At 45.1% G+C, this 105,201-nt stretch carries 93 protein-coding genes and 1 pseudogene (1 of these 94 cut by a window edge); 25 read left to right on the top strand and 69 right to left on the bottom strand.

The window, feature by feature from the left end:
• Window positions 1-114: 114 nt before the first annotated feature.
• From E5329_RS02615 to E5329_RS32500, 3 genes are all read right to left on the bottom strand, one after another.
• Window positions 115-1,347 carry a sensor histidine kinase gene (locus tag E5329_RS02615; protein ID WP_135988025.1) on the bottom strand — a complete coding sequence of 411 codons (1,233 nt, stop codon included), beginning with the start codon at window positions 1,345-1,347 and terminating at the stop codon, window positions 115-117.
• A complete protein-coding gene (locus E5329_RS02610) occupies window positions 1,322-2,026 on the bottom strand; it encodes a response regulator transcription factor (protein ID WP_135988024.1) in 705 nt (234 codons plus the stop codon). The genes E5329_RS02615 and E5329_RS02610 overlap by 26 nt, the downstream gene beginning before the upstream one ends.
• Window positions 2,027-2,347: 321 nt before the next feature.
• Window positions 2,348-2,509 (bottom strand): carbon starvation CstA family protein, encoded by a 162-nt coding sequence (locus E5329_RS32500; protein WP_408634638.1) that lies wholly within the window; start codon window positions 2,507-2,509, stop codon window positions 2,348-2,350.
• 339 nt (window positions 2,510-2,848) lie between these two features.
• On the opposite strand from E5329_RS32500, the gene tnpA reads away from it, so the two are divergent.
• The gene (gene tnpA / locus E5329_RS02600; RefSeq protein ID WP_135988023.1) at window positions 2,849-3,250 is read left to right on the top strand and encodes an IS200/IS605 family transposase; all 402 of its coding nucleotides are present in this window, start codon (window positions 2,849-2,851) and stop codon (window positions 3,248-3,250) included.
• Between the two features lie 32 nt (window positions 3,251-3,282).
• Here tnpA and E5329_RS02595 read toward each other — a convergent pair whose 3' ends face one another.
• Window positions 3,283-4,392, bottom strand: coding sequence for a nucleoside hydrolase (locus E5329_RS02595; protein WP_135988022.1), 1,110 nt, complete (start codon window positions 4,390-4,392; stop codon window positions 3,283-3,285).
• Between the two features lie 539 nt (window positions 4,393-4,931).
• On the bottom strand, window positions 4,932-5,339 hold the full coding sequence (locus tag E5329_RS02590) for a TIGR04086 family membrane protein (protein WP_135988021.1): 408 nt from the start codon (window positions 5,337-5,339) through the stop codon (window positions 4,932-4,934).
• Window positions 5,340-5,501: 162 nt separating this feature from the next.
• Between E5329_RS02590 and E5329_RS02585 the strand changes: the two genes are divergently transcribed.
• Window positions 5,502-6,776, top strand: a complete 1,275-nt coding sequence (locus E5329_RS02585) for an HlyC/CorC family transporter (protein WP_135988020.1) — start codon at window positions 5,502-5,504, stop codon at window positions 6,774-6,776.
• A gap of 173 nt (window positions 6,777-6,949) precedes the next feature.
• On the opposite strand, the gene sfsA is transcribed toward E5329_RS02585, so the two are convergent.
• From sfsA to E5329_RS02570, 3 genes are all read right to left on the bottom strand, one after another.
• Window positions 6,950-7,684, bottom strand: coding sequence for a DNA/RNA nuclease SfsA (gene sfsA / locus E5329_RS02580; RefSeq protein ID WP_135988019.1), 735 nt, complete (start codon window positions 7,682-7,684; stop codon window positions 6,950-6,952).
• Window position 7,685: 1 nt separating this feature from the next.
• On the bottom strand, window positions 7,686-10,181 hold the full coding sequence (locus E5329_RS02575) for a hybrid sensor histidine kinase/response regulator (RefSeq protein WP_168356491.1): 2,496 nt from the start codon (window positions 10,179-10,181) through the stop codon (window positions 7,686-7,688).
• Window positions 10,182-10,390: 209 nt separating this feature from the next.
• A complete protein-coding gene (locus tag E5329_RS02570; protein ID WP_408634637.1) occupies window positions 10,391-12,646 on the bottom strand; it encodes a glycogen/starch/alpha-glucan phosphorylase in 2,256 nt (751 codons plus the stop codon).
• 207 nt (window positions 12,647-12,853) lie between these two features.
• Between E5329_RS02570 and E5329_RS02565 the strand changes: the two genes are divergently transcribed.
• The gene (locus E5329_RS02565) at window positions 12,854-13,726 is read left to right on the top strand and encodes an AraC family transcriptional regulator (RefSeq protein ID WP_135988016.1); all 873 of its coding nucleotides are present in this window, start codon (window positions 12,854-12,856) and stop codon (window positions 13,724-13,726) included.
• 164 nt (window positions 13,727-13,890) lie between these two features.
• Window positions 13,891-14,685, top strand: a complete 795-nt coding sequence (locus tag E5329_RS02560) for an enoyl-CoA hydratase-related protein (RefSeq protein WP_135988015.1) — start codon at window positions 13,891-13,893, stop codon at window positions 14,683-14,685.
• Window positions 14,686-14,883: 198 nt separating this feature from the next.
• Here E5329_RS02560 and E5329_RS02555 read toward each other — a convergent pair whose 3' ends face one another.
• The 3 genes from E5329_RS02555 to E5329_RS02545 all read right to left on the bottom strand — a co-directional run bounded on the left by E5329_RS02555 (window position 14,884) and on the right by E5329_RS02545 (window position 17,388).
• Entirely contained in the window at window positions 14,884-15,981 is a 1,098-nt protein-coding gene (locus E5329_RS02555) for a HigA family addiction module antitoxin (protein WP_135988014.1), read from the bottom strand.
• Window positions 15,950-16,288 (bottom strand): hypothetical protein, encoded by a 339-nt coding sequence (locus tag E5329_RS02550; RefSeq protein WP_135988013.1) that lies wholly within the window; start codon window positions 16,286-16,288, stop codon window positions 15,950-15,952. Before E5329_RS02550 ends, E5329_RS02555 begins: the two co-directional genes overlap by 32 nt.
• A gap of 74 nt (window positions 16,289-16,362) precedes the next feature.
• On the bottom strand, window positions 16,363-17,388 hold the full coding sequence (locus E5329_RS02545; RefSeq protein WP_135988012.1) for a threonine aldolase family protein: 1,026 nt from the start codon (window positions 17,386-17,388) through the stop codon (window positions 16,363-16,365).
• A 156-nt stretch (window positions 17,389-17,544) separates the two neighbouring features.
• On the opposite strand from E5329_RS02545, the gene proC reads away from it, so the two are divergent.
• Window positions 17,545-18,363, top strand: coding sequence for a pyrroline-5-carboxylate reductase (gene proC, locus E5329_RS02540; RefSeq protein ID WP_135988011.1), 819 nt, complete (start codon window positions 17,545-17,547; stop codon window positions 18,361-18,363).
• A gap of 87 nt (window positions 18,364-18,450) precedes the next feature.
• On the opposite strand, the gene E5329_RS02535 is transcribed toward proC, so the two are convergent.
• Both E5329_RS02535 and E5329_RS02530 read right to left on the bottom strand, forming a co-directional pair.
• Complete coding sequence (locus E5329_RS02535; protein WP_135988010.1) at window positions 18,451-19,485, bottom strand: hypothetical protein; 1,035 nt, start codon at window positions 19,483-19,485, stop codon at window positions 18,451-18,453.
• Window positions 19,482-21,173 carry an AAA family ATPase gene (locus tag E5329_RS02530; RefSeq protein WP_135988009.1) on the bottom strand — a complete coding sequence of 564 codons (1,692 nt, stop codon included), beginning with the start codon at window positions 21,171-21,173 and terminating at the stop codon, window positions 19,482-19,484. The genes E5329_RS02535 and E5329_RS02530 overlap by 4 nt, the downstream gene beginning before the upstream one ends.
• 276 nt (window positions 21,174-21,449) lie before the next feature.
• Here E5329_RS02530 and E5329_RS02525 point away from each other — a divergent pair, with 276 nt between their 5' ends.
• Window positions 21,450-22,760, top strand: a complete 1,311-nt coding sequence (locus tag E5329_RS02525; protein WP_135988008.1) for an alpha-amylase family glycosyl hydrolase — start codon at window positions 21,450-21,452, stop codon at window positions 22,758-22,760.
• Between the two features lie 165 nt (window positions 22,761-22,925).
• On the opposite strand, the gene E5329_RS02520 is transcribed toward E5329_RS02525, so the two are convergent.
• The 8 genes from E5329_RS02520 to E5329_RS29595 form a co-directional block, all read right to left on the bottom strand.
• The gene (locus E5329_RS02520; RefSeq protein ID WP_135988007.1) at window positions 22,926-23,366 is read right to left on the bottom strand and encodes a threonine/serine exporter family protein; all 441 of its coding nucleotides are present in this window, start codon (window positions 23,364-23,366) and stop codon (window positions 22,926-22,928) included.
• Complete coding sequence (locus tag E5329_RS02515) at window positions 23,363-24,142, bottom strand: threonine/serine exporter family protein (RefSeq protein ID WP_135988006.1); 780 nt, start codon at window positions 24,140-24,142, stop codon at window positions 23,363-23,365. Before E5329_RS02515 ends, E5329_RS02520 begins: the two co-directional genes overlap by 4 nt.
• 59 nt (window positions 24,143-24,201) lie before the next feature.
• Window positions 24,202-24,333 (bottom strand): hypothetical protein, encoded by a 132-nt coding sequence (locus tag E5329_RS30365; RefSeq protein WP_275442935.1) that lies wholly within the window; start codon window positions 24,331-24,333, stop codon window positions 24,202-24,204.
• A gap of 161 nt (window positions 24,334-24,494) precedes the next feature.
• Entirely contained in the window at window positions 24,495-24,632 is a 138-nt protein-coding gene (locus tag E5329_RS02510; protein WP_275442933.1) for an AAA family ATPase, read from the bottom strand.
• Between the two features lie 66 nt (window positions 24,633-24,698).
• Entirely contained in the window at window positions 24,699-26,309 is a 1,611-nt protein-coding gene (locus tag E5329_RS02505) for an O-antigen ligase family protein (protein WP_135988005.1), read from the bottom strand.
• 62 nt (window positions 26,310-26,371) lie between these two features.
• Window positions 26,372-28,027: an O-antigen ligase family protein gene (locus tag E5329_RS02500; protein ID WP_135988004.1), complete on the bottom strand. Its 1,656-nt coding sequence runs from the start codon at window positions 28,025-28,027 to the stop codon at window positions 26,372-26,374.
• Window positions 28,028-28,124: 97 nt separating this feature from the next.
• Complete coding sequence (locus E5329_RS02495) at window positions 28,125-29,705, bottom strand: Ig-like domain-containing protein (RefSeq protein ID WP_135988003.1); 1,581 nt, start codon at window positions 29,703-29,705, stop codon at window positions 28,125-28,127.
• 624 nt (window positions 29,706-30,329) lie between these two features.
• On the bottom strand, window positions 30,330-30,467 hold the full coding sequence (locus tag E5329_RS29595; RefSeq protein ID WP_168356490.1) for a hypothetical protein: 138 nt from the start codon (window positions 30,465-30,467) through the stop codon (window positions 30,330-30,332).
• Window positions 30,468-30,479: 12 nt separating this feature from the next.
• Here E5329_RS29595 and E5329_RS02490 point away from each other — a divergent pair, with 12 nt between their 5' ends.
• Window positions 30,480-31,259 carry a hypothetical protein gene (locus E5329_RS02490; protein ID WP_135988002.1) on the top strand — a complete coding sequence of 260 codons (780 nt, stop codon included), beginning with the start codon at window positions 30,480-30,482 and terminating at the stop codon, window positions 31,257-31,259.
• A 161-nt stretch (window positions 31,260-31,420) separates the two neighbouring features.
• Here E5329_RS02490 and E5329_RS02485 read toward each other — a convergent pair whose 3' ends face one another.
• The 11 genes from E5329_RS02485 to E5329_RS02435 form a co-directional block, all read right to left on the bottom strand.
• A complete protein-coding gene (locus tag E5329_RS02485) occupies window positions 31,421-32,413 on the bottom strand; it encodes an MBL fold metallo-hydrolase (RefSeq protein WP_275442931.1) in 993 nt (330 codons plus the stop codon).
• Window positions 32,414-32,477: 64 nt separating this feature from the next.
• A complete protein-coding gene (locus E5329_RS02480) occupies window positions 32,478-33,131 on the bottom strand; it encodes a GTP pyrophosphokinase (protein WP_135988001.1) in 654 nt (217 codons plus the stop codon).
• A gap of 32 nt (window positions 33,132-33,163) precedes the next feature.
• Window positions 33,164-34,459, bottom strand: coding sequence for a PLP-dependent aminotransferase family protein (locus tag E5329_RS02475; RefSeq protein WP_135988000.1), 1,296 nt, complete (start codon window positions 34,457-34,459; stop codon window positions 33,164-33,166).
• A 274-nt stretch (window positions 34,460-34,733) separates the two neighbouring features.
• The gene (locus tag E5329_RS02470) at window positions 34,734-36,062 is read right to left on the bottom strand and encodes a replication-associated recombination protein A (RefSeq protein ID WP_135987999.1); all 1,329 of its coding nucleotides are present in this window, start codon (window positions 36,060-36,062) and stop codon (window positions 34,734-34,736) included.
• A gap of 187 nt (window positions 36,063-36,249) precedes the next feature.
• Window positions 36,250-36,996 carry a polysaccharide deacetylase family protein gene (locus tag E5329_RS02465; protein ID WP_275442930.1) on the bottom strand — a complete coding sequence of 249 codons (747 nt, stop codon included), beginning with the start codon at window positions 36,994-36,996 and terminating at the stop codon, window positions 36,250-36,252.
• A 112-nt stretch (window positions 36,997-37,108) separates the two neighbouring features.
• Window positions 37,109-38,545, bottom strand: a complete 1,437-nt coding sequence (locus tag E5329_RS02460) for a hypothetical protein (protein ID WP_135987998.1) — start codon at window positions 38,543-38,545, stop codon at window positions 37,109-37,111.
• Between the two features lie 116 nt (window positions 38,546-38,661).
• Entirely contained in the window at window positions 38,662-39,027 is a 366-nt protein-coding gene (locus tag E5329_RS02455; protein WP_135987997.1) for a GntR family transcriptional regulator, read from the bottom strand.
• Window positions 39,028-39,244: 217 nt separating this feature from the next.
• Complete coding sequence (gene clpB / locus E5329_RS02450; protein ID WP_135987996.1) at window positions 39,245-41,830, bottom strand: ATP-dependent chaperone ClpB; 2,586 nt, start codon at window positions 41,828-41,830, stop codon at window positions 39,245-39,247.
• Window positions 41,831-42,116: 286 nt separating this feature from the next.
• Window positions 42,117-42,899 carry a mechanosensitive ion channel family protein gene (locus E5329_RS02445; RefSeq protein ID WP_135987995.1) on the bottom strand — a complete coding sequence of 261 codons (783 nt, stop codon included), beginning with the start codon at window positions 42,897-42,899 and terminating at the stop codon, window positions 42,117-42,119.
• 86 nt (window positions 42,900-42,985) lie between these two features.
• Window positions 42,986-45,496 (bottom strand): amidohydrolase family protein, encoded by a 2,511-nt coding sequence (locus E5329_RS02440; RefSeq protein WP_135987994.1) that lies wholly within the window; start codon window positions 45,494-45,496, stop codon window positions 42,986-42,988.
• 13 nt (window positions 45,497-45,509) lie between these two features.
• On the bottom strand, window positions 45,510-48,221 hold the full coding sequence (locus tag E5329_RS02435) for a hypothetical protein (RefSeq protein ID WP_135987993.1): 2,712 nt from the start codon (window positions 48,219-48,221) through the stop codon (window positions 45,510-45,512).
• Between the two features lie 259 nt (window positions 48,222-48,480).
• Between E5329_RS02435 and E5329_RS02430 the strand changes: the two genes are divergently transcribed.
• The 4 genes from E5329_RS02430 (at window position 48,481) to E5329_RS02415 (ending at window position 53,841) form a co-directional block, all read left to right on the top strand.
• Complete coding sequence (locus E5329_RS02430) at window positions 48,481-49,479, top strand: SGNH/GDSL hydrolase family protein (RefSeq protein ID WP_135987992.1); 999 nt, start codon at window positions 48,481-48,483, stop codon at window positions 49,477-49,479.
• A gap of 3 nt (window positions 49,480-49,482) precedes the next feature.
• Window positions 49,483-50,418: a LysR family transcriptional regulator gene (locus E5329_RS02425; protein ID WP_135987991.1), complete on the top strand. Its 936-nt coding sequence runs from the start codon at window positions 49,483-49,485 to the stop codon at window positions 50,416-50,418.
• Window positions 50,419-50,570: 152 nt separating this feature from the next.
• Window positions 50,571-52,517 (top strand): FAD-dependent oxidoreductase, encoded by a 1,947-nt coding sequence (locus tag E5329_RS02420; RefSeq protein ID WP_135987990.1) that lies wholly within the window; start codon window positions 50,571-50,573, stop codon window positions 52,515-52,517.
• A 106-nt stretch (window positions 52,518-52,623) separates the two neighbouring features.
• Window positions 52,624-53,841: an L-lactate MFS transporter gene (locus tag E5329_RS02415; protein ID WP_135987989.1), complete on the top strand. Its 1,218-nt coding sequence runs from the start codon at window positions 52,624-52,626 to the stop codon at window positions 53,839-53,841.
• 354 nt (window positions 53,842-54,195) lie between these two features.
• Here the strand turns inward: E5329_RS02415 and E5329_RS32495 are convergent.
• From E5329_RS32495 to E5329_RS02380, 7 genes and pseudogenes are all read right to left on the bottom strand, one after another.
• Window positions 54,196-54,477: pseudogene (locus tag E5329_RS32495) on the bottom strand (ATP-binding cassette domain-containing protein); the annotation flags it as partial.
• Between the two features lie 31 nt (window positions 54,478-54,508).
• A complete protein-coding gene (locus tag E5329_RS31490; RefSeq protein ID WP_334295735.1) occupies window positions 54,509-54,805 on the bottom strand; it encodes a 2Fe-2S iron-sulfur cluster-binding protein in 297 nt (98 codons plus the stop codon).
• Window positions 54,806-54,912: 107 nt separating this feature from the next.
• A complete protein-coding gene (locus E5329_RS32045; RefSeq protein ID WP_334295734.1) occupies window positions 54,913-55,065 on the bottom strand; it encodes a 2Fe-2S iron-sulfur cluster-binding protein in 153 nt (50 codons plus the stop codon).
• Window positions 55,040-55,825 carry a FlxA-like family protein gene (locus tag E5329_RS02395; protein ID WP_135987986.1) on the bottom strand — a complete coding sequence of 262 codons (786 nt, stop codon included), beginning with the start codon at window positions 55,823-55,825 and terminating at the stop codon, window positions 55,040-55,042. Before E5329_RS02395 ends, E5329_RS32045 begins: the two co-directional genes overlap by 26 nt.
• A gap of 189 nt (window positions 55,826-56,014) precedes the next feature.
• On the bottom strand, window positions 56,015-57,382 hold the full coding sequence (locus tag E5329_RS02390; RefSeq protein ID WP_135987985.1) for a sensor histidine kinase: 1,368 nt from the start codon (window positions 57,380-57,382) through the stop codon (window positions 56,015-56,017).
• Window position 57,383: 1 nt separating this feature from the next.
• Window positions 57,384-58,106 carry a LytR/AlgR family response regulator transcription factor gene (locus tag E5329_RS02385; RefSeq protein ID WP_135987984.1) on the bottom strand — a complete coding sequence of 241 codons (723 nt, stop codon included), beginning with the start codon at window positions 58,104-58,106 and terminating at the stop codon, window positions 57,384-57,386.
• A gap of 316 nt (window positions 58,107-58,422) precedes the next feature.
• On the bottom strand, window positions 58,423-59,247 hold the full coding sequence (locus E5329_RS02380; RefSeq protein ID WP_168356489.1) for an AraC family transcriptional regulator: 825 nt from the start codon (window positions 59,245-59,247) through the stop codon (window positions 58,423-58,425).
• A gap of 167 nt (window positions 59,248-59,414) precedes the next feature.
• Between E5329_RS02380 and E5329_RS02375 the strand changes: the two genes are divergently transcribed.
• The 7 genes from E5329_RS02375 to E5329_RS02345 all read left to right on the top strand — a co-directional run bounded on the left by E5329_RS02375 (window position 59,415) and on the right by E5329_RS02345 (window position 67,655).
• A complete protein-coding gene (locus tag E5329_RS02375; protein ID WP_135987982.1) occupies window positions 59,415-61,331 on the top strand; it encodes an NAD(P)/FAD-dependent oxidoreductase in 1,917 nt (638 codons plus the stop codon).
• Window positions 61,332-61,430: 99 nt separating this feature from the next.
• Window positions 61,431-63,437: a bilirubin reductase, long form gene (bilR, locus tag E5329_RS02370; protein ID WP_135987981.1), complete on the top strand. Its 2,007-nt coding sequence runs from the start codon at window positions 61,431-61,433 to the stop codon at window positions 63,435-63,437.
• 154 nt (window positions 63,438-63,591) lie between these two features.
• Entirely contained in the window at window positions 63,592-64,110 is a 519-nt protein-coding gene (locus E5329_RS02365) for an RNA polymerase sigma factor (protein WP_135987980.1), read from the top strand.
• An 18-nt stretch (window positions 64,111-64,128) separates the two neighbouring features.
• Window positions 64,129-64,875, top strand: coding sequence for a hypothetical protein (locus E5329_RS02360; RefSeq protein ID WP_135987979.1), 747 nt, complete (start codon window positions 64,129-64,131; stop codon window positions 64,873-64,875).
• A 140-nt stretch (window positions 64,876-65,015) separates the two neighbouring features.
• Window positions 65,016-65,909 (top strand): ABC transporter ATP-binding protein, encoded by an 894-nt coding sequence (locus E5329_RS02355; protein ID WP_135987978.1) that lies wholly within the window; start codon window positions 65,016-65,018, stop codon window positions 65,907-65,909.
• Entirely contained in the window at window positions 65,906-67,126 is a 1,221-nt protein-coding gene (locus tag E5329_RS02350; RefSeq protein WP_135987977.1) for an ABC transporter permease, read from the top strand. Before E5329_RS02355 ends, E5329_RS02350 begins: the two co-directional genes overlap by 4 nt.
• Before the next feature lie 127 nt (window positions 67,127-67,253).
• On the top strand, window positions 67,254-67,655 hold the full coding sequence (locus tag E5329_RS02345; protein WP_135987976.1) for a bacteriohemerythrin: 402 nt from the start codon (window positions 67,254-67,256) through the stop codon (window positions 67,653-67,655).
• Between the two features lie 135 nt (window positions 67,656-67,790).
• On the opposite strand, the gene E5329_RS02340 is transcribed toward E5329_RS02345, so the two are convergent.
• The 11 genes from E5329_RS02340 to E5329_RS02290 all read right to left on the bottom strand — a co-directional run bounded on the left by E5329_RS02340 (window position 67,791) and on the right by E5329_RS02290 (window position 77,896).
• Entirely contained in the window at window positions 67,791-67,976 is a 186-nt protein-coding gene (locus E5329_RS02340; protein WP_135987975.1) for a PspC domain-containing protein, read from the bottom strand.
• Window positions 67,977-67,994: 18 nt separating this feature from the next.
• The gene (locus tag E5329_RS02335; RefSeq protein WP_135987974.1) at window positions 67,995-68,948 is read right to left on the bottom strand and encodes a DUF4097 family beta strand repeat-containing protein; all 954 of its coding nucleotides are present in this window, start codon (window positions 68,946-68,948) and stop codon (window positions 67,995-67,997) included.
• Complete coding sequence (locus tag E5329_RS02330; protein ID WP_135987973.1) at window positions 68,945-69,871, bottom strand: DUF1700 domain-containing protein; 927 nt, start codon at window positions 69,869-69,871, stop codon at window positions 68,945-68,947. Before E5329_RS02330 ends, E5329_RS02335 begins: the two co-directional genes overlap by 4 nt.
• On the bottom strand, window positions 69,868-70,191 hold the full coding sequence (locus E5329_RS02325; protein WP_135987972.1) for a PadR family transcriptional regulator: 324 nt from the start codon (window positions 70,189-70,191) through the stop codon (window positions 69,868-69,870). Before E5329_RS02325 ends, E5329_RS02330 begins: the two co-directional genes overlap by 4 nt.
• 263 nt (window positions 70,192-70,454) lie before the next feature.
• Window positions 70,455-71,108 carry a pyridoxal 5'-phosphate synthase glutaminase subunit PdxT gene (gene pdxT, locus E5329_RS02320; protein WP_135987971.1) on the bottom strand — a complete coding sequence of 218 codons (654 nt, stop codon included), beginning with the start codon at window positions 71,106-71,108 and terminating at the stop codon, window positions 70,455-70,457.
• Window positions 71,109-71,180: 72 nt separating this feature from the next.
• Window positions 71,181-72,059 (bottom strand): pyridoxal 5'-phosphate synthase lyase subunit PdxS, encoded by an 879-nt coding sequence (pdxS, locus tag E5329_RS02315; RefSeq protein WP_135987970.1) that lies wholly within the window; start codon window positions 72,057-72,059, stop codon window positions 71,181-71,183.
• A 189-nt stretch (window positions 72,060-72,248) separates the two neighbouring features.
• Complete coding sequence (locus E5329_RS02310) at window positions 72,249-73,559, bottom strand: sensor histidine kinase (RefSeq protein WP_135987969.1); 1,311 nt, start codon at window positions 73,557-73,559, stop codon at window positions 72,249-72,251.
• A gap of 11 nt (window positions 73,560-73,570) precedes the next feature.
• Window positions 73,571-74,233, bottom strand: coding sequence for a response regulator transcription factor (locus E5329_RS02305; protein ID WP_135987968.1), 663 nt, complete (start codon window positions 74,231-74,233; stop codon window positions 73,571-73,573).
• Window positions 74,234-74,254: 21 nt separating this feature from the next.
• Window positions 74,255-75,013, bottom strand: coding sequence for an ABC transporter ATP-binding protein (locus E5329_RS02300; protein WP_135987967.1), 759 nt, complete (start codon window positions 75,011-75,013; stop codon window positions 74,255-74,257).
• Between the two features lie 75 nt (window positions 75,014-75,088).
• The gene (locus E5329_RS02295; RefSeq protein WP_135987966.1) at window positions 75,089-77,482 is read right to left on the bottom strand and encodes an ABC transporter permease; all 2,394 of its coding nucleotides are present in this window, start codon (window positions 77,480-77,482) and stop codon (window positions 75,089-75,091) included.
• 237 nt (window positions 77,483-77,719) lie between these two features.
• Window positions 77,720-77,896, bottom strand: a complete 177-nt coding sequence (locus E5329_RS02290; protein WP_135987965.1) for an Arc family DNA-binding protein — start codon at window positions 77,894-77,896, stop codon at window positions 77,720-77,722.
• Between the two features lie 137 nt (window positions 77,897-78,033).
• Between E5329_RS02290 and E5329_RS02285 the strand changes: the two genes are divergently transcribed.
• Window positions 78,034-78,381: a hypothetical protein gene (locus tag E5329_RS02285; RefSeq protein ID WP_135987964.1), complete on the top strand. Its 348-nt coding sequence runs from the start codon at window positions 78,034-78,036 to the stop codon at window positions 78,379-78,381.
• Between the two features lie 195 nt (window positions 78,382-78,576).
• Here the strand turns inward: E5329_RS02285 and bilS are convergent, their stop codons facing one another.
• The 6 genes from bilS to E5329_RS02255 all read right to left on the bottom strand — a co-directional run bounded on the left by bilS (window position 78,577) and on the right by E5329_RS02255 (window position 84,427).
• Window positions 78,577-79,092 (bottom strand): flavodoxin family protein BilS, encoded by a 516-nt coding sequence (gene bilS / locus E5329_RS02280; RefSeq protein ID WP_135987963.1) that lies wholly within the window; start codon window positions 79,090-79,092, stop codon window positions 78,577-78,579.
• A gap of 12 nt (window positions 79,093-79,104) precedes the next feature.
• On the bottom strand, window positions 79,105-79,827 hold the full coding sequence (locus E5329_RS02275; RefSeq protein WP_135987962.1) for a DnaJ domain-containing protein: 723 nt from the start codon (window positions 79,825-79,827) through the stop codon (window positions 79,105-79,107).
• Window positions 79,820-80,659, bottom strand: coding sequence for a DUF5685 family protein (locus tag E5329_RS02270; protein WP_135987961.1), 840 nt, complete (start codon window positions 80,657-80,659; stop codon window positions 79,820-79,822). The genes E5329_RS02275 and E5329_RS02270 overlap by 8 nt, the downstream gene beginning before the upstream one ends.
• A gap of 140 nt (window positions 80,660-80,799) precedes the next feature.
• The gene (locus E5329_RS02265; RefSeq protein ID WP_135987960.1) at window positions 80,800-82,734 is read right to left on the bottom strand and encodes an NAD(+) synthase; all 1,935 of its coding nucleotides are present in this window, start codon (window positions 82,732-82,734) and stop codon (window positions 80,800-80,802) included.
• A gap of 14 nt (window positions 82,735-82,748) precedes the next feature.
• Entirely contained in the window at window positions 82,749-83,627 is an 879-nt protein-coding gene (gene hslO / locus E5329_RS02260; RefSeq protein WP_135987959.1) for an Hsp33 family molecular chaperone HslO, read from the bottom strand.
• The gene (locus E5329_RS02255) at window positions 83,624-84,427 is read right to left on the bottom strand and encodes a class I SAM-dependent DNA methyltransferase (protein ID WP_135987958.1); all 804 of its coding nucleotides are present in this window, start codon (window positions 84,425-84,427) and stop codon (window positions 83,624-83,626) included. Before E5329_RS02255 ends, hslO begins: the two co-directional genes overlap by 4 nt.
• A gap of 120 nt (window positions 84,428-84,547) precedes the next feature.
• Between E5329_RS02255 and E5329_RS02250 the strand changes: the two genes are divergently transcribed.
• Window positions 84,548-85,633, top strand: a complete 1,086-nt coding sequence (locus E5329_RS02250) for a DUF6709 family protein (protein ID WP_135987957.1) — start codon at window positions 84,548-84,550, stop codon at window positions 85,631-85,633.
• A 61-nt stretch (window positions 85,634-85,694) separates the two neighbouring features.
• On the opposite strand, the gene E5329_RS02245 is transcribed toward E5329_RS02250, so the two are convergent.
• The 4 genes from E5329_RS02245 to recJ form a co-directional block, all read right to left on the bottom strand.
• Complete coding sequence (locus E5329_RS02245) at window positions 85,695-86,717, bottom strand: DUF1002 domain-containing protein (RefSeq protein WP_168356487.1); 1,023 nt, start codon at window positions 86,715-86,717, stop codon at window positions 85,695-85,697.
• 111 nt (window positions 86,718-86,828) lie between these two features.
• Complete coding sequence (locus tag E5329_RS02240) at window positions 86,829-87,758, bottom strand: alpha/beta fold hydrolase (protein ID WP_135987955.1); 930 nt, start codon at window positions 87,756-87,758, stop codon at window positions 86,829-86,831.
• A gap of 22 nt (window positions 87,759-87,780) precedes the next feature.
• On the bottom strand, window positions 87,781-88,764 hold the full coding sequence (locus E5329_RS02235; RefSeq protein WP_135987954.1) for a methyl-accepting chemotaxis protein: 984 nt from the start codon (window positions 88,762-88,764) through the stop codon (window positions 87,781-87,783).
• Between the two features lie 62 nt (window positions 88,765-88,826).
• Window positions 88,827-90,590 carry a single-stranded-DNA-specific exonuclease RecJ gene (gene recJ / locus E5329_RS02230; protein WP_135987953.1) on the bottom strand — a complete coding sequence of 588 codons (1,764 nt, stop codon included), beginning with the start codon at window positions 90,588-90,590 and terminating at the stop codon, window positions 88,827-88,829.
• Between the two features lie 194 nt (window positions 90,591-90,784).
• Here recJ and E5329_RS02225 point away from each other — a divergent pair, with 194 nt between their 5' ends.
• Entirely contained in the window at window positions 90,785-91,783 is a 999-nt protein-coding gene (locus tag E5329_RS02225; RefSeq protein ID WP_135987952.1) for a DHH family phosphoesterase, read from the top strand.
• Between the two features lie 23 nt (window positions 91,784-91,806).
• On the opposite strand, the gene asnS is transcribed toward E5329_RS02225, so the two are convergent.
• Both asnS and tig read right to left on the bottom strand, forming a co-directional pair.
• A complete protein-coding gene (asnS, locus tag E5329_RS02220; protein ID WP_135987951.1) occupies window positions 91,807-93,204 on the bottom strand; it encodes an asparagine--tRNA ligase in 1,398 nt (465 codons plus the stop codon).
• 105 nt (window positions 93,205-93,309) lie between these two features.
• Entirely contained in the window at window positions 93,310-94,563 is a 1,254-nt protein-coding gene (gene tig, locus E5329_RS02215; RefSeq protein ID WP_135987950.1) for a trigger factor, read from the bottom strand.
• A 235-nt stretch (window positions 94,564-94,798) separates the two neighbouring features.
• Here tig and E5329_RS02210 point away from each other — a divergent pair, with 235 nt between their 5' ends.
• Window positions 94,799-96,271: a nicotinate phosphoribosyltransferase gene (locus E5329_RS02210; RefSeq protein WP_135987949.1), complete on the top strand. Its 1,473-nt coding sequence runs from the start codon at window positions 94,799-94,801 to the stop codon at window positions 96,269-96,271.
• On the top strand, window positions 96,268-97,194 hold the full coding sequence (locus E5329_RS02205; RefSeq protein WP_135987948.1) for an Imm51 family immunity protein: 927 nt from the start codon (window positions 96,268-96,270) through the stop codon (window positions 97,192-97,194). Before E5329_RS02210 ends, E5329_RS02205 begins: the two co-directional genes overlap by 4 nt.
• A 117-nt stretch (window positions 97,195-97,311) precedes the next feature.
• Here E5329_RS02205 and E5329_RS02200 read toward each other — a convergent pair whose 3' ends face one another.
• Together E5329_RS02200 and E5329_RS02195 are read right to left on the bottom strand one after the other, a co-directional pair.
• Complete coding sequence (locus tag E5329_RS02200) at window positions 97,312-98,733, bottom strand: DUF4179 domain-containing protein (protein ID WP_168356486.1); 1,422 nt, start codon at window positions 98,731-98,733, stop codon at window positions 97,312-97,314.
• A gap of 11 nt (window positions 98,734-98,744) precedes the next feature.
• Entirely contained in the window at window positions 98,745-99,302 is a 558-nt protein-coding gene (locus E5329_RS02195; protein ID WP_135987946.1) for an RNA polymerase sigma factor, read from the bottom strand.
• Between the two features lie 258 nt (window positions 99,303-99,560).
• Between E5329_RS02195 and E5329_RS02190 the strand changes: the two genes are divergently transcribed.
• Window positions 99,561-100,106 carry a Uma2 family endonuclease gene (locus tag E5329_RS02190; protein ID WP_135988033.1) on the top strand — a complete coding sequence of 182 codons (546 nt, stop codon included), beginning with the start codon at window positions 99,561-99,563 and terminating at the stop codon, window positions 100,104-100,106.
• Window positions 100,107-100,238: 132 nt separating this feature from the next.
• Here E5329_RS02190 and E5329_RS02185 read toward each other — a convergent pair whose 3' ends face one another.
• Genes E5329_RS02185 through E5329_RS02170 form a run of 4 tightly spaced genes read right to left on the bottom strand, consistent with a single transcriptional unit; the run spans window position 100,239 to window position 103,606 of the window.
• Complete coding sequence (locus E5329_RS02185) at window positions 100,239-101,363, bottom strand: ABC transporter permease (protein ID WP_135987945.1); 1,125 nt, start codon at window positions 101,361-101,363, stop codon at window positions 100,239-100,241.
• A gap of 18 nt (window positions 101,364-101,381) precedes the next feature.
• The gene (locus E5329_RS02180) at window positions 101,382-102,269 is read right to left on the bottom strand and encodes an ABC transporter ATP-binding protein (RefSeq protein ID WP_135987944.1); all 888 of its coding nucleotides are present in this window, start codon (window positions 102,267-102,269) and stop codon (window positions 101,382-101,384) included.
• Window positions 102,257-103,003: a hypothetical protein gene (locus tag E5329_RS02175; RefSeq protein ID WP_135987943.1), complete on the bottom strand. Its 747-nt coding sequence runs from the start codon at window positions 103,001-103,003 to the stop codon at window positions 102,257-102,259. Before E5329_RS02175 ends, E5329_RS02180 begins: the two co-directional genes overlap by 13 nt.
• A gap of 60 nt (window positions 103,004-103,063) precedes the next feature.
• Window positions 103,064-103,606 carry an RNA polymerase sigma factor gene (locus E5329_RS02170; RefSeq protein WP_135987942.1) on the bottom strand — a complete coding sequence of 181 codons (543 nt, stop codon included), beginning with the start codon at window positions 103,604-103,606 and terminating at the stop codon, window positions 103,064-103,066.
• Between the two features lie 328 nt (window positions 103,607-103,934).
• On the opposite strand from E5329_RS02170, the gene E5329_RS29590 reads away from it, so the two are divergent.
• Window positions 103,935-104,099, top strand: a complete 165-nt coding sequence (locus E5329_RS29590; protein ID WP_168356485.1) for a hypothetical protein — start codon at window positions 103,935-103,937, stop codon at window positions 104,097-104,099.
• A gap of 188 nt (window positions 104,100-104,287) precedes the next feature.
• Here the strand turns inward: E5329_RS29590 and E5329_RS02165 are convergent, their stop codons facing one another.
• Window positions 104,288-105,201, bottom strand: partial view of a lysylphosphatidylglycerol synthase transmembrane domain-containing protein gene (locus tag E5329_RS02165; protein ID WP_135987941.1) — the 3' portion only. The gene runs 124 nt beyond the window's last position; only the last 914 of its 1,038 coding nucleotides appear in the window; its start codon lies beyond the right edge, outside the window; it ends in the stop codon at window positions 104,288-104,290.

Raw genomic sequence — 105,201 nt, 5'->3', positions numbered from 1 at the left:
ATTTCTAAAGTTCAAATCGCTGTAGCCCGTATAAATACTGGGGTTACAGCGATTTGTTGTCCATATAACTGTTAAAAACAGGAGTATATCACAATTTTGCTTAAAAGAAAAGCATTATTTCAAAAATTCCACAGTTGCCCGGAATTGGTCACAGTCTATGGAGACGTCGAACTGTCCGCCCAATGCGGCCGTATAGGTGCTTACAATGGCGAGCCCCAGTCCGTTGCCTTCGGTGGTTCTGGATTCATCGCCTCTGGCAAACCGCTCCACAATCTGTTCTTTGGTAAATTCCATGGGATATCCTGCCGTGTTGGTAATCTCAAACCGTACTTTTGACCCTTCCTCTGTTACCATGGTTTTCAGGAAAATTCTGGTATGCTCCTGGGAATATTTCAGTGCATTTTCCAGAAGGTTCTGGCAAATCCGGTACGTATAGCTGCTGTCTGCCGTAAAATCTGTCGGTTCTTCCGTAAGGAGCACTACAAATTCCCTGCCGCTTTCTGCAATCCGGTCTTCCATGTCCGCCTTCACCTGTTCAATCAGGCGGTTCAGCTCCAAAGATTCCATGTTCAGCTCCACATTTCCGCTGCTGGTTTTCGCCAAATCGAAAAGACTGTCTATCATCTCTTTTAATTTCTGAGCTTTGCGGGTAAGCACGTCAATATAGTCAGACAATACGTCGCTCAGTTCCTCTTTTTTCATCAGTTCCAGGTAGCCTACCATGGAAGTGAGTGGGGTTTTCAAATCATGGGACACATTAGAAATCAAATCTACTTTCATCTGTTCGCTGCGCAGGGCCGCCTCCAAACTTCTCTGATTAATCTGTTCCAGATTCTCCATATGACGCCTTAACTGGACTTTCATATGAGAATCCAGAGTAAGATTGCAGACAATCCACTGAACCCCCACGGTTCCCAGGGGAATATAGGCTCCGCTTAGATTGCCGTACATCCAGGTATCCTCTAACCTGAAACTGAAATTAATAATAGCCGCTATCAGCGCTGCGCCTGCAATTGCACCTAAAATCAACTGCCACTTCCGCTGTTTCCGTTCCCATTCCTGGAAAAAACTTTTTGACTGGATGTCCCAATTCCGATCTTCATAAATCAGAATAAGTTTCAAAAAGCCTGCAAAGCTTACAGCAAAACAAAGATTCATAAAGAAACCTTCCTGAATATTATATCTGGTGGGCATGTAGCGGTAGGATAGGATATCCGACAACATGACAAACCCTAGAAAACTGCCTGTGATTCCCAGAACCAGCCAGATTTCGTTTCTTCTCAAAATCTTTTTCAGCCATTGCCCTGCTGTTTTGATCCCTTTAATACTTTTCCATTTTATAGCCAATGCCCCACACCACCTTTACATATTTTGGATTCTTCGTATCAATTTCCAGCTTTTCCCGAATATGGCGGATATGCACCATCACCGTATTTTCCACTGTGTAGCTGGCCGCCTCTTTCCAGACTTTTTCGTAAATCTTTTCTGCGGAAAACACCTGACCCGGATGCTCCATTAAAAGCTCCAGAATCTTATATTCTGTAGCCGTCAGCTTTACCTCTGCGCCGTCTACAATGGCTTTCTTACTTTTTTTGTCCAGCACCAGGCTGCCGTTGACAATCAGGTCGTCCTGAACTTTGGGCGCGCTTCCTCCCCAGGTATGGTAGCGCCTGAGCTGGGCCGCCACCCTGGCTGTCAGCTCTGCCGGATTGTAGGGTTTGGCAATGTAATCATCCGCCCCCATCACAAGGCCGGAAACCTTGTCGCTTTCCTCTGTCTTTGCAGACAGGATAATCACCGGAATCTTATTTGTTTCCCGTATCTTCATCAACGCTGACAATCCGTTCAGCCTGGGCATCATCACATCCAGCAGGATTAAATCCACCGGATTCTCCCTCAGTATTTCCAATGCCTCCAGCCCGTCATAAGCTTTCAATATCCGATATCCTTCATATTCTAAGAGTTTTCCCAGAGAAAACACAATTTCTTTGTTGTCGTCCACCACTAATATGGTCTGCTGTTCCATGTCTTTTTCTCCTTGTAATTGTTAAGAACCTGTCATCACTTTCACATACAGACATTATAATAATGATTTCAGAAATAAAACTCAATAAATTTCTTAAAAAAAAAATTAATAACTCAAACTTCCCATAACGATTTATGTGCCAAACTCTTGAAAACAAACGATTTTCCTCAAATTAATTGCATTATTGACAACAAAAGATTTCTGAAAAAGAAAATCTCGAAAGTGAGATTAATTCAAATTTTATTTCTGCCATAAAAGAACTGGGATCAGCAGTCTGCTTGGTCAGTGTGGAATCTGAAAAGACTGCCGCCGGCAAAAAGGTCAAGCGTCTAGTTTTAAAAAAAGACCGCATTTGAAGTCTTTCAATTCTGCAATCGACGCGCCCTCATGGCATAAGCTTATCATACCGCTCATATAGTCATGCACAGTGCCGCATAATATTAAGCCAGACACAATCCACAAGAACAGAACAGATCCGAACATCGCACTCATCAAAGCGCCAAATATCGGCCCTGTTCCAGCAATATTCAAAAGCTGCACCAAAAACGCTTTCCATCATTTCATCGGCACGCAGTCAACGCCGTCGTTAATCACAATCGCGGGCGTCTGTCTGTCGTTATGCGCAAAGATTTTTCCGTTACCTTGCCATAAACAAGATAGCCGACAATCAGCACTGCAAAAGAAATAAATGAAATCGCTAATCCCCCAGCTATGCTGGGGAGAATAGGGTAAGTTGTGACGAAGAGGAGATTATAATAAAGCCTCCTATGTTAAAATGAGAAATGTGTCGCAAGCCAATCTCAAGAATAGGAGTCGGTCCAAGTGGACAGTAAAAGTTTATCACACACGAAATGGACATGCCAGTACCATATCGTATTCATACCAAAATATCGAAATAAGAAATTATTTGGTCAGTTGAAATACGATGTACGGGAGATATTAAGCGCCTTATGCAAATACAAAGGTGTAGAAAATATAGAAGGTGCAGTGTGTGCCGTTCATGTACGTATGTGCGTGAGCATTCCACCCAAGATAAGTATTTCAAGTTTTATGGGATATCTGAAAGGGAAGAGTACGCTCATGATATATGACAGGCATCCAGGGCGACAAAGTAAGTGGAATAAAGCATTTTGGGCAAGAGGGTATTATGTGGCAACAGTAGGAAATGTAACAGAGCCCTTGGGGGCATTTTTCAAACCCCCACTTGAAGTGGGGGTTGATTAGTGAAATCATACTTATCCTCTTTTCATAAACTATCACTCATCTAAAAGAGCAATAAGCTTTTCTTTAAATATCTTACTGTCTGTTTCGGTAGCAACATAGAAGTTGTAATTATCAAAGGTTACCTGAGAATCGTAGCCATAACCTTCCTTGTACAGAATTACCTGCCCGTACGCTTCATTGTCGTCCGTCATAACGCTTGCGTGGCAGGGTTGGGTCTTTTTAAGATAATCGTCCCACAGTACGCAAGCCATAGCGACTCCGTCGGCATCATCGGCAATCGGTAAGCCTCTTGTTTCTGTGTTAAATTCTATCAGTCCGCTGAAGGCTTTGGCGAAGAATTCCGACAGTCCGCCTTTTTTCTCCAGCTCGTCAAGCTCTTCCTTGGAAAAACTAGTTTCTTCAGGAAGCATATCGAAGCCGATTGCCGTAATCGCCACACCCGAATCAACCAGCACCTTGTACGCCTCGGCGTCATGATAAACATTGAACTCCGCAACAGGCGTTGCGTTGCCAGATCCAAAGCCCGCGGTTCCCATCGACCAGTATTTCTTGACGCGCTTCATCGTTTCGGGATCTTTGTCAAAGGCGAGCGCAAGATTGGTGACGGGACCGAGAGCGACAATTTCCACCTCGTCGGGATTCGCCTTTACCGCTTCAACGATAAAATCAACAGCACCCTTATCCTCAGCTTTGCGCGTGGGATGAATCAAGTCTTGATCCCCCATACCATCCTTGCCGTAAACGCTGAAGGTTTCACGTTCCTTGCCGGTATATGTAGTAGAAGCACCTGCATAAACAGGGGCGTCGCTGCCCGCCATTTCCAGCGTCATCAACGCGTTTTTGACTGCCTGATCGAGACTGACGTTTCCTGCGGAAACCGTCACGCCAAGAATATCAATGTTTTTAGCCTTTGCCGCGATAATCAATGCGGAGGCATCGTCACCCGCGGTGTCTGTATCAATAATGATTTTTCGCTTTTGCTGCGGTTCGTCAAGCGCTTGAGTGGTTTCTGCAATTGTTGTAGCCGTTTCCATTGTCTGCGAATTATCCTTGACGCCGCAGCCGTTCAAGGAAAGGGCACTCACAAGCAGCATAACGGCAGAAAGAATCACGCTAACCGAACGATTCAATACCATCTTCATTTTAACTTACATTCCTTTCATTATGATTTGTATATTATAACAGGAATATAAAAAATAATCCACCATAATTTCTATAAACTACAAAATTAGTAATTAACTCAAACTTCCCACTCCAAATCAGGGCATAATGCCTGTATAAATGTGGGTTGAGATACAAACCAGTTGATCAATTGACTTTTTACTTCTTTTGATATAGTGACAGCACGATTTTTAACCCCGTTGACCAGTATTTCCAATAACTGCTTAAGGGCAGTGCCGAGCTCTATATCCTGTACGTGGATAACAGCACAATATACTGGCTGCGTTTGTTACGGTTCCTCACAAACACAAAACCAAAAAAGTTGTTAAAAATCCATGATTTATCGGTAGTTTAAGGCTTATACTCCAGTAGGAAGTTTGAGTTAATAAAATACAGCCCCTCTCTCAGGGCTGCATTCCATCTGCTTTTTTCTATTTCCGTAAGAATTGCTCCGATTCTTTCTCTTTTCCTTCTGTATCCCGCCAATCATTCCGGATGCCGCCATCAGACAGACGATACCTCAGCTTGCCATCCCGCCAATCATTCCGGATGCCGTACACAGAACCAGAGTGGTGACAAATCGGGAGATTTCCATATTAATTCCTTTCTGAAATACCACAGATCCCAACGCAAGAATCAGGAAATAGGATGCTCCCATCACCATTCCCCAGATAAAACGCTTTCGTTTCATCACCTTACCGCATAAAAAACCGCCCAACAGCCCCGATATGACATAAATCAGCACAATTCCTACCGAAACAACGCTTTCACTGAGCTGCATCCTGTACAGCATAGCAGATAAAATCAGCAGCATAATTCCCGTTACCATATACATGGCAAGTAAAATTTTCAATACCGATAACAGCGATACTGCCGGTTTGCTTTCTCCCTGGCCTTTGCCGGGAGCTTTCCGCAATTTCTTTTCCATTCCTTTTCCTCCCTCCTGCGGATGTCCCTTTCACTGTCATTTTATTCTGCTTTTCCCAGAACTATTACAACTGTTTTTTCTAAAATTTCCCTAAACTTATGGGAACTTCTTGCAAATTCTTCCTGTTTCCGTTATATTAATGAATGGAAAGGAGAGATGTACTTGGACTCAGGTGACGTCATACAATTAATTATTATTATTTTTTTACTCATGCTATCTGCATTTTTTTCTTCCGCAGAGACTGCTTTGACAACTTCTAACAAAATCCGCTTAAGAAGCATGGCGGAGGAGGGCAGCAAACGGGCAAAAAAAGCTCTGGAGATTACCGACGACTCCGGCAAAATGCTCAGCGCCATCCTGATTGGAAATAATATCGTGAACTTGTCCTCAGCCTCTCTTGCCACAACCCTGGCAACAAAGATTTTCGGAAATGCAGGAGCTGGAATTGCAACCGGTATTTTAACCTTGCTGGTGCTTATTTTTGGTGAAATCTCACCGAAAACTTTCGCCACCATTCATGCAGACAAGATCTCACTGGCCTATGCAGGAGTGATCGGCTGGCTTATGAAACTGCTTACTCCCGCTATTTATATTATCAATAAACTGGCTCTCGGCTTTCTGATTCTGCTGCGTGTGGACGCTTCCGGCGCTCAGAACGCCATGACAGAAGATGAGCTGCGAACCATTGTGGATGTGAGTCATGAAGAAGGAGTCATTGAAACAGAGGAACGGGAAATGATTAACAATGTATTTGATTTTGGCGACGCACAGGCCAGAGAAATCATGGTTCCCCGCATCGATATGACTTTTGCTGACATCAACAGCACCTATTATGAGCTGCTGGAAATTTTCCGGGAGGATAAGTTCACCCGCCTTCCGGTATATGAAGATTCCACAGACAATGTGATAGGCATTATCAATATGAAGGATTTACTGTTGTATGAAGACAAAGACCAGTTTTCCATCCGCAATATCCTTCGCAAGCCTTACTATACCTATGAACACAAGAATACTGCGGATCTTCTTCTGGAAATGCGGAAATCATCCATCAATATTGCAATTGTGCTGGATGAATACGGCGCAACTGCCGGTTTAATCACATTAGAAGATCTATTAGAAGAAATTGTAGGGGAAATTCGTGACGAATATGACATGGATGAAGAAGATCCGATTCAGGAAATCGGTGAACTGGAATACATGGTACAGGGTTCTACGAATCTCAATGTTCTGCATGACAGGCTGGATCTGGATCTGGTTTCCGAAGACTATGATTCCATTGGCGGCTATCTCATCGGGCTTTTGGATCACCTGCCTGCGGCGGGAGAATCCATTACCACACCGGAAAATATCTATTTCCGTGTGGAAGAGATGGAAAAAAACCGGATTCACAAGATTTTTATACGGCTTCCAGAACCATCTGAAGAAGACGAGAAATAGAATTCTCTGCAAATAAACCGTTTAGGCTCATTCGGCTCATGAAAGAATAAAAGGACTGTTGGAAAATGAAATTCAGGCCTAATATATGGCGCATCTTAAAAGCTGCATACGATATATTGGGCAAATCAGTCATTTTCCCACAGCCCTTTTACGATTCCGGCCTGTACCGCCTGCTATAATTTTATTTCAACTGGCTGATCCAGCCTGATCTCATTCGTTGTCACCAGACAGTCATAAGCCAGAATTCCCACTCCCGCTCTTTTCACCCGGCGCAGTGTTTCCCCAAACTGGGGATGGGTTCGGTCATTGGGTTCCAACCACTGGATTCCCTTCATCTGAATGACAAACAGAATCCATGCTTCATAGCCTTCTTTCACTGACCTCTCCAACTCCAGCATATGTTTGATTCCCCGCTCGGTAGGCGCATCCGGAAATCTGGCAATTCCCTCCTCTTCTAAAGTTACTCCCTTTACCTCTATCAATATCCTGTGCATCCTGTCTCTTCCTGCTTCTGCATAGAAATCTATTCTGGAATCTCCGTACCTGAATTCCGGCTTGACATGGCGGATTTCAGAAAAAGGGCGTCCTGTCCCCGACGGTTCTGGAACGCTGTTTTCTTCGGAAAGCATTCCCTGCTCCAGCCATTCTCTCACCGCCTGGTTGGGCGCCTGGGAATCCATATTAATGATCTGTCCCTGCTTGCTGACAGCCACTAAATCATAAGCGGTTTTCCGATTGGGATTGGCGCTTTTTTCCAGCCATACAGCCGCCCCTGGTATCAGAAGTTCCCGGCATCTTCCGGTATTTTTCACATGACATTTCTCAATCTGCCCATTAATTTCTGCCATTGCAATAAAACGGTTGGGACGCTCCAAAAAACGCCCCTGTACGATTTGTGCGTATTTCATCTCATGCCTCTTCCTGTTTCTCCCTGGAAACCCATTTCCGCAGTATGCCGAACAAATCCTTCAAATCAATAGGCTTTGCAATATGAGCCGTCATGCCGGCCTGCCGTGCTTTTATCACATCACTGGAAAATGCATTTGCCGTCAGAGCCACAATGGGAATTGTCCTGGCGTCCTCTCGGTTCATGGCCCGGATTGCCTTCGTCATCTCATGGCCGTTCATTTCTGGCATCTGCACATCGCTTAAGATGATATCATAATAATCCGCCGGATGCTCTGCGAACTTTTCCAATCCCTCTTTGCCGTCCCAAGCAATTTCAATTTCCGCTCCGGTAATTCCAAGCAGCTCTTTTGCAATTTCCATGTTCAGTTCGTTATCCTCCACCAAAAGAATCCGAACCTGCCCTTCCCGGAAGCAAACCGGCCCCGCTGTTTCGGATACCCCCTCAGCTTCCGGCTCTTCCACTGCCATTTCATTCTGCATAGGAATCCGTAGGATAAACGTGCTGCCTGCGCCGGAACTGCTGATAATATCAATGGTTCCATTCATCATATCCACAATATTTTTCGTAATTGCCATTCCCAGTCCTGTGCCTTCAATTCTGTCTGACTGATTCTCCTCTCCCCGCTCAAAAGGAACAAAAACCTTCTCCTGCGTCTCTTTGGACATGCCAATTCCATTGTCCATACAGTAGAACTCATAGAATCTCACTTCCCCGTTCTGACTTTCCTTCTCTTCCACAGAAAGCTTAATCTGACCGCCCTCCGGCGTGAATTTAACGGCATTGCCCAGCACATTAGTCAAGACCTGCTGAATGCGCAGCTTATCAGAAACTACCATTTCATGTGTAATATCCGAAACATTCACTGCAAAATCCTGCTTTTTAGCAGACGCCTGCACCTGTATCACTGCTTCCACCTCATGCAGCGCAGCAGTCAGATTGAACATTTCCTCATTCAGCATCACCCTGCCGCTCTCAATCTTAGACAAGTCCAATACATCATTGATCAGGCTCTTTAAATGCATGGAAGACAATTCTATCTTATGAATGCAGTCCTGCAGCCGTTTTGGATTATCCAGATTCATCTTGGCAATGGTAGTCATTCCCACAATAGCGTTCATAGGCGTACGGATATCGTGGCTCATATTCGACAAAAACCTGCTCTTAGCCTTACTCGCATTCTTTACCTGAAGCAGTGAAGTCTCCAATGCTTCTTTCTGACGCAGTTCCCGTGTCTTGTCTGTAATTACCACAATCCGAAAATCTCCTGTGTCTCCGTTCCTGGCGTAAATATGTATGTCAAATTCCCGTCTCTCCCCTGTCCTGGGATTCTCGAGCTCCCTCTGAAACTGGTAATCACGGCTATGGAGCAATTCTTCTATATTGATATGATTATCCGACAGCCAGCCGTTGATCTGACCCTGCTGTTTTCTGATTTCCTCCGGGGAATATCCCATAATTCGTTCTGCATTATTGCTGATATATTCCAGTTCTCCGGTAACTGCATTCTGCAGAATAAAAATTTCATCCACTGTATCTGTCATCCAGCTGAAGACAGACTGATGCTTCCTGCTTTCCTGGCTGCCTTTCCACCAGAAGAGAACAACGGCTCCGATATATAACAAAATCTTGCTAAATAATGCCAATACCGGCGCCCGATAACATTTCAGCACGTTCACACGGATAGCCAGGTTCCAGTCTGTATTCTCAACAGGGATAAATTTACAGTATTGAATCCTGCCTTTATATATTTTCCAATAAGCCACCGGCTCCCGCTGCTCTAACGCTGTCCGGATTTGAGCCTGCTCTTTGCTGACCCAGCTGTTTAATACAAAATTCTCTTCAAAACTCCTGCCTCTGGCCTCTGTCTCAGCATGGGCAGAAGCATTCAGTCCGCTGTCATAGATACAGAAATAATATCTTTCTTCTATCGACTCCCCTTCTATGATTTCCTGTATATGATCCGCAACAACTGTAATTTCCACAGCCCCGCTCCATTCCAGGCTCTGGCCTGCAAAAACAGGCCTCCAGACAGTAAACACTTTCGGATTTCCCTGGGCGTCTGCCATATAGACGTCGGTAAGCATATCTTTTTTTGCTGCCTTTGCCTCCTGAAATTGAGGATTTTTGCTGATATTAGTGATTTCCACATGATCCGTAGCAGAAAAATCTCCATCGGCGTCTGCAATTCCAATGGAATATAATTCATACCGCTTAGCAAAGGGAATCAGTTTCTCTACCGCTTGATCCAACGGTATCTGAGGATTCCGTATTTCTTCATTATCTGCAATAGAACCTGCAAGATTCCAGACATTGCTCATATATTCCGCAATCTTGCTTTCTGTCAGTTCAAGCTGATTCCTGGCGCTTTCTTCCATAATGTCATAGGTGGAAAGGCAGGTCACTGTGATATCAAACAGAGCCAGCAGAACGCATATAATCTGTACAAGATGATATGCAGAATATTCTATCCTGCGCCCTTTTATATGAATTCTCATAATTGTCTCCTCTGCTTTCTTTTTACTCAAGAGCATGCTCACTGGCCAAATCATTGGATATTCTTCTTAAAATAACGAGAACCTTCCGGCAAATCATTTGGCTCACAGGTATATCTTCACAAATAATACCATATTCCTGCCATTTTTTCCACCTAAAAATCCCCCGAATCATTCTCAGATTCAGGGGATGTCTTCTAAAATCTGCCTGCTCAGCTTAATTTCCAGATATCCTTATCATATTCCGCAATGGTACGGTCAGAGGAGAAGAATCCTGCTTTTGCGGTATTCACAAGCATCTTCTTTGCCCAAGCCGTTCTGTCTTCGTAATCTTTGTACATTTCTTCCTTCTTTGCCGCGTAATCTTCATAGTCTAACAGCGTCATAAACCAGTCTTTGTTCAGCAGTTCATGATAGAGCCGCTCCAGATGCTCTCTGTGCCCCACCTTCATTAACTCCTCGCTGACAATAAAGTCCACGGCTTCCTTAATATCCTCATTTTCCTCATAATATTTCCGTGAAACATAGTCTGCTTTTTCATAATGCTCAATTACCGTATCAGAGCTTTCGCCGAAAATATAAATATTGTCTTTCCCAACCAGATCTGCAATTTCCACATTTGCTCCGTCCATGGTTCCAAGCGTCACAGCGCCGTTCAGCATAAACTTCATATTTCCGGTTCCGGAAGCTTCCTTGGACGCCAGAGAAATCTGTTCGGAAATATCGCAGGCTGGAATCAGCTTTTCTGCATTGGTGACGTTGTAATTCTCCACCATAACGACCTTCAGGTAAGGACTTACCTCAGGATCATTGTTCACCAGTTCCTGAAGACACAAAATCAAATGAATAATGTCTTTTGCTATCACATAAGCCGGCGCTGCCTTTGCGCCGAAAATAACGGTAATGGGCGTGGCAGGCTTTTTGCCTTTTTTAATTTCCAGATATTTGTGAATCACATACAACGCGTTCATCTGCTGCCGTTTGTACTCATGAAGACGTTTGATCTGAATATCGAAGATGGAATTTTCGTCAATTTCCAGCCCCTGATACTCTTTCAGGTACGCAGCCAGATTCTTTTTATTCTCATGCTTAATCTCTAATAATTTATCCAATACTGCCCTGTCGTCTGCAAACGCCAGAAGCTTCTCCAGCTCATCTGCATTTTTATGCCAACCGGTGCCGATGATTTCATCCAAATAATGGCTCAATCCTTTGTTGCAATGCATCAGCCAGCGGCGGAAGGTAATTCCGTTGGTCTTATTATTGAACTTCTCGGGATAAATCTTATAGAAATTATTCAGCTCGTTTTTCTTTAAGATCTCTGTATGCAGGTATGCCACGCCATTGACGCTGTAACCGTAGTGAATGTCCATATGCGCCATATGTACACGGTTCGCATCGTCAATAATCGCTACGGATTTATCCTCGTATTTCTCCTTCACAATGGTATCCAGTTCACGGATAATGGGCATTAACTGGGGAACCACCTGATTGAGATAATCCATGGGCCATTTTTCCAGCGCTTCTGCCAGAATCGTATGGTTGGTGTATGCGCATGTTTTGGACACTATGTCAATAGCGTCGCTCATGCGGATTCCCCGTTCCATCAGCAGACGGATCAGCTCCGGAATCACCATGCTGGGATGGGTGTCGTTAATCTGAATGGCAGCGTAATCCGGCAGGTCATACAGCTTACAGCCCTTTGCCTCACACTCTGACAGAATCAGCCTTGCCGCATTGCTTACCATGAAATACTGCTGATACACACGCAACAGCCGTCCTGCGTCGTCGGAATCGTCGGGATATAAGAACAAGGTCAGGTTCTTCATAATATCCCCTTTGTTAAAATTAATTCCGTCGCCTACCAGTCCCTCGTCAACAGTTTCAATATCAAATAAGTGCAGCTTGTTGGTTCTGTTCTCAAATCCTGTGACATCCAGGTCATACATTCTGGACCAGACGGTAAATCCGCCGAATTGGATGGGGTACACAACATCCGTTCTGGTTAGCCAGCTCTCTGCCTGCAGCCAGGGATTCTTATTTTCCTTCTGCAGACGGTTTTCAAAGGTCTGCAAAAACAGCCCGAAATGATAATTTAAACCGATGCCGTCTCCGTTCATGCCAAGCGTCGCCATGGAATCCAAAAAACATGCAGCCAGACGTCCCAGACCGCCGTTTCCAAGGGATGGTTCCGGCTCTACCTGCTCAATCAGGTTAATATCCTTGCCGTATTGTTCCAGCATCTTTGCCACTTCATCATAGATTCCCAGATTAATCAGATTGTTGGAAAGCAGTTTTCCAATCAAAAATTCTGCTGAAATATAGTAAATTTTCTTCTTTCCTTCATTACTTTCTTTTTCTTTGGCCAAATCCTTTACTATTCCCAAAAGCCCATAGTAAATCTGTTCATTGGTGCAGGCTGCAATATTGTTACAGCATTTCTGTTCCAGTAATTCTCTCACATTGATACTCATTTCTATTCCTCCTGCTTTCATCCTATTATATTTGGAAGCCGTTTATCCTAATCTTTCCCAATTTCCTGCCTCTTATTCGGAATCTTCCATATGTTTCCTTGTTTTCTATGAGTATAGTATATCCTCTTTGTTTCAGTTTTTCTTGCAGTATGATGGCAAAATATAGTACAATACTATCAAATCAGCGAAAAGGACATGGCTATGAACATTTTAGAATATGAAAACACACAGGAAATCAAATCTCACGGACACGGCAATTTTCCCTTTAACATTTATCTTTGCAGCATTCCTCTGGATTTCTCCATTGTGCCCCTGCACTGGCATAATGACATGGAAATTATCTATATTAAAAAGGGCAGAGGCAAAATTACTGTGGATCTTATGCCCTTATTCGTCAGCGGCGGGGATATTGTCATCGTTCCTCCGGGACAGCTTCATTCCATCGAACAGCTGGAGCATTATTCCATGGAATACGAAAATATTATTTTCCAGCTCTCCATGCTGACCTGCGCCCAAAACGATGACTGCACCGAGAAATTCCTTCTGCCTCTGATCCAGGGACAAGTTCTGTTTCCCAACTATTTTCCCCCGGATTCTCCCCTGTATCCTGCTCTTTCCTCCTGTTTGGGCGCCATGGATGAAATCTGCAAAACTTTTCCCAACGGCTATCAGCTTGCCGTCAAGGGACAATTGTTTTCTTTCTTCTATACGCTGATTTCTCCCGGGAATGTCCCTCCGCCCCGCCATAATCACAAATCCCTGGATCGGCTGAAAGAAATTCTGAAATACGTGGAAATCAATTACAACGAGAAAATTTCCATTTCGGACGCTGCCGGAATCTGCGGATTCAGCAACTCTCATTTTATGAAATTTTTCAAAAACAATATGGGAGTTTCCTTTACGGATTATCTGAACGAATACCGGCTGACCATGGCGGCAAGGCTGCTTTTGTCCTCCTCCGATTCCATTGCGGCAATTGCCGGAGAAACTGGATTTGACAACCTTTCTTACTTCAACCGGAGGTTTAAGAAAAAATACGGCTGCACTCCTTTTACTTTCCGTGCAGGGAATTAATTTTCCAAGGTGCAGCTAAAACCTTAGATGGACGGAGCAAGCAGCAGTTCCTACAATTTTTCCTGCAAGGAATTCGCTTTCCTTATTGACAAGTTTTTGTCAAAGTAATATATTTAAAGTACAAAGAAACCATTATATTACATATTTTCAGGAGGGTTCCACACATGAACAATTTAAAGTTAGACGTAGCAGATCAGATTGCAGTTTTAACCATCAGCAGACCGGGCGCACTGAACGCCTTAAACAGTGAGACATTGGACGAACTTAATACTGCATTAACGGAAATCGAAGCAAGAGATGATGTTAAAGTTGTGATCTTAACCGGCGGTCCGGACAAGAAGGACAACCCATACAAATCTTTCGTTGCCGGCGCTGATATCGCTGAAATGGTGAATTTCTCTGCTGCAGAAGCACGCGCCTTCGGCATGAGAGCTGCTGAGCCGTTCTTCAAGCTGATGAACATGCGTCAGGTTACCATCGCTGCTGTGAACGGATTTGCTCTGGGCGGCGGATGCGAAATCGCTATGGCTTGCGACATTCGTATTGCTGCGGATAACGCTACTTTCGCTCAGCCGGAAACAGGCCTTGGTATCATTCCAGGCTTCGGAGGAACACAGAGACTTGCCCGTCTGGTAGGCATGGGACGCGCCAAAGAACTGATCTTCACCTGCGACAACATCGACGCAGCAGAAGCATACAGAATCGGCCTGGTTAACAAAGTGGTTGCAAAGGAAGAATTGATGGATACCGCTAAGAAAATGGCTTCCAAGATCATTTCTAAAGGAAGCTACGCTGTTTCTATCGCAAAGGCTGCCATCAACAACGGATATGACATGGATATTAAGAATGCTGTTGAAATGGAAGCTAACCTGTTCGGCATTACCTGCTCTACCCATGACAAGACAGAAGGCATGACTGCTTTCCTTGAGAGAAGAGCGGCTGATTTGACAGATTTCTAAATTTTACAATGTATGCTCAAGAGCATACTTATTTGCCAAATCATTTGCGGCTCGTTTTGAAATAGTGATAACTTGTTGACAAATCATTTCGCTCACGGGTATAAAAAGAACTGTCAGAACATGAAATTTATACACAATGATATATTGTATATAAATTTCATGTTCTGACAGTTTCTTTACACATAGGCGCCTATCTGGTTATGCAATTGGTTTTGCCCATTTATACCTTAATTTATAGCTGCTGAAGCTGCGATAATCCAGATATTTTTCTTTTTGAAGCCTGCCAATCACAATATATGGCATTACATTCTGCGAAGATGCATAACGTTCAATCGCTTCAATTGAAAAATCCTCCTTCTCAGTAAAATTCCGGTAACTTTCCGGTTCCAACAGTGCATCTCTTGCAAAACAATCTGCTGCAAGTTCCTTTTCCCCGTCAGTCCCATCATCTACAAATTTTGATATTTTTCCAATATCTCCATTTATGATGTGCCCCAATTCATGAAACAATGAAAACCAAAAGATATCGGCAAAGGCTCCTCTGATCGTCAAAACCATCTGAAATGTCTTATCACTTTTTTGAGAAATATATCCTTGCACAGGCGCACCTCGAAAATTTTTCATAATGATAAAATCTATTCCATAGTTTTTCATTGTTTCCTTCAATTCATTTTGAAAGTCTGCATTATGTCGTAACATGATCTGTTTCATTTCTCCAATTAGTTTTCCCGTCTGACTTATATCAAAACAGGCATTAACCCTGCTGTCTCCCATAATCTGGCATAAACGAATCCAAGCTCCAAGAACATAAGGATTTACTGACTTATCTGACGGCATACGAAAAGCCCCGGCTGGAAGCATATTCTTCAAATTGGCAATATTACTAATCTGCAAAGCTTTCCGCAATGATAAAATTGACTCATCTTTTTTTTCCCGCATTGGGATTCCCCCTTTCTGACGCAAATACTTAACAACCTCCGCCAGATCATCCCTTGCAACCCGTTCTTCCTCTATAATTGTCTGTCCTTCATTCAATTCTAATAATTCTGAATCATAATTCGACTGCAGATTCATCCAAAAAGACTTCGGAACGTTCAAAGCATATTCCAATCCCATGGCAAACTTTGCAGAAATACCCTTTTTTCCTTTTATTATATTATTCACATAAGCTGTAGAAACACCCGTTCTTGCTGCCAGTTCTGCCTGGGTAATTTCCCTGTCTTCCAAAACCTCAGCAAGTGTTTCTCCCGGATGAATCAATAAATTATGGGATATACCAGTTTTCCGAACTGCCATGATAATCACTCACCCCTTCTACTTCTATTTCACTGCAAATCATAATGGTATCCTGTGTTGCGTTTGGTTCAACAATCAATCTTACATGCGGTGCCACATGCAACGAATAACGAATCTGCTTATAACCTTTTAACTGTTCAGGTTTTCCTAAACCCAATTTCAAAAAATCACCAAAACACTCTGCTGCCTCTAACCGCACCATATGCTTCTTAATCGTTCTTACCCATTCAAAAGGTATTTTTCTTTGCATCTTGTTATAATCCTGAAAGTATTTTTTTACTTTCTCATTTGCATACGTTATTTTCACTCAAAGCCCCTCACTAAAATTAACCTTTTAGTTAATTTATTATGTCATATTATATTCATATTGTCAACATCCATTTACAGCAGCTCCCCAAGCCTTTCGATATCCTCCGGCCTGGTCGACCAGCTTGTAACAAGCCTTATTACCGTACGATCCTGATCTAGTTTTTCCCAGACGCTGAAGCTCACATGCTTTTTCAATTCTTCTGCCTGGCTGTTTTTCAAAATCACAAACTGCTGATTGGTGGGAGATTCCTGATAAAAAGAGCAGCCCTTCTCCTTTAAAACCTTCTTCAGCCGCTCTGCCATCTCGATTCCATGACGGCCCAGATCCAGGTATAAATCATCGGTAAACAACGTATCAAACTGTATCCCCAGCAGCCTTCCCTTCGCCAACAGGGCGCCATTCTGCTTTATCATGGTAAGAAAATGCTTTGGCCCACGATTCCCCGGAAATACCACTGCTTCCCCGCACAACGCTCCCACCTTGGTTCCTCCGATGTAAAATACATCACAGATTTCGGCAATATCTTTCAGGCTCATATCACTCTCTTCACTCATCAGTCCATAGCCCAGCCGTGCACCGTCCAAAAACAGCGGCATCTGATATTTCCTGCAGATTTCACCAATAGCTTCCAATTCCTTCTTCCGGTAAAGAGTTCCATACTCCGTTGGATGGGACACATACGCCATTCCCGGAAACGCCATATGTTCATAGGATTCATCCTGATAAAATTTCTGTAAAAATTCTTCCAGCTCCCCCGGATCTATTTTTCCTTCATGTTCCGGCAGCGCAAGAACCTTATGGCCGGTATGCTCAATGGCTCCGGCTTCATGTACATTGATATGTCCTGTTTCGGCAGCAACTACCCCTTCATATCCATTTAGCATGGAAGAAATCACAACTGCATTGGTCTGGGTGCCGCCTGCCAGAAAAAACACTTCCGCCTCAGGGCAGCCGCAGGCTTTGCGAATTTTCTCCCGGGCACTTTCACAATAGGGGTCCATGCCATATCCAGTTACCGGCTCCAAATTCGTCTCCGACAACCGCTGCAGTATTTGGGGATGCGCCCCTGTGGTATAATCATTTTCAAAAGATATCATTGTTTTTCTCCTTTTTGGTAAATATTATTCTGCTGTTTTCAGGAAAACTCCCCGATAAAAGTAGAATCCGCACCCTCTATGCCCTTGCGCAATTCTGTCTCTGCTGTTATCATAGAGGTCAGATTGCAATTATTTTAAATCAGGGAGGTACAGATTATGAATAAAATAATCGGATTCATCGGCGGCGGCAATATGGCCAGCGCCATCATCGGAGGAATCCTCCAGTCCGGCCTTGCCCCAAAGGAAGGGATCATTGCCAGCGACAAACTGGAAGAGGCGCGCCGTTTGCTGCAGGAACGCTTTGGCGTTCGCATCACAGAGGACAACCGGAAAACGGCAGAAACAGCAGATATTTTATTTCTGGCCGTAAAGCCCCATCTTTTCCCGGATGTTATCACAGAAATCAAAGACAGTATCCGCAGCGATACCCTTCTGGTATCCATTGCCGCCGGACAATCCATTGCTGCCATTGAAGGCCGATTCGGCAGGGAAATCCGGCTGGTGCGCGCAATGCCCAACACGCCTGCCCTGGTAGGAGCGGCTATGAGCGCCTTAAGCCCCAATCAAAATGTATGCGAAGAAGAACTGGCGGAGGTTGTTTCCATATTTGAAAGCTTTGGGGCCTGCGAAGTGATCTCCGAAACCATGATGGACGCCGTCGTAGGAGTCTCCGGTTCTTCTCCTGCCTATGTCTACATGTTTATTGAAGCCATGGCAGACGCTGCCGTAGCAGATGGAATGCCCCGCGCCCAGGCTTACAAATTCGCCGCTCAGGCTGTCCTTGGTTCCGCCAAAATGGTTCTGGAAACCAATACCCATCCCGGCGCATTAAAAGACGCTGTCTGCTCTCCCGGCGGCACCACCATTGCCGCTGTTGCTGTGTTAGAGGAGCAGGGAATGCGCAGCGCCGTTATCAAAGCGCAGCGGGCCTGCGTGGAAAAATCCAGAGAGATGGGAAAAGAGAATTCCAAATAAACCCGTAAGCCAAATGATTTGCCGACAGATTCCCACCCTTTCAAGACGAAACGCAAATCATTTGGCAATAAGTATGCGAGTATACATTCACTCCTGCACAAATGCGCTCAGCAGCTCTAACTCAATTTCAGCAATATCTTCTTCCACCGGATGCTGAATGAAACAAACTTTCATTCTTTTTCCATGCATCCCTTCCTTTCTGGTGGATTTGCCTGCCAGAAAGAAAGCGGTCGCCCCTGTTCCCGGATTGATTTTCACTTTTTCCTGCAGCTGTTTTTTCGTGTAAAATTCCAGAGAAGCTTCCTCACATTCATACTCTATCTGCAGATTCCGCATGCCCGGCGGGCAGATTTCCTTAAGATAGTTCATAAGCAGCTCATAATCTCTCTGTGAAAAACCCGGCTCCCCGGAAGGCTGTTCCTCCCTCATTGTATCATATCTTTCCTGCATTTCAGAAAAGGTATCTGCAAGTTCTATATAATTGATGTAATATGGGATTTCTTTCTGCAGCTTTTCACAGTAAAATTTCCTCATTTTTCCACTTTGCGCTCCCACGGACGCTTTTATTTTCTGTTTTACCGGAACATGATAATGCCGCGGCACTGTCATAAATTCCAAAGCTTTCAAATCCTCTTCCTCAAAAGGTATCCTGTCATATTCTCCTTCCAGTTCCATGATCAGATACTGCACCATCGACAAGGGCCGCTCCTCCAGAAAACCAAACGAAACTCCATGATGCACCAGCTGATACACAAGCCCCCGTCCTTCCAGGTTATATTCTTCCATTCTTCCTCCGCTTCCGGAACGGAATTCATATTCCGCTCCATGGACCCGAATTCCCCGAATGATCTGCAGCAGGCTGTCTCCTCCCTCTTTCAACTCCGTCAGTTTTTCCTCCCGCCGGGTAAGGGTTCCCCGGCGGCGTTTCTTTTCCATTTTCACACGTTCCTCCTGCAGCTCGGTCACATCCTCATCCTCTGCAAACAGACAGACCATCAGCCTGTCTTCTTCTCTGAAAATTCCCGCCAGCAGCGTCCTCTCTCCTGCAATTTCCAATTCCGTTCCCAGATACACAGCTTCCTCAAAATTGTGCATGCAGGAACGAATATCCCCTATTGTCATGTCTGTCTTCCTCCTATCAATACTTTTTTACCGCAAAATGCAAAACCGTATTTCCGTATATTTTCTTTGGGAATTCCCCGCGCTGTCAACGATGCTTCATAATTTTGCCGTTCAATCTGCCGCAATGCTTCCTCCACTGCATCGGAAAGGCTTTTTTCTTCGCTATTTTGCACTTTAAATTCCAGTATGATCCCATAATCCCCGCTTTTTTTCGGCTCCAGCATCACATCATATCTGCCAAATCCACTTTCCCGATTCGAGGTAAGCACGTATCTTTCATTCAATTCCACCATCAATCCCAGTACAAATCCATGATAAAAGCGTTCTGGCTCTTCTCCCGAAGGATTCTTTCCTGTATCAAAATAGCTGAAAGTTGCCAGAGCCACCTTATTCATGTAGTAATTCATCGCCTTTAAATCATCTTTCAGCAATGCTTTCACAAAATCATTATATTCTTCTTCATATTCTCCAAACCAATTACGGATCATCTGCTCAAACATAATCTGCACTTCCTTATTCGTCAGCATCAGACTATAATACCAGCGTCCTGCAGACTCATCCAATTCTATCCCTGCTGCCTTTAAATATCCGCTGGCAAGCAAAAGGCTCCATAAAGAATTCTTTTTCACCTTTAGCTGATGATAAACAATCTGTTCGTCCATTTCCACTTTCAGAATATTGCCCTGCATTAACTCCTCAAAATCCTGTTTTACATTCCTGCTTCCTTCCTGAATCAATTTCCCAATCAGGCTGTTGGAACTGGTATTTGCCCAATAAGCGCCTACCTGGCGATTGTCCAGATAATTAATAATAGACCAGGGATTGTAAATATCCGTTTTTTCTCCGAAGGTAAAGCCATCATACCACTTTTTCACCTTCTGTTTCTGCTCAGACAAGCCGAATTCTTCCAGTGCCGCAAACACTTCCTTCTCCGTAAATCCAAAACTGTCTGCATACTCTTTTGATGTAGTTGTCACTACCTTCAGATTATTTAAATCTGAAAAAACAGATTCCTTACTGACTCTGGTAATCCCCGTCATAATCGCCCGTTCCAGATATGGATTTGTTTTAAAAGTAGAATTCAGCAAGCCTCTGATTAATTCCACCATTTCGTCCCAATAACCGCCTACATAGGCTTCTTGCATAGGGGTATCGTATTCATCCAAAAGAATAATCACTTTCTTCCCATAATAGCGGAACAAGTAGTTTGTCAGCGCTTTCAAAGAATAAGAAATTTCATTATTTTCCATATTTACGGATATATTCTGAAAATCCCTTTTCTCATTCTCATTTAATACATGATCTTCCAAAAGGAAATCATACTGATTATAGATCCCCTTTATAATTCTGCACAATTTTTTTTTCATTTGCTCAAAATCAGTTTCTTTTACATCAGCAAAGCTTAAAAAAATAACCGGAAACGTTCCCTGCAATTCACGGAATTTCCTGCTCTCCCATATAGAAAGGCCTTCAAACAAATCTGCTCTGCCTGCATATTCTACAGAAAAAAACTGTTCTGTCATGCTCATATTCAAGGTTTTGCCAAACCTTCTGGGACGCGCAATTAACGTCACTGGATCTTCTGCCTCCCACCATTCCCGTATAAAATCTGTTTTATCAACATAAAAAATATCCCTCATCCTTATTGTCTCAAAATTCTGATGTCCAATGCCTGCTTTTCTTGCCACGGCCGCGCCTCCCTTCCATGATCTTCATGCATATTATACTGTAATATCTTTTGAAATACAATTTTTTCTTCTTAGAAACAGTTCAAAAAGAACTTTTATTGGCTTCCAGTAAAATTTTGTAAGTTTTCCCATTGTCATCCAACGAATTTCTCTTTATAATAAAATTATCTTGTTTCACTTGGAAATTTCTAAATCGTTACGAGATATGTCGCCGGAAACCATGCGGCCCAAAAGGGATTTCGCATGACGGCAGTATGATAGAAAGGAGCTTATATTATGTGGGCTTATGAAAGTGTGTTTTATCAAATTTATCCCCTGGGATTCTGCGGCGCTCCCTTTGAAAATGACGGCGTCAGCGCTAACCGGATTCAAAAGGTGAAGGACTGGATTCCCCATCTGGAAAAATTAGGGGTGAACGCCATCTATTTCTCACCGCTGTTTGAATCAGACACCCATGGCTACAATGCCAGAGATTACCGTAAGATTGACGTGCGTCTGGGTACCAACGAGGATTTTAAGGAAGTGTGCGACGCGCTCCATGAAGCCGGTATTCGGGTGGTGTTAGACGGTGTGTTTAACCATGCCGGCCGGGGATTTTTTGCATTTCAGGATGTGGTGCAAAACCGTGAAAATTCCAAATACCGTGACTGGTTCCACATTGATTTCAACGGCAATTCCAACTACAATGACGGATTGTGGTATGAAGGCTGGGAAGGCAATTATGATCTGGTAAAATTAAACCTCAGAAACGAAGAAGTCATCCAGTATCTTCTGGAAAGCATTGATCTCTGGGTCAAAGAATGGAACATTGACGGGCTTCGTCTGGATGTTGCATATTGCCTGGATCATGACTTTGTTCGGAGACTGCGCAGCCACTGCGACAGCCTGAAGGAAGATTTCTTCCTGGTGGGAGAAATGCTTCACGGAGATTATAACCAGCTTGTCAACGACGCTATGCTGCATTCCTCCACCAATTACGAATGCTACAAAGGACTTCACTCCAGCTTTAATTCCATGAATATGTTTGAGATCAACCATTCCCTGCTGCGTCAGTTCGGACCGGAAAACTGGACATTATACAAAGGAAAGCATCTCTTAAGCTTTGTGGACAACCATGATGTTTCCAGAATTGCCACTATTTTAGGCAACTCTTCCCATCTTCCGCTGATTTATGCGCTGGCTTTCGGTATGCCAGGCATTCCCTGTGTATACTATGGAAGTGAATGGGGAGAAAAAGGAGATAAGAAAAACGGCGATCCCAGTCTCCGCCCCAGCTTTGATGCACCAAAATGGAATGAGCTGACCGATTGGATTGCAAGCCTGACTGCTGCGAAAAAGAATTCTAATGCCTTGAATTACGGCGATTTCCGTTCTGTGGTTCTGACCAATAAGCAGTGCATCTTTGAACGGAAAACGGACAGTGAGCGGGTGCTGGTTGCCATCAACGCAGACAGCGAACCCTATACTGCCCATTTCGACGCAGGATGCGGAATGGCAGAAGATTTGATTACCGGAAAAACTCATGATTTTGGCGGCGGAAGCGAATTGCCGCCTTACAGTGCATATTTCTGGAAATGTGAGAAATAATCTGTAAATGCTTAAGGGCTGTCGGAAAATGACAGATTTCCCACAATACATGGTTGTGATTCTTTCGATGTCAAAACCATGTATTGTGTATCAAGTTCATTACCTGACAGCCCAGGGGTATCTTATTCAATATCAGTGTGTATGCTTCATGCTAATTGGTAACCATTATTTCTTCCAGATCTTCCCCAACTGGTTAAACCAGCTCTGAGGAAGCATCAGGCCAAAAATAATCCCCAGCACAATGGCCCCTGCAATCTTAAAGGTTTCCATCCCTTTTGCCGCACACTGCTCCAAATCATTCATAATCAGATAATAGGAGGTATAATAGATTCCAGACCCCGGCACCAGCGTAAAAATTCCCGTAATCAAAAACACCGTGCTGGGCATCTTCCGAATAGCTGACAGAATCCTTGCAATCAGCGTAAGCACCAGCGCAGCCCAAATGGAGGCAATCACAACCCCTGTGCCCATTGAGGCACAAAGCAGATACACCATCCAGCCGATGGCTCCATTGATTCCGCACAGCAGATATTCCGATCTTGGCACATGAAATAGCACCGCAAAAGCAATAGTAGCGGCCATCGATACCACAATCTGATCTATCATAGCAAGAATGCACCTCCTCCCAGCATCTGAAATATTTTAATTACCCCGCCTACGCCGATGGCAATACACATCCCCGTCAGCAACGCATCAATCAGACGGATGCTTCCCGACAGGTAATCTCCGTTAAATAAATCCCGAATAGCAGTGGTCAGCGCCACTCCTGGCACCAATGGAATAATCCCTCCAATAATCACCTTATCAGACAATATTCCTGCCCCGGCCACAAACAAGGTCAAACTTCCAGCCGTCACCAGGGCGCTTCCCAGAATATTCATAATAAACCGGGAGGCGTGATATTTCGCTGCAAGAATCAGAAAAATCTCCAGAAACACTCCCAGAAAAAAAGATACCATACTGTCATAGGGACGTCCACCCAGCAGATAGCAAAATCCTGCGCTTCCGACGCCGCAGGCAAAAACCAGCGCCAGATTTCCGGCACTGGATGAATTTCGGCATTGTTCTAATCGCTCAAAGGCTTCCGGGATGCTGCACTTTTTTTCGCATATTTCCCGGGACAGCTGATTAATTTCCGCCACCCGTTTTAAATTTACTTCCCCAATGGGCACATAGCGCACCATGCTTCCGGCATCCTCCCGCTGCTCATAGACGGTGGCAAAGATTCCGTTGGTAATGACAAATACATGGTAGTCTTCTATCCCATAAGCCTCCAGGATACGGCTTACCGTTTCCTGTACACGGTAAATTTCACCACCGTTTTTTAATAATGCCTCGCCTACGGATATGGCAAGATTCAATGTTACTTTACTTTCCGGCATGTTTCTTATATCCTTTCAGAGAAGTTTCGTTTTTCATTTCTATCTGAAAATAAAGTTTATCATATTGTTGCAAGTACGCGCAAATTATCTGTCTGTTCTCCCCGCTGTGTCAAATATCCGGCAGCAAAAAGAAGGCTCCACATATTTTCCACATTATCATACAATTCCCGATACGTCAATTCTTCTTTCACTTCCTTTTTCACCAGCTATTAACCGCTCAATTTCAGCTCTTGTCCTGAAAGATGCTTTCTTCAAAAGCCTTCTTATCGCATCATTTCCCCTGGTATTAGCCCAGTAATTCTGAGACAAAAGGGTCTGCCTGAACCGAAGTTTATCCACATTATCCAAACCGTCAAAGATTTACTTTACCGCGCCTTAAGAGAAAATCCCGAATCATAGAAGTCTTATCTACATAATAATAATTTTCCGTACGGATTTCCTCAAAATTTTCAATTCCAATGGGAAGCATTTTCTTTTCCAGTCCACCCACTTGTTTTTCCCCTCTCATAGAGAAGCATTGACCGAAATATTTTTATACATGAAAATGCCCATACTCTTATTTGCCTTCCGCCGCCTTTTCTTTATAATGCCTCTGCAGGCTCTTCAATATTCCCAGATACAGGAAAAGCGTCGGCATCAGAAAAGCAGTGGGATTATTTACCATACTCTGCGCCATATAACTCAAAATCATTACTGTTCCCATCATCATTACCGGATAATGGCGGGACTGTTTTCCAGCGGTCACCGCACTGCTGATTAAGAGTCCGAAATAGCTGACTGTCCCAAAAATTCCCGTAATAGACAAAAACTGCAGCAGTTCATTGTGAGGATCTACAATACGGCCTCCATAGCTTGCCAACTCCGCTCCCTGATACTCATACAGGAACAGGTGAAAACAATTCAATCCATATCCAAAAAATTTCCTTCCCACTGGCAGCTTCTTCCAGGCAATCCAGGTCTGCTTCCAAATCACGCCGCGGCCGCTTCCGAAATTATCCTGCAGCTTCAGCCGATTCATCCATTGAAACATTCCCTCCCACTGTTTTTCGCCAGACAGATTGACAGCCAGAACTGCCGCAGCAGCAAATCCAAACAATACTGCTATCATAATAAAAAATACTTTTCGTAGCTTCCCATAAGGGATTTCCCAGTTTTTCTTTTCTGCCGTTATCACCAGAATCAGTAAAAGAATCAGTGCTATTCCTTCTGCCAGCAGCACAGGCCTGCTTACCATAAAATTCTGCAACGTCAGCCACAGAAATCGCTGCTTCATAAAAGCGTCTGTTTTCTCGGCGCCTGCAATCAGCGTCAGTTTCAGAATCAGGCTTGCGCCCCAAAACATCAGGCACATTTCCAGAAACCGTTTGGCATAATCATGGTTTTTCAGGGAAAACCACAGCATCACCAGAAAGGACACGCCAAGGCCCAGAATCCAGCCCTCCGTGTTGGTTGCATAAGCTCCATAGAATCCCAATGTCAAAAATATGCCATAGAGCACTCTGGAAAGCAATCCGTCTGACAGATAATACAATACCATTCCCACCGGAAGAATCATACAAAAATAGGTTCCGCATGCATTTACATTCCCGATAGTGCTTGCAAACATTCCAATCTGGCTCGACAGCATATCATCCCACAGATGAAATACATTTATGCCCCAGAACTGCAGAATCAAAATCAGGCTTACCAATCCGCCGGACGCCAGGAAAATCCATGCCATCCAAATCCCCGGCTGCAAATATTTTCCTAAAATCACATATGCCGCAATACAGAGCGCAAACATAATTGCTCCTAAATGCCTTCCGTCTATCCCATAAAAGGATTCTGACGGATTCACCGAACACACCGTTGCAATGACAACTGACAATGCCAAGCCAATGGCAAACCAGGAGTCTAACGGTATTTGCTTCAGCATTTCTTTCAGATTCCCCTTTACAACTCCTGCCCCTTTCTGTCCCGCTTTTCTGGTCTTTCGCTCCTGCATGTATCCGGTTCCGGCAAGTACCAGGGTCAGTACCGTTAAGCCGGCACCGCAGAAATAGAAAAACATCAGCTTGGCTTCTGCAATATTGAAATAGCCGTCCTGGAAAAACAAGGGGAAAAATCCCAGCATAAGGATGACGAAGAGGGCTGCTATGGTTCCTGTCATTTTACTTATGGATTTCATTCATATTCGTCCTTTTTATAAAAAATTTCGATAAACTCTGTTATCCTTCCGCTTACAGATTATCATACCCCTTTTTCGATTTCAAGGTCTTTTTCCTTATAATGCCGTTCCATACTTTTTAGAATTCCAAGATAAATAAAAAACGTAGGAATAATAAAGGTTGTAGGACTATTGACCATACCTCTTGCCAAATAACTGCATATCATGACGGTTCCCATCATCATTACCGGATACCGACGGGACATCTTTCCTGCTGACACTGCCGTGCTGACTAATAAACCTGTATAACCTATGAAACCTAAGATTCCTGTTATGGAGAGGAAATATAAAAGCTCATTGTGTGGATCTACTGTTCTTACTGTTTCCTGAACAAACTCTGCTCCCAGAGAATAATAAAATTGATGAAAACAATTAACCCCATAACCTAAAAATTTCTGCAAAAAAGGCAATTGCAGCCATACCCACATTGTATGTTTCCAGAGAATTCCTCTTCCGCTTCCGAATTCATTCTGTAACTTCAAATAATTCAACCATTGGAGTGAACCTTCCCATAATTTATCACCTGAAAAATTGACAAACATAAACAAACATACAACAATTCCAACTACACTTGCCAATAATAAAAAGAAAATTCTTCGTATTTTCTGATAAGGTACCTCCAATTTTTTCTTTTCTGCAATTGTTACCAAATACACACATAAGATTAGTAAAACTGCTTCCACTAACAACGTATACCTATAAATCATCAGACTCTGTAACCGTAACCACCGAAAACGTTGAATCATAAATGCATCTATATTATCTCGATTTATGAAAATAGTAAATTTTAGTACCACACTGCTAAGCCAAAATAATCCACATAATTCAAAAAATTTTTTTATAGATTGATGATCATACAATGAAAACCATAACATCACCAAAAAAGCAACACCAATTCCCAGAATCCAGCTATCTGTATTTGTAGCATAAGAAGAATAAAAGCCTAGCACCAGAAAAATTCCATAGATTGCCTTAGAAAATATTGTCTCTGAACAATAATACAACACCATTCCAACAGGAAGAATCATAGAAAAATAACTGGCACAGGCATTTACATTTCCAATTGTAGTTAAAAACATTCCATACTGATTTGATACCAATTCATCCCACATATGGAATATATCTTTCCCTAAAAATTGAAAGATCAAAATTACAAATAAAATGCTATTGCCAATTAATACAACCCATGCCATCCAGATACCCGGCTGCAAATATCTTCCTAAAATAAAATAAACACAAAGACAAAGTAAAAATAGTCCTGTACCAAGCTTTCTTCCATCAGTTCCCAAAAAAGACTCCATCGGATCAATAGAGAACACGGTAGAAAGAAAGATAGCCAAAAGAAAAATTACTGCACACCACGATGAAAAAGATATTCCTGAAAAGTAATGTCTACAATCTTTTGCTACGGCAGAAAAATCATGTCCTGACAGTATTTTTCGTCTCAAATTCCATATTTTTTCTATACAGACTAATAATAATGTTAATACAACCAACCCACAGGCACAAATCATAAAAAAACTTTTTTTCGCATCCGATATGTTAAAATAAGCATCCTGAAAATATAAAGGAAAGAATCCTAACATAAGAATAACAAATATTCCTGACACACCTTTCTGAAATTCATAGATAATGCCTCTACAATGCAAATTTCCATTTTTCTTTGCTTTCTTTTTCATTTCCTCTCCTATACATAAAAGAGCACCTGAACAGTCTCCTGCTCAGGTGCATCTCACAATTCATACTTCTTAAACAACAACGTGTTCAATAGAGACTTTATTTCTTCTTTACAGTTACTTTAAAGGTTGCTACTTTACCTTTCTTAGTTACTACAGTAATGTCTGCCTTACCAGCTTTCTTTCCTTTTACAACACCTTTCTTAGTTACAGTTGCAACTTTCTTATTAGATGATGTACAAGAGGTAATGGAATCTCCTTTTCCTTTTAAGGTAATCTTAAGGGTCTTTCCTACTTTCACAGTTCCTTTTGTCTTGGAAAGGTTAGCTTTTCCTTCAGATACAGTAACCACACATTTTGCTGTCTTCTTCTCAGCTTTTACAGTGATAGTCGCTATGCCTGCACTCTTACCAGTTACAACACCATTGCTAACCGTTGCTACTTTCTTATTAGAAGTAGACCACTTCAATGTGCTTGTTGCTTTCTTCGGGCTTAAAGTTGCCTGTAATGCCAGTGTCTCACCTTTCTTCAGGCTTGCAGTCTTCTTCAAGGTAACTTTTGTTGCCTTTTTAGCTTTCTTTACTACTTCCACTTTTACAGTTGCTTTCTTTCCATCTGCCGTTGCTGTAATCGTAGCTTTTCCTGTTTTACCTTTCTTGGTAGAAACTACACCCTTGCTGTTGACAGATGCAACGCTGGATTTATTGGATTTCCAAGTTACTTTCTTATTTGTAGCATTCTTAGGTGTAACAGATGCTCCAATTGTAACCTTCTGTCCAGCAACTATGTAAACTGTTGATTTTCTACTAAGTGTTACTTTACTTACTCGAACTACTGTTGGTGTTGGAATCGTTACAGTCGGTTCTGTTACTGTTACTTTACAGGTTGCTTTAATATTCTTATCGGCATTACTTGTTGCTGTAATAGTCGCTTCACCCTTTGCAACTGCTGTAACTGTTCCGTCTGCCGCTACAGTTGCAACTGTCGGAGCACTTGTAGACCAAGCTACAGTTTTATCTGTAGTTCCTGTTACAGTTACAGTTGCTGTAAGTTTTTCTGTCTTACCTTTCTCAATGGTAGTAGCTGTTTTATTTAATCCTAATGTAACTTTAACCTCTGTAGTTACTGGTTTTACAGTTACTTTGTGACTTGCCGTACCTGTTTTTCCATTACTAAATCTTACAGTTGCTGTTACATTTACTTCGCCCTGTTTTGCACCTGTTACAACCACTTTGTTTCCAGATGCTGCAAAAGTTACGTTGTCATTGTTAACACTCCATGTCACTGCTGGTGTTGTAGCAACTTTTACACTACTATTATAAGTAGCTGCTGCAGCGCTTTCTGTACCATCATCTGGTGACTCTTTGTCGCCATCATCTGGTGACTCTTTGTCGCCATCATCTGGTGTCTCTTTGTCGCCATCATCTGATGTCTTGTTGCCATCATCTGATGTCTGGTCGTCGCCATCAACTGAATCTGTTACACTTGCTGTTAATTCAATTTTGTCTCCAACCTTAACTTCTGTTGCTCCACTTACTGAAATTTTTCCATCTTGTGCTTCCGCTGCCTGTGCAAATGCTCCATCCACAAAAACAGTGGTTGCACATACACAGAAAGCCAAAAACATTGCAAGGAACTTTTTCAAGCTTCCTTTTTGGGTTTTCACCTGTAATTCTGTCATTACAAATCCTCCTTTAATAATTGTTGTTTCTCAGACATCCTTCGTTTTCTGTCTTGTCTATAAACATATCACTTTTTTTCAGGTTTGTCAATTCCATAGAATAGATTAATATATTCTATTGAGCAGTTTTTTCCATGGATTTTTCTGGGATTTCTGCATTTTTTCCTTAATTATGCTGATAACAGACACAATTTTATTGACAATATATCTCTTTCACATTATAATCTTATCATATACAAGTCGTTTTCCTATGCTTACCATATGGAATATCCGTAAAATAGGAATCACTGTTCGGACAAAATCTTTCCATAACGTTTTTGGACTTATCCACTTCCCTCACATGCCAGAAATGCTTTGTCACATGGCAAATTCTTCTGTTATGCTTTTTAGGGCTATTCTCCATCCACCGCTTATTACTCATTCCTTGCGTAAAATGACTGTTTTTTCGTATGCATCTTTCTGATCTACCCAGCCACGAACCGCAAAATAACTGTTTACTGCTCCACCTGCACTTCTTCACACAAAGGAGGTTTTTCCATCAAATCACAATCCCACACCGCCTGGCAGGTCTATGACACCCTCTTCAAACGCATCTTCACCCTCTCCGGCCCTGCCGTCATACGCTTAATCAACGGCCTTTTTGGACGCGGCTTCCCGCTGGACAGCTCCGTCACCTATCCCAACAAAGAAATCATCCGTCCTGATTTGAAGCGCCGCTCCCTGGACATTCTCGTCACTGTCGCCGGGCAGGAAACTTTCCACCTGGAAGCTCAGATGGCAAGAAATGAACTGGTTGCCCTCCGGGTCTTTGAATATGGCTTCCTCTACGCTATGGCTTCCCGGGACAGCCCTCACTCGCTCCGCTTTCCGGAGGCCGCTGTCATCTACTTAAACTGCAAAAGCTCCATTCCCAAGAAAGACGTCCTTCACGTCTCCTTCGGCAGCCAGGGCGGCTTCGACTATCAGGTGAAGAACTTCGTCTACTTAAATCACAGCGTGAAGAAGCTGGATCATATGGGCATGGCCATTCTCATCCCCTTCCAGGCCCTTCGACTCCGCAGGCTCCTGGAGCGGCAGTATCCCAAACCTCCACAGCGCCCCGCTTTTTCCCAGGAGGAATTCTCCCGCTTGCAGGATGAGATCCGCCATGATATAATTGACAGCATAGAAGCCAATCTTCAGGCCGGCAACCTTACGCCGGATGACGCCGGCCAGCTTTTAGATTTAACCTCACTTTTATACGAACATATACAGAACCATTTTTGCGAAAAAAGGAAAGGAGAAGTGATTGACGTGAAACCTTTGTTTCCTGGCACCATTGAACTTCCCAATGACAAATACCGCTTCCAGATTGCAGAGTTGAAGGAAGAAATCACCAGATATGCGGATGAAAATGCGAAATATGCGGATGAAATTCTCCGATACGCCAATGAAAACGCAAGATATGCTAATGAAAACGCAAGATATGCTAATGAAAACGCAAAATATGCCAATGAAAACGCTATGTTAAAAGCTCGCATTGCCGAACTGGAGGCGAAACAAAATAATCATTAACTGTGCTATAAATCGCTATGATACGCCCTAATATCTCCTATCCGAAGAGTTCGGTTTCTGAATACTTGGATATTATGCTAGAAAAAGCTGGGAAACCCCAGCTTTTTCTGATTCTTTCATACATAAGCACCCGCTCCAATCCCAGAAAATTTCTGCTCCCGCTATAAGACAATCGTTTTTCCCACTTCCGCTAGCAGGCACTTATCCCCCATTGCTTCTTTTATGGCCGCGATTGCTAACATCCCAGTGCAATGCAGGGGCACTATCCTATCTATATCCATTTCCTGAAGGGACTCTATGGTCAGCTTCAATTGTTTGGCACGGCAGCCTTTCAAATGCATTCCTGCCACAAGGCTGTGAATATGCTCCCCTGGAAAAGAAGACCGCACATAATTCAGACAATTTATCATACCAGGATGCGCACAGCCTGCAAATACGCACAAGCCTTGGTCTTCCCGAATAACAAGAAGCTGCTCATCTTCCATTGTATCTGCCGCAAGATGACTCTGGTTCGTCTTCTCTTTTTCTAAATTTTCCGGCTGCTGATATTCATTTCCAGGCTCTTCTTCGTTCTGATACATTTCTGAACGCACTTCCTTCAGAAATCTGGCAGGCACAGCCTCAAAATCTGTTGCATAAGGAATCTTCGATAAGAGATACACATCTTCTGTAACTTCTGAGCGCCCTTCGCTGGTGCAAATTAGATTGCCGCTTTCCTTCATCCACTTTTCTGCATCTTCCTGAATTCCGCTAAACAGCAAATCTCCTGTTACCGGATGTTTGGAATATTTTCTGTCAAATGCCCTCCGATTAATATAAATGGGTATCCCACTGGGATTTTCGCAGGATTTGTGTTTTCTTGTCCATGCCAGCATTCCTCCGCAGTGGTCATAATGCCCATGGCTTAAAATAATGCCATCCAACTGTTCCAAATTAAGATTCATTTTATCAGCATTCTGCAAAAAAACGCCGGACTGCCCCATATCAAAGAGATACTGCTTTTCCTTTGTTTCCATCCACAGGGACAGCCCGTGTTCTCCCAGATATCCTCTTTTATACACTGTATTTTCCGCCAGAACCTTTATTTTCATTCCCATCTTCACTCTCTGCTGCTTTTTGGCCTGCATTATCGCTTTATACAGAAAAAAACTCACATGATTCTTCCTTCACTCTCTGCTGCTTTTTCGCCTGCATTATCGCTTTATGCAGAAAAGCACATTATTCTTCCTTCACTCTCTGCTGCTCTTTCGCCTGTATAATCGCTTCATTCAAAGAAAGCATTTTCGCATCCAGCATGGACACAATTCCAGCGCATTCCTGCAAATCCCGGCTGATATATTCCGGCGCATTTCCTTCAAATTTATAATAAATCTTATGTTCCAGGCTCGCCCAGAAATCCATGGCAATGGTTCTGATTTGAATCTCAACCTTTGTGTCCACAACTCCGTCCGTCAGAAAAATGGGAACTGTTACCAGCATATGGTAACTCTTATATCCGCTGTCTTTTGGATTCTTAATATAATCCTTAATGGAAACTACAGTTAAATCATTCTGCCTTCCAATCATTTCTGCCAGCCGGTAAATATCAGAAGTGAAGGAACACACCACCCGGATTCCGGCAATGTCGTTGATGTGCTTTACCATATTATCAATGGTGCTTTCATATCCATGGCGCTTCAGCTTCTTCACAATGCTTTCCGGAGACTTTATCCTGGACTTTACATACTCAATGGGGTTATATTTATGTATGTGTCGGAATTCGTCATTTAAAATCTCAACTTTGGTACCCACTTCTTTCAAAGCCGAATTATATAAGAAAATAACCGTCTCCCAACTGGTTACCCCTTCGTTAAATTTATCGGGTACTTCCATTTTCCTTTTCTTTCCATCCTTTCTATACGTAATCAGGACGCAGACTTACTCTCCAGAACTTTCTCAATTGTCACTAATTTCACGCAAATCACAAAAATATCCGTTGCTATCTTCAGATCATCCAACGTAGGATAGGTAGGCGCAATACGGATTGTGCTGTCTGTCGGGTCTTTTCCGTAAGGGTAAGGCGCTCCGGCAGGCGTCATTGTCACGCCGGCCTTCTTTGCTTTCGCCACAATGGATTTTGCACAGCCTTCCAATGCTTCAAAAGCAATAAAATATCCACCCTTGGGCGCAATCCAGGTGCCAGCGCCTTTACCTTCCAATTCGCGCTCAAAGGTCTCAATGATCATTTCAAATTTGGGACGCAGAATATCTGCGTGTTTTCTCATATGCTCTGTCATGCCGTAAATATCCTTGAAAAATCTCACATGCCGGAGCTGATTTACTTTATCATGGCCTATTGTTGCTATCTGCAACTGCTTTCTGATTTCCACCAGATTATTGGCTGACGCAGCAATCGCAGCCACGCCGGAACCTGGAAAACTAATCTTAGAGGTGGAGCAGAATTTGTACACCATATCTGGATTGCCTGCACGTTTGCACTCTGCCAGAATCTCCACCAGATTATCCTGATCGATATCATACAAATGATGCACTCCATAGGCGTTATCCCAATAAATACGGAAATCCCTCGCTGCCGGTTTCAGTCTGGCAAACCGGCGGACTGTTTCATCGGAATAGGTGATTCCCTGAGGATTGGAATATTTCGGCACACACCAGATGGCCTTGATGGCCTCATCTTTGCTGACTAAATCCTCCACAATATCCATATCCGGACCGGTAGAAAGCATAGGTACGTTGATCATTTCTATTCCAAAGTATTCCGTGATGGAAAAATGCCTGTCATATCCCGGCACCGGACATAAAAATTTCACTTTATCCAGCTTACACCATGGCGTATTGCCCATCACCCCGTGAGTCATGGATCTTGAAACCGTATCGTACATAATATTCAAACTGGAATTTCCATAAATAATAATGTTATCCGGATGGCATTCAATCATATCTCCCAACAGTACTTTTGCTTCCTGAATTCCGTCCAGCACTCCGTAATTCCGGCAGTCTGTTCCATCTTCACAGCTCAGATCCGTATTACTGTTTAGCACATTCATCATTTCCATAGACAGATCCAACTGTTCCGCAGAGGGCTTTCCCCTGGACATATCCAGCTTCAGGCCGCTTTTCGCATACTTCCGATAGGCTGCCTCTAACGCTGTCTTTTCTTTCAATAACTCTTCCCTGCTCATTTCCTGATATGACTGCATATTTCATTCCTCCTGAACTTCCCATTTTTGAACTGTCCACAACAGTCTCGTTTTCTCTTCTCTCTTTTCTCAACATTCCTATTATGCACTATTCCGTTCAGATTGTAAAGCATTTTCTCTCAGAAATTTACATGTGTCCGCACAGCAAAGACTTCCCTGTAAAATTTTGGCCGCTGCTGCCAACAGATAAGTTCTGCAAAAGTCAGATCTCCTGATAAATATGCATGTTATCCATAATTCAGCTCTCCTGATAAATATGTATGTTACCCAAAGCTCAGCTCTTCTGCTCTTCTTTTAGAAAAGCAAGATGGGATTTTATCTGTCTTTCATATCCATTTTCCGTAGGTTCATAAAATTTTTCTTCTGTCAGGCCATCTGGAAGATACTGCTGTTTCACATAATGATTGGGAAAATCATGGGCGTAAAGATAGCCCAAACCGCGGCCCAGCTTTTGCGCGCCCCGATAATGGGAATCCTGCAAATGCGCCGGAACTGGCGCAGTCTTTGTGGCTTTGACCGTCTCCATAGCACGGCCAATCGCTAGACAGGAAGCGTTGCTCTTAGGTGCGCTTGCCACATAGGTTACCGCCTGGGAAAGAATCAGCTGGGCCTCCGGCATTCCAACCCGCTCCACGGCCTGAGCGGCGCTGACCGCCACCACAAGGGCATTGGGATCTGCATTTCCCACATCCTCGGAAGCACAGATCATAATCCGTCTGGCAATAAATTTAATATCCTCCCCTGCATAAAGCATCCTGGCTAAATAATAAACGGCAGCATCCGGATCAGATCCCCGCATGCTTTTAATAAAAGCGGAAATGACATCATAATGATTATCCCCGCTTTTATCGTATTGCACTACTCTTTTCTGAATACATTCTGAGGCAACCTCCAGCGTAATGTGAATTTTCCCATCTTCTCCCCGGGGCGTGGTAAGCACCCCCAGTTCTATGGCAGTGAGCGCTGCCCTGGCGTCCCCGTTTGACATGTCAGCCAGAAATTCCAGAGCATCTTCTTCCAGTTCCGCCTCATAACTTCCCATTCCTTTCTCCCTGTCTGTGACTGCCCGCACCAAAATCTGTTTGATATCCTCTTTTTCCAGGGGTTTCAGTTCAAAAATCACAGAACGTGACAAAAGAGCTCCATTCACTTCAAAATAAGGATTCTCTGTGGTGGCTCCAATCAATATGACCGTGCCGTCCTCCACAAAGGGCAGCAGATAGTCCTGCTGAGATTTATTGAAACGGTGAATCTCATCAATAAACAATATGGTCTTTTTCCCATACATTCCCAGATTGTTCTTCGCCTGCTGCACTACTTCCTCCATGTCCTTCTTACCGGCAGAGGTTGCGTTAATCTGGGTAAACTCTGCGCTGGTGGTATTGGCAATCACTTTTGCAAGGGTCGTTTTCCCAGTTCCCGGCGGTCCGTAAAAAATAATGGAGCTGAGCTTATCCGCTAAAATGGCGCGGTACAACAGCTTATCCTTCCCTATGATATGCTGCTGCCCTGCCACTTCCTCTAATCTGGCGGGACGCAGACGGCTTGCCAAAGGGGATTCTTTTTCCTGATTCTGCTCCCGCATATACTCAAATAAATCCATACGCATTCCTCCTTCGCATTTTGCCCATATATATCAATTAAATACAAATCATATCGTTTTTCTAACTTCATGATGCTGCTGCAAATTATGTCTGTTTTCATGCAAATCATCTCATCTGACATTCTATCACAACCACCGGGCAATTTCCACCTTATTTTTGCAGGCTTCAGTTTCCAAATATGTACATTCACTCAAAGAGAATCTCATCCACCGTTACGAACTCATACCCCTGCTTTTCCAGCGCATCAATAATCTCCACGGTTGCGGTAACGGAAGTCTCATACCCGTCATGCATCAGGATAATGTCGTTTTCCTGAACATTTTTCATCACTTTTTCTACGATTTGGGCATGATTCTGGCTGGACCAGTCCAGGGTATCCACGTCCCAGAGCACTTCTACCATATTTACTTCACAGTCCAGCTTCTCGTGCCAGTCTCCAAATGGCGGCCGCAGATAAGAAGGGTAAACCCCTGTAATTCCATAAATCAGGTCATTGGTACGGCTGACCTGGCTGCAGGCCTGTTCCATGGGAAGCTTACTTAGCTGTTCATGCTTGTAGGAATGATTTCCAATCAGGTGCCCTTCTTCCTGAATCTGCTTTACAATCTCCGGATATTTTTCCACCTCCTGCCCCAACAAGAAAAAGGTGGCTTTCACGCCCTTCTTTTTTAATGCGGCAAGCATTTCCGGCGTATATTGGGGATTGGGTCCGTCGTCAAAGGTAAGCGCTACTTTTTTTCTTTCCGAAGATCCCGCATCTGTCTGGGCCGTTCCCGAGGCCTGCCGGGTTTTTTCCAATTTTTCAGCCGCTGCCATAAGGCCCTGTTTCATTTCCTTCCCTTTTCCTGTTCCGGTGAGAAGCAGCCCAAACGCCAGGCAAAGGCAGCACAAATCAAACAGCAGGAATTTTTTCCAGATTTTCTTTCCTTTCATCCACTGAACGCTCCATAAGTATTTCCCTAAAATATATGAATCCAGGGATGTATTATATTCAATGTGTTTCTGATTCCTTTTAGGAAAGAAAGCAGCATTTCTCAAACACGCTCTAATCCGCCTCAAGGCGTATTTTATCCAAAATATCCCGGGTCGCTTCCCCGTCGCTCCCGCCCAGCAGATACCATCCGCCGTCTGAAGACTCAATCATGAGAAAAGGCGGTTCCTGGGGATTTATACAGACTTTGAAATCCTGACGGTATGTATCGCTGTAGAAATCGCCTTTCTTCACTGTTTTCATTCCAGTTCCTCTTTGCCGCCTGATGTCCGGCTCTTCTTCCAGCAGGATTGCCTGCTTTATTTCTGACTGCTCGATCTGATATACTTTTTTCCAGTGGTTTGCCGTCAGCGTTCCATCCTCATAAGCAAGGGATACAGGGGTAAATTCTTCCAAAATGCTCCATCCGCATGCACCAAACACATAAACTGCCAGAACTGCCCAGGCTGCAATCATTGTATATTTCACAGCGGGCTTTGCCATATTCGCAGTAAATCCGAAGCCCACCCGGGGTTCTACAAATGTCCGGGCGTCATTTTTATTATAGTAAATCATTCCGCAGATCCAATATTTGTCATCGTCTTCTTCTGCCGGAAGCTCCTGTGAAAGATATTTTCTGCTATGTTTCTCTATCTTTTTAAAGCAGCGGACAATCTCTGCCAGGACAATCATCCCAAACAACAGGCTTAGGATTTCAACCATCCATGGAAACCATTTGTAAGGAACATGGAAGGAGCACAGAATTCCCCAGTTAAACAGCCCTGTCAGCCAGGCCATGGATGTGCAAAACCGGCTGAGATGATACCGACGAATCTCTGCCACCTGCAGATTCACCTGGCTGTTATAGGTAAATACCTTGATCCGCTGTCTTTCAAAAAATTTCAGGTACAGCGGAAACAAACAGGCCGTACCTGCAAGGGACAACAAGATACATTCAATTAACCACAAGTCCGGCAGCCAGGGGCGACGCCAGACTTCATAGAAAAAGACTTCAGCAGCAGGCGCAAGGAAGCCAAATACACAGCCTGCATAAATGGATTTTCTGGAATGTTTCATTTTTACAACTCCGGCCGCTGTCACGTCAATCAGAATTTCTTCCCGTTCCTCACAATGCTCTTCCCTGGGCTGGGACGCCAGAAATTCCCGCTTCCGCTCTTTCATTCTGCTGTTGGCCCGCTGAAAGGGAACAAGAAGAAAAATCCACACGAAAAACACCCATACCATCATACCCGTTATGATCAGCGATTCATGTTCTGGCAGCAGCGCCAAAAGAAATAAAACCAGAGAAATCAGGGTGTAAATTTTCAATTCTTTTTGATATTTCTTTTTAATTTCCTGCACTTTAGGCTGTTCTTTGGCCCCCTGCCACAGGGTTACTCCAAACTGTGTTCCGTCTTTCTCCCCTGCCAAAAACCAATATACCCCAAAAAATATCGGCAGTACCGGCAGCATGCCTACTGCCATTACAATCCTCATTCCTGTCAGTCCCATAAGACACCTCCTGAAATTTTCCTGAAACATTACTCTCTGAAACCCGTACTTCAGACAAAGCAGGAGCTCTTTTCTGCTCTGTCCAATGCAGGCCTTCCAGCGCAGTTCCTGATACGCTATCCGCTGTATGCCTTTCTGCAGAATTCCAGAAATTCTTCCTGGGAAATTCCTGCAATCTTGGCTTCCGCGGCCAGCAGTTCCAATTCCTTATTCACCTTCTTCTCCACTGCTTTCTTCCTTCCGCCGGAACACTGGACAATGGCTCCGTTGCGCCTGTCCGTGATAATATAGCCTTCCTGCTTCAAAAGCTGATATGCTTTGTTCACGGTCATTGTATTAATTCCCGCCTCCCCGGCAAGGGCGCGGATGGTGGGCAGCCTGTCTCCATCCAGGTAATCGCCGTCCGCCACCGCCTGCACAATCTGATCTCTGATTTGCTGATAAATGGGTACGCTGCTTGCGAAATCCAGCTTCATTATCATTATTTCTCACACCCTTTTGCAAAAATCCAATTTCATTATTTTGCATTATTTGTATTGTATATGCTAATACAAATAATGCAAAAAGTCAAGAAATAAAAAGATACAGGATACGCCTCAACACTTGAAGTGATATCCTGTATCTTGCAATACGGTTTTCTGTTCCTGTTTCAGGATGTTCTTTGAACATGCGCATCCTGGTTTTCTTGATACATCGCTTTTATTTTTTACATCCTGCTGTTAATTGCCCGTTCTCCACATCAATCCGTATGGTATCCCCGGCTCCCACCTCATCGGCAAGGATCAATTTAGCCGAAAGAGTTTCCACCGTTTTCTGAAGATACCGTTTCAGAGGCCTTGCCCCATACACTGGATCATAGCCGTGTTCCACTGCAAATTCCTGCGCTGCCTGTGTCAGTTCCACAGACACTTCCCGATCTGCCAGACGCTTATTCAAATCCGCCAGCAGCAGGTGAATAATACTTCCAATGTCATTTTTACTCAGAGGCTTAAACAGAATTGTTTCATCCAGACGGTTCAAAAATTCCGGCCGGAAATTATTCTGCAGTTCATTCATAACTGCCGCTTCACATTCCGGCTGAATCTCGCCGTTTTCCCCAATGCCCTCCAGCAGATAGGAAGATCCCAGGTTAGAAGTCATGATTAATATGGTATTTTTAAAATCCACGGTACGGCCCTGGGAATCGGTAATCCGTCCGTCATCCAACACCTGAAGCAGTACATTAAATACATCAGGATGGGCCTTTTCCACTTCATCAAATAATACCACAGAGTAGGGCTTTCTGCGCACTGCCTCTGTAAGCTGTCCCCCTTCCTCATAGCCCACATATCCTGGAGGCGCCCCAATCAGGCGGGATACGGAGTATTTCTCCATGTACTCACTCATGTCCAGCCTTACCATATTGTTTTCGTCATCAAAGAGACTGGCAGCCAGCGCCTTGGCTAATTCTGTTTTTCCTACGCCGGTAGGCCCAAGAAACAGGAAAGAACCAATGGGCTTGCCGGGGTCTTTGATTCCTGCTTTGGAACGGATAATGGCTTCTGTCACCTTCGTCACGCCTTCTTCCTGGCCGATGACCCGCTTATGCAGTTCCTCATCCAGATGCAGAGTCTTATTCCGCTCGCTTTCTGTCAGCTTCGCCACAGGAATTCCAGTCCAGCGGGAAATGATTTTGGCAATTTCCTCTTCACTTACATTCTCATGAACCAGACTCAGATCTTTCTTTTTCACCTGCTCTTCTTCCAGTTCCAGCTGGCGCTTCAGTTCCGGCATTTTGCCGTATTGCAGCTCTGCCGCTTTTTCCAGATCGTAATTCTGCTGGGCCATAGCAATTTCTTTGTTGATGGCTTCCAGTTCTTCCCGGAGCTTCTGCACTTTTTCCACAGAATTTTTCTCATTGTCCCACTGAGCTTTTCGGGACTGAAACTCATTTTTCAATTCTGCAAGTTCTTTCTGCAAAGTCTCCAGCCGGTCTTTGCTGAGACGGTCTTCTTCTTTCTTCAATGCGGCTTCCTCAATTTCCATCTGCATCACCCGCCGCTGCAGTTCGTCCAGTTCCGTTGGCATAGAATCCAGTTCTGTTTTAATCAGCGCGCAGGCTTCATCCACCAAATCAATGGCTTTATCCGGCAGGAAACGGTCGCTGATATAGCGGTTGGATAAGGCTGCCGCTGACACCAGAGCGGAATCTGTAATCTTCACTCCATGAAAGACTTCATAGCGGTCTTTTAATCCCCTTAAAATAGAAATGGTGTCTTCCACTGTAGGCTCTGCCACCAGCACAGGCTGAAATCTCCGCTCCAGGGCGGCGTCTTTCTCAATATATTCCCGATATTCATCTAAGGTTGTAGCGCCGATACAGTGAAGCTCTCCTCGAGCCAGCATAGGCTTTAACAACTGACCTGCATCCATGGCTCCGTCCGTCTTCCCTGCGCCTACAATCGTGTGCAGTTCATCAATAAACAGAATAATCTGGCCATCGCTGCTCTTGATTTCATCCAGCACGGCTTTTAACCGTTCCTCAAATTCGCCCCGGTACTTGGCTCCTGCCACCAGCGCACCCATATCCAGCGCAAACAGCCGCTTATCTTTTAATCCCTCCGGCACGTCTCCCCGGACAATCCTCTGGGCCAGGCCTTCCACCACTGCCGTTTTACCTACTCCAGGCTCTCCAATCAGCACCGGATTATTCTTGGTTTTCCGTGAGAGGATGCGGACGACATTCCGTATCTCATTGTCTCTGCCGATCACCGGATCGATTTTCTGCTCCCTGGCCCGCTCCACCATATCATATCCGTATTTCGCCAGAGTGTCATAGGTGGCCTCCGGATTATCGGACACTACCTTCTGATTGCCCCGGACGGTAGCCAGCGCCTGCAGGAATCGCTCTCTTGTAATTCCGTATTCTTTAAAAATTTCTTTCAGCGCCTGGTTAGGGTATTTTAATAATGTCAGGAACAGATGCTCCACAGACACATATTCATCCCCCATTTTTTTGGCCTCATCTTCTGCGCTGACTAATACTTTATTCAGGTTCTGGCCCATATATATCTGCCCGCCGGATACCTTCACCCGCTTAGCAAGGTGGTTTTTGGCATTGCCGGCAAAGTGCTCCAAATTGATCTCCATTTTCTCAATTAACTTAGGAATCAGGCCGTCTTCCTGGAACAAAAGGGAGACTAACAAATGCTCCTGCTCAATTTCCTGGTTGCCGTATTCATATGCCAGCTTCTCACAGCCATTGATAGCTTCGATTGATTTCTGTGTAAATTTCTGAATGTTCATAAGGGTTCCTCCTTCCCTTCGGATTACTGCGCCCTCTGCTGATTACAAACTGCGTGGCTTCTGTACTATTATTGGTAAATAGCCGCCGCGCCATGCGGGCATCCGTCTATTTCCTTTGTTGTTCTATATCTGATATAACAATATCACGGTTTGTTAGCCACGTCAAGTGGTGAGTGCTAAAATTGTGTGAAAATTTTATAAAGTGATGGCTATTTCTTTTTTCCCTTGTAGCCATGAGGTCAGTTTCCACAGTCTTTTCAAAAAACATTTAAATTTAGCCTTCCCGTCATCCTGCCTCATGATGAACTGTAACCGTATGATAAGGAATCTCTATGCCATTCTCCTGGAAGGCTCTGACCAAAGACGCCCGAATATCGCTGCAGGCCCGGAAGCTGTCGTTCAAATTCTTTGTCCAGATGGTTGTTTTCAGCGTAACGCCATCCGCCGCAAAGCTGCTGACGGTGACGCTGCTTTTATCTGAATCTATGACCAGTTCATGTTCTGCACATATTTCCTTCATCACAGAAATTGCCTTCTCAATATCAGATTCATAAGAAATTACAACCTCTATAAAATTTCCCACATTCTCCGTATAATTGGCGTTGATGATCACAGCCGAATCCATAATGGAATTTGGAACAATACAGCACTCTCCGTTAAACTGCCGGATGACTGTCTGTCTTATGGTTACATCGATTACCATCCCTTCTGCAATTACGGTTCCGCCCTGGAGCACCCTTATTTTTTCATCTACATTATAGGGCTTTGCGGCGGAAACGGATATACCGCTTATCACATTCGCCAACGCCTGCTGGGCGGCAAAGGTGGCGATTGCCACAATCAACGTACCGCTTTGCAGCAATGCCTTGCTGATGTCCTTTGTGATTTCAAACTGCTGAACCAAACTGTAAATAATGATAATATCAACAAATACATTGATCGCGCTTTTTAGAAAACGCAGATGAATGGCGTTTGATTTCTTTGACGCAAGCCGGTAGGCCAGGTTTACAATCTGGTTTAGCGCCAGTCCAACCGCTACAAATAAAATTATTTTGATTATATTATTCATGGTTTCCTCCTATCCGGATCTTTGCATTCTTACGCCAACAGTCATGCATAACTGTCCCAACATTGTTTCCAAGCTGCAGACGCCTGTCAGGGAAAAATTTGTTCCATTCCCATCCTGCGCACATAATCAATCCATTCATAAATATCTTCCACATCATACTGGGGCTGATGGTTCTCATCCTTCGCCTTGCGCAGCGCCAACGCCATCAGCGCATATTCGTTTTCCAGAAGCGTATCGAACACTCCCTGGTCATCCGTATTTATGGACACGCTCAAGGACATATTTTTCGGCGCATCCCGTAATTTTCTGGAATTAAATCTCAGAATCGGATGCTCTTCATATTTCTGGATGGTTCCAATCAGATAATTGGAAGATGGATTTGTCTCGATTCCAATTCCCTTTGTTACAAGCTTCTGAATCATTTTATTCTGAAGCTGGCAGATAACGTCAGCATATCTCTGATCCACTTTGAACTGAATTCTCTCTTCACCAATTTTTCTGACATTTTCATTATAATGATAAGAAAAATACAGGTTCCGGTATAATTCCGTTTTACGCAGCTCATCACTGATCTGAGGATGAAAAACATACCTGTCAAACCGGCGGACAGAGCTTTGCCCCAGTCTCTTCAGAAAATCTGTTTCTCCCAGACGGTATACCTGGGGATTGTCCCCTCTGAGCTTCCAGCTCTGATAGTAATCCATCACAGAGGCCCGTTCTCCCCGATACGCATTTCCCCGAAAAATTTCTTCATAAAGATTATAATACTTTTCTGTCAATTCCGTCCTTAAGCGGCTGTCTATACTGCACCCTGTCTCATCCGCCATACTCAACAGCCATACGATATCATCCAGCAACACCTGTTTGGGAAGAACCATGACAGAATTCTTGTATTTATAGTAGGGATGGGGATTAATGCCCAGAGCCAGGCCATGGCCAATTCTGCTTCCCCGTTTCAGATCGCAGAACAAAATTGCCTCGTCAATGGCCCGCAGCCCGTCTGCCAAATCTAGAAAATCCTCCCCGGCGTGATATGTGGTATGCAGCTTCTTTTTCAGAAATGACTGATTCTTACCAGTTCCATTGCTGCATGAAAACTCCAAATCTGACAGATAACGGAACGTCTGGGCAAATACTTCCGGCCGGCAGTTTATTTCACTGGAACAGGCGTCTATTCCCCGGATTCTCTGGTTCACCCCTGTTTTCTTTTCCAATAATGCGGCAATGCTTTTGGCCTGTTTTGCTGCGGCCAATCTTACATTGTAATTCCTGGGCGCTCCGGCACAATAGCCTGGATCTTTTAATTTAGGAAAATGCAGCACATAAATAATTTTTTCCCGGTTTTCTTCCTCTGCAAGGCTGCTGCTTCTTGTAATCGCCTGATATAATTTGGCGGAGTTCTGTTTAGGACAAATACGCGCTTCTAAGGAAACAATATTCTGCCTGCGCATTGTTTCATTGAACGCCAGACGGATCAGCTCCTCCTCATAAGGCTTTTTTCCCTCAATAAAAGTCTCTTTTCTATCCTGATAATTGCTGAAGTTGGCAAACCCCACCTGCCGGTTCACCTGGATTAATTCTCCTCTGAAATGAGTCCGGATAGAAAGATACACATAAAACAAATTTTTCTGATATTCATCAAATCCATAAGAAACGGACGCCCGGTAACACTCGTACAGAAAGCTTCGCTCCCCGGCCAGCAGACAGCATTCTCTGGCGTTGTAATTCTGCATTCCCTTTTCAAAAGCATAGTCCAACACATAGCGCCCATCTGCCTTCACCCCATACATATGCTTAGCCAGCACAATCACATCCTCAATCCTGGCCGTCAGCCTCTCAATGGGCCCCCGTTCTGCTTCAGCAAGAATTGCTTCCGCTTTTTCTCTCAGCCACCCATCCTGCTTCAGCACGGCAAACAGATAGACCCGGTACAGAGCCGCCCTCTGGCATTCAGCATAAAAGCTCTCTTTGTTCCCCTCAGCCGCCACCAAATCCATGGAATGGGCCTGCAAAGCCTCCGGCAGCTTCTTAAAGTCGTGAATCCTGTCGTCAATCTGGTTCATTAGCGACACCCAGTTTAATTCAAAAATTTTCGTGGAGCCTGCCAGATGAAAATGATTTTCCGCCATCCCTCTCTTTAGAATATTATGCAGCCGGCTGTCGTCACTGCGGATAATCGGAAGCCAGGAAAAATTCTGGGACTGGCGCCCTTGCTTTAAATCATGATCTGCCAGAAAGGCACAGGTAAAGAAGTCCTGCCCCAGAGGAAAAGACAGCTCCCGCCACCGCAGCATTTCCTCAAATTTACAGGTGATCTCCTCCCCGTCATAATCAAGCAGCCGAAAAGCAAGCTCCATAATCACCCGGAAAACCCCCTGGGAATCCCCTTTTCCCATATCCTGTCGTAATTTCAGATAATGATTGTACCTTTCATCTTCCGAATAACAGGGAAACACTTCCCGGGCGTGCTTCAGATACAGCTTCTTATCAACAGTCCTGTAATTGTGCTGACGTTTGCCCGCTGCCCCATCCACTGTGATTTTATTATATGGAATTTTCAAAAACAAAATTTCCAGATTTCCCTTTTCAATATCCATCGCTACTCCTGCCTTACTGCAGTTCCGGCTTCGGCTGCTGATTCAGCTCATCCGCCGCCTTAACCAGTCTTTTATACTCTTCCTGAATCTCTGCCGAAACCTTACCTTCCGTATTCTTCAAATAGATTCTTGCAACTGCGCCGTACAGCCTGCACAGACCTTCAATATCCACATTTTTCGGGCCTTCCTTATACTCTCCCAGATATCTTTGCACCGCAGACGCCATCCTGTCTAAATTCGCTTTCACGCTGCTGGCAGACAAATTCCTCAAGCTCTTTGACACACGCACTTCCTCACGGCTCCAAACTTCCGGAATCTCCGTTAACCTGCTCCGAAATTCTGATACCATCGCTTCCACCTTCCGGTTCTCCTCCGCCTGTTTTAATAAAGGAACATTCTGAATACACAATTCAAATAATTCCGCATATAATATGCTGATATCAATTCCGCACGCCCCCTGTTTCAGGTATAGTGTGTTCAAATCCCATTCCTCTTCGCCGTCAGCGTCATTCCCAGATTTCAGACACCCCATGCAGTATTCAAGATTTTCAAAAAATTTATCCACTAACTTAATGCTGCGGTCTTTCCCATCTTCCGTTCTTCCTTTATAATTCCTGTTCTCTGCACAAAATTCCCGGATACTCAAAACTAAATCCACGCTGGAAAACAATTTTTCCACATAACTGTTTTTCTCGCCGTTATCATTTAAAAATTCATCCGCAACTTCACTATACTCCGAATAGCTAATCCCCAGCATTTCCATGTTAACTTTGTAAAAAATATTGTAAATATTGCACAAGGCCACCAGATAATTTTCCAGACTGATCTGCACATATTCCCGCACCATGCTGTTGTCAAAAATAATGGTTTCTTTGCTTGCAAGAACCGTCTGGTTATTATTGTTGTAATACACATTGGAAAACATGCCAAGCAGCATCCATGCTGTAATATATTCTTTCCGATGTTCCCCCTCTCCCACCTGCGGCACTCGGTAGGAACTGATATTTTCCGGTATTTTCAGAGGTTCCGCTTCCGGGCAGACCCAATGCAGCATCAGATTATACGCCTGAATGGTTCCCAGGGGAAATCTGGAACGATCCATTCCGGTATCATTATGTATTGGAATTACGCCAGCAAACCATGGTCCCCAGATATAGCCGTTTTGGGCAATCAGCGCCTCCTGTCCTCTCCGAAACAGGCTGCTCAGCTCCATGGTATACAAAGCCCGCATCCGGCAGATATAGGCTTCTTTTTCCATATCCACTGCGCTTTGCTCCAGGCTTGTAAACAATCCGATCACCTGAAATATGCTGTCCATCCTGTCTGGTATCATCCACTGCTGCTGGATTCCATATAACTCTTTATGTAATTTTTCTAATATCCTTCTCATAGTTACATGCATATGGAAAAAATCCATACTCCCCAATTCCAGCAATGTGGGCCCGTCAGATATTTTATCCCCTGCCCATTCCCGCAGAAAATACTCCCGGAATTTCCTGATATTCCTGGCATACTTTGGATAGACCACGCCATGTTTGGGCTGTTCCATATCCGCCACCGCTGTAATCCAGCTAATCATATCCCGCAGATTATCCGGCAGCAGGTAGCTGCTGCCGCCCTCTTCTTCAAAAAAAATCATTCCCGTCCTGTCATAAATCAACGACAACACGTCTGAAGCAAAGGTTTTTTCCGACAAAGGGCTGCCGCTGTCCCAGATCACCTCTTCGCCATTCTTATAAATAATCCGTACATTTCTGAAACTCTGCACCTCTGACAGATAAATCCGCCGCTGCCTGGGAATCAGCTTTGACACATACCGCCAGGCCATGATCTGAACTTCCTGGTTCAATCTTTCGTATACCTTTTCCTCCCGGTTCTTATAAATCTGCTCAAAATCCCTCAGATTCTGTTCCTGAATGCATAGCTCCAGCTGCTCCACCCGGACACTCATCACAATAGTTACATAGGGGATCACAAGATATTTCCGGATTTGCTCCGCCATCTTATAGGCGTTGGCGTTGCACAGATCAAGATCGTCAATTGCAAGGAGCAGCTGATAATTTCCCGGTTTTCCCCCATTCATAAATCTCAGATAATCCCGTATCAGCTTGGTCAGTTCCTCCTTCAAACCAGTGCTTTCCCCCAGCTTAGACAATTTGCCGATATTGCCTTCATAATCAAATTCACTGTCCAGCATCTGCTTCTGATTATTAATTAAAGAAATCTGGCGGTACACTGCCTGGAACTGATCCAGAAGCTCCTCCCGCCGCCTCTCGTCTTCCCATTGATTTTCCCTCTGATATCGGGCGTCAAATTTCCGGAAAATTCTTGCCAGCACAATATCCAGCACATTATGCACATCATCAAACAGGGACGGATCAATCAAAACAGGCTCTGCAAAAGATACATCCGCCAGATTTTTGCAGGAAGAAAATATCCCTTTCCCTTCTCTGGCTTCCCTGCACACTGCATTTACAAAGGTGAGCATGGTACTGCTTTTTCCTTCTCCCCGCTCTCCGCAGAATGCAATGATATTATTTTCAAAATCTCCCTGTTCCCAAGACCATGTCCGCTCCAGCTCCTTTTCCTCTTTAGAAGCTCCCACAATCTCATCCAGCATCACTGCGGCGCGGCGGTATACATCTGCAAACAGATCTTTTTCCTCTATCTGATCTTTCACGGATATCTTAAATTCTTCCCCTTTTACAATTGTAATTACTGACATTGTCATTCCTCCCTCTGGTATGCTCCGATTTTCTTTCGTTTTCCCAAAATTATACCAAATTATTCCTGTTTCTTCCAGTAGGTTTTCTGCTCTTCTTCCGATTGTACCCAATTCTTTTCTGTGCTATAATTTCCTATGAAAATGTTGCATTTCATAGGAAAGATGGCCTTCGGCCCGGCGGACAGATGGCTGTGCAAACCTTAGTTTCCTATGAAAATGTTACTCCAAAACAATTTTTCTTTAGAAAGTGAGGATATCAATGCGTGGAAAAAAACGAAAAAACAATCAACATTTCTGTGGACATCTGAAAAATATCTTCTGTCTCCTGTTGGCCGCCTTACTCCTTGGAGGCTGCGCTTCTCCTTTCGCGTCGGAAAAAAATACTGCTTCCAGCGAAGCTCCTTCTGATTCAGGCGGACAATCAGCCAAAGACTCTGAGGAAAATTTCGACGAACCCTCCGGTTCCAGCCAACAGACAAAGGAGCAGTCTTCCGAAGATTCCGGTTCTGACCAGCAGTCTTCCGAAGATTCCTCGGAAGAGGACTTCAACTTCAACCAGACCTTAACCTTAAAAGTCCCTGAACCGGCAGCAGGGGAAAATCCCCGCATCCTGTTTGTAGGCAACAGCCACACCTATGCCAACGATCTTCCTGTAATTTTCTCTGAAATTGCCGCAGCGATGGGACATCCCGCCGATGTGCAGGAGGTAACCGAAGGAGCATATACTCTGACACAATTTGCTGACACCGCAGATGAATGGGGCTCTGTCGTGAACCAGAAGCTGACGGAAGAACCATGGGATTTTGTGATTTTGCAGGAAAACACCAACGATGCATTTTCTTCTGCGGAAGAGACGATGCTTCCCGCCGCTTTAGCCCTGGATGAAAAAATCCGGGCTGCCGGAGGACAGACCGGCCTGCTTATGACCTGGACGCCAAAGGACGGTGCGGGAATTATGGGCCGGGAATATGTACAGTCCATCCTTGCCCAAAACACCATTGCTGTATCAGAACGGCTGGACAGCCTTCTGATTCCGGGAGGCGTGGGATTTATGCGCTGCTTGGAGCAATATCCTCAGATTGAACTCTGGAATGAAGACGGGATGCATCCCTCCCTGGAAGGCTCCTATTTGGCCGGATGCATTGCCTATGCTGTAATTTTCCGAGAATCCCCGGCAGGCTGCAGCTACACCGCAGAACTGGACGGGGAAACAGCCGCCCAGCTTCAGGAACTGGCGGCCGGGTTTTTAGCAGAATAAATCATGATCTATATTCATGACAAAAATTTAACAGCAAACCGCTGTTTCAGCGTTTACAGAGAGGAAATCATGGACACAAAAGACTTAAGATTTTTCCGCCAGGTTTATGAAACCGGAAGCATCAATCAGGCGGCAAAACAACTGTTTATTACTCCTCAGGGGCTCAGCAGGGTGATCCGTCATCTGGAAGAGGAACTGGGCGCCGGCCTGTTCGAACGCTCCGCCAATGGAATGCGCCCAACCGAAAGCGGAACCTATCTTTACCACACGTGCCTTCCCCTCCTTCAGCAATTTGAGGAACTTGCCCTGGGCATCCGGCAAATACAGAATCAAAACCGGCAAATCAAAATTGGATTCGCCTGCGGCGTGCTGAATGTTTTTCCCTTCCGGAAAATGGAGGAATACAAAAAACAGTACCCGCAGATCACCCTCCAATGGGAAGAATCCTCCAATCAGGAAATCCTGCAAAAAATACAGCAAAAAACCATGGATCTTGGATTTATCATCGGGCAGGTTCCGGACCAGGAGCTTTGGGCCAGGGAGGTTTTCAGCAGAAATATGAACGCTGTTGTTTATGAAGGGCACCCTTTTTTCCAGCGGGAATCCCTTTCTGTCAAAGATCTGCAGCATGAACCCCTGATCACCTTGAATGAAAAATATTACAGCTACCACAGCCTTCTGCAGCGGTGCCAGGATTTCGGCTTTACGCCCATAATTGCCGTAAAAACCATGGAAAGCCAGCTTATCTATCAATTTTGCAGGCAGAAAACCGGACTGGGCATTGATGCAGATATCCATAAGGATAAGTCCATGATCAAAGGGCTGCATCTGATTGAACTGTCAGATTCCATTCCCTGGAAAATATTTATGATTATGCACAGCAGCCGGAGAAAAGAACCGGCCCTGCGGGAGCTTGCCGGGCTGTTTCTCCCTTCATAGCCTATAAAAATTTTGTTGATACGTGCTTCTGTCCTGTTGATGGATAGAAGCATTTTTCTATGTTACCATTTTTTTATACTTATATAGATGGCAATAACTAATTGCCATCTGCGGCCCTATCGGTTAAAAACAAAAGAAAGGAACCTAAGAAAATGATAAAGAAATTCCCACACTTATCAAGTCCCATCCAGATTGGAAACATAACCTTCCGCAACCGCATGTTTTCCGCTCCCATGGGCGGAACAGACATTACAAATGACGGCTGCATCGGCCCAAAATCCACTGCATTTTATGAATTAAGGGGCAAAGGAGGCGCCGGAGCCGTAACCGTCAGCGAATGTATGGTGCATCCCGAAACCGACGGCTCTCATGCCTACCATTTGGATACCTCTATTTTAAATTCCCTGGCTGCCGCCGCTTATACGGCAGACGCTATACGCAGGCACGGCGCCATCCCCAGCCTGGAGCTCTCTCATTCCGGCATGTATGCGGGAACTTATATGACAGACAAAAGCAAACAGCATTCCATGAATCAATGGGGACCCAGCGACGCCGTCCGTCCTGACGGCGTTCCTGTCAAATCCCTCACCAAAGAAATGCTTGCAGAAATTGTATCCGCTTACGGCAATGTGGCCGGCCTTGCCAAACGGGCAGGCTTTGAAATGCTGATGATTCACGGAGGTCATGGATGGCTGCTGAACCAGTTTTTCTCTCCCTATTTCAATAAACGGACCGATGAATACGGCGGAAGTCTGGAAAATCGCTGCCGCCTTGCAATTGAAGTCCTGAAAGCAGTAAGAGAAGCAGTAGGCCCGGGATTTCCCATTGAACTGCGCATGAGCGGTTCAGAATTATTTGAAGGCGGCTACGATTTGGCAGAAGGAGTGAAAATTGCACAGCAAATGGAACCCTATATTGACCTTCTCCACGTTTCCGCAGGCACCTATCAGCGGGGATTCGGCGACACACATCCTTCTATGTTCAAAGACCACGGCTGCAACGTGTATCTTGCGGCTGAAATCAAAAAGCACGTTTCCATTCCCGTAGCCACCATCGGCGGGCTGAATGATCCCCAGCAGATGGAAAAAATTATCGCAGAAGGAAAAGCCGACATTGTGTATATGGCAAGAGCTCTTCTGGCAGATCCTTTCCTGCCCAGAAAAGTGATGGCAAATAAGGAGGAAGATATTGTCAAATGCCTCCGTTGCTTTACCTGTATGGCAGAACGGGCCGCTACCTCAACCAGACGGTGCACCGTTAATCCCCTGATTGGCCGTGAAATGGAAGGCTGTGATATTACCAAAGCGCCAGAAAGCAAAAAAGTGGTTGTAGTCGGCGGCGGTCCCGGAGGGCTGAAAGCTGCGCATACCGCTGCCCTGCGGGGACACAAGGTAATCCTTATGGAAAAAGAATCTGAACTTGGCGGCATTTTAAAAAGCGAACAGGCGCTGCCCTTTAAACATGAAATGTACGAGCTGTCTCTGACATTTGCAAAGCAGTGCCGGGAAGCAGGGGTAGAAATCCGCCTGAACACGGAAGCCTCAAAGGAACTGGTAGAACAGGAATCTCCCGACGCTGTAATTATTGCCGCCGGTTCCAGCCCGCTGGTTCCTCCGATTCCAGGAATCCATGGAGAAAACGTCACGATTGTTAACAATTATTATCTGGAAAAAGAGAACATCAAAGATAACGTTGTGGTACTGGGCGGCGGTCTGGCCGGCTGTGAAGCCGCCATCCATCTGGCGCAGGAAGGAAAAAAAGTCACCATTGTGGAAATGCGGAAAGAATTGGCGCCGGACGCCAATGTCAGACACCGCCCGCTCCTTTTAAAGCAGATGGAAAACCTGGTGGAAATCCGCACTGGTTTCCGGGGACTTGAAATTACGCCACAAGGCGTTCTATGCGAAGATTCGGAAAAACAGCAGCATCTTTTGATAGGCAATTCCGTTCTATGCGCCTTGGGACAGAGAGCACGCAGGGATGTTGTGGAGGCATTGCAGGATACGGCTCCCTATGTGGCGTCCATCGGCGACTGTGCAAAAGTGTCCACCATCACCAATGCAGTATACCAGGGATATCATGCCGCGCTGGATATCTAAGGCTTCCGGCTGGTTATCAGCAATCGCTGTGCGCAGCAGGATTTGGCCCCTGGAGACTTAAGTTTCTGAATCTAATTTTAACCAAACACGAAAGGAGCAATAAGGAATGAATACAGATAAAAAAAGATGGATCATCCTGGCGGCAGCATGCCTGATCAACCTGTGCCTGGGTTCCATTTACGCCTGGAGTGTATTCGCTTCTTCCATGACCGATTACTTTAACAATACTTTAAACCTGCAGGTAACCGCCGGGGATCTTGCCATTGTCTATACTGTTGCAAATGCAGTAGGCCCCATTACTATGATATCCGGCGGATGGTTCAACGACCGCCTGGGCCCCAAAAAGGTCATTGCCATCGGCGGGATCATGTTCGGCGGCGGAATGATTCTGTCCGGATTTGCCTCAAGCGTTGGATTTCTCCTGATTTCATTTGGCGTTATTTCAGGACTGGGGCTTGGCATGGCGTACGGCAGCACAATCTCTACAAGTGTAAAATACTTTCCCGACAAACGGGGGCTGGTAGGCGGAATTACCACTGCTGTATACGGCTTTAGTTCTGTAATCCTTCCGCCGATGGTCACTGTTATTGTCAACAAATGGGATGCAGCCTTTGCCTTTAAATTAATAGGGGCAGTATTTCTTGTGGTTGTGACAGGCAGCACTTTTTTCCTGGAGCAATGTCCCCAAGGATATGTTCCAGCCGGATATACGCCTCCGGCAAATCAGAAAAGCTCCGGCGACATGGATTGGACAGCTATGCTGAAAACGCCTGTGTTCTATGTCATGCTGCTGCTTTTGACAAGCGGGGCCTTCAGCGGAATGATGGTTATTTCCCAGGCTTCCGCCGTTGCCCAGAATATGATTGGGATGACTGCCATTGCAGCAAGCGCAGCAGTGTCCATACTAGCCCTTTTTAATGCTGCAGGACGTATTCTGGCCGGTTATATTTCGGATAAAATCGGCAGAATAAATACTCTGATGAGCGCATGTATCCTGTCCATTGCAGGGATGCTGCTTCTGTATTTTTCCGGAACCGGAAGCGCTGCAACTTTCTATATCGGAATATCTGTCGTTGGAATCAGCTTTGGTTCCTTTATGGGCGTTTATCCCGGATTTACGGTAGACCAGTTCGGCCCCCGCCATAACAGCGTCAACTACGGCATTATGTTTATCGGATTTGCCCTTGCCGGCTATTTCGGGCCGCAGATTATGAGCAATGTCTACCACAGTACCGGGGCGTACCAGAACGCCTTCCTGATTGCCTGCGGACTGAGCGCCGCTGGAATTCTGCTTACCTTTGTATACCGGAAAATGGCGCATTGACAGATACATTGGCAGAAATTACATTGGAAAAACAGCAAATATTTCCAGACTTTCTTTTCACGAAGCAATAACAACATGCAGGGGCTGTCATCTTCCCACAGCCCCTCATTTTGCCTAACGCCAAAGCCACCTTTACTTTCCTGTAAATACATGCTCCGGCTTATCAAATTTGCTTTTCCCTCCGGTTTTATCCAGAAGGGCAATGCTGACCCCCGTCAGGGCTTCCATTTCCACCCCGGTTTTTCCACTATATAGGTTAAAAAAGCATTACCTGTTCTTCCTTAAACTCCAAATAATCCGGCAATCCCTTTTTCTCTATCTGAATATGTTTATCCTTCTGTACAAACCAGCAAATAGACTGCTCCTGAATGGCTGTCCGCCGGACAATTCTCCCGGCAGACGGTCTGTCAGGCCGGTAAGCTGAAATTTCTAAATCATCTCCTCTATCTGCCTTTGTTTTTGAGCTTTTTTTCTCTGCAGCCTTGTCCAAAGATTCCCGGCCGCTGTCCCATGGCTTTTCCTAAGATTGGCAGGCTTGTTTTGCATTCCGGCTCCAATATTTTCTGCCACTGTCATGTGGGGAAAGAGAGCGTAATTCTGAAAGAGATAGCCGATTCTTCGGTTCTGCGGCTGAAGTATGCATGGGCGCAGGCTGCTCCGGTAGGAATCATGCATAATTCTCCGCATACTTTCCGGTTCCGTTTACCTTTCTGGCGGCGTCAGGACGGTTAAAATGCTCATTCATATGCAGCTCCTTCGGCTCCTTTGGAATTTCCAGATCTTCCCGGAAAAATTCCCCCGCCATTAAAATATCTTCCTCGATCTTTTTATAGCCTGTGCAGCGGCAGATATTTCCACGAATTGCTTTTTTTACATCTGCAATTCCCGGATTGGGATTGGCGTCCAGCAGCGCCTTGGCGCAGATCACCATGCCGGGAATGCAGAATCCGCATTGCACCGCCACTGCCGCCGCAAAACAATACTCATTAACTTCCCGCTCCCTCTGGCTTAATCCTTCTACCGTGAGGATGGATTTTCCTGCGAATTTCGACGCCTTCTGTACGCAGGCTTTTACTGCTTTTTGTCTACCAGAACAGTACAGGTTCCGCAGGCGCCTTCGCTGCAGCCATCTTTTGCAGAAGTAATCTTTAAATCATCCCGCAAAAAGGACAGCAATGTTTTGTCCTGGTCTGTACTCCTATAAGCGAATGTCCACCGACACATATGGAGTCGGCTGCTGCGGCGTGGTTTCGGCTGCTGCCGCACTATTGGAAGCGGGCACATCTGATTGTGTATTTACACTTTCGTTCTGTGTATCTGCACTGGACACATTTTCTTCTGAATCTTTCTCTTTTACACTTGCCGTTTTTGTGTCTTTGTTTTCCTTCTTTTCCTCCTTGCTGTCTGCCTTTGACGCTTCCTCCACTGTTTTGTTTACGTCTGCCAGAGTAGAAATCTGCGAGCTAGTCGCTGCCTGGGCTTTTTGTTCAACCTCTGCTAACTCCTTTTTCTTTTGCTCTAAGCTTGCACCCTGACTAGTCTTAATCTCGGATTTAAGTACGCCTGCTTTTCCCTCCATACTTGCAGCAACGCTGCCCTGTACATTTGCCTGTTTTAATAAATTGTCCGCTGTCATTATTGCTGTCATGCTTGCCTTTGACAGTCCGGGATTCTTGTTTCCCGCATTTCTTGTGCCGCCAAGCATATCGTCCATAGAAGAACCTTTTGCCTGCTGTTTCTCCTTGCGCTGCTCCATCTGGCGCTGTCTTAACTGCATATTCAGGTCGCTGATCTTCTGCTGTATTTCCTGCCGCTTCTTCATTTTTTCCTCTAATGTCATATCTTCATTGGAAGAAAGCTCCTGCAGCTGCTGCTGTGCATTGGCAATCTGGTTCTGAATATTCCGGCTGTAAGAATCCGCTGCCTGATTCTTTCCCATCTGCCCTGCTTGTGTGTTTGCTCCATGGATACTGTTAATTGTCATTTTCTTATTCCTCCTTAAAAATAAATGTTGAAATCCGTATCTATGTCATCCATATTAGGCTTCTTATAAATCTATCGGAGAATAAAAATTCATAATAAAGCAAGCTGCTGTGAGCCGCCCTTTTTCTGCTGTAAACCCAAAATACCTCTTATGCAGACCAATTTTTCCGTCCTGCATAAGAGGTATCTATTACTCTATCATCATCATAATACTTAGAATAAATTCTCCATTTTGGGCAATAAAATCTATATCTCCAAAATACTTTCCTGCTATTTTTCGAATATTATTCAACCCATATCCATGGCTGTCTTTTTTCTCTTTTGACGTTATCAGAAGTCCGCTTTCTGTATCCCGCCGCAAATTTCCTGTAAAGCTGTTGCTTATCTCTATCATATATGCGTTATCCCTGCGGTATGAAAGAATGGAAATAAGCAGTTCCCCGCTTCCTCCTATGTTTTCTACTGCATTCTGCAGCGCATTGTTTAATATTACACTGACATCAAATGCGTTAATATTAGAGTCTGTGGGATAATGAAAATCGCACTGGAAATGAATATTCTTTTTTTCTGCTTCTGCCTGCCATCCCCGCAGAATAACATCAGTGACAGGATTCCCACTATTTACCTCACCCACCGTTTCAATAAAAGCTGACTTCAGTTCTTGAACATATTCTTTTGCTTCCTTTGTTTCATTCCCTTCATAAAGCCTTTCTAGCGTAAGAACATGGTTTGTCATATCGTGTTTCATACTCCGGATATCCTGATACAGATTTTCCACCTGTTCAATATGCAGCTTCAGATTGTCCATCTGTGTGGAAAGCAACTGATTTGCTAACTTTTCCTCCTGTGACGCTTTTATATTCTGATAAAGCATAATCAAAATAACAACCACCGTCACCGCCCCTCCGCAATAAATAAGCAACAGCATATCATATGTCTCTGCCGGTTTGTTCTTCTGAATATAGAAAAAGCGATAGTAATGTATAATTTTATAGCCCACTGCTCCCAGAAATGGCGGAATCACCAACATAAGCAATTCTCGCATTGACATCCGTTCATATTTATATACATAGCTTTTTACTATACAGTAAATGGCGCCAGCCGTGATCGCAAAAACCATTGTAAGGTAAAATACACAGACGCCGAAATAAACCACAAACTGCAGACGCATCGGGGGATTTCCCTTATACCACATAGTATTTGCCGCCAAATAATACAATTTATCATATAGAAGTTCTGCCATTGCGGCAGTAAACCAGCGCAATGAAAAATAAGTGATTACAAGGAAAGCCTTCTGAATATAATTCCCCCGTTCCAGACCGCACATCACCAAAAACGCCATAAGACTTCCAAAGGCATACGCCATAAACATATCACTAGACAGCGGCACAACATAAAGCCCCAGCATTGTTAAAAAGAAAGTCCCTCCTGCCGCCAACGCCACCTTTGCACTCTGCAAAAATGGCTTTACAAGTATATAAAGACAGTATCCTGCAATGCATAGTTCTATCATCGAAACCGCCTGCGTGAAACTGCTCCAATCGGCCAAATTGGTCATCTCATGTCCGCCCCTTCCTTTGGTTATACCTTAAATAGCTTTTTACAAACCCCTGATAGTTCTGTTTTGCCATCAGCGCCTGACCTTTTTTCAGATAGACTGTTGTTGCATCATATTTCCTGATATATCCAAAATTCACAAGGAACGACCTGTGGGTGCGGTAAAATTCATCTCCTGCTTTTTCTTCCAGTTCTCTCATTTTCCCATAATATTCTATATCTGAATCCATCGTATGCAGGATCACTTTCCGGTCAAACACCTCCGCATATACGATATCCTCCAGATTGACAGTGATATGTTTCCCTCCTGTGGTTATCATCAGGCTTGGCAATTCCCTTTTTCTGCTTGCTCCATCCAGCTTCTTTCTGTCTTCAAACTGTTTTACGGCATTCAGCAATACCTCAGAAAATTTTCTGCCATCCAAAGGTTTTACCAGATAATGGAACGCCCCTACGTCGAACGCCTGAAATACAAAATCATCCAAAGCGGTCACAAAAATAATGATTGCTTTTTTGTTTTTCCTACGCAGTTCCTTTGCCGTTTCCATACCGTTCTTCCCTGGCATCTGAATATCCAACAACAGGATATCCGGCTCTCCTCCTGACAAAAGCAGCTCCTCCCCTGACTGGTACAGTGACAGATCTGCTTCTGGATAAAGCTTCCCTATCTCTTGCGCAAACATATCCCTGATTTCTTTTTCATCGTCACATACTGCTATCTGCATTTTTCACTCCTTGGTAATTTGTTGATAAATATTAGATCGGTTTTTGAGACGCCACAGCAAAAATGCTGGAGAACTCAAGCATTATCCATCTGATAAAAGCATAATAAATTTTATGTTCTCCATCACCTTCAAAATTATCTTTTTCATTTTATCATGCAGGTATACTTCGTTCAGCCGGCGCTTATTATAACTCAGATATGTTCCTTTTGTGTATTGTATCAAAATACTGTTAAAGAACCTCATCTGGTTTTATTTCCTCTATCCTTTATCATTTCAACAGACAATGGATCTGTGATCCATTCAACCATAAAAATCTTTATATCTTTCGTGTTTTCCTGTAATACTCCATCGGCGTCATGCCGCATTCCTGTTTAAACATTTTAAAAAAATGATTATAGCTGCTGAATCCGCACATCTGGCAGACGTCACGGACTGACAGTCCCTGCAGAAGATATTTCTTGCTCAAATCAATCCGCGCCCGGGTAATGTAGGAATGCAGCGTAACTCCCGCACTCTTTTTAAACTCCCTGGAAATATGCTCGCCAGAAATAAAAAACTCCTCCTCCAGCCTTTTCAGCGAAAGATCTTCCGTCAAATGCTGGCTGATATATTCAAAGACATCATCAATTATCAGCATTTTCTTTTGATGGGACTGGTGCACCTGATCGCTCTGGATACAGGTGCGCAGAAATAATGCCAAAAAAGCAGTAAACAGGCTCTTTTCATACAGTTCCGTTCCCAGCTTAATGTCTTCGTCTTTCAGCGCATCCAACTTTATCACCATATTCCGAAGCAGCATGGCGGATTTCATTTCCCCTGGAATAACAGCTGTCTCATAAGGGGCAAACCGGAATTTTTCAGCCAGATCGCAGGTAGCATCGGAAAGCGCCGTCAGAGATTTCTCCGGAATCATGATACAAAGCAGCGCACAGGAGGATTTTTGTGACAAAGTCAGGATCTCTTTGGTTTGTCCCGGCTTGAGAAAAATAATGTCAGATGGACGGCAAAGCTGCTGGATCTCTCCTGAAAACTGGCAGGTTCCGTGAAGAACAAAGATCACGCCATAGCGGTATCCGGTACGAAAGATGTGGTTAGCGCCTGCATCCAGGCTGTATTTCGTAATCTTAAATAAATTCTGCATAAACATCTCCATTTCTGAAGCAAAGAATTCAACGATTCCATACACAAAAATCCATACATCAATATTTCATACTATTATATCAAAAAATCATAATTATTCCACCATTTTTCCCAATATAATTTAATTTATACTCACGAACAACCAAAGAACCGAAAGGAGGACCCGTCATGCATCATTTTCCACACCTGTTTTCCCCGATTCAGATTGGGAACACAACTGTAAAAAACCGTATTTTCCTGCCGCCCCTGTCCACCAACCTGGCTGACAAGGGCTATGTGACAGACGCCCTGGTTGAGCATTATTCCAACCGGGCCAAAGGCGGCGTGGGCCTGATTATCACGGAAGTAACCACCGTAGAACCTGTTTACACTTACCTGCCGGGAGACATGTCCATCCATGATGACAGCTACATCCCAGGCTGGAAGAAGCTGGTGGATGCTGTGCACCAATATGACACTAAGATTTTGTCACAGCTTTTCCATCCTGCCTACATGGCGTTTCCCATTCCCGGAACGCCTCAGCTTATCGCCCCCTCCAACGTTGGTCCCTATTACGCCAAATCAGCGCCCCGGCCTGCCACAGTCGAAGAACTCCACGTGATCGTAAGGCAGTTTGGCGAAGCTGCCCGCCGCTTCCAGCAGGCAGGAGGCGACGGCGTGGAAATCCAGGCTGCACATGCCCATGGACTGTTGGGCGGCTTCCTCACGCCCCTTTACAATAAACGTACCGACGAATATGGCGGAGATATCAACGGACGCCTGCGTCTGACTCTGGAAGTCATCGAAGCCATCCGCAAGCAGTGCGGAGAAGATTTTATCATTGACGTGCGGATTTCTGGAGACGAGTACAGCGACGGCGGACTGACCTTAAATGACATGATTTATGTGTCAAAACAATTAGAACGGGCAGGCGTAAATTTTATCCACGTGTCTGGCGGCAATACCATCAAGCGAGGCAGCTCCATGCCGGCGCCGGGAACCTCACCGGCTCCTCACGCCCAGGCAGCAGAAGAAATCCGCAGGCGCCTGACCATTCCGGTTTCCACTGTGGCACGCATTAATGAACCCTGGATTGCAGAAGAACTGATTGCAAACGGCAAAACAGATATCTGCATGATTGGCAGGCCCAACCTCTGCGACAGTGAATTTGCCAACAAAGCCGCTGCCGGCAAAACAGACGACATCCGACCCTGTATTGGCTGCGGCCGCTGCCTGACCGGAATTATGTTCGGCAAACCAATTGCCTGCACCGTCAACCCTTCCGTGGAATCCGACGCCATAGAACCTGCGCCGGAAAAGAAAAAAGTGCTTGTGATCGGCGCAGGCCCGGCAGGAATGGAAGCAGCCTACACCGCCAAAATGCGGGGGCATGAAGTTATTCTCTGCGAGAAAAGCCAGGAACTGGGCGGACTGCTGCGGCTGGCGTCTGTTCCGATCGGAAAACAAGAACTGTGCAAGGTCATCAAATTCATGGCGCGCAGACTGAAACATGCCGGAATCGAAATCCGAATGAACTGCGAAGTCACCCCTGACATGATATCCAGTGATTTTGAAGGGTACGAAATTATCTGCACTTCCGGCGCACAGCCAAAGGTAATCAAACCCTTCCAATGCTTCAAACAGACCATGACCGCAGACGACGTCTTATCCGGCAAGGGATTCCCAGGACGGAAAATCGTCATCCTTGGAGGCGGTTCTGTAGGCTGTGAGACCGCAGACTATCTGGCTCCCCTGATTGACGACAGATTCCCTGCAAACCGGGACGTGACTGTCATTGAAATGACTGATACGCTGATGGCCGGGGAAGGCGGCGCCGCAAAAAGCGTGCTGACACAGCGGTTAATCCGAAAAGGCGTCAAGCTGGAATTAAACAGCGTTGTTACAAACGTAGACGCAACTTCCATCACCTATGAAAAAGACGGTAAAGAGCATGTAATCACTGACGCTGACACACTGATATTTGCTGTAGGCTATTCCCCAGTTCCCGTAGACTGCAGCCACGCCCATGTTTTAGGAGACTGCAATCAGGTGGGGAATCTGAAAGACGCCATTACTGCAGCGCATCATTTTGCAAAAGCCCTGTAATGCCCGGATATGTCCTTTGCGCAAAAGCAAATGAGCCATACAGGGGCTTTCTGCAAACTATTTCATCTAAATGCCAGAAAAGAAAAGGAGAACAACACTATGGAAAAAAAACTATTAGAACCAATCCAGGTTGGCAGCATGACATTGAAAAACAGAATTATGTTTCCTCCGCTGACTACCGGCTATGAGGAACGGGACGGCTCCATTGGCGCCAGGAGCCTTAGCTTCTATGAACGCCTGGCCAAAGGCGGAACTGCGTACATTGTAATCGGCGACGTTGCGCCTGTGCGCACCGCCTCCCCTACCCCGATGCTCTATGACGACAGTCAGATTCCAGCCTTCCGGAAGCTGGCAGACGCTCTGCACGCCCATGGCAGCAAGCTGGCGCTGCAGATTTTCCACCCGGAATATGACGTTCCGGGAGTGGGAAGGCTGATTATGGGCGCAAACATGGCAAGAAAAGCCGCTGCAGACGCACAGGCTGCCGGAAACGAAGAAGAATGCAAAAAACAGACGGAGCTTGCAGAAAAAACAACCAAAGAAGCCTATGCCAAGCTCCGCCATGACATGCAGCATTTTGTAGATGAAGCAACGACAGAACAGTTATCCCAAATCCGCCAGAGCATTGCCAGCTGCGCAAAAAGAGCAGAACAAGCCGGCGCAGACGCCATTGAAATCCACGGCGACCGTCTGCTTGGCTCCATGTGCTCCACACTGCTGAACCACCGCACTGACGCATATGGCGGCAGCCTGGAGAACCGCACCAGATACTCCCTGGAAGTTGTGGCGGCCATTCAGGAAGCAGCTCCCTCATTGGCTGTGGAATACAAGCTCCCGGTGATTACCGTGAATCCAGACGGCTCCCTCAGAGGAAAAGGCGGGCTTCTGGAAGAAGAAGCCATTTCCTTTGCAAAGCTTCTGGAACAGGCAGGCGTAGATATGATTCAGGTGGCCCAGGCAAACCACACCGGAAACATGGGCGACACCATTCCGCCTATGGGAGATGTTCCCTATAACTGGACCCTGCCCACCGCAAAGAAAGTAAAAGCCGCTGTTTCCATCCCTGTGGCTACAGTAGGAAGGGTTGTCACCGCAGAAGCTGGAGAACAGATTCTGGCACAGGGAGAGGCCGATGTGATTGGATATGGAAGATCCCTGCTGACAGACCCGGATATCGCTGTCAAAACAGCCGCCGGAGAATGCATCCGGGAATGCTTAAACTGCAACAAGGGTTGTGTGGACGCTATTCAGAACCGCAAATATATTTCCTGCATCCTCAATGCAGAAAACGGCGATGAGTCCACGATCTTCTTAAAAGAAGCAAACGTCTCCAAAAAAGTTGCCGTAGTAGGCGCCGGAATCGCCGGCTTAGAAGCCGCAAGGGTTGCCGCAAAACGTGGTCATCAGGTAACCCTTTTTGAAAAAGACGGCAAAATCGGCGGACAAATCCATTTAGCAGCCGTACCGCCCAGAAAAAGCGAAATCCTTAGGGCTGTAACTTATTATGAAAAAATCCTGCCCTCTCTTTCTGTGGATTTGAAACTGAACACTCAGCCAACAGCTGCAGAACTAAACGGTTTTGACACAGTGATTGTGGCTGTAGGCGCCCACAATATGGCTCTCCCCATGCCGGCAGAAAACAGCCATATCCTCTCCGCCTGGGATGTTCTGGCAGGAGCAGAAGTTTCCGGCGTCTGCGCAGTCTTAGGCGGCGGCCTGGTTGGAACGGAAACAGCAGAATATCTGGCTTCCAGAGGGCACAAGGTTATTATTATAGAAATGCTGGATAAAATTGCATCCGGAGAATCTGGAACCGTTATGCCGCTGATTCTAAAAGATTTTGAAGTCCATAAGGTAGAACAGCATGTAAACACGAAAGTAAAAGAAATCCGCGGCAATGTCATTTATGCAGAAAATGTCCAGGATGGCACAGAACTCACCATCCATGCAGACTCCATTGTGAACGCCCTGGGTTCTAAGAAAAATATATTTGACGAAAGCGGCGTTACGGCTCCCATTACTTACATCGGGGACTGCTCTGGCCAGCGGACTGCAGACATCGGGGCAGCGATCCGCAGCGGATACCATGGGGCAAACGAAATTTAGCAGGCAGCAAAATTTAACTTTTTCCCAGTATCTTTCTGACAACTGAAAAATTATTATCATTTTCTGACCGTTTACCAAAATAAAAAGGTAAACGGTCTTTTTCACTATCCTTTTCCCTCTCTGATTCGTTATACTTAACAGAAAGGGGGTTTCTATGGATGCTGATTTTCTTTTAATCCGAAAAATAAAACAAGGCGATGAACCTGCCATGGAAGATTTTGTCCGCAAATACTATCCGGAAATCTTAACTTACTGCAAATACCGCTGTCAGGATCAAAGGGACGCCGAGGATTTGACACAGGAGACCTTTGCGCGGTTTTTCAAAAGCATCGCCGCCTACCGCCACAGCGGCAAAGCCAAAAATTATTTATACACCATCGCTGGAAATCTGTGCCGGGACTTTTACAAAAAGAAAAAGGAGATTCCCCTGGAAGATTCCAGGCTGAACGACTCCCTGGAACCAGAAACCGGGCAAATAGAACAGATTGTGGACAAACTTACGGTGGGCCATGCCTTACAGCAGCTTCCAGAGGATTACAGAGAGGTCATCATCCTTTATTATTTCCAGGAACTGACACTGTCTGAAATCGCAAAAATTCTGCAGATAAGGCTTCCCCTGGTGAAATACCGCTTCCGCCAGGCAAAAATACAATTAGAAAAACTGCTGATGTAAACAGAAAGGAGGAATTTCATGAACTTGGAACAACTGCTCAAATCCTATCAGAAACAATCACAGTCCGCGCCAAATGAAGAAAAAATATCCCAAACCGTCCAAACCGCAAAGCAATCCCTTTACAGCGCCTGGCAGGAAACCATGCTGAGCTGCGATGAATTTCTATGGATACAGCTAAAGCTGATCCAAAAACGATGGTGGTTTCTTCAGTTTCTGCTTCTGTGCTTTGGAGGGGCAATACTGGCCTCCTCCTGGGAGGAGAGCCACATCCAGCGGGGAATGGCGGTATGCTCCACTTTATTTTCCATACTCACTATACCGGAATTCTGGAAAAACCGTTCCAGCCAGAGTATGGAAATCGAAAAAACCGCTTACTATTCCCTGCGGCACATTTATGCGGCGCGAATGCTTCTATTCGGCATTGCGGACGCTTTGCTGCTCACCTTATTCTGCGGCATGGCAATCCTGGGATTTCATTTCCCCTTTGAGCGATTACTGATTCAGTTTCTGCTGCCAATGATTGTAACATCCGCCATCTGCTTCGGCACATTAGGCAGCAGGCGAAAGATGACGGAGGCGTCCGCCCTGGCCCTGTCTGTTTTATGGAGTGCATTGTGGCTGCTGATTACTTTAAACGAAAGAGTCTATGCCGCAGTTACGCTGCCAGTTTGGGTTGGAATCCTTGGAATGTCCCTGCTGTTCTGGTGCCTGGCAGTCAGCCGCACCCTGAACTCTTGCCAGGAATACTGGGAAACCGCAGAATAAATGCCCAGAGCTGACGCTTTTTCATACATGGCAATACTGAAAAACCGCAGAATAACCTTCAGAGCTGACGCTTTTTCATCTCCTGGCTTTGGAACAAGTACCAAAAAACAACAGCACAAACAACAGAACGGAGGAATTTTATGGAACTGGAACTGATTGATTTAACCAAAAGCTTCGGCAGCTTTACAGCCGTAGACCATATGAACCTGACAATGACAAACGGCGTTTACGGACTGTTAGGCGTTAACGGCGCAGGAAAAACCACATTAATGCGGATGCTGTGCACCCTTTTGCGTCCCACCAGCGGCAGCATTTCCTGCAATGGAAAAGACATTTTTAAAATGGACGGAGAATACCGGAAGCTTCTAGGCTATCTGCCTCAGGATTTTGGCTTTTACCCGGAGTTTACCGTACAGGACTATCTTCTCTACATTGCAGCCATCAAGGGAATCCGCCCGGCTCCCGCCCGTAAAAAAGTCCGGGAACTGATTCCCCAGGTGGGCCTTTCCAAAGCCGCAGGCAAGAAAATGAAAAAGCTCTCCGGAGGTATGAAACGCCGGGCCGGAATCGCTCAGGCCATGCTGAACAATCCCAAAATCCTGGTGCTGGACGAACCTACCGCAGGTCTTGATCCCAACGAACGGATACGGTTCCGGAACTTAATCAGCGAACTGTCAGAAGAACGTCTGGTTCTGCTGTCCACTCATATCGTCTCAGACATCGAATATATCGCCAATAAAATCTGGCTGATGAAGGACGGCACTCTAGTTCAGGAAGGCACCGCCCAACAGGTCATAGACTCCATGCCGGAAAAAGTCTGGCATTGCAGGGTGGACCATACCCAGATTCCAGAAGCTATGAGACGGTACAAAGTTTCCAATATGAAATCAGAACCCCAGGGCGCGCTGCTTCGCATAATCTCCCCAGAAAGACCCTACCCGGACGCCGTGTCCGCAGAACCTTCCTTAGAGGATGTATTTTTATATTATTTCGGGGAACAACCCGGGAAAGAAAAGGCTGGTGAATCATTATGATACGTTTTGAAATTAAAAAAATATTTTCCAAATCCATGAATAAAATGGCACTGATTGTCCTTACAGCAGCCCTTGTAATTGTCTGCATCCTTACCATTAACAATATCGAATACATTGAATATATCAATGGGCAAAAAAAGGTTTCCACCGGCATCGCCGCCGCCCAAAAAATCCGTGACGCCAAAAACCAATGGGCCGGCCCTCTTACCGAAGAGACACTGTCAAAAGTCATTCAGAAAAACAACGAGATTAACAGCAGTCCGGAGGCATTGTCCGATGATTACAGAGAACAGGATAAGGCATATGCTAAAAAGCAGAGTATCTCTGCCATTACCCAGCTGATCAGCAGTGCATTCTCCAAACTGAACGATTACGACGGTTACCGTGCAGACAGCGTAACGGCCGAGGAAGTGAAAGGATTGTACCAACAGAGGATCGCATCCTTAGAAGAATGGCTGGCCTCTGGAGAAGAATTCTTCACAGATGCAGAAAAGGATTTCTTGATCACACAATACCAAAAACTTGATACCCCATTCTATTATGAATACGAAAACAACTGGGAAGCCCTGCTGCAAAATATTTCCACATTCCTGCTGGTTTTAGCCCTTGCCATCGGATTTTTCGTCTCCGGCGTCTTTTCCGACGAATTTCAGCTGAAAGCAGATTCTATCTTTTTTTCCTGCAGGCTGGGACGGAACAAGGCCATTCTTGCTAAAATGGAAGCCGCTTTTCTGGTGGCTACGGCGCTGTATGCTATATTTGCTTTCCTGTATACCTTCATCGTCCTGCTGCTGTTGGGCACAGACGGAAGCAGCTGCCCCATCCAGTTTGATATGTGGAGAAGCTCTTACAACATTACGTTCCTGCAGGCTTACCTTCTGATCCTGGCAGGAGGATATATCGGAACGCTGTTTTCTTCCCTGGCGGCTATGATTGTTTCCGCCAAAACCCACTCCACCGTCCTGGCCATTATCGTGCCGTTTATTCTGCTGTGCCTGTTTCCATTCTTAAGCAGAATTATCACACTGCCCGGGCTGTGCTCCTTTTTCCCGGATCAGCTGTTGGAAATCTATATTCACCTGCGGTATTTTGTGCTGTGTGAAATCGGCGGAACCATCCATAATTCTGTCCCGGTACTGCTGACGTTCTACCTGATTGTCTGCGTGCTCCTTCCTCCGGCGCTGTATGCGATTTATAAAAGAACTGAAATCAAATAGATAAAAATAATTTCGCAAATTTTTTACATTTTCTAAAATCTCTATCTTGATTCTTTCCTGAAACAGCAGTAAAATGATAGCAGTATTTTCCATACTGCTTTACAAAACAAATAAAGGAGAAGAGATTATGTACGAAATGAAACCGGAATACTACACTGGAATAGAAGCCATTGACAAGGAGCACACCCGATTGTTTGAATTAGTACAGGAAACCAGGGATTTACTTTGTGATGATTTGATTATAGACAAAACAGACAATCTGATTCACCTGCTTTCTGAATTAATCAATTACACCCGGACGCATTTTTCCCATGAGGAAGAATACCAGAGAAGTATCAGTTATCCTGACATTGACGCCCATATGATCCAGCACCGCAAGTTCGAGGATAAGCTGATGGAATTTGATCTGGACTCCCTGAGCGATGACTATAACGGCCAGAATGAAGTAGTAGAGGAACTTCTGGGATTTCTGACGTCCTGGCTGATTAACCATATTCTTAAGGTGGATATGCTGTATGTAAAGAAATAAATCACAGGAAGGCATAAGGAATTCCTCTCCTCTCACAGCGCCGGGCGCACTACATAAGGAACCGGGACGATACCACGATTGGTATGTCCCGGCTCTTTTCTTACTATCATAAAAACTGCTGCCCTTTGATCTTAGTTACATCTCTTCTGGCATAATCACTGCCGCCACCAAATAAACAAAGATACCTGTGGTCGTGCATCCCAGCAGCACAAACAGCAGACGGATAATGGTCGGGTCAATGTTAAAATATTCTCCCACGCCTCCGCATATGCCGCAAATCACCCGGTTGGTTCTTGATTTAAATAATCTTTTCGGTTCCATATTCATTCCTTCTTTCTATTATTCTGTAAAAGTGACATGTATGTCTCCTACGTTGCACTCAATATCCATTTCCCTGCTTCCGCCATTTTCGATTGTACGTCCCCTACCCAGTCCGCTGTAATCATGATCCCCAATACTTACGTTGCCAACTGCACATTCAATCGTATAACTGTAATCTGTTTCTTTTCCTGCGGCGGTTACCTGAATCTGCCCGACTCCGCATTCAATGTCTACGGCCTCCGCTTCCATACGCTCAACAAGCAGCTGGCCGATTCCTGCGCTTAAATCCAGGCTTTTTGCCTCAATTTCTGATAAAGTAATCTGCCCTGCTCCTACATCTGCTGTCAATTCCCCTGAGGCTGTAAGTTTCTCATTGACGCTGCATACCCCTGCGTCTACAGTAATACTAATATTCTTTGCTGTCAAGGGCATATTTACATCAATATATCCTGCATCCTGTTCCATTTCTATGGAATCCAGCCACATATTCTCCATGACTTCCTCCGGAATCTGCAGTATAATTCTGGCGCTGTCATCATTCCGGACACGGCTGGCTCCCTCTTCTTCAATGCAAAGAGCGCCTCCGCTCATGTAGGCCTTTACCTGCCGCTTGTGGTTCTTTTTCCGGTATTCCACATCAATATAAATATTTTGGCTGTCTTTTTCACTCTTTTCAATGGTAATTCCGCCGTAATTCAAATCCATCTCCAATTCCCGAATCTCTTCCCAGGCGAACTGAAAAGATTCAGAATCCTGGCTTTCCCAGTTTACTTTCCCATCATCTCCCCAATCATTGCGCCCATAGATAAAAGGAATATGCTTAAAAGGGCCGATAGAAAATTCACCTGCTTCCACATCATCCCAAAAATCAGAAAACTGGAACCCAATTCCCAATCCCACTGCACAGAATATACTGCCCAATATCACCAGAATCAATGTAATAATTAATGCTGCCTTTGTAAAATTTTTCATACTCTCTGCTCCTTTCCGGAAAATATACTTCTCCACAGCCTTCGAACGATTTCACACAGCCAGGGCACCAGTTTTCCGCAGACCCATACACATAGAATAGTTGCCAGCACCGCCAGAGCCAGCAGCAGCAGCCCCACGCCCGCCAATGCAAATCCAACAGCCAGACTGCCGGTTATCAGCTGACCGATTCCTATGCCAAAAAGCACTCCTCCGGTAATATAAAAGGCTCCTGTCACGCATACCACAGAAATGGCGAGACCCAAAACAGCTCCTCCAATCCCAGCTACCGCTCCCAGCCAGATAGGACTTGTTACAACAGCAATTACGATTATCAGCAGCACTTCCATTCCCGATCTTCCGCTGTAAGTAGAATGCCCGTCTCCGCTGTTGGAAAAAGAATTCCCATAGCCGGAACTTTTCTGATAATCATAGCCAGAACCTTCCGGATGGTCATAACCGGAACTTTTCTGATAGTCATAGCCGGAACTTTTCTGATAGTCATAGCCGGAATCTTCCGGATGGTCATAACCGGAACTTTTCTGGTAATCATAAGCAGCTCCCTTGCTGTTCTCCGGGCCGGACTGTTCCTGGGATTGCTGTCCGTTGGCATCTTTCCGGATGGATATCGGATGCTTCTGTTCAAATCTTCTGTCTTCAAATCCATGTTCGGTAAATATTCCAGCGTCTGTTTCCATCCCTAAACCTGCCTTCACGGCTCCGGCGTCTGTTTCCATTCCTAAATCTGCTTTAATGGTGGCGGCAACCTTTTTAGGCGACTCTAATTCCGTCAGAATCCGTTCTTCATTTTCCGCGCCTGCGTCCTCAAAGTAACTTTGATAATAAGACAGCGCCTCCCTTTTTTCCTCTTCTGCCACATCATCTAACAGCTGTTCCAACTGTCTCATAAATTCATCTTTGCTCATGCCGTCTCTCCTCCCGAAAATAACATTGTAATTTTAGAAGAATAATTTACCCATTCTGTACGGTACAGCTTCAGCTGTGCCGTTCCTTTCTCCGTAATCTTGTAATACCTGCGGTTTCTTCCTCCGCATTCCACATCATAGACTTCCAGACAGTCATCCTTCTGCAGCCGCCGAAGCACCGGATACAGGGTAGATTCCGATACGTCTATGGCCTGCCGTACATCCTGGGTGATCTTATAACCATATGTGCCCTCCTCTTCCTTGCACACAACCGCAAGAACGATTGCATCTAAAAGAGCTGCACCTGTGTTAAATACCATGCCATCACTCCTTACTTTTCATTATAGTTCCTGATATGGCCAGGCCATAAGCCGGCGTCTGGCAGGCGTCCTTCCTGCTGCAGCCCATTGGCCTCTCCTGAAGTATTATTTAGAATATATTACTATTCTTTAAATATTACTATTCCATAAATATTACTATTTTCTAAATATTACTATTTGATATTCAATACTATACAGCATATAATATTATTTGTCAACAATGAATTAGAAAGAAGTTTCTTAATGTAAAAAAATGTTCCTGTCTATGCATGACACATAGACAGGAACATTTCATGGCATCTCGTATCTCCCACAAGTTCAGGATGGAATGCCAGTCCTATTTGATTTTGATACCGAACGCCGACGATATTTTTCCCGCGGCTCCCATCCGGCAGCTTTTCAATCACTGCAATGGGTTCTACTTCTTCTCCTCCGCAAACAGATTCAATATACGGCGCACGAATAAATTCTAACGGAAAGGGCCTCTCTTCTTCCCGAAGCCCTCGGATATTTGCCGAAGAAGAAAAACTGCCCAGCTGCCTGCCGTAAGCATTTCTTCTGACAGTAACCGGCAAAGTGGCAAAGCAGGCCTGGCCTCTTAAAGACCTGGGCTCTATCAGGGCAGTTTTTCTCGCCTCCCTTTGGCCAGACACAGATTCCGCCAGAAGAATCAGTCCGGCACAGGTTGCCAAAACAGGCAGTCCCTGCTGAATTTTCTTTTTTATCGTTTCCAGCATGCCAAGCTCCTCCAGCAATTTTCGCTGAACTGTGCTTTCTCCGCCCGGAAGCACGATCCCGTCCACTTCTTTATCCAAATCACTGCTTTTTCTCAATTCTGCACACTCTGCCCCCAACTCCTTAAGGATCTGTTCATGCTCGATAAACGCCCCCTGCAGGGCCAGCACGCCAATTCTCATCCGTCCCGCCTCCTTCTTTCTCCTGCAGAAGTATGCTCTGTGTGCTCCATACATCCTGCATAAATCTTCTTTCTACTTTCCTCTTTCTGCCATCAGAAGTTCAATTTCCTGCTCATTAATGCCTACCATTGCTTCTCCTAAATCCTCTGACAGTTCAGCAATCATTTTGGCGTCCGTGTAATTGGTAACTGCCTTTACAATGGCGTTTGCCCGTTTTGCAGGATTTCCTGATTTGAAAATACCGGAACCTACAAATACCCCTTCTGCTCCAAGCTGCATCATAAGAGCCGCGTCTGCCGGAGTGGCAACTCCTCCTGCTGCAAAATTCACCACCGGAAGCTTTCCATTCTCATAAACATATTTTACCAGTTCATAAGGCGCCATCAGCTCCTTTGCCGCCTGAAACAATTCGTCCTCCCGCATGGAAGTCAGTTTTGCCATTTCACTGTTCATTTTGCGCATATGGCGCACCGCCTGCACCACATCTCCTGTTCCCGGCTCTCCCTTTGTCCGAATCATGGAAGCTCCCTCGCTGATTCTCCTTAAAGCTTCCCCCAGATCTTTGGCTCCGCACACAAAGGGAACCTGAAACTGGGTTTTATCAATATGGTACACATCATCCGCTGGAGAAAGCACTTCGCTTTCATCAATATAATCTATTTCAATGGCCTCCAGCACCTGCGCCTCTGCAAAATGGCCGATTCTGCATTTCGCCATTACCGGGATAGACACGGCCTGCTGAATGCCTTTTATCATCTTTGGGTCGCTCATTCTGGACACACCGCCTGCCGCCCGGATATCTGCCGGTATCCGTTCCAATGCCATTACGGCGCAGGCTCCTGCCGCCTCTGCAATTTTTGCCTGTTCCGGCGTCGTCACATCCATAATAACGCCGCCCTTTAACATCTGTGCCAATTCCTTATTGATTTCCCATCTGCTGTCTGTACTCATAAATGCTTCCTCCTTATTTTTCATGAGCATCAGTGTATCGCTTTTTGGCCTTATTGAAAATAGCCATTGATGCGAAAATTGATATGGCCAGTTTCATGCCAGATGCAGTTCAGCATATTCCCGGCTCATGCCAGATGCAGTTCAGCATATTCCCGGCTTATGCCAGATGCAGTTCAGCATATTCCCGGCTCATGCCAGATGCAGCGTCAGACAGATCTCCATCCAGGGTTCTCCGTCCTTCTCTCGGATTCCGGCAGTAATTTCCCCTTCCATAAGGTGCATCAGCTGACGGCAGATATACAAACCCAGTCCGCTTCCGGGATTTTTACCCACATTGCTGCCCCTGAAAAAGCTGTCAAATATATGGGGCAGTTCTTTTTCTGCAAGGCTGCAACCGGTATTTTGGACAGTAATCACATATTCTTCCTCTTCCCGCCAGGCACTTATCCCGATTTTCCTGCCGTCGCCGTACTTAATGGCGTTTTCTATCACATTCTGCATAACCTCCGTCATCCGATCCCCATCTCCCCAGACCAGACAGTTGGAATATGACTCCATCTTAAATTCCAACTGATAAAGCGCCATTTTCTCTTCATAATAGAGACGAATCTGTTCTAATACCGCTTTCACATAAATTTCCCTGTTTTCCACCTGAAAACTCAGAAAATCTTCATTGGAAGCCTTTACGATTTCGCCGATGCAGGATTCAATTTCATCTGCTTTTTCTTTAATTTTCTCTGCAACCTCCTGCTTTTTCGATTCTTCCTGATAGAGATTTTTGTACAGGGCCTGGGCATACAGGTGAATAGCGCTTAAGGGAGTTTTAATGTCATGGGAGAGTGACAAAAGAAGAACCTTTTTCTCCTTCAGAAGTTCTAACTCCCTGGCCTTGTTTTCCTCTAAGCTCTCCCGCAGCAGATCCATGCCCCACATAAATTTTCCAAAAAAACGATCCTTATTCTCTTCCAGGGGAATGGTGAGATTCCCCTTGGAAAGTTCATAGGGAAGCCGGATCAGTCTGGTAAAGGGCAGCAGTATTTTCTGCCTCACATACCACAGGACAGACAGAGTCAGAAGAAGAAAAAAAACTGCCAGGCTATTCACCAGAACCCGCACCGAACCATCAGAAATTTTTCCGGAAACATAGTATACTTTATAATATGCCAGCCTGGCAGCAATTACCGCATATTCCGATTCTCCATTCCTCCAGAATGCTTCTGATTCCTGGCCTTCTTCCGATTCCCGGGCCAGTACGGATAATCCCGTTACAAAAGGATAATTCTCCGCTTTGGCAAACGCAGCAAGCTCTTCCAGACTTTCCGCCGCCCGCCCCGTTTCTTTCTCAAAATCCTCAACGGACTGTTCCAGCCGGTTGAGGCTAATCCGGTATTCTCTGTCATTTCCTGAAAGTTCTGTCTGGGACAGCAGCAGGTTTACAAAACACAAGACCCCAAGGCCGCCCAAAAGGACGGCCAGCAGCAATTGATTTATTTTCTTCATGCAGCATCTCCTTACCCAAACCGGTATCCGATTCCCCAGACAGTCAGAATCCGCTGGGGCTTTTGGGGATTTTGCTCCAGCTTTTCCCGCAGCCACCGGATATGCACCGTCAAGGTCTGAATCTCGCTTTCACTGTCACATCCCCAAATTTTGCAGAATAGTTCCTCTTTTGGTATGGCTTTTCCCTTATTTTCCATCAGATACAGCAGCAGGTCAAATTCTCTGGCTGTCATAGAAACTTCTTTTCCATCCTGATAGATGTGCCTTCCCACCTTATCCAGCCGCAGATTTCCCTCTGTAATTTCATCTGCAGAATATCTTCTCTGAAAAATCCCTTTAACCTTTGCCATCAGAATGTCAATATCATAAGGCTTCTCAATATAATCATCCGCCCCCTGCAAAAGTCCGTTCAGCTTGTCTTCTTTCCCACCCTTTGCGCTTACAATAATAATGGGCGTGTTGCCTTGCTGACGAATTTTGCTGCATACGCCGAACCCGTCCAGTCCTGGAAGCATCACATCCAGAATGATTAGTTTTGCTCCTTCTGCCTCATAGATTTCCAGGCCCTCTTCCCCGGACCCGGCCAGGTACACATCATACCCCTCTGCCTGCAGGAAATCCGAAAGCAATTCTCCCAGTTCTTCATGATCTTCCACTACAATAATATCCGCCATGTTTCACCGCCGTCCCTCTTGTTACCAGCCCATCTCAATCAACCAGTGATTCAGCTTCCGCTCCCGGAATTTCTCCTGGCCGTCCCCGTCTTCCATTTCCAGTTCTCCCTTAATATTTCCATCTACAATATACAGCACTCTGCTGCATTTTGCAGCTACTTTCATGTCATGGGTCACCAGCATCATAGTGACGCCTTCCTGGTTCAGCTTATTTAATTCCTCCATCACATCCTCTGATGCACTCCGATTCAGGGCTCCGGTAGGCTCATCTGCGAAGAGAATCCCAGGCTGATTAATCAGGCTCCGGCAGATGCAGGCCCGCTGAAGCTGCCCGCCGGAAACCTCGGTAATATCATTTTGCGCCACATCGCTGATTCCCAACTTCCGCATCAGCGCCATGCAGAATTCATTAATTTCCTGTCTGCTGCGGCCTCCCCCAGCCTGATAGGCTGGAAGCAGAATATTATCCATAATGGAAAGATTTTTCAGCATATGCATCTGCTGGAAAATAAATCCCATGCTCGTCAGGCGTACCTGTGCCAAATCCTTTTCTTTCAAATCGGTAATCCGCTTTCCAGCCAGCAGCACCTCGCCTGCCGTGGGCCGGTCCATGCCGGATACACTGTACAAAAGGGTAGATTTTCCGGAACCCGAGGGTCCCATCACCGCTACCATCTCTCCCTGATAAATCGTTAAATTTACATTTTTCAATACATTATTCTGCCTTTTATTTATCACGTAGGTCTTACACAAATCTTTTACATACAATGCTTCTTTCATTTCCGCTCTCCTGTTCTATCGTTTTTACTGCATGGTATCCATCCTGCCAGTCCATTGATTTTCTGCCCGAACTATTTATACAATATGATTCATTTCCTGCACGGATACGGTTTTTACCCTTCGCATGGTAATGGCACACGCCAGCACCGTAATGCAAAAAAGCGAGGCAGGATACACTGCATAAATTTCCAGAGGATTGATGACAAATTCAATTTTCTCCGCTCCCATCATCTGAAATACCCGTCCTGATGTTATTTCAGAAAAAGGCGCACCGGTGAGAGTTCCCAGCACAATTCCCAAAAACAGCACCAGCATAATCCGCTTGATCTGCCATCCAATCAATGCGCCGTTGGAAAATCCAATGGATTTCAGCATCCCAATTTCTCCCCGTTCTCGAATCAGAAACATTTTTTGCATCAGCACTACCACAAAAACGTTGATGGCAATTACCACTGCCAGAATCAACAGCTTCAGTGGTTCAATCCTTCCTGCAATATCTCCAATCATATTGCTGATAAATTCTTTCGTGGTCTTCACCTGGACCCTTGGAAATAATTTTTCCGCCCTCTTTATCACATCGGAAAGCTGCTCCCTGTCTGCTTCCCGCTTCAGCATAATCTGCGTTCCAAAGCCTCCTGTTCCTTCACTGTAATCCAGTTCTGCCTGTTCCACAAAACGGATTCCTTCTCCCATATTGTTCATGGACTGATAGAGAGCTGTGAGCAGATAAGGTTTTTCCTCGCCGCCGCTGGTAATGTAAACGGTGTCTCCCAGTCCGGCTCCAATTTTTTCCGCTACAATATGGGTCATTGCAATCTCATTATCGTAAATGGGCGGTTGGCCCTCGTCATAAAAATACTGATCCGCAGAAGTTCCCAATCCCTGTATCGCAAAGGATTTATAGAACTTCTCCCCTTTTCTCACCCGAAGCTTAAAATAAACCTCTGTAGAGGCTCTTTCCACCTCGATTCCATCCTTTTGCAGCCGTTCTTTGGACTCTTCCAGATAATCATACCAGCCCTGCTTCGTCCCCTGGGCAATCAGCTTTGCCACTTTTTCTTCATCCACCAGGAAAAAATCGCACTCTGTCAAACCGAACCAGGCCCCAATCTTTTCAGAGCTAAGGGTGTTAATTGTATTTACAGGCATTACTACCAGCCACACTCCAATCATGCTGGTGACAAGCAATACCATATATTTTCTAAGCTCGCTGATCACATCATTGCAGGCCAAAAACGTTGTGGCCTTTCTACGAGAACCCTTCAATTGTAAAATCCCCTTTTTCCGGAACCGTTCTCCGTTATTTCCGCTGCGAATGGCGTCCATGGGACTGAATTTCCTGATTTTTCCAGTGCTCCAATAGCCAAACGCCACGATCACCCCTACAATTAGAACACTGACCAGCAGATGAAACAAAACATTTCCGCCGCCCTCTTCCATTACAATTTTTTCTGTTACCTGAAGCAGCAAGCCCTTGCTAAAGGGGATGCTGGCTGCAAATCCTCCCATAGCGCCCGCCAGCGCCAACACAAAATATTTTGCGATATAGAGCTTGCGGATGGAGCTGTCCTGGATGCCGATTGCTTTCATAATGCCAATCTCTTTGAAATCTTCATTGATGGTAAACACTATGGTAAACCGAAGCATAATGACAGATATGGCAATCAAACAGATACTAACCAGCAAAATGACCGCCGCAATCACCATTTCCATTACATAAGTGGTTTTCACCAAATCTCTGCTGCCGCTGAACAACTCACTGAAATCGCAGTTGCTGTACGCTGTCTGGAACGCTTCAGCGTCTTTGCAGACCACAGAATACATCCTTCCATAAGGAAGACCGCTTTCCATTAACAATTCCTCAAAATCGCCGCTGCTTAACACGCACCGCTTGACGCCCATCTGATCGGAGCCCAGAAACGCATCCTTCAATTCTCCCGCCACTTCAAATTCCTTTTCGTATCCATTCTCACACTGAATCCTCAGCTTATCTCCCGCTGTCAGATAATTCTTATCTGCCAGCTTCTGGCTTACATAAATCATTCCATCTTCCATATGAGTAATTTCCCGATTTTCCTTATCATAAAACTTCTGCTGCCGGATGTCAAAGGAATTCAAAATTGAAGTTCCGCCCAGAACTACTTTCTCCCCGTCCTCTGTTTTCAACTGATTTTCTGTAAAAAATAGTTGATCGTCTACCGTATAATTAATTTCCTGCTCTTGATCCTTTAAAAATTCTTCAATATCCTTGTCATTTTCTGAAAGCTCCTCCTTGCTGCCCCCTAAGGTTACAATCAGGAAATCGCCAAGCCCTGACTGATCCATAAAGTTTTCCACTCCGTTTAAAATTACCGCAAAGTTATTCAAGCTTCCTGCGATAAACATGGTGGATAAAAAAATAAACGCCAGCAGAATCAAATGGATGGATTTCTTTCGTTTTAAATCTTTTCTTAATATTCTAAAATACATGGGATGCTCCTTTCCTTGGTTCTGCCAATATTATAATACTAAAAATATTAATAAATCCTTAAATGGAACAACGTGGCAATCGGGCGCATTTTTTGGAGATCAATTGAAAGGCGATCGGATACTGGATCGTATGGATTCTTATGCCAAACCCAGAATAGAAAAAGGGATGTTCCAAAATGCATTTCTTGGAATATCCCTTGAATAGTTCCTTACTATTTCTTTACTCTATGATTATTTTTAATTATTCTCTTTCTTTTCAGTATTTTCTAACGCGTATTCAATACATTGGATAACAACTTTATTAAATGACATTTGATTTTCATCCGCCAGTGCTTGAACCTTTTCTATCAAATCTTTAGGCAAACGCAAAGATTTGTTCTCATACTCTATATATTCTTTTTTTAATTTAAACATTTTATATCACCTTCTGTTTTTTATTGTAATATAAAATATGATAGTATAAAATATTATAAATATATTATTTTTTATACTATATTTTATGTTTTATTTAAGAAAGGAACATATTGGTTATTGCGAGGGGAGGAATTATCATGCACAAAAACGATTTAAAAGATTTCCTTGTGGACATTATGAATGAGCATCATACAATATTTTCAGACATATCATTGTATGAAGAAGCAGACGCCATATTTGTAAAAACCGTTGATAGTGAACGGTTCATTGTCATAGTAACCCCCGTGGTTGCGGATGAAACGATTATAAAACTGTGGGCAAAGAAAAACCCAGAACTGATGTCTCTTGCGCTTGGCGTGTTAAGCATGAAGGATTTAGAATGCTTTACAGAGGAAGAAGCAAACGAATATCTGTCCGCTATCCTTGAAAGGTCAGACTTCTCCAGTATAGAGGATTTAAAAACCAGATTAGGCAATGGCGAATAAAGCAAATTGATTAATAAATAAGAAACAAAGAAGAATCAGCATAGTTGCTAGTTCTTTTTTGTTGGGCATTTTATGTGTAGCTGATTGGAAATCAGACAGTATAAAGTTTCTGCTGTTTGTTATTACCCTCGTCCCCTCCACTTCCTCATATGAAGGGGACAAAACTCCGCTTTTTTCTTTCATCCTGCACAAAATTTATAAACAGCTTCCATTCAGCACCCGCTCTACAAATTCTCTTGCCTGCACCAAATCCTCCTCATTGGGATGAAACAGCCCTTCATCAAAATTCCGAAGCATTTTCCTGCGCCATACCTCCTGCTGCGGGTCTTCCATGGGAATCTCATAATTTTCCCGCACCTGCATGGGCATTTTTCCCTGGCAGAGAAAGGTTCCCAGGTATTGGCAGTCGTCAGGAATCCACACCTTTACTTTCTGTTCAATGGACTTAAAATAATCTTCTCCTCTTCCCAGGCCGCAGGTGCCGAACAGCGCTACTTTCTTTCCCTTAAGCTCCGACAGCATATCAATCACAGAAATATCACAGGTTCCCCGATCTACCCAGAATCCGATAAAAAATATATCCGCATCCTTCCCCCTATATTCCGCCATGCTCTGCATATCCTTGGACATCCCCGGAAGCGCACTGAAAATCTCAGTGGCAATTTTCTTCGTATTGCCAGTGATACTGGAATACACCACCATATACTCCATATTCCGTCCTCCTTACCAATAGGGCGCTCCGCAGCAGCAAAGACCGCCGCCCCCGCAGCAGAAATTGCATGCAAGATTTGCAAGACAAAGCTTCATACAAAAGTCGCCGCCAAAGACCGCAGGGCTCCCATAGCTCTGGCGTCTGGCGTCATACCAGCTTCCCCCGTTCTGAAGCTGTGTATAAAGCTGCTGATACTCCATATTCCCAGGCTCCATAGACACGGCTTTCTGCGCCGCCTCCAAGGCCGCCACATTATTGCCTGCGCCGGAATTGGCTATGGCATACAGATAATGCCAGCGGGCGTCCCGGCTGCTCATGCTGTTTAACACATTCAATGCCTCTCTGTAGTGGCCGCTTCGTATATAATTGGAGGCAGCCTGCTGGTAAGCGCTCTCCTCATCCTGACCAGAAGCCCTGCTTTTCTGACGCTCCTGAAAACCGCCGAAACCGCCGAAAAAATCGCCGAAATCCCAGTAATCTCCAGAAGAGCCTCCCTGGCTCTGTCCATGATAACCGCCCGGCCCGTAACCGCTGGAAGCGCCGCTCTCCTTTTCCCGCATAATCTGCTGATACGCCTGCTGGATCTCTTTAAACTTCTCTTCCGCCTGTTCCTTCTTGGGATTGTTCACATTAGCGTCGGGATGGTATTTTCTGCTGAGGGAACGATAGGCTTTCTTAATCTCTTCCTCTGTAGCGTTCCGGTTCAGCCCAAGCACCGCATATGGATCATACATCTGTTACTTTCCTCTCCCTGTTCTTCTTCACATATTCGTACCGGCACCAGACGCCGGAATATAAAATATTTCTCAGAATCTCTGTATTCTCTACAATGGGAAGACGCTCAAAGGCTTTTGAGCATTCCGCCATCATCATGCGCAGAATCATTTCTGCTTTCTCTTCAAATCCCTCTTTTTCAAAATCCTCCAGAAAAAGATTGTAATTGCCGTTTTTTCTATCTTTCTCTGCATCCTCGTAAGCGTCCATCAAATAGATAAACTTTCCCAGAAAAAATCCCAGACGCCGCAGCTCTCTCTCCCACTCATCCTTGCGCCAGACAAAAACCTCTTCCATAATTCTGCCGAAGCAGCCTGACGCCTCATCCAGATTCCTGCTGTTTTCCCTCTCATGTCCGCGAAGCTGTTTCAGATTCTCCCGAAAGAGAGCCGCTTTCTCAGGATAAGATTCCTGAATGCTCTGGCACTTTCTCTTCAGGAAAAGGGAAAGCGCCCTTTTTGTAACCTTACGCTCATCCTCCCAGTCATCCAGACATTTATAATAGGACAGGAGCAAATTCATATCCGCCCCGTATTCCGTAAAGCGATTGACCCTTGCAGGATGCTTCCTGAAAGGATGAACGATACATTTCTGGCAGCTTACCTCTGTTCCCGGTTCATACAGGCTGGTAAGCAGCAGAATCATAAAGGTCATATCATAGCTTAAGGTAATCTGCCCCCTTCTTCCGAACCGATCCTTCAGCGTCTTGCAAAGCCCGCAGTAATAGGACTGATAAAGATCAAATTCCTTAAACTTCATTTCCGGTTTATTTACAATAATATATCCAAACATAATATCCTCTCTGTATGAATATATTCTAATCCTTTCTGCGGCAATTGCAATGAAGAAAACAGAAAGATTCTATAAAATATTTATAAACTGCCTGCTGCAGTATGGCGGCATTTGCCCGGACAAATACTGGCGAATTCAAATCATCCTATATCAGGAAGAAGATTTTCCAGCTCCTGAATTTCCGCCATCCAGAGGGCGCTGCTGGCGTCGCTGGGCATCCTGAGATCCCCTCTGGGCGAAACAGCCACAGTTCCCACCTTTGGCCCGTCCGGCAGACAGGAACGCTTAAACTGCTGGGAGAAAAACCGCCGGACAAACACCTTCAGCCATTTTAAAATAACTTCTCCGCTGTACCTTCCCTCAAAGGCATACGCTGCCAGCCGGTAAATCTTGCCTGGGCCGAAGCCGGAGCGGAGCATATGGTACAAAAAGAAATCATGCAGCTCATATGGGCCTACAATATCTTCCGTTTTCTGAGAAATCTTCCCATCCTCCGGAGGCAGAAGCTCCGGACTGACGGGGGTGTCCAGGATATCCAGAAGAATTTTTTTCAATTCCGCATTCTCGCAGGCGTCCGCATAATACCGTACCAGATGGCGCACCAATGTCTTTGGAACCGAAGCATTCACCCCGTACATAGACATGTGATCCCCATTGTAGGTGGCCCAGCCCAATGCCAGTTCTGACATATCACCGGTGCCGATGACCATGCCGTTTTCCTGATTGGCAATATCCATCAGAATCTGCGTCCGCTCCCTTGCCTGTCCGTTTTCATACGTGACGTCATGCTGACGCTCCTCATGACCAATATCCCGAAAATGCACCCGTACCGCTTCTTTGATATCTACCTCACGAAAATCTGTCCCCAGACGCCGGATCAGATTCACTGCATTGTCATAAGTCCGGTCTGTAGTTCCAAATCCCGGCATGGTAACTGCATGGATTCCCTTCCGCTCCAATCCCAGCAAATCAAACGCCCGCACGGTTACAAGCAGCGCCAGGGTAGAATCCAGCCCGCCGGAAATTCCGATTACCGCATGGCTGCAGCCGGTATGCTCCAGCCTTTTTTTCAGTCCCATGGATTGGATCGAAAGAATTTCTTCGCACCGCTTCTTTCGTTCCTCTGTCTTGCCTGGCACAAAGGGAGAAGGATCTACAAAACGGGTCAGTTCTGTGACTTCTTTTTTCAGATGGAAAGGAATCTCCCGATAATTGTCTGTCTGCCCTGTAAAAGTAGACATTCTTCTGCGCTGCCCTGTGAGCCTTTGGATGTCAATTTCCCCATACACCGACTGATTACAGAAACGCTCCGCCTCCGCAATCATAATCCCGTTCTCCGCAATCATGTTGTGGCCGGAATATACCACATCCTGGGTGGATTCCCCGTCCCCTGCGCTGGCATAGACATAACCGCAGATCAATCTGGCAGATTGGCCTTCCACCAGATTCTTCCGGTAACGATCTTTGCCGGTAATCTCATCACTGGCAGACAGGTTCACAATCAGATTTGCTCCTGCCAGCGCATGGGAAATACTGGGAGGCGCAGGAATCCACACATCTTCACAGATTTCCACGGCAATCTTCAGTTCCGGTATGCTGTCTGCGCAAAACAGCAAATGGCTGCCCATAGGAACTTTAATCTCCTCTGTCAGAGCCACCTCTTCTGCTTCTTGCCTTCCAGGGGTAAAATAGCGGCCCTCATAGAATTCATTGTAATTAGGGATGCAGGTTTTAGGCACCAAACCCAGCACAGCTCCATTTCCCAGAACTGCCGCCACATTGTAAAGCCGCCCCTTCCATGCGAAGGGAAGCCCCACAAACACCAGCATATTTTTTCCGTTGGTCTCTGCCGCAATATCCAAAAGAACCTCCTTAGCCTGGGTCAGCAGGGGCTCCATCAAAAACAAGTCCCCGCAGGTATATCCGGTAATGCACAGTTCCGGAAAAACCACTGCCACTGCCCGCTGCCGTTCCGCTTCTTCTATTTTCTCTATGATTGCCTGTTTATTGCTGACAGGGTCGGCTACCCTGACTTTTGGCGTCACCGCCGCCACTTTGATAAATCCGTTTTTCACTGGCTGCTCCTTTCTTACCATTGGGTATCCAACAACATTTTTAAGTCCTCCGGCGTAAAAATATAATGTTTATCACAAAACTGGCAGTTTACCTCAATGGGTTCGTTGTCCTCAATCATTTCCTGAATATCATTTACGCCGATGCTGACAATTGCTTTCGTCACGCGATCTCTGGAACAATTACAATGATATGCCGCCGGTATTTTATCCGTGATTTCAAGACCAAATTCCCCCAATATCCGCTCTAACAAGGTTTCGGGTGAAAGGCCCTGTTCCAGCAGATCCGTAACGGAAGTCACGCTGGCAACCTTTTCCTCCAAAGCTGCAACCACCGCTTCTTCTGTAAAAGGCATAAGCTGAACGATAAAACCGCCTGCCTGTTTCACCGTATTATCCTTATTCATCAGCACTCCCAGTCCCACAGCGGAAGGCACCTGCTCAGAAGTGGCAAAATAATAGGTCAAATCTTCTGCAATTTCTGAGGTCTGCAGCGCCACCTGTCCCACATAAGGGTCCCGCAGTCCCATATCTTTTATAACGCTTAAGATTCCAGGGCCAAGAGCGCCGCCTACATCCAACTTTCCTTTCTCATTGGGAGGCAGCATCACGTCCGGCACATGGGGATATCCTTTTACATTTCCTCTGCTGTCTGCTGTTACGGTCATCCCCTTCGCTGGGCCGCCGCATTTAATCTGAAGGGTCAGCAAATCCTGCTCTCCCTTCATCATAACTCCCATCATGGCCCCGCCTGTCAGAAGCCTTCCCAAAGCCGCCGTCATAATGGGGCTGGTATTGTGGTAAATCCTTGCCTGTTCCACCAATTCTCTGGAAGTAACGGCAAACGCCCGTATCTGGTGATTCGCTGCCGTTGCTCTTACAATGTAATCTTTCATTTTCCTTTCTCCCTTGCAATCATGTATATCCGTTGGCTGTCATCTTTGGCCGGTTCTCTGGTAAATGCGTCAAAAGCTGCCAGAACCTCCATTCCGGCCTGCTCTAACAGAGATTTCACCTGTTCTGGCTCATATCCCCGCTGAAAATGAGTTTCTTCGTATTTCCGGTACAGCGGGGATGTTCCCTCTTCCCGGATAAAAAGAGTTAAATCGTATTGGTTGATGCGTTCTTTCTCATCATAGAAGTTTTCCCAGATAAAACTTCCCTCTTCCCGGTTTTCGCATATTACATTTTCCCCTAATACTTCCCTGTATTTGAACAGAGTGTTCATATCAAAAATAAAGACGCCGCCTGGGTCCAGATAATTATTCACCAGCCGAAAGGCCTGCAGCAATTCCTCTTCTTCCAGAATATAATTGATACAGTCGCAAATGCTTACTACGGCTTTTACCGTTCCGTACAATTCAAAATCCCGCATATCCTGCAGCAGATATAAAATATCCTCTGCCCTTCCCTGTTCTGATACATCAGCCGAATTCCCCTTCGGCCCGCTTTCGGAATCAGACGCTTCTCTGGCTATCTGAAGCATTTCTTCCGAATTGTCAATGCCAATCATATCATAGCCTGCCCGGGACAAAAGCCTTGTCATTTTCCCGGTGCCGCAGCCTAAGTCCAGAACAATCCCATCTGAAACTCCGTATTCTTTCAGCAGACTGATCAGGTACCGGCTCCATTCTTCATAGGGTACATTGTCCATAAACAAATCATAAACCCGGGCAAATCCTGTATATGCCTCCATACAAGAATCCTCCATGTTATCCTATATTACCTTAGTGATTTTATCTTGATTATTTCTCCCAAAAAACGTATACTGTTTTTATATTATAGTAAAAACAGATACGTTTTGCAAGGAGCCTTTATGATAGAAAATTACGACCATTATATATCCAGACACATCCGGCGGGTATACTGCCGCCGTCTTGTTTCCCCCATGCTCTATTTGATTTTTCTGATGATCCTGTGGCTGTCCCTTCCCCTGTATGACATCCTGTTTCCTCAGCCCTTAGATTATAGCGACGATTTAAGCGAATACGCAGACCATCATTCCTCTTATATAGAAACAACACTGGAAAACCTGTATTTTACCGGATATACCAATGAATCCCTGGGACGAACTCTGGGTTATTATTACTATACCCTGCCTGCTGCAAATCATACCAAAGACAAGAACAGGCAGGAAGTCAAAAAACAGCAGTGTCTAATCGTTCTGCTCTCTCCTTCTACCTGTGAAGAGGGGCTTCCGCTGATAGACTCTGTCCACATCCGGGGCAGGGTCCTCAAGGAAAATCCTGCTTTCTCTGCGCTGTTGGAGAATCTGGCGAATGATTTGGAGTGGACCAAAGAGGGAATTTCCAAATTCGTAAGTTCTTACTTTATCAGTGAACCTGCTTTTTTGCTTTTCCCCAGCGCCGTTCTGATGACGTTGTATTTTGCCTCAGGCATTTACGCCCTGCTGCGGATAATACTTGATATGATTTATATTCGTTTTCCGGCGTTTGCCCCTGCCTGCCGGCAGCTGGGACGTTTCGGCAAGGCAAAGGAACTGCTGGCTCAGGCAGAAACCGAACTTGCCACCTTACCGCAGCTTGCCACAGAGGATATGTTTATCACAGAACATTATTTTATTGTTCTTGCCGGTTACGGCGCCGCTGTCATTCCCATCCAGGAAATCCTGTGGATTTATAAACATTCCACCCTGCACAAGATTCTGTGGTATCATTTCAGCATTTCCTATACGCTGCATATTACTGCAAGAAAACACCTGCATTTTCACTGCCCGAAAAACATGAAATCTGATATTGACGGCATTATGGATTATCTGGCTGAGGCCAATCATGAAATTCTGGTTGGATTTAACGAAGAAAATCGTCTGAAAGTCCATGGAAAACGTGTCTTTTTGACACATTTTGAAAAGCTGATTGCTTTTTTGCAGAAAAAAATTTAATCTATATAATTACAGACAGGGCTGCGTATTGCCAGCAGGCATTGATGCAGCCCTTGATTTTTTAAGAAAACAATCCGGTAAAAAAGTCCAGAATTGACCGGAAGAAATCTGCCACTTTTTCAAAAATGCTTTTGGCGTCCAGATTGGAGATTTTCTCGTATAATTCCTCTGCCTGCTCTTTCATGGAATCAATATCCAGATCCAGCTCTCCTATTTTCTGCAGAAGATTTGTCAGTTCTGCAATTTCATGTTCCGCCAAAGTAATATCAAACTGGCTGCATGCCTCCTGAATGGCTTCCCTGATTTCATTTTTTGAATTCAGTCCCTTCTCAACAACCTCCTGCTTCAGATAAGCTACCAGCTCTTCTGCTTTCTGGGAATCTCCCACTGCTTCTGCAATATCTCCAGTCAATACCAGTTCATTTAAAGCTGTGTCCATGCTGCGTTCCGAAACTTTGGCTCCAGTCATATCAGAATAAGCTTTCATAGCTCCCACCAGCGCTGCGGTACCTGAAAGGGGAAAAGGACCCGCCACAATAATATCGGCATCGGTAATCCCGGCTGTAATCAAGGCGTTTTTATACATGCCTATGGTGCAGTAAGAAATATTTTTGGTGGTAATATTAATTCCGTTTCCCTGATCTCTTTTTACAATCAGCACCGAGGACAACGCTCTGGTTCCGATTTTGCCTGCGTCCACATATTCCCCTAAATACTCGTGTTCCTCTTCATTGGTAATATAAATTACATCATATTCTGACAGCTCCGCCGGATTGATTCCCAAAAGCTCCAATACCGTCTGCTGCTGATCCGGAGTTAGATTGGCTCCCAGGGCAAGATATGGTTTGTCTTCTTTGGTGATAGGCTCTGTCACTTCTCCCTGCTGATCCATTGCATCCATATTTTCTTCCGATGAGCCTGTGTCCTCTTTGCTTCCTTCGGCCTGAGAATCCTCCATCTCCTGGCTGTTTCCCGGCGCCACTTCTTTTTCATCTGTTTCTGCCGCCCATGCCTGAGCCGGCGTCAGTAAAAGAAGCATAACTACCATCAAAAGGCTGATGATTTGATTTCCGCGCTTTTTCATGGTTACCTCCATTCTGTCCTCTGTAATTGTCCTTTGCACATCTGAAAAAATGATGCGTATTCGCCGCAGGATGATCCTTCTTAAATCTCTTCCCTTGCGCTTTGGCCTTCCTTACATTTTGGCTTTCATCCATTTATAAATGTCTTTATACACGGTTTCCTTATCCAGTTCATTTAAAATTTCATGGCGGTCAGCGGGATATAATTTGCAGGTAATATTCTGAATTCCAGCTCTTTTATAAGCTACGCAGACTGCTTTTACTCCTGCACCGTAATTGCCCACCGGATCCTCCTCCCCTGCCACCAGAAGAAGCGGAAGTTCTTTTGGAATGGCATTGATATGGGCCGGCTTGTTAATATAATGTATGGTGTCAAACAGCGTATAATAACCATTTAACGTAAACTTAAAGGTACATCTTGGCTCTTTGTTATATGCTTTTACAATCTCTTTATCCCTGGTCAGCCAGGCCCCTTCCGTCCCTTCCGCACGAAATCTCTTATTGTTCCCGCCCAGCGCCATCTTTTCTACCAGCTTACACCTGTGGTTCCAGCCGCAAAACAGGGCCAGAACCCTGCACAGGCATTTTCCCGTTATCACTGCCGCATTGGGCTGATTGCCGGTTCCCATAATAATGGCTCCTTTCAGCCCGCCGCCATACTTAGACAGATATTTTCTCAAAAGAAAGGAACCCATGCTGTGGCCCAGCATAAAATAAGGCGTATTCGGGTGTTCCTTTTGAATGATTTTACGCAGATGGTTCAAATCCTCCACCACAATATCACTGCCGTCTTTTGGCGCAAAATATCCCCAGAATTCTTCTGATTGCACAGATTTTCCATGCCCCAAATGATCATTTCCCACTACCATAAAACCCTGCTTTGTCAAATATTCAGCAAAGCCCTCATATCGTTCCACATACTCAATCATTCCATGGCTGATCTGAAGAATTCCTTTTAATTCTCCTTTCTCCGGTTCCCATTTCACTGCATGAATCTTTGTCTGTTTATCAGCCGATAAAAATCCAAAAGTTCCCTTTTTCATAGGCGTCTCCTGTCACAATTGCTTATTTACTGATTTCTGCTCCTACTGCCCGAAGCCATTCTTCCACTTCTTTTGCCTTCCTGCGCAGGTTATTTAAAGTCTCCTGCTGGCCCATAAAGGTCTTTCCTGTTTGTTCCACCACCTGGCTGGCAGCGTCATACTGTTTCGTAATCAGCTCGCCGTCTCCTACAGACTGATCCAGACTCTCTGCCAGGGCAAGAATCTGGGGAACAAGATTTCTGGTTTCCGTCTCTTCCAGCCTGGAAGCATAAGAGCCAAACCCTTCCGCCGCTTTCTCCAGACGGGCGTTATGCTCATTCCAAATCTGGGTCAAATACAGCACCTGGGTCTCAGCCTCTTTCAGCCGTTCCTCCATCTTCTGCATTTTCTCCGCCATAAAAGCAGCGGACTGATGGTATTTGCCTGATAAATCTCTGACTTTCTCTGCCGCTTCCACAAACTGTACGCCATCCTCTCCCAGCCTTCCTGCTTCAATAGCCGCATTCAGCGCAAGGATTCCCATCTGCTTCTCCATCTCTTCCATTTCCCCGATACGCTTTCCCATTTCTCCCATCTCCTGGCGCATACCGGTAGCCGCCAGCTCCAGCACTTCTTCCGGAGAAGTAAGCTTCCTTCCCTGTTCTATCATTTCCAGAAGTTCCTTCTCTCTCCGGTAGATCCCTTCAATGGATCTCTGATATGTGCCATCCGCCAGCCCTGCCTTATTGGCTAAAATCACAATCTTTTTCTGAAGCTCACGGTTTCTGACATTCTGCCGCTTAGCTTCTCCGGCGGCACCCTTCACTGCCTGGGTCAATTTCTCCATCTGGCTGTCCAGCTCGTTCTGGCTCTCTTCCATGGAAGCAATTCCTGTTTCCGTTTCTTTCTGCACCAACCGCATTTTATTTGTCACCTCTGATAATTTCTTCAAATATTTATCTGCCTCCGCCTGTTTGGAAAGCAGTTCACGTTCCAGTTCCTCCTGTTTTTTCCCTATTCCGAACATCTGGGTTCCCCTTTCTTACAAAGTGTATCATACTTTACCATTCTATCACATTTTGTCCGCTTCTAACAGTAGTTCTTTACAATTATCTGTAAACTTTCCCTGCCATTGTACACATTAATTTCCGGATAATAAATAAAAGATACCCGAATTTCGCTGTTTTGGCCGGACATGGCCTGTTTCAGCGCATAGTTTCCGAATTTGCCGCGCAAAAAATCCAGAAATACTTCCGTCTCTCCAAAATATACTGCACTCATGACGGTTCCTCCCTGGCTCTGCACCTGCATCCGGCACACATTATGATTCTTTCCAAGAATCTGCAGTGACAGAATATGTAAATTTTTATCTGCAAAAATCGGCTTTTCATTTGATTTTCCAAAGGGCTCTAAAAGATTCATTTCCTGTATCAGAGGTTTTGAAATATAGTCCAGAGGCATAGGCACGTCAATCACAATTTTCCCCTTCAAATTTTCGTCAGTCAAAGTAGTGTTTTCATTTAATCTCTGCCGAAACTGCTCCACATGCTCCTGGGGCAGAGACAGCCCAGCCGCCATGGGATGTCCTCCGAACCTGGTAAATAATTCTTTGCATTTTGACATCTCTTCATACATGGAATAGCTTTCAATGGAACGGCCGGAACCTTTTACTCCATCTTCGCCGGAAGTCAGTACAAATACCGGGCGGTGATACCGTTCCCTGACACGCCCGGCAATAATTCCCGCCAGGCTTTCATGACAGTCCGGCAGATAAATCACCAGAACTTTATCTTCTTTTAAGGAAGTTTCTTCCACCTGTTTCACCGCCTGTTTCACGCCCTGTTCTGTCATTTCTTTCCGGCTCACATTCAAATCATACAAATCCCCTGCATACTCTGCCGCTGTTTGCTCATCCTCTGCCAGCAGCATCTTAAGGGCCCGGTAAGCCGTGTCAAGCCTTCCGCTGGCATTGAGACAGGGACCCAGCACAAATCCGATATGATACGCCTTTATTTTACCCAGCTCAATCTGATTCCTGGCTGCCAGCGCCCGCATTCCATAATTTTTTGTTCGATTTAAGGATTTTAAACCTTCTTTCACCAGAATTCTATTCTCTCCTGTCAGCGGCATCACATCCCCTACCGTGGCAAAAGCTGCATTTTCCAGATATGCGAAAGCTTTTTCCGGAAGAAATTTCATCCTTTCAAACAATGCCTGCACCAACTTGAAAGCCACCGCCCCGCCGCACAGCTCTTTAAATGGATAGGGACAATTCGGCTGCTTGGGATTCACCACTGCATCCGCCGGCGGTATACAAAAGATTTTCTCCCCATCTTCCTTCTGCTCATAGGGAACCTCATGGTGATCTGTGATAATCACCGTCATTCCCAGCTCTTTTGCCAGAGCCAGTTCCGCTTCTGCAGCAATCCCATTATCACAGGTAAGAATGGTATCCACGCCTTCTTCAGCCGCCTGACGCACCAGCCGCTCATTGACTCCATATCCGTCTGCCATCCGGTCAGGAATGGCATAGTCCGCCGCTGCCCTGCATTCTCTCAAAGCCGAATACAAAATATACACAGACTGGATTCCGTCAATATCATAATCCCCAATAATGCGGATTTTTTTTCTTTTTTGAATCTTTTCCTGCAAAATTGATACGGCGCGCTCCATATCTTTCATTTTCTTCGGCTCATGAAGATGTTCCAGGTTTCCATGAAGATATTCCTCTATGGCTTCTTCTCCCAGCACATCTCTGTTCCGTATAATCCTGGCTGTTACCTGATCAATTCCAAACTGCTCTGATATTTTCTTAAAATCCGCCTTTTTGGCAGATACTACCCATTTTTCCATACTGTTCTCCATTTCAGAAATGATTATTTTCCACCCTCTGAATCATTATTTCCCCAAAAACCTTTTCCATGCCCATCTGGGATGCGCCAGTTCCATGCCAAATTATATCACAAAACCCGTTATTTTTCATTTTCATTGATTTTCTTTTTGAAAAAGGATATAATGTCACAAAAAGCAAAGGAGTATCGCATTTCATGAACCCGTTAGATTTAGCAGATATTTTAAGAAATCATACTGTTTATATCCAAACTCACAACTTTCCGGACCCGGACGCCATTGCCAGCGCCTTCGGCCTCCAACAGTTTCTGGATTTCCATGGCGTCAGCGCCATGCTCTGTTATGATGGAAAAATCGATCGGCTCAGCGCCAAGAAAATGCTGGATACCTTCGGAATCACGATGCATTCCAAAAACGACCTTCCGGATATGGCCAGGGAGGATCTGATTGTTCTGGTAGATTCCCAGAAAAAGAACAGCAATGTGACTGATTTAATCGGAGATGAAGTGGCGTGCATTGACCATCATCCTGTGTTCGTCTCTTATCAATACCTGTATCAGGACATCCGGCCGGTAGGCGCATGCTCCTCCATTATTGCTTCTTATTATGAGCAGACTGACACGCCCATTTCCCCTGCCTGCGCCGCTGCACTGGCCTACGGCATTAAAATGGATACGGCGGATTTCTGCCGGGGAACCGCTGCACTGGATACAGAGATGCTTTCTTTTCTGTTTGCTCAGGCTGATTGGGAACTGGTTACTAGAATGTACTCCAATACCATGGAATTTGATGATTTGCGGGCATACGGCGCCGCCATACAGAATATAAAAATTTTCGGCGGCACCGGCTTTGCCTATATCCCTTTCCACTGCGCCAATGCATTGATTGCCATTATTTCTGATTTTATTTTATCCCTGGACGTGGTACATATTGCCATTATCTATGCAAAACAAACCAATGGGCTGCGCTTTTCCATCCGCTGTGAGCAGAACCGGATTCATGCCGGCAACCTGATCGCCCGGGTTTTAAAACCCTGGGGAAGCGGCGGCGGACATCCTTCCATGGCCGGAGGCATCATTCCTTTGGAGCATATTCCTTTGCTGGGAGAGGATATGCATACTGCACTTCAGGATGCATTTTTAAATGAAATCATAAAAATGGAACAAGCTTTACGCAATGACAGGTCTGCCATATAGCAGACCTGTATCTTTTCAAACTATTATAACTCACAATTCTTCACAGTTCTCGGAAATGGCACCACATCCCGGATATTTGTCATGCCTGTCAGATACATTACGCACCGTTCAAATCCCAGACCGAACCCTGCATGCCTTGCCGTTCCATATTTCCGCAAATCCAGATAGAAATCATAGTCCTCTTTTTCTAACCCAAGTTCCTCCATCCGCTGACAGAGTTTCTCATAATCGTCTTCCCTCTGGCTTCCGCCGATAATCTCCCCGATTCCCGGCACCAGACAATCTACAGCGGCAACGGTTTTGTTGTCAGGATTCAGCTTCATATAAAATGCCTTGATTTCCTTCGGATAATCTGTCACAAACACCGGACGCTTGAACACCTCTTCGGTCAGATAACGCTCATGCTCCGTCTGCAGATCTGCACCCCAGGATACCTTATATTCAAAGTTTTCGTTATTTTTCTCAAGGATCTCAATGGCCTCTGTATAAGTCACATGGGCAAAATCAGAATCCACCACATGATTGAGACGCTCTAACAGGCCCTTGTCCACAAACTGATTGAAAAACTGCATCTCCTCCGGCGCATGCTCCAGGACATACCGGATAATATATTTCAGCATGCTTTCCGCCAGAATCATATCATCCTCCAGATCTGCAAAAGCAATTTCCGGCTCAATCATCCAAAATTCCGCCGCATGTCTGGTGGTGTTGGAATTCTCTGCACGGAAAGTTGGACCGAAGGTATAAATATTCTTAAAGGCCATGGCGTAAGTTTCCCCATTTAACTGACCGCTTACCGTAAGGTTGGTGGGCTTGCCGAAAAAGTCCTGGGTAAAGTCTACAGCCCCCTGATCATCCTTGGGAACATCCTTCAAATCCAGTGTGGTTACCTGGAACATTTCTCCCGCTCCTTCACAGTCGCTTCCGGTAATCAGCGGCGTGTGCACATACACAAAATCCCTCTCCTGGAAAAATTTGTGTATGGCGTAAGCAATCAGGGAACGCACCCGGAACACTGCTTCAAAGGTATTGGTTCGGGGACGCAGATGAGAAATAGTCCTTAAATATTCAAAGCTGTGACGCTTTTTCTGCAGCGGATAATCCGGCGTAGACTGTCCCTCCACCAGCACCTCTTCTGCCTGAATTTCAAAAGGCTGCTTTGCCTGAGGGGTAGCCACCAGCTTTCCTCTTACCATAATGGCCGCTCCCACATTTAATTTCTCCACCTCCGCAAAATTGGAAAGCCCATCGTGGTACACCACCTGCAGGGGTTCAAAAAATGTTCCGTCATTGACCACGATAAATCCAAAATTCTTAGAATTACGAATGCTTCTCACCCATCCCCCGATGGTAACCTCCTGTTCTAAAAACTCCTCTTTCCTGCGGTAAAGGTCTTTAATATTCGTCAGTTTCCATTCCATAGCTCTTCTCCTTTATTTTCATTTCCTTCGGCTTACTCGTTTGCCGTTTCTATCATTCTTCGCCTTTTCGTCCTTTTTCACAAATTTCCATTTATTTCCCTTAGTTTACTCTTCCGCTGTTTCTTTCTCTCCAGTCTCCTGACCTTCTTCGGACGTTTCTTTCTCTCCAGTCTCCTGGCCTTCTTCGGACGTCTCTTCCCCGGCGCCTTTTGCTTCCCCGGAATTCTCTCCATAGGTAATCTTCGCATTTTTCGTCAGCATGTCTATTGTCTTTTCTCTCAGATAAACATTTCTGACATATTCTTCCCCGTGCTGTTCAAGCAGGGCTTCTTCACTCTCGTATCCATATTCTTCCACAACGCTTTTCTTATATTCTTCAAATTCCTCGTCGCTGATTTCAATCTTTTCTTTCTGAGCAATGGCTTCAATGATCAATTCCCCTTCCAGCGTCTCAGTCACAAGCTGCTCTGCCTGGGCGTTAAAATCTTCTTCCGTAAAACCAGATGTTGACAGATAATCTTCCAGCTTCATGCCGTAAGCTTCCAGGTTCGCATTAAACCGAGCCATATATTCGTCCATCCTCTGATCTAAAAGCCCATCGGGAAATTCTTTCACCTTGCAGACCTCCTTCAGCTTCTGAATCACTGCGGCCTGGGTTTCCTGTTCCTTAGTGACTTCTTTGCTCTCCTCCAACTGGGTTCTGACGCCGTTCTCAAAATCCTCCACGGTCTTGTAACCCTGGGAGGACATATTTTTCTCCACAAATGCATCATCCAGCATATCATAAGTCATATCTGACTTATTGACAATTTTATTCACAGTCACATTGAATACTACCGCCTGTCCTGCCAGCTCCGCATTCTGATATCCTTCGGGAAACGTCAAATCCAGGGCAACCTTCTCTCCTACTTTAACTCCAATCAAACCTTCCTCAAATCCGTCAATAAAGCTGTTGGAGCCGATTTCCAGCACTGCCCCCTGGGCTGTCCCGCCGTTAAAGGCTTCGCCGTCTTTCAGTCCCTCATAGTCAATGTTGACAAAATCGCCGTCTTCCACCGTATCCTTCTCTGTGTCCTCGTACACCGGATACGCCAGCAATGCATTCGTTACTTCATTCTTTACATCCTCATCTGTAACCTCATAGGAGCCAAGGCTTACCTCCAACCCCATATATTCTCCCAATTCCACATAATCTGCCGCATTATATTCAATGGCCTCTTTCTGATCCTCTGAGCCGCCTGTTTCCTCTTTGTCCGTACTTTCTTTCTGATCGCTGTTTTCTTTCTGGTTTGTTCCGCAGCCGCCCAGTAAAGCCGCTGTACATACTGCACACAGCAGTAACATGATTTTTTTCTTCATAAAGCATTTACCTTTCTTTTCTGAATATGAAACAACAAAAACTTTTCACAGTAATAAAGAATATCACATTTTTTCCAAAATGAAAAGGTTTCCAGTTACAAAACACAAATAATACACAAAATATTAAGAAACATGTCCAGGCACAATAACGTCATACTCTTTGCCATCACGCTGCAATTGTGCTATACTTATGGAAATAGTCATACAGCCCATAAACGCTGAAAAGGAGTCGATTATGAACCATTTAACTTTATTGACAGACCTGTACGAACTGACAATGATGCAGGGCTATTTTAAAACCGACAACAACGAAACCGTCGTTTTTGACGCATTTTACCGGACAAACCCCAGCAACGGCGGATACGCCGTCTGTGCAGGATTAGAGCAAATTATCGAATACATCAAAGATCTGCATTTTTCGGAAGATGATATTTCCTATCTGAGAAGCACAGGAATTTTCGGAGAGGATTTCCTGGAATACTTAAAAGATTTCCAGTTTTCCGGCGATATTTACGCCATTCCGGAGGGCACGGTGATTTTCCCAAGAGAACCGCTGATCAAAGTGATTGCGCCTATTATGGAAGCCCAGCTTATTGAAACAGCCATTTTAAATATCTTAAACCATCAGAGCCTGATTGCCACCAAAGCCGCCCGGGTCTGCTATGCCGCTGACAAAGACAGTGTAATGGAATTCGGCCTGCGCCGGGCACAGGGGCCGGATGCCGGCGTTTACGGAGCAAGAGCCGCCATCATCGGCGGATGCTGCGGCACCTCCAATGTACTGTGCGGGCAGATGTTTGACGTTCCGGTAAAAGGCACCCATGCCCACAGCTGGATTATGAGCTTTTCTGACGAATACGCCGCCTTCAAAAAATATGCTGAACTCTACCCTTCTGCCTGTATTCTGCTGGTGGATACCTATGACACCTTAAAATCTGGCGTTCCCAACGCAATCCGGGTATTTACGGAAATGAGGGAAGCTGGAATTCCCCTGAGTTTTTACGGCGTCCGCATGGACAGCGGCGACCTTGCCTATCTGTCAAAAATTGTTCGGAATATGTTAGACGAAGCAGGATTTCATGACGCCGTTATCTCCGCTTCCAACGATTTGGACGAGTATCTGATTGAAAACCTGAAGGCCCAGGGCTCCAAAATTACCTCCTGGGGCGTAGGCACCAACCTGATTACCTCCAAAGACTGTCCTGCCTTCGGCGGCGTATACAAGCTGGCGGCCATTCAGGATAAAGACGGGAATTTTCTCCCTAAAATCAAGCTTTCAGAAAACACGGAAAAGGTCACAAATCCCGGCAATAAAACCATTTACCGGATATATGATAAATTTTCCGGCAAAATTAAAGCAGATCTCATCTGCCTTGCGGATGAAGTCTATGACACCGACAAAAATCTGCGTCTCTTTGATTCCTTAGAGACCTGGAAGCGCACCACCCTGGCCGGAGGAACTTACACCATGCGGGAACTGCTGGTGAAGGTTTTTGAAAATGGAACCTGTATCTATGAATCCCCGAAGGTAATGGAGATTCAAAAATATTGCAATCAGGAAAAAGACACCCTTTGGAATGAAACGAAACGTTTTGCAAATCCCCATGAGGTGTATGTGGATTTATCAGATGAACTGTTTGATATGAAACGGAAAATTCTGAATGAATATTCTCTGGAAAGCAGCAGCGCCCAAGAGGTTTCGCTATGATGAAAACAAAAAAAGATATGGCTTCCGGCGACATTTTCACAATTCCTCTTTTTCTTCCATCCTATCAGGAATGGACAAAGACGGAGGAACTCATAGATTATAAACGATATCAATTCCACGAGGATGACATTTATGCGTTCGGACGGCTCATCGAACTGCAAACCGGAAATATGAATCTGATTGAAATTTTTTCTTATGTGGGAAAAATACCAGAAAGCCCCGAAGCAATCATTCATTCCGGACGGCTTTTGGAACCTGTAATGATGGTAGGCGCTTTTTCAAAAGGACGCTGGCGGTTTTTATTTGAGAATCCCCATTATGATAAATGGACGGATTCAGACTATGAAAACATTTCGTTCTTCCTGAGCATGGGAATGACGCTTTGGAAGGGCGGGGAACAACTTCCCATTACACAGCAGCAGAACAGAGAATTAAAAGAATCAGGCGTCTCTGATATGATTGTACATGGCAGTGTGAATTTAGAAGTTAAAATTCGTTCCCTGCTTGCTATGCAGGGATTGGAACTGAATTATGAGCAGACTGTAGAAGAGCGTAGGAACCAATATCCCAAACCAAGGGATTTGGACAAGAAATTAAAAGAAACCATTGCGCCTTTTCGCTGGTTCTCAGACACTGGCAGATATTCCTTAAGCTTAGATGCCGGTCTGCTGAATGAAGACGGCTTTACCAAAAACAATATGCTGGGAAACGGATATGACTGGGAAAAAACCGCATCTTTTTTTATTGAAACCTATATGCCCAGCTTCAAAGAAAAATTTACCTTTGACTGTGAAGCAGACACTTTTTCGGTGCAGTCTTCTTCCAAAAAACCGCTGAAAGAATTTGCCCTTGCCTTTCACAAATTTACAATGGACAGAAACGCTTTTGAAGAATTATTAGAACGCATCAAAAGCGGTGATTAAGCTTCATATAATCGTGTTTAAAAATCTTTTCTGTCAGATACATTTTTCAAACACGCTCTAGCCTGGACATTTCCGGCAGCCCCTGCGGAAATGTCCAGACAGAAAAATCTTTCCTACTTATTTTTTCAAAAATTCCTCAACTTCTTTGGCCGATGCATGGCGCAAATCCAGAAATCCTTCCTCTCCATCTTTTACCAGATGAATTCCTTTTTTCTCTTCTTCCACCATATTGTCAATCACCAGGAGCCGAAAGCCCTGTTCCACTTCATATTCGTCCACATAGGCTTCCTGCTCGTCATCCCACCTGTTTTCATAAAGCTGGTATCCGGAAAAGTCCAGATCGGAAATCTCTTCCCCTTTCGCCGCCAATTCTTTGACTTCCTGAATGGTAAATTCACTTTTCCAGACAAAATTATCCCATTCTTCCACGTCAAAAGGCTCATCACTGTAATCCTCCGGCTCTCCCCGGTTCACCGCAAGCCTGAATTTTTCCCCCAGATATACCTGGTTCATCAGCTGTCCTTCGAGATCCGCCATAATCTCTTCTCCGTCCACAACGTCAATGGGTTCCTGTTCCTCTTCCGAAACTGCCCAGTAATGGTACAGCCGCAGCTCCATCCAATCGCATTCTATAGCAGGAAGGCCAACGCTCAGCTCACCTGCAAAAGTAATTCTGCTGCCATTCCTGCTCTCCGGATAGTAAAACACCTGATTTCCCAGACTGTCTATGCCTTCCAGATAATATTCCGCCTCTCTTTTTTCACCTAGAATTTCCGCCTCAATCCGGCTGTCCACCGGAGTGATTACCAGATCTTTGATTTTCAGTTCCATGCCCTCTCCCAACGGGAAAGTTTTATCATATGACATCTTCAGGGTATTCCAGGCAAGCTCCTCGCTTGTGACCGTAAACCCAAAATCAAAGGCAATTTCATTTTTCTCATCCAGCAGATCCTCTGCATTTTTATAGGCCAGAAAATGAAGCCGAATATCCGTGATTTTTTCCGGAAGGTCTTTTACTTCCAACATAAATACATGGTCAGGCTCTATTTTATCTTCAATACTGCCTGCATTCTCCCACTCACCGTCATATACCGGCGTCTCATCGGTGTAGGTGGAAAGCTTCTGTTTTTCTCCATTGATCGTTACAAATTCTCCTGGCACAAACAGCCCCTCCGGTTCCTCCGTATGGATTGTCACAGAAGCGTATATCTTATGATCCGCCAGGATCACTTCATGTAAGGTAACCGTAAAGCCTTCTTTTTCCTGCTCCTTATTGATAATTTCCGCATAGGGAGACAAATCCTTCTCCACTTGCCATATCTGCCCGATTTTTGTTACAATTCCTTTCACCGCCGCCTGCACTCTGGGGCTGCCCGCCATGAGAATCACAAAGACAATGGCTGCCGCCGCGCCTGCTATCCTGCGGCGGTATAAATAAAACGCCTGCATCCTGGTTCTCTGCCATTCTTTTCCTGCTTCCTCCACCAGCTTGTCATCAATGTTCCCAAAGACTTCTGCAAAATCAAACTCTTTTTTCATTCCATCCTCCTTCACTGTCCCATCACCTCCTGCTCCAGAATACGAAATAATTTCTTGCGGTTTCTGCATAAATTTGTCTTAATGCATCCTGCCGACGCCTTATGTCTTTTGGCAATCTCACAGATCGGATCAAGATACCAGTACCGCCGGATAAAGATATCCCGGTCCGCTTTTGGCAGCTTCCACAGAAATTTTTCAATTTCCTCCAATAATTTCTTCTCTGCCATCTGCTCTTCAATGGTATAAGATAAAGACAACTCATCCATTTCAAAGCACACATCCGCCCTGTGGGCGTCCGGCCGTTTTGCCGCATGCTTTTTGCGGAAGCAGTCTATGGCAAGACCTCTGGTAATTCTTCCCACAAAGACTGCCAGACGGGAAGGTCTTTTGGGCGGCATATAATTCCAGGCTGACAGCCAGGTGTCATTCAGGCATTCTTCCGAATCCTCATGGTTCATAAGAAGGTTCCAGGCAATTTTGTAGCAATATCCGGAATATTTGCCGCTCAGTTCCTCTATCGCCGCCTCTTTCCGTTCCCAGAATAAATCTATGATCGCTGTATCTTCCATAATATCCTCCTTTCCCTGTTCACTCTATAAGTCGGATAAAATCAGAGAAGGTTACAGGATTTTCCGTTTATTCTTACTGTTTTCCAGCTTATAGGCAAAAATATGGTTCAAGGACTGCAGTTCCCTCACAGCAGCGCATCTAATTCCATAGGTTTCACAATAGCTTTACAGAACCCTGCCTTTTTTGTATAATGAACCTATCAGCAAGGTTTTTAGATTTCAAACAGCCAATCTCTCAGAAAGGAGAACATAATGTCAATGCCTCTTTTACAACCAACCCTATATACCCTTGATTATATTTATCAGCTTCCGGAAGGCAAACGGTCAGAATTGATTGACGGACAGATTTACGATATGGCTCCGCCTACCCGCATCCATCAGGAAATTGTTTCTGGACTCCACTATAAAATTCGTGATTTCATTGATTCCAAACATGGTTCCTGCCGGGTCTATCCCGCTCCATTTGCAGTTTTCCTGAACGCAGATGACAGGAATTATGTGGAGCCTGATATTTCCGTTGTCTGCCAAACTGACAAGCTGAATGAGAAGGGCTGTAACGGAGCTCCAGACTGGATTATCGAAATCGCTTCCCCTGGAACAAAATACGTGGATTACGGCGTCAAGCTGTACAAATACCGCACCGCCGGAGTGCGGGAATACTGGATTGTAAACCCTATGACCAGGATTGTCAATGTTTATGATTTTGAGCATGAAGTGAAAACCGATCAATATACTTTCCAGGATGAGATTCCATCCTGCATTTACAGTGAACTTATCCTTCGGCTGGAAGATCTTCTGTATTAGCCGCGCCTGAGCGACATCAGCCTTACATGCGAGTGCGCATCCTGCCCGGAGGACTTTTATCTTATAGGAAAGTCATGAACTTTAACAGTTCACAGCAACACGGTCTGTCCGATAAGATATGATAAAATAACATTACTCATAATGCCGATAATTTTGATACCCCCGCCAGACAGAGATTCCCAGGGTCACAACCCCAATCGCCGGAAGGTACCGCAGCCATCTTGCAGGAACGGTAAAAATTCCTGGATGAGGCAGATATATTGGCATGGAGTAACAGGAAATCCGCATTACATCCATGAAGATCCATCCCCAAAAATAATTTGCTGTTCCCATTTTAGACAGCATGGGAAACATTACCCGATCCACCCCATAGGGCAAAATAAAAAAAATCATTCCAACCGTCGCCGCTGATACAGGCCGCCTGCATTTGGAAGAAAAAAACAGCGTGACGCTGACATTTAAAAGAACAGAGGCTAATCCTGACAGGAATAAAATTCCCAAAAAATTCCCTATGCTTCCATATCTGGCGTTTATCTGGAAATCGGCGGCGCCGGCTTCCAATCCGTCCCAACCATAAACTGCAGTCGTCATTCCAAACAAAAAAATCACCATCAGAAGATAAGACAGCACTCCAAGAGCCATGGCCGCTTCTATTTTCCTGCGGATATCCCTGGATTTTCCCTGATTTGTACACAGCAGAAGTTCTGTGGTATTCCTGCTGTATTCTTCAGAAAACGCCGGCGCCGCCATTAGTACCAGCCATACATTCAAAAAGGTTACTGCAAAGTACCAGATGTCCTGCAATTTTTCCCAGCCCTTTGTATATCCAAACCGGAATTCCCCGTCAACATAATATTTCCCATAATTTTCCCATGCCTCCCCTGTGGAAAATTCTGTAGGACGCTGTTCGGTCTGTAAAAAGTCCGTCATCTTATCTGTCACAAACTGGCTGCAGAAATTCCCCTCTCTGACTGTGATATATTCCATATCTGTTCTGCCAATATAACCGGAAAATCCAAAACGCGCTACGATATCCTCTGCTTTCTCCATTGTAAATATGCCCTCATATTCTTTCGCCAGCTTACGATCCATCTGTATGGCTTCCAATCCCTGGTATACCGTCCCATCTATTTCTGTCCTGGTTCCATCTGCTTCCTGATAAAAAACAAGCATAAAAAATCCCACCATTCCAAACAAGATCAGATTCATCACCGGCCTTGCCGCTATCTTATAAAATTCCATCTTTAACAATCTCATGGCCTGCCTCCTGTTCTTCTATACTCGTGGGCCAAATGACTTCTCCCTTGTTCCATAAAGGTACACATCCTCCAGATTAGGCGGAATCCGCACCGCTCCCTCCACAGGCTGCGTATCCGAAACAATCCGAAGAACCACTTTTCCATCTTCCGTATTCTTAAGATTACTAACAGTAAATTGCTGATTTAAAAGCTCCGCCTGCTCCGGTTCCTTTACGCATTCCCAGACGTTTCCCTCCACCGTCTTTAAAATCTTTTGCAAGTTTCCTGATTCTGTAATTTTTCCCCCTTTCATTATCAGTATTTCATCTGCGATATACTCAATATCCGATACGATATGGGAAGACAGCAGAACCATTCTGTCCCGGCCCAGCGCACTGATCATATTCCGAAACCGGATGCGTTCCCGGGGGTCTAAGCCCGAGGTAGGCTCATCCAGAATCAGGATTTCCGGATCATTCAACAGGGATTGGGCAATTCCCATCCGGCGTATCATACCTCCGGAAAGCGTTTTTATTTTCTCTTTTCCGGATTTGGCAAGCCCGGTAAACTGCAGAAGCTTTTCAATTCTTTCCACGGCCAGCTCCGGCGGCACTGCCTTCAGCTCTGCCAGATATTCCAGATAACGCCAGACTGTAAAATTCGGATAATAACCCAGATCCTGAGGAAGATACCCCAGCTTCCTTCGATATTCCCCGGCCATTTTCCCAATTTCCTGCCCGTCGCAGAGAATTTCTCCGGAAGTGGGTTTCAGCACTCCCACCATCATGCGCAGCAGCGTGGTCTTTCCCGCTCCATTCGCACCCAGCAGACCGTAAATTCCCTTGCCAAAGGTAAATTCCAGCCGGTCTACAGCAATCTTCTGCTTGTAATGTCTGCTTACCCTGTCTAATTTTAATTCCAACACAAAATCTCTCCTTCCTCAAGCCTGCGGTAAATCAGACTTATTTCCCGTATCAGCCACAGGATAGCCGCCGCCAGCGCAACGATCCACAAGCCGAAATAAGTCAAAGTATACCATCTCGGGCTGCTTAAGGGAATCAAAGACGCCGCCCCGCACACCGCCGCAGCTCCCGCCTGCAGGTATTCTCCCTTCCGGCCCCGCAGCATAGTAAATACCAGAAGCTGCACTGCATTGGACAGCAGAAAAGGCACCAGAAGGTACACCAAAGCCCGGAACATGCCGCAGGATGTATTTCCTGCAATGACAGCAACCATCACTGTAAGCAGCAAGATGTCCAGAAAACCGAAGAGAATCATCTTCACACACCACACCTGCTTAAAATTCAAATAACAGGACTGCTCCAATTCCATCATTCCAATGGCGCTGCTTCTGCTCAGCTCTATCATCAGAAAAATTCCCATACCGGAAGCCGCCACGGATGCTGTGCCCAGATAAGTCAGCATCCCTTCCTCCACCCACTGGAAATATCCCAGCAGCACTACCGTCAAAAACAAACACAAAAGCTGCCCGCCCAGGCAGAACCTGGAAATGTATTTTAGCTGTCCCCGAAATATTTCCCACAAAGAAGGACAGTATACATATCGTTTTTCCTCCACTGCCTTTCCAATATTCCTAAGAATCTGCTGCTTCCTTTGCCGGTCAATTTGAATTTCCTCTAAAATAATTTTTTCTTTCACTTTGTCCTCCTTCTGTCCTGATATTGGCCTGTGGCACGACTGGTTAAGCAAAATAGGGGGTTACTGTAAGTCTCCTTTATTCAGGCTCTTTTTCAATTTTTCTGTTCCCTGGCGGATTCTGGACTTTACTGTTCCAATTCCCGTCTCTGTCATCCGGGCAATTTCCCGGTATTTAAACCCATACCCATAATAGAGAATCATTGCCTCCCGCTGCATCTGGGGAAGCTCCTCTGTCAACTGCTGCACGGTAATCAGCAATTCCTCCTGCTGCGATCTGGCTTTCACAACATTTTCTTCTCTGCCTGAGATTTCCTGCTGCCAGAACGCTTCTTTTTCCTGCTTGCGTTTCCTGCTTCTGAAATAATCCACGCACACATTTCTTGCAATGGTAAGCAGATATCCCTTCAAGTTCCGGTAATGGTAATGCTCCACAGACCGGATAAAATGCAGAAACGTCTCCTGGGTCAAATCACCGGCGTCCTGGCTGCTTCCAGTCTGACAGCAGCAAAAACGGTAAATATCATCATAATATTTCTCTGCAATGGTATTCAGATATTCTTTTTTTCCCCGTTGGATCTCCCGGATCAGTTCTCTGTCGTTCAATGCCTGGCGCTCCTTTGCTCTGTCTTATGTTAAATATAACGTATCCTTTGCTGAAAAGGTTTTATTATTCTGAAATTTTTCTAAAATTTCCGCAAGTCTGTTGACTGTTATCCTCTTTTAATTTATAATTCAAAAACCAAACATTTGTTTGCTCTTATCATAAAATCATAACAAAAGAAAATCTTCTTTTTCTATAGGATAAATTTACAAAAGTCCCGATCAACAACCTTGACAGCAGAATAGCATCACAGACTTTATGCCTTTTCCCTTTCCAGTATAATAAAACTATCAGATCAACGCCATATGCCAGGAAGGGAAGTGATGGAAAGTGAGTGATAAGTACATGCCAGCCAATGCAGAAGTTGTGGAAATATTAGCGCGTAAATCAGAACGAATGAGAATGTTAAATGATTTAAAAGAATGTAAGAATTTTGAAGATCATCAGAAATTAGTCAAGAAATATAAGATCCTTTGTGCAAATGATAAAGAATAACTGCTGGTAAAACAATCCAGATTCGAAAGTTAGTGAAAGTAACCTGATATAAGAGGCGTAAAGCCCGTTTTGTTCCTGTTACCCCGGCGGTTAAATGTCAACGAATTTTACGCAGATGGAAATTTAATCAAGTATAAACGTTGATATTTAACCGCATATTCATGATAATCTGGATACCATCTTCTTTCCTACGGCAACTCCGTGGCCATACGCCCGGCTTTGCCGGAACGGAGATGGCTCCACAGAGAAACCATCGCGCTTAAGATCAGCACCAGATAGAAATTCAGCCCCCGGGTCACGCACATGGAAGCGGTAAGATAAGCTCCCGGAAAAATCATAGAAAAGGCTGTCTTATACATCATCTCCGTAATTCCCTGGGCCCCTGGCAGAGGCAGCATATCGACTGCAATATAGATGGCAGCCTGCAGGCTCATAACCGTAAATGCACTGGCTCCTTCCAGTCCAAGTCCCCGGTAAATCAGCCAGGTAAGAAAAAATACGCTGCATCTTTGTATCACGGTAAAAGCGATAACTGCAGCTATCTTGCTTTTATTTTTCAGGAAAAACAGCACCGCTTCATGATACTGATCCGCCATCTCAATCAGCTTCTCCGTCCGCTCCCTGGAAGATTTCAGCAGACGAAATTTCTTTAAGATCTTTTCACCGCCGATTACAATTCCCTTGAAACATTTGGGGCTTACCATAATAAACAGCAAAATTACCACAAGAGCCGTATTCAAAAACAGCCCCAGATAATACAGATATAAATACTTCTTCAAATACACAGACAGCGGTTCATGGTAAAAAAACAAAATTCCCACGCCCATCACCACAAGGACAAATTTGTAAATCACTGCTACCGTCATCAGCACCACCGTGCTGTCCGATACCTTGTGGCCTTCCTTCTGCATATAATAAAGCTGCATGGGCTGCCCTCCGGTGGCAGAAGGCGTAATTCCTGAAAAGAAGAATCCCACAAAGGAATATTTTACACAGGTGGCTGCTTTTGTCCTGTAATTCAGCGACCGGAGAAGATAGCAAATCATCAGTCCCTCTGCCGATACAAAAAAGATTGCTGTGGCAGCGGCAGCGCACAGATATG

Source organism: Petralouisia muris, assembly GCF_004793545.1.
GTDB classification, from domain to species: domain Bacteria; phylum Bacillota; class Clostridia; order Lachnospirales; family Lachnospiraceae; genus Petralouisia; species Petralouisia muris.
Note: the sequence above shows the minus strand (reverse complement) of the source record. Positions and strands in the feature narration are given on the sequence as shown.

Coding starts and splice junctions, on each gene's coding strand:
- E5329_RS02435 (WP_135987993.1), bottom strand. CDS start 48,221: ATGTCAGTAATTACAATTGTAAAAGGGGAAGAATTTAAGATATCCGTG.
- E5329_RS02565 (WP_135988016.1), top strand. CDS start 12,854: ATGAACATTTTAGAATATGAAAACACACAGGAAATCAAATCTCACGGA.
- E5329_RS02575 (WP_168356491.1), bottom strand. CDS start 10,181: ATGAGAATTCATATAAAAGGGCGCAGGATAGAATATTCTGCATATCAT.
- E5329_RS02390 (WP_135987985.1), bottom strand. CDS start 57,382: ATGACCAATTTGGCCGATTGGAGCAGTTTCACGCAGGCGGTTTCGATG.
- E5329_RS02385 (WP_135987984.1), bottom strand. CDS start 58,106: ATGCAGATAGCAGTATGTGACGATGAAAAAGAAATCAGGGATATGTTT.
- E5329_RS02610 (WP_135988024.1), bottom strand. CDS start 2,026: ATGGAACAGCAGACCATATTAGTGGTGGACGACAACAAAGAAATTGTG.
- proC (WP_135988011.1), top strand. CDS start 17,545: ATGAATAAAATAATCGGATTCATCGGCGGCGGCAATATGGCCAGCGCC.
- E5329_RS02270 (WP_135987961.1), bottom strand. CDS start 80,659: ATGTTTGGATATATTATTGTAAATAAACCGGAAATGAAGTTTAAGGAA.
- E5329_RS02495 (WP_135988003.1), bottom strand. CDS start 29,705: ATGACAGAATTACAGGTGAAAACCCAAAAAGGAAGCTTGAAAAAGTTC.
- E5329_RS02310 (WP_135987969.1), bottom strand. CDS start 73,559: ATGAAGAAAATAAATCAATTGCTGCTGGCCGTCCTTTTGGGCGGCCTT.
- E5329_RS02590 (WP_135988021.1), bottom strand. CDS start 5,339: ATGGAAAAGAAATTGCGGAAAGCTCCCGGCAAAGGCCAGGGAGAAAGC.
- tig (WP_135987950.1), bottom strand. CDS start 94,563: ATGAAGAAAAAAATCATGTTACTGCTGTGTGCAGTATGTACAGCGGCT.
- E5329_RS02355 (WP_135987978.1), top strand. CDS start 65,016: ATGGAACTGGAACTGATTGATTTAACCAAAAGCTTCGGCAGCTTTACA.
- E5329_RS02185 (WP_135987945.1), bottom strand. CDS start 101,363: ATGAGATTGTTAAAGATGGAATTTTATAAGATAGCGGCAAGGCCGGTG.
- E5329_RS02235 (WP_135987954.1), bottom strand. CDS start 88,764: ATGTTCGGAATAGGGAAAAAACAGGAGGAACTGGAACGTGAACTGCTT.
- E5329_RS02535 (WP_135988010.1), bottom strand. CDS start 19,485: ATGACAATAGGGGATATTCGTTCCTGCATGCACAATTTTGAGGAAGCT.
- bilR (WP_135987981.1), top strand. CDS start 61,431: ATGGAAAAAAAACTATTAGAACCAATCCAGGTTGGCAGCATGACATTG.
- E5329_RS02285 (WP_135987964.1), top strand. CDS start 78,034: ATGCACAAAAACGATTTAAAAGATTTCCTTGTGGACATTATGAATGAG.
- E5329_RS02290 (WP_135987965.1), bottom strand. CDS start 77,896: ATGTTTAAATTAAAAAAAGAATATATAGAGTATGAGAACAAATCTTTG.
- E5329_RS02210 (WP_135987949.1), top strand. CDS start 94,799: ATGAACCATTTAACTTTATTGACAGACCTGTACGAACTGACAATGATG.
- E5329_RS02395 (WP_135987986.1), bottom strand. CDS start 55,825: ATGACAATTAACAGTATCCATGGAGCAAACACACAAGCAGGGCAGATG.
- E5329_RS02325 (WP_135987972.1), bottom strand. CDS start 70,191: ATGGTATTTAACACAGGTGCAGCTCTTTTAGATGCAATCGTTCTTGCG.
- E5329_RS02365 (WP_135987980.1), top strand. CDS start 63,592: ATGGATGCTGATTTTCTTTTAATCCGAAAAATAAAACAAGGCGATGAA.
- hslO (WP_135987959.1), bottom strand. CDS start 83,627: ATGAAAGATTACATTGTAAGAGCAACGGCAGCGAATCACCAGATACGG.
- recJ (WP_135987953.1), bottom strand. CDS start 90,590: ATGGAAAAATGGGTAGTATCTGCCAAAAAGGCGGATTTTAAGAAAATA.
- E5329_RS02240 (WP_135987955.1), bottom strand. CDS start 87,758: ATGAAAAAGGGAACTTTTGGATTTTTATCGGCTGATAAACAGACAAAG.
- E5329_RS02420 (WP_135987990.1), top strand. CDS start 50,571: ATGATAAAGAAATTCCCACACTTATCAAGTCCCATCCAGATTGGAAAC.
- E5329_RS02375 (WP_135987982.1), top strand. CDS start 59,415: ATGCATCATTTTCCACACCTGTTTTCCCCGATTCAGATTGGGAACACA.
- E5329_RS02505 (WP_135988005.1), bottom strand. CDS start 26,309: ATGAAATCCATAAGTAAAATGACAGGAACCATAGCAGCCCTCTTCGTC.
- pdxT (WP_135987971.1), bottom strand. CDS start 71,108: ATGAGAATTGGCGTGCTGGCCCTGCAGGGGGCGTTTATCGAGCATGAA.
- E5329_RS02380 (WP_168356489.1), bottom strand. CDS start 59,247: ATGCAGAATTTATTTAAGATTACGAAATACAGCCTGGATGCAGGCGCT.
- E5329_RS32045 (WP_334295734.1), bottom strand. CDS start 55,065: ATGTGTCGGTGGACATTCGCTTATAGGAGTACAGACCAGGACAAAACA.
- E5329_RS02525 (WP_135988008.1), top strand. CDS start 21,450: ATGTGGGCTTATGAAAGTGTGTTTTATCAAATTTATCCCCTGGGATTC.
- E5329_RS02245 (WP_168356487.1), bottom strand. CDS start 86,717: ATGAAAAAGCGCGGAAATCAAATCATCAGCCTTTTGATGGTAGTTATG.
- E5329_RS02335 (WP_135987974.1), bottom strand. CDS start 68,948: ATGAAAAATTTTACAAAGGCAGCATTAATTATTACATTGATTCTGGTG.
- E5329_RS02475 (WP_135988000.1), bottom strand. CDS start 34,459: ATGCAGTCATATCAGGAAATGAGCAGGGAAGAGTTATTGAAAGAAAAG.
- E5329_RS02200 (WP_168356486.1), bottom strand. CDS start 98,733: ATGAAAAAAGAGTTTGATTTTGCAGAAGTCTTTGGGAACATTGATGAC.
- E5329_RS02250 (WP_135987957.1), top strand. CDS start 84,548: ATGATAGAAAATTACGACCATTATATATCCAGACACATCCGGCGGGTA.
- sfsA (WP_135988019.1), bottom strand. CDS start 7,684: ATGAAATACGCACAAATCGTACAGGGGCGTTTTTTGGAGCGTCCCAAC.
- E5329_RS02300 (WP_135987967.1), bottom strand. CDS start 75,013: ATGAAAGAAGCATTGTATGTAAAAGATTTGTGTAAGACCTACGTGATA.
- E5329_RS02340 (WP_135987975.1), bottom strand. CDS start 67,976: ATGGAACCGAAAAGATTATTTAAATCAAGAACCAACCGGGTGATTTGC.
- E5329_RS02330 (WP_135987973.1), bottom strand. CDS start 69,871: ATGAGCAAAGATGAATTTATGAGACAGTTGGAACAGCTGTTAGATGAT.
- E5329_RS02190 (WP_135988033.1), top strand. CDS start 99,561: ATGCCTCTTTTACAACCAACCCTATATACCCTTGATTATATTTATCAG.
- E5329_RS02465 (WP_275442930.1), bottom strand. CDS start 36,996: ATGAAAGGAAAGAAAATCTGGAAAAAATTCCTGCTGTTTGATTTGTGC.
- E5329_RS02555 (WP_135988014.1), bottom strand. CDS start 15,981: ATGGCAGTTCGGAAAACTGGTATATCCCATAATTTATTGATTCATCCG.
- E5329_RS02415 (WP_135987989.1), top strand. CDS start 52,624: ATGAATACAGATAAAAAAAGATGGATCATCCTGGCGGCAGCATGCCTG.
- E5329_RS02500 (WP_135988004.1), bottom strand. CDS start 28,027: ATGAAAAAGAAAGCAAAGAAAAATGGAAATTTGCATTGTAGAGGCATT.
- pdxS (WP_135987970.1), bottom strand. CDS start 72,059: ATGAGTACAGACAGCAGATGGGAAATCAATAAGGAATTGGCACAGATG.
- E5329_RS02425 (WP_135987991.1), top strand. CDS start 49,483: ATGATCTATATTCATGACAAAAATTTAACAGCAAACCGCTGTTTCAGC.
- E5329_RS02350 (WP_135987977.1), top strand. CDS start 65,906: ATGATACGTTTTGAAATTAAAAAAATATTTTCCAAATCCATGAATAAA.
- bilS (WP_135987963.1), bottom strand. CDS start 79,092: ATGGAGTATATGGTGGTGTATTCCAGTATCACTGGCAATACGAAGAAA.
- E5329_RS02205 (WP_135987948.1), top strand. CDS start 96,268: ATGATGAAAACAAAAAAAGATATGGCTTCCGGCGACATTTTCACAATT.
- E5329_RS02480 (WP_135988001.1), bottom strand. CDS start 33,131: ATGGAAGTACCCGATAAATTTAACGAAGGGGTAACCAGTTGGGAGACG.
- E5329_RS02455 (WP_135987997.1), bottom strand. CDS start 39,027: ATGATAATGAAGCTGGATTTCGCAAGCAGCGTACCCATTTATCAGCAA.
- E5329_RS02295 (WP_135987966.1), bottom strand. CDS start 77,482: ATGTATTTTAGAATATTAAGAAAAGATTTAAAACGAAAGAAATCCATC.
- clpB (WP_135987996.1), bottom strand. CDS start 41,830: ATGAACATTCAGAAATTTACACAGAAATCAATCGAAGCTATCAATGGC.
- E5329_RS02515 (WP_135988006.1), bottom strand. CDS start 24,142: ATGCCGGAAAGTAAAGTAACATTGAATCTTGCCATATCCGTAGGCGAG.
- E5329_RS32500 (WP_408634638.1), bottom strand. CDS start 2,509: ATGTTCGGATCTGTTCTGTTCTTGTGGATTGTGTCTGGCTTAATATTA.
- E5329_RS02430 (WP_135987992.1), top strand. CDS start 48,481: ATGCGTGGAAAAAAACGAAAAAACAATCAACATTTCTGTGGACATCTG.
- E5329_RS02440 (WP_135987994.1), bottom strand. CDS start 45,496: ATGGATATTGAAAAGGGAAATCTGGAAATTTTGTTTTTGAAAATTCCA.
- E5329_RS02545 (WP_135988012.1), bottom strand. CDS start 17,388: ATGATATCTTTTGAAAATGATTATACCACAGGGGCGCATCCCCAAATA.
- E5329_RS02305 (WP_135987968.1), bottom strand. CDS start 74,233: ATGGCGGATATTATTGTAGTGGAAGATCATGAAGAACTGGGAGAATTG.
- E5329_RS02520 (WP_135988007.1), bottom strand. CDS start 23,366: ATGATAGATCAGATTGTGGTATCGATGGCCGCTACTATTGCTTTTGCG.
- E5329_RS02255 (WP_135987958.1), bottom strand. CDS start 84,427: ATGGAGGCATATACAGGATTTGCCCGGGTTTATGATTTGTTTATGGAC.
- E5329_RS02225 (WP_135987952.1), top strand. CDS start 90,785: ATGAACCCGTTAGATTTAGCAGATATTTTAAGAAATCATACTGTTTAT.
- E5329_RS02560 (WP_135988015.1), top strand. CDS start 13,891: ATGAACAATTTAAAGTTAGACGTAGCAGATCAGATTGCAGTTTTAACC.
- asnS (WP_135987951.1), bottom strand. CDS start 93,204: ATGGAATGGAAACTGACGAATATTAAAGACCTTTACCGCAGGAAAGAG.
- E5329_RS02595 (WP_135988022.1), bottom strand. CDS start 4,392: ATGAAGATGGTATTGAATCGTTCGGTTAGCGTGATTCTTTCTGCCGTT.
- E5329_RS02490 (WP_135988002.1), top strand. CDS start 30,480: ATGGCAAGAAATGAACTGGTTGCCCTCCGGGTCTTTGAATATGGCTTC.
- E5329_RS02275 (WP_135987962.1), bottom strand. CDS start 79,827: ATGTATGATCCATATGCGGTGCTTGGGCTGAACCGGAACGCTACAGAG.
- E5329_RS02445 (WP_135987995.1), bottom strand. CDS start 42,899: ATGAATAATATAATCAAAATAATTTTATTTGTAGCGGTTGGACTGGCG.
- E5329_RS02470 (WP_135987999.1), bottom strand. CDS start 36,062: ATGGATTTATTTGAGTATATGCGGGAGCAGAATCAGGAAAAAGAATCC.
- E5329_RS02345 (WP_135987976.1), top strand. CDS start 67,254: ATGTACGAAATGAAACCGGAATACTACACTGGAATAGAAGCCATTGAC.
- E5329_RS02360 (WP_135987979.1), top strand. CDS start 64,129: ATGAACTTGGAACAACTGCTCAAATCCTATCAGAAACAATCACAGTCC.
- E5329_RS02195 (WP_135987946.1), bottom strand. CDS start 99,302: ATGGAAGATACAGCGATCATAGATTTATTCTGGGAACGGAAAGAGGCG.
- E5329_RS02460 (WP_135987998.1), bottom strand. CDS start 38,545: ATGGGACTGACAGGAATGAGGATTGTAATGGCAGTAGGCATGCTGCCG.